Origin of the sequence: Microbacterium faecale (genome assembly GCF_014640975.1) — a bacterium.
In the GTDB taxonomy this organism is placed as follows: domain Bacteria; phylum Actinomycetota; class Actinomycetes; order Actinomycetales; family Microbacteriaceae; genus Microbacterium; species Microbacterium faecale.
This window is the reverse complement of the sequence record NZ_BMHO01000001.1, coordinates 424,472-538,222: the sequence shown is the minus strand read 5'-3', so window position 1 is coordinate 538,222 and position 113,751 is coordinate 424,472. Positions and strand designations below refer to the sequence as shown.

The window sequence follows — 113,751 nt, the reverse complement described above, 5'->3', positions numbered from 1 at the left end:
AGACCCGAAGACGCGTGTTGAGGTGCTTCTGGATCATCTTGACGTTGCCAAGCAGCTGACTCAGCCCCTCGAGTGCGTAGTATTCGGCCTGAATCGGCAGGAAGACCTCGTCTGCGGCACTGAACGCGTTGATTGTGAGCAGGCCGAGCGACGGCGGGCAGTCGATGAACACGAAATCGAGCGGCTCGTCGAGCCCTTCGAGGTACTCGTGCAGTGCGGTGTCGAGGCGCTTCTCGCGCGCCACCTGCGAGACGAGCTCGATCTCCGCACCAGCAAGGTGGATCGTGCTCGGCACGCAGAACAGCCGCTCGTTCTCGGGACTTTGCTGCACTGCGTCGGCTATCGACGTGTCGTTGATCAGCACGTCATAGATGCTCGTGATGTCAGCACTGTGGGGCACACCGAGTGCCGTGGACGCGTTTCCCTGCGGATCAAGATCGATGACGAGCACACGCCCACCGAGAGCCGCGATCGCTGCAGCTGTGTTGACGGTCGTCGTCGTCTTGCCGACGCCACCCTTCTGGTTCGAGACGGTGAGCACGCGGGTCTGGCCGGTGAACTCGATATCGACGTCCTCGAGTTGTTGGCGGCGCGTGCTCAGGTCCTGCAACTGCCGCATAATCGGGCTGTCGTCAAAGGCAGCGGCGATGTTGCTGGAGTGCTGACTCACGCGCGTCCTCTCGCTCGGGGTGACCTCATAACTCTAACCCGCACAACCGACACCCGACGACAGGATCCGGGCGCGCCACGAGCGAGTACCGATGGGCTGCGCTGTGCACGTGCCGTCGGCATGGCTCTCCCGCGCGAGAAGGGGATTCGCGTGATGTTTCACGTGAAACATCATCGAGTCTCGTCGTGGCGACGCGTTAAACATATGGGGCCCATTCCCAGGCAGCCGCCGCACGAAGCACAGGCATGCTTTCTGCGGGGGCCTGGGCACGAACAGCAGTCTGCGTACTCGGCGAGCGTGAATGTTTCACGTGAAACGGCGTGCGTGCGCCCGATGGTCAGGCGCGATGTCGGCGCTCCCCTCGATGGGATGCCCCGTCATCCCGCGTTCACCCCACGGGGCCCATTCACGCCGTACAGTGCCGCGCCTCCCCGATCCCCGTGTGAGGCTCCTCAGACCACGTCACGCCTCCCTGCACTCGCAGACACAAGAACCATCCACACGCACACATGGTCACACGCACACGCGTTCACACCGTTCGTACGTATGTCGGCAAGTGCGGCCTCCCACATCCGCCCGCCCCCATTCGCATGCCGCACGCACGCTCGCGCCCGCGCACCCGCATAGGCACACCCGCACCCACCCCCCACGTCCCCGCACCCGCACCTGCGCACGCCGCCCGCACCCGCGCACCCACACCCACGCACCCGCGCACCCGCGCACCCACACCCACGCACCCACACCCACGCACCCGCGCACCCACACCCGCACCCACGTACACACACACGCACGCACACGCTCCCACGCGCCTCTACGCACGCACACACCAGCGCACACGCACACATACCCACGCATTGTCGTGGCGCGTGCGTCTCCGTGGGGGCATCCTCCTCTCCGATGGAGCGGCGAACGCCCGGGACGCGGAAGGAGCGCTTCTCTCCCGTGTGCAAGGCACACTGTGGCGCTGTACTCCGCCCGTCCGCTGCGACGCACAACAGCTCACCGCAACGGCAGAAGCGACGCTCGCAACGACGCGTAACCAAGGCCTCGCCACTGATTGCCTCTCCGCACTCAGTGACTCAGTGAGTGCGCGGGGGAGGCGTCCCGTCACGCGCAGGAGAGCGATGTTTCACGTGAAACATCGCCTTCTTGGTGGCGAGATCACGATAGATGGCTCCCTGATCACAGAACCGTGACACGCGCCGAAGTACGACAGCGACAACATCACCTCCGTCCCGTGCGCCGAAACCGGCGCGAGAGGTTATGAGCGCGGAATATCCGACACTCTTGGGCCGCGCTCTCGCCCTTTATCACCGACAATCGGGTCCGCCTCCACCCGAACGATGACGGAGACACGCGTTTCACGTGAAACGTCGCACACGCCCGACGCTCTCGATCAAACATCCGCCAATCGCCGATGCCAGTGCGGCTCCGAATCCCGCGACGGATCCAGCACGGCGGAACCCAGGGAGTAGGATCGTCCATCTCCTAACAGATGCTCACCGGGCGTCGCGAGCGGGACACACGCCATCGAACGCTTGACTGTTCACCTCACAGCGACTGTCGACACCGTCCCTATGCAGCCTCCTGAGACGCCCGCGTCGCCAATGACGATGCCCGAGGCGTTTCACGTGAAACATATCGAACGAGGCGAGATCTCGCGCATCACGCGCGATGGTTGTCCTCCGCGCCTTTTCGCCCGATGTTCCACCGGCCGCCACGCCCCGCAACCGGCATGATCACATGACCATCTGCGGCATTCGCGATGCAGAAGCGCGAGAGGAGTGTTCGGCACATTGTGCCGTCCGACCCTCACCCGAAACACTGGGCCGACCCTCACAACCTGAGGCCACACGTTCACGCAACCCGAACCTTCACCCGCACCCGCACCCGCACCCGCGTCGATGTTTCACGTGAAACATCGACGCGGCAGAAGCGGCCGACTGCCTGACACGCTGACTCTTCGGCAGGATCTTTCCGCACCACGCTCGTACATGATGAGCCACGACAGGCGAGCGGAGCGAGTCTCCATTGCGCCGCTCCTCGTGCCCCCGTTGCGGCCCTTGCTGATCCGGCCACCGCCGTCGAGATCATTCGCGCCCGGGTGGTGTCCGGGCGGTCCTGCGGACGTGCGGGCTCGGCTACTCGAGGGACCGGCCACGACTCACTCCACAACGCAGGCCGCGCCCGAACGTCGGGTCTCGGCGTACTCCGGCGTCACACGCTCCTCCGGTTCTGGAAGTGCTGGGGTGCGTCCGCCAGCGTGCCACCGAGATCGCGCGACAGCTTAAACGGATACGATCGGCATCCGGAGCGAGACACCAACGACTGCCGGGTGATACGTGACATGTTGACGCGTCACGGGTCGCACCCCACGAGCCGGACACCGATTGGCCACCAGAACCCCGGCACTGACCACCGCTGGGCGATCACGACAGCCTTGACCACTGGCGTTTCACGCAGCTTCCGGCGCAGAAGTTGCCTGCCTCGGACCGAGAGTTTCACGTGAAACATCGACGACCCTGACGCGTGATGCCCAGCGCGGAACGGTCCGACAAAGGAACCAACTCGCCGGTACCGAGAACGTGGCAGTCAACGCTGTATCCCACGTACAGCCGCAGCCGCGAGCGACGTTTCACGTGAAACATCGCTGCCGACTGTCGTGAGGCGCGCAGCGAATCGTTCGGCAGATGAGGTGCCCTTCCTCACGGCACATCCAGGTCGTCGGGCGCCCCGAACAGTCGTGTCGCGTTGTGATCCCTTCCGTGAAGCGTCCCATGGACTTTGCTACCCACCCGACTCACGGCTACCGACCCGCACGTCATCGCCGATCGCCGCGAGACACGACCGTCAATCACCACCGAGGTACACCGACGAAGCTGGGGCGCGCACCGGCGGGGGAGGACGGTGCCAGCCCACCGTGCTCAACCACCACGCGTCTGCGCATCGGCTCAAGTTGTCGAGAGCTCCCAGAGCCACTCCGCTGGCACGACCACAGAGCCGGCCGATGCCCGGCCGCGAGCAGCGCCGCGTCGCGCCACATCGCGCCACACAGCAGCAGCTCCGGGCGCATGTTTCACGTGAAACATCATCTTTGGACGTGAGTGACGCGACGGAAGAGGTCGGCGTGCGAAGCTAGATGTTCCCGTACATCAATCTGGAGAAGCACATGGCGAAGGCAGTGACCCTCATCCGCTCACACACGCTGTCCGGCGTCGCCGAGTACGCCTATGCGGCAACCGCTCCGGCTGAGTCCCGCCTCGTCTTTCTCGCGGGTTCCTGCCCGCTCAACAGTGATGGCACGACCTTCGGAATCGGCGACTACGCCGCCCAGGCTGCGAAGTGCATCGAAAACATGACCGTCGCACTGGGCGACGCCGGGGCAACACTCGACGACATCATCGTCACGCGTGTGCTCGTCGCGTCGGCGGAGCAGCGCGACCTCGTCGCCGCATGGGACGTCGTGCGAGAGGCGTTCGGTGACCACGATGTCCCGAGCACGCTCGTCGGTGTTGCCGCCCTCGGATACGACCACCAATTGGTCGAAATCGAGGCGACGGCAGCCGTGCTCGACTGACCCCCCGCGGGCGCCCCGTCGAGGCGTGTGGCCACGACCCTCACATCAGTTCAAACAACCCTGGCGCCCCGCCGGGGCTCTCGCGCGCAAGCAATGCCCGCTTCACCTCCACACCCCACGCGAACCCGCCCAGGGTGCCGTCCGAACGCAGCACGCGGTGACACGGCACGAAGAGCGCCGGTGCGTTCCGCGCACAGATTCCCGCAGCAGCCCGTACCGCGGAGGGGGAGCCGAGATCCGCAGCGAACTCCGTGTAGGTCAGGGGAGTGCCGGCAGGGATCTGTCGAAGCGCCGCCCACCCACGCCGCTGCAGCTCCGTGCCGAAGTGGCGCACACGCACCTCGTCGATCGCAGCGAGATCCCCGTCGTAGTAGGCGCGTACCGCCGGAGCCACGCCGCTGACGCCCGCGCGAGCACGATCAGGGCGATCGGCCGGCCGCACCCGCGCGATCACCACCTCCGGATCCGACGACCACCCCGCCGACAGCACGGTGCCCTCATCATCGGCCAGGACCGTGAACGGTCCGTCGGGCGTCTCCATCGTCTCCCACAGCATGTCGTCGGTCATCTCTCTCCCTCCGGCGGCTGGGCCGCCCGCCACAAATGCATTGACAGATACGAACGCCACGGCGCCGCCCGGCCCGCCCAGGTTGCGAGTTCCCGCGGTTCAGCGGGGAGGCCGATCGCGGCGGCGCCGCGTCGTAACGCGAGGTCGCCCGGCAGCAGGACGTCCGGATCCCGCGACACCCGCATGCGCACGTAGTCAGCAGTCCACGGCCCGATTCCGGGCATCGCAAGAAGGCGCGCTCGCTGTTCGGAAACGTCGTCGGCGACCGTGAGCCGCAGTGTGCCCGTCGCGATGGCGTGCGCCGCGCCGACGATCGCCTCGATCCGCCGCGCGGGGCCGGCGAGCACGTCAGTCCCGCGCTCGACGATCGCCTCCGGCGTGGGAAACAGTCGTGCTGCGGCGCCGGCGACGTCGGTCGCGGCGCCAAGGCGATCCACGAGCCGGCCGAGATGGGTGCGCGCCGCCGCAACCGAAATCTGTTGGCCGATCATGGCGCGAACGAGAAGCTCGAACGGATCCGACGCACCGGGAACGCGAATACCCGGCGTCTGCGCCACGAGCGGCGCGACCGCCGCGTGCTCCGACAGCGCGCGATCAATCGCCAGGGGATCGGCGTCGAGATCGAAGAGTCCGCGAACGCGCGACACGAGCGATCCGAGATCCGCGAGGTTCTCCAGTCGCGCCGACAGACGCAAGCTCGACGCATCGGAGCGCACCTCGAACCACGCCGCACCACCCTCCATCCGTATCGTGCGCGAGAAGGATGTCGCCGTGGCCTCCTCGACACCGGGAATGGCGCGCTCCGCCAGCCACGCAAAGACCCCGTGTGCGTCGAACGGAGGCCGCACGGGAAGGGCGAGAGAGATCCCAGATGGAGCAACGCCGTCGGTGGCTCGTCTCGCACGCAGTTGCGTCGGCGTGAGACCGAAGATCTCGCGCACCGTGTCGTTGAACTGCCGTATGCTCGCGAAACTCGCCGAGAACGCGACGTCCGCCATGGTCAGGTTGGTGCCGATCAGCAGGGATCGCGCAGTCTGCGCGCGATGTGCCCGCGCGATCGCGAGAGGGCCGGCGCCGAGCTCCGCCGTCAGCAGCCGGGACAGATGCCGGCTCGAGTAGCCAAGGGCGGCGCCGAGCCCAGCCACACCCTCACGCTCGAGCACCCCATCCGCAATAAGTCGCATCGCACGGGCCACGACATCACCGCGGACGTCCCACGCGGGGGAGCCCGGGGTCGCCTCGGGGAGGCAGCGCTTACATGCCCGGTACCCGGCTTCGTGAGCCGCTGCGCTCGTCGCAAAGAATGAGACGTGCTGCGGATTGGGCGTCCGTGCGGGACAACTCGGCCGACAATAGATTCCCGTTGACCGCACAGCCGTGACGAACTGCCCGTCGAATCGGGGATCCCGCGCGGCGATCGCGCGATACCGCTCGTCGAACGTCATGCTCATCGTCACTCCTCCACTCTGTCACGCCGGGGACACCTCCGTCAGCGGAAATCGGACATCACGATTCACCGCGCCACGCAACCCAGGTTGACAACGACAATCAAGCAACGTAGGTTGACACCATGGAATCGACGCAGGTGGCGCAAGCGGCCTCAGACACCACCGACCCGTACGCGGGGCTCCGCGCGGTGGCCTCGCTGCGAACCCTCGCCGACGCGCTCGAACTGCGGCAAGTCGAGGCAGCGTTGCGCGCAGGGATGACGTGGCAACAGGTCGCCGACGGCCTCGGCGTCAGCCGGCAAGCGGTGCACAAGAAATACGCGAAGCGAATCGACCCGACAATCGACGTGCCCCGGAGGGCGACATGAGCAAGCTCACAGACATCATCGCTTCGAGCCGTACGCTCGCGATCGCAGCCGTCGAGGAGGCGTCCCGGTTCGGCGTTCGCGACGTCGATCTCGAGCACATCTTCCTGGCCCTCGCGATCAGCGAGCGTCCCGCGGGTCACCTGCTGCGGGAGATGGGAATCACGCTTGACGACGCGCGCGACGCCGTCGCCGAATACCACCGCGAGCAGCTCGCGACACTCGGGATCGATACGTCGCTTCCGGGCGATGGCACGATCCGTTTCCACGAGGAGGGCGCTTACGACTACACCGAACGCGCCATGCGCGTGATGTCACAGTCGGGCGGGTGGCAGCGTGCCGCCGACTCACTCGAGGTACTACGCTCGCTCGTCACCGAACCCACTGGCAGCATCGGCGCGGTCCTCACCCACCTCGGCACCAGCGCTGACGAGATCATCGCGCGCATCGACCGCACGGAGCGCGACGACGAGTCCGACGTCCGTCAGCGCGATTCCCGCGCGGCGTCACCCCAGCCACCGCTCTCGCGCACGCACACGGCATTCGTTCCCGCACCCATCGAGGCCGTACGCGGTCTCGTCTCCGATGCCGAGCGGCTTCCCGAATGGGAGATGAATCTCGGCTCCGTGACGCCGCAGGATGAGGCGTGGATGGGGGAGACCCGCACCGTCGCGCCGAACGGAAAACGGCTCAAGGTCGCCGACCGTCATCGCCGACAGCACGTCCAGCTCGTCGAGAGCGGCGATTCGCGTGTGGTGTGGCGCATGCGAATGATCGACGACCCGCGGGCGAACGCTCGCGTCATCGAGGTCGACTTCGAGCCCGCAACGAACGGGACACGCGTCACCGTTCGGTTCTCGTGGCAGCGCACGTCGCCGGTCCGGGCGTGGATCCGGCCGTTCGTCGCCGTGGCCCGCCTGCTACTGCGTCCCGTGCGCCGCGTCGTGCTGTGGGTGCAGGTCACGGCACTGACTGACGGGATCAGCCGCACCCTGCGCTGAGAATGCGGCGTCAGCGGACCGTCGCGCGGAATACGCGCGTCGGTTCCGCGATCTCGCCCTCACCGACGATCTCGGCGCGAACATCCGTCAACCGATGCTTGCGGATCACCTTCTGTGCCTTCTCGATCTCGGCGTCGACGCTCTGTCCCTTGAAGAGGATCAACTCGCCTCCGTCCCGCGCGAGCGGCGCAGTCCACGGGATCAGCGTCCGCAACGCCGAGACCGCTCGCGCCGTCACCGCGTCCAGCATCCCCTCGTAGCGGCCGGCCTCCTCGGCGCGTGCACGTTCTACGACGACGTTCTCCAGCCCCAGCGTCGAAACCTGTTCGCTCAACCAGACACAGCGACGCTCCATCGGCTCGATGAGCACCCACTCGATGTCCGGGCGCGCGATCGCGAGGACGATGCCAGGCAGTCCGCCACCCGATCCCACGTCGCCGACCCGTCCGGCAGGAAACAGCGGTGCCGCGATGACGGAGTTCAGGATGTGGCGGGTCCAGAGCCGCGGCAGCTCCTGGGGTCCGATCAGACCCCGTTCCTCGCCGTGGTCGGCCAGAGCGCCGGCGAACTGGCGCGCGCGATCGATCCCTTCGCCGAACAGTGCGGCCGCGGCGGAGGGTTCTGGCTCAATGCTCACGCCTTGCGCACCACCGTGTGACGGTCGTCACGCTCGCCGTACGACTCCGAGACGTAGCCTCGTTCGGCGACGATGTCGTGGATGATCTTCCGCTCGTACGAGGTCATTGCGGGAAGCGACGCCTGCGTCGCGCCATCCTCGAGACGAGAGATCGCCTGCTCGACGAGCACGGACAGCTGATCCTTCCGGGCGTCGCGCGAGCCGGCGACGTCGAGGATGAGCCGCGAGAACTCACCGGTCTCGCGCTGCACGGCGAGTCGCGTGATCTCCTGCAACGCCTGGACCGTGTCGGGGTGCGCGAGCTTCTTGAGCGAGTCGTCATCGCTCTCGACCGAGACGTAAGCGCGACCGTGTCGCACGTCCAGCTCGAGGTCGCCGTCAACGTCGGCAATGTCGAGGAAGCCTTCGAGGAAGTCCGCCGCGACGTCCCCCTCGCGCTCAAGCTGCTCGACTGTCGGCTCGTCACTGTTCATCGTCACGTCGTCTTCTCCCCGGCGTCATCGGATCCGCTCTGCTTGTCGGGCTCGCTGCCGCTCTGCGGCTGCTTGTTCTGCTGCGCGGCACGCTGTGCGTCGCGCTTCGCCCGCTTGGCACTCTTCGGCTGCACGCGCTTGGCCTTGGCCTGTCGCTCCAGCTCGACCTTGCGGAGCAGTTCCTCCTGCTCGCGCTCATACTCGGCGAGAGAGACGACCTTGCCCTCCAGGTTGACCGCCTTGCCCTTCTTCCGCAGGCGCTCCTCACGCATGAGCGCGGCTTCGGATCCGGGGGTCGGGTTCTCGTGAATGATGTAGAACTGCTGCGCCATCGTCCACAGGTTGTTAAAGAACCAGTAGGTCACGACGCCGAGCGGGAAGAAGACACCAGAGAAGATCATCGCGAACGGGATGATGTACAGCATGATGCGCTGCATCTGGTACGCCTGACCCTGCTTCGCCGCGGGCGAGAGGTTCTTCGACACGATCTGCAGCTGCGTGATGAACTGCGTGGTGATCATCAGACCGACGAGGATGACCATCAGCACGATCGCCGCGGTCGACGTCCCCATCGGCGACTGGAAGTGGTCGATCAGCGTATTGCTGAGCGGCGCGATGTCGAACAGCGACGCGTCGTTGAAGTCGTGCACGCGCTCGGCGGTGAACAGCCACTGGTTCAGGCCCGGCTCGTCCCGTCCCGCCCACGAGTTGATGTCACGCAGCGTCCAGAACAGCGACAGGAAAATCGGCATCTGCACGAGCAGCGGCAGACACCCGGACACCGGAGACGTGCCGTGCTTCTTGTACAGGCCCTGCGTCTCGCGGGCCATCGCCTCGCGCGAGAGCTGATCGCGCTTGCCTCGGTACTTCTCCTGGATCTTCTTCATCTCAGGACCGAGTTCCATCATCTTCCGCTGGCTCTTGATCTGCTTGACGAAGAGCGGGAAGATCGCCAGTCGTACGACCACGACCACGCCGAGGATGGAAAGCACCCAGGTCAGGCCGCTGCTGGAGGGCAGGCCGATCGCGGTCAGGAGCCAGTGCCAGCCGACGAGGATGGCCTCGATCACCCACCGAATGGGGAAGAGGATCGTTCCGAAGAAGTCTTCCACTGGGGAGTCAGTCCTTTCGACGCGGCACAACGAAGCCGCGGGGAGTCAAGTCGAACGAGAGATCGGGGTTCGGACGCACATCGTCCTCGCCGCCGACGGCCCAGGGGTGGCACCTCGCGATGCGAGAGACCGCCATCCCCGATCCTCTCACGAGACCGTGCTGCTGCACGGCCGTCAGGCCATACGCCGAACACGACGGGTAGTAGCGGCAGACATCACCGTAGAGGCGCGAAATCGTCGCGCGGTACGCGATGAGCACCAGGATCCCGGCATTGCGCGGGAGGAACCGGAATCCGCCCGCCATGCGGAAGGGCGCGGATCCGATCGCGGACGCCGGAAGCACGCTCACGATGCGGCCCGCCGGGCGATGCTGCGGAGGATGTCGCTGCGCAATTCGGCAAACGGCGTCGTCGCCGCGATCGGCAGCGCGCGGATGACGATGTCGGCGCCCTGACGCACCTGCGGCGTCGCCTCGAGGCAGATGGCCTTGAGGCGACGCCGTACGGTGTTGCGCGTGACCGCGTTACCGACCGCTTTACTCACGATGAAGCCGAATCGGGGCGGCCGCGCCTCGTTGGTGCGGACGACGTGCATCACGTGGGTTGTCCCCGCACAGCGCGCTCCCCGCCGGACGACGTGTCGATAGTCGATCCCGCGGGTGATGCGCTGCTGCTGGGAGAGCACGCCCGACGCGACGTCTGCGCGTTACGCCGAGAGCTCGGTGCGGCCCTTGCCGCGGCGCGCGTTCAGGATCGCGCGGCCGGCGCGGGTGCGCATACGGGCGCGGAAGCCGTGCTTCTTGGCACGACGACGGTTATTGGGCTGGAAAGTGCGCTTGCTCATAGCCTTCTCACTCCGGGAGGATGTGTCGCCGGAACTCGTAGGGCCGGAGACGTCTTACATGAATGCCCAAAATGGGCACAAGTCAACCGAAATAGACTACGTCGACCACAGCCTTCGGCGCAAACCGCAGCGCCAACCTGTCAGTATCCACACAGGGGCACACCCGCAGCGGCAGGGACACGCGGATCCGACCACCGACCGTTTGCGCCCGGGCCGGTACCTAGCTAGCGTGTTCGAAGTTATCCACAGGCTGTGAAGAATGAGGGAGTGACGGATGACAGATGCCCCGGACGTACCGATCTGGCGCCTCGTTCTCGCTGAACTCGAGCAGGACGAGCGCATCACGCCGCAACTCAAAGGCTTCCTCAGTCTCGCCGTGGCTCAGGGCGTCATGGGCGGTGCTCTCTATCTGGACGTCCCGAACGATCTCACCGCCGGCCAGATCAATAAGCGCATGCGCGAGCCGATCATGGACGCGCTCGCGAAGATCGATGGCGAGGCCAACTCGTTCCGCGTGGTGACGAACCCGGAGCTCGCCGAGAAGCCGTACGTACCCGAGCCGAATCCGATCGGGCAGGAGGCGCAGACCCGTGAGAGCGCGGTGGAACGCACCGGTCCACGCCCCATCGAGCAGCCTCAGGCGCAACCGCGCAGCGAGACGCGTCTGAACCCCAAGTACACCTTCGACAATTTCGTCATCGGGCAGTCCAACCGCTTCGCGCATGCGGCCGCGGTCGCCGTCGCCGAAGCACCGGCCAAGGCTTACAACCCGCTGTTTATCTACGGCGACTCCGGGCTCGGAAAGACCCACCTGCTCCACGCGATCGGCGACTACGCGCAGAACCTCTTCCCGGGCGTCCGAGTCCGATACGTCTCGAGTGAAGAGTTCACGAACGACTTCATCAACTCGATCGCGAACAACCGCGGCGCGGCATTCAACGCGCGCTACCGGGACCTCGACATCCTGCTGATCGACGACATCCAGTTCCTCCAGGGCAAGTCGGAGACGCAGGAGACGTTCTTCCACACGTTCAACACGCTGCACGACCACGACAAGCAGGTCGTCATTACGAGCGATGTCGCCCCACGCCTCCTGACCGGCTTCGAGGACCGCATGCGGTCGCGCTTCGAGTGGGGTCTCATCACCGACGTGCAGGTTCCCGACCTCGAGACGCGCATCGCGATCCTCCGCAAGAAGGCCGCGAGCGAGCGCATCTACATCCCGGAAGACGTCATCGAGTACATCGCGTCGATGGTCTCCACGAACATCCGGGAGCTCGAGGGGGCGCTCATCCGCGTCTCCGCGTTCGCCAGCCTCAACAGGTCCGACGTCACCCGCGAGCTCGCGGAAGGCGTGCTGCGCGACATCGTCGACCAGCCGGAGGACACCGTCGTCTCTCCGAACGACATCATCCAAGCGACGGCCGGCTACTTCAAGCTCACCGTCGAGGATCTGTACGGGCCCGGCCGCGCGCAGGCGGTCGCGCAGGCGCGTCAGATCGCCATGTACCTCTGCCGTGAGCGCACCAGCCTCTCGCTTCCGAAAATTGGGCAGCTCTTCGGCGGCCGTGACCACACGACGGTCATGTACGCCACGAAGAAGATCACCGAGCTCATGAAGGAGAAGCGTCAGGTCTACAACCAGGTGCAGGAGATCACGGCGCTGCTCGGACGCCGCTGAGTTATCCACAGATTCGGGACGTTATCCCCAACAGCTCTTGACAGATTTCCCACCGATCAGGTAGCGCGTTTGCCCGTGTGGAGAACCTGTGGATAACTGTGGAAACACGCCGTTCCCGTTGTGCACGACACGCGCCATGACTGTGAACTCAGCTGTGAACGCGATCTCGAGCGGCGATCACGCCTCCACGATCTCTCCGCACCTGATCCACAACTCACAGCCATGTAGTTCCCTAGTGCGCGCTACGTTCAACAGAGTTATCCACATTCTCCACAGCTGTTAACGCCGTTAAGAGATCTCTCTTTCATTACGGGGCGATCCGATCACCTTCACGCGACGACCGTTCGTGGGAACACCCTCGAACGCACTAGCATTGGTTCTCCGCGACATGTGCGCACCGAAGTGCGCGTGTCGTATCCGCTTTACCGTCACGTGAGGGAGAGCTACGTGAAGTTCCACGTCAACCGGGATGTCTTCAGCGAGGCAGTCTCGTTCGTCGTCAAGCTGCTGCCGCAGCGCAACCCGCAGCCCATCCTCGCCGGCGTCCTCATCGAGGCGACCGAAGACGGATCCCTCTCTCTGTCAGCTTTCGACTACGAGGCTTCGGCACGTACGACGATCGAGGCGACTATCGATGAGCCGGGCACGATTCTGGTGCACGGCCGCCTGCTCAGCGACATCGCCAGCCGCCTCCCGAACGCTCCCATCGAGATCTCCACCGAGGATGACGGCAACATCGCCGTCGTCTGCGGACCGGCTCGCTTCGCGCTCGCCTCGATGCCCGTCGAGGAGTACCCGGCCATTCCCGAGGTCACCGGAGAGTCCGGCCTCGTCCCGGGCGAGGACTTCGCGACCGCCATCTCGCAGGTCGCCTTCGCTGCCTCACGCGACGACGTCACGCCGGTGCTGACGGGCGTCCAGCTCGCGGTGAGCGAGAACACGCTCACGCTCGTCGCCACCGACCGCTACCGCGTCGCGCTCCGCGCTATCGACTGGGACGGCAGCCAGCATGAGGCACAGGCGCTCGTCCCGGCCCGCACCCTCATCGAGGTGGGTAAGACCTTCTCGCACGGCGGAAACATCTCCATCGCGTTCAGCGGATCCGGCGACCGCGAGATCATTTCCTTCACGGCCGGCAACAAGACGGTGACGTCGCTGCTGATCAAGGGAAACTTCCCGCCCGTGCAGCGTCTGTTCCCCGATCAGACGGGCCACTACTCGGTCGTCTCGACGAGCGATCTCAACGAGGCTGTCCGCCGCGTCGCCCTCGTGCTCGACCGCTCCGCTCCGCTGCGCTTCACGTTCGGCCCGACCGACGTGACGATGGACGCAGCCGGCGGCGACCAGGCCCGCGCGTCAGAGTCGGTCGACGCGACCCTCACTGGCGGTGACGAGACGACGCTGGGGCTCAACCCGCAGTACCTCCTCGAGGCGCTCGGCGCCGTGAAGAGCGAGTTCGCGCGGATCACGTTCACCTCCAGCGACAACGCCAACAAGCTCAGCCCGATCCTCGTGACCGCGCAGACGTCGGTCGACGACGCCTCGAGCGACAACTTCAAGTACCTCCTGCAGCCGAACCTTCTGTTGCGATAGGCGTGATCGTCGAGCACCTGAGCCTCGTCGACTTCCGTAACTATGCCGAGGCGGAACTGCCGTTGCGGCCGGGCACGAACCTGCTCGTCGGTCGCAACGGTCAGGGCAAGACGAACCTCGCGGAAGCGGTCGCGTACCTCGCGACGCTCGGGTCTCATCGGGTGTCGTCCGACGCTCCGCTCGTGCGGGAAGGCCGCGATGCCGCGTTCATTCGGGCGCGTCTCGCGCACGGATCCCGCAGCGTCGCGCTCGAATTGCAGGTGAATCGGCAGGGAGCCAACCGCGCGCGTATCTCCGGCAATCCGGTGCGTCCCAGCGAGCTGCCGCGTTACATGCACGCGGTGCTCTTCGCTCCCGAAGACCTCATGATCGTCCGCGGGGATCCGTCGTCGCGTCGCCGGTTCGCCGATCAGCTGCTGGTGCAGCGCACGCCGCGACTCGCGAGCGTCATGTCGGACTACGACCGCACGCTCAAACAGCGCACGACGCTGCTCAAATCCGCGCGCGCGAGGGGAATGCGTGCGGAACAGCTCACGACGCTCGAGGTGTGGGACGACAAGCTCATCCAGCTCGGATCGCAGATCATTGACGCGCGGCAGCGGCTTGCCACCGACATGACCGAGCCGCTGGCGCGCGCGTACGCGGCAATCGCGGGCGAGGATCACTCGCCACGCATCGGCTGGGCGCTCTCGATTGGCGGATCCGACCCCGAAGATGACCCCGAGTCGGTCGAGATCGGTGCCGCGGGCGCAACGAGCGAGCGATTCCGTGAGGCTCTGCTTGCTCGGCGCACGCAGGAACTCGACCGTGGCCTCACTCTCGTGGGGCCACACCGCGACGACCTCGTGCTGCATCTTCGGGGTCTGCCGGTGAAGGGATACGCGTCCCACGGCGAGAGCTGGTCGGTGGCCCTGTCATTGCGATTGGCTTCCGCCGAGTTGCTGCGCGCGGAATCGCCGGGCGGAGACCCGATCCTGATCCTCGACGACGTCTTCGCCGAGCTCGACGCCGCGCGTCGCGGCCGCCTGGCCGGCGTCGTGGCGAGTTATGAGCAGGTTCTCGTGACGGCCGCCGTGGCGACCGACATCCCCGCGGCGCTCCGCGCCGACGCGATCCGCATCGACGACGGCCGGATCCTGGGCGCACTCGCCGATCACCCTCTCGAGGAGGAGGCGTGAGCGAACAGCGCCCGCCGGGCATCCCCGAGACGGTCGCCACGTATCTGCGCTTGCGCGGCCTGCCGCTCAGTAAGGCGGCCCGCCGCAGAAAGCGCCGGCGCGGGGATCCGGACGGGAGCCAGCCGTTCGCGAAGGGGCGGGATCCCGGGACGCTCGGCGATGCGATCTCCGCGCTGACGACCGCGAGCGGATGGGCGCCGCAGCTTGAGCGCGAGGACCTCGCGCTGAACTGGGAAGAGATCGCCGGCAGTGACAACGCGGAGCACTCGCACATCGAGACGTTCGCGCGCGGCCTCGTCGTCGTGCGGTGCGACTCGACGGCGCGCAGCAAGCAGATGCACCTCATGCGCGCGAACTTTCTCACGCGCATCATCGAGCTGTACCCGGACGCGGGTGTGGAAGAGATCCGCTTCTTCGGCCCGGAGGTCCCCACCTGGAAACACGGATTCAGGCGCGTTCAGGGGCGCGGACCGCGCGATACCTACGGCTGAGACGGGTCCGATCCTATCTGAGGTCTTTTTATCGCGTTAGAGGGCCTGTTACGTCGTTTCTGGAGGCCCGACCGGGTAAGCTGGTGGTCGCGACGAAGACCACAAGGAGCATCACCTTTATGACGAGCGAGACCCCTCATCACAAGGTCACGAACGATTACGGCGCAGATGACATCCAGGTGCTCGAGGGGCTCGAGGCGGTGCGCAAGCGTCCGGGCATGTACATCGGCTCAACGGGCCCGCGCGGCCTGCACCACCTCGTCTACGAGATCGTGGACAACTCGGTCGACGAATCGCTCGCCGGTTACTGCGACACGATCACCGTCACCCTGCTTGAGGACGGCGGCGTGCGCTGCGAGGACAACGGGCGAGGAATCCCCGTTGCCGAGAACAAGAAGGAAGGCAAGTCGACCCTCGAGGTCGTCCTGACCGTGCTGCACGCGGGCGGCAAGTTCGGTGGCGGCGGGTATGCCGTTTCCGGCGGACTGCACGGCGTCGGATCCTCCGTGGTGAACGCCCTCTCGACCCGCCTTGACGCGGTCATCAAGCGCGATGGACACGTGTGGCGGCAGACGTACACCGAGGGTGGCCACCCGACGGCGCCCATCGAAAAGGGCGAGGCGACCGAGGAGACCGGAACCGTCATCACCTTCTGGCCAGACCCCGACATCTTCACGGAGACCGTCGACTTCGAGTACGAAGTGTTGCGCACGCGCTTCCAGCAGATGGCGTTCCTCAACAAGGGCCTGAAGATCGAGCTCTACGACGCGCGCCCCACCTCGACCGAAGAGGTCGCGACGGAGGAGGGCGCTCCGGAGTCGCAGCAGCGTCAGGATGTCTTCCTGTACGAGCGTGGCCTCATGGACTACGTTGACTACCTCAACAACGCGCGCCGCGCCGATCGCGTGCATGAGGAGATCATCAGCTTCGAGTCCGAGGTCTCCGACCGCAAGATCGCCCTCGAGGTCGCGATGCAGTGGACCACCTCCTACAGCGAGAACGTGTTCACGTACGCAAACACGATCAACACGCACGAGGGTGGAACGCACGAAGAGGGCTTCCGTTCCGCGCTCACCGCGCTCATGAACCGCTACGCGCGGGCGAACGGTCTGCTCAAGGAGAAGGACGACAACCTCACGGGCGACGACGTGCGCGAGGGGCTCACCGCGGTGATCTCGGTGAAGCTCTCCGAACCGCAGTTCGAGGGCCAGACCAAGACCAAGCTCGGCAACACCGAGGCGCGCGGTTATGTCCACCGCATCGTGAACGAGGAGCTCGGCGACTGGTTCGAGCGCAACCCGCAGCACGCGAAGAATGTGATCCGCAAGGCGATCGACGCCGCAAGCGCCCGGTTGGCGGCGCGCAAGGCGCGTGAGACGGCACGCCGCAAGAGCGTGTTCGAATCGGCCGCGATGCCCGACAAGCTCAAGGACTGCACGAGCAAGGATCCGTCGATCTCGGAGATCTTCCTCGTCGAGGGTGACTCGGCCGGTGGATCCGCTGTGGACGGCCGCAACCCGACGACGCAGGCGATCCTTTCGTTGCGCGGCAAGATCCTGAACGTCGAGCGAGCGCGCCTCGACAAGGCGCTCGCCAACAAGGAAGTGCAGGCGATGATCCAGGCGTTCGGCACGGGGATCGGGCCGGACTTCACCATCGAGAAGGCGCGCTATCACAAGATCGTGCTGATGACGGATGCGGACGTCGACGGTCAGCACATTACGACGCTGCTGTTGACGCTGCTGTTCCGCTACATGCGCGGGCTCATCGAGGCCGGCTACGTCTTCCTCGCGATGCCGCCGCTGTATCGCCTGAAGTGGACCAACGCCGAGCACGAGTACGTCTACTCGGACCGGGAGCGCGACACGTTCGTCGAGGCGGGTCAGGCGCGCGGCTGGCGCCTGCCGAAGAGCAACGAGGGCGGCATCCAGCGCTACAAGGGTCTCGGTGAGATGAACGCCCACGAGTTGTGGGAGACGACCATGGATCCCGAGACGCGCACCCTGCGGCAGGTGACGATCGATGATGCCGCGGCGGCCGACGAGATCTTCTCGGTGCTGATGGGAGAGGACGTGGAGTCGCGACGCAGCTTCATCCAGCGCAACGCGAAGGACGTCCGCTTCCTCGACATCTGATCGACGACGCAACTTGTTTGAGAGATAGAGAACATGACTGACGAAGAACGTCCCGACATCAACGCCGGCCACAACCACGGCCGGATCGACCAGGTCGACCTGCAGTCGGAGATGCAGCGTAGCTATCTCGACTATGCGATGAGCGTCATCATCGGGCGCGCGCTGCCCGACGTGCGCGATGGCCTCAAGCCCGTGCACCGCCGCGTGATCTACGGCATGTACGACGGGGGCTATCGCCCCGACAAGTCGTTCTCGAAGTGCGCCCGCGTCGTCGGCGATGTCATGGGAAAGCTGCACCCCCACGGCGACAGCGCGATCTACGACACGCTCGTGCGTCTCGTGCAGTCGTGGTCGCTGCGCTACCCGATGGCGCTCGGCCAGGGCAACTTCGGTACGCCCGGCAACCAGGGTGCTGCAGCCCCGCGGTACACGGAGACGAAGATGGCTCCGATCGCGCTCGAGATGGTGCGCGACATCGAAGAAGACACCGTCGACTTCGATGACAACTACGACGGACGCGAGCAGGAGCCGGTCGTGCTGCCCGCGCGGATCCCGAACCTGCTCGTCAACGGATCCGTCGGCATCGCCGTGGGCATGGCGACCAACATCCCGCCGCACAACATGCGCGAGGTGGCGGACGGTGCGCTGTGGGTCCTCGACAATCCCGAGCTCCCGCGCGAGGAATTGCTCGCCGGGCTGATGCAGCGGATCCCTGGACCGGACTTCCCGACCAAGGCGCAGATTCTCGGCACGAAGGGGATCCACGAGGCGTACCGCACGGGTCGTGGTTCGATCCCGATGCGCGCGGTCGTGGGCGTCGAGGAGATCCAGGGGCGCACGTGCCTCGTCGTGACGGAGCTTCCGTACCAGGTCAACCCCGACAACCTCGCGGTCAAGATCGGTGAGCTCGCGCGTGAAGGACGCGTGCAGGGCATCGCCGACATCCGCGACGAAACGTCCGGGCGCACCGGCCAGCGACTCGTGATCGTGCTCAAGCGTGATGCCGTCGCGAAGGTCGTGCTGAACAACCTCTACAAGCACACCGAGCTGCAGTCGAACTTCAGTGCGAACATGCTCGCGATCGTCGATGGGGTGCCGCGCACGCTGCCGCTCGATCGGTTCATCACGCTCTGGATCGATCACCAGCTCGAGGTCATCGTGCGGCGTACCCGATTCCGCCTGCGCAAGGCGGAAGAGCGGATGCACATCTTGCGCGGCTACCTCAAGGCGCTCGACGCGCTCGATGAGGTCATCGCGCTGATCCGCCGTTCGTCGACGGTCGACGACGCGCGCGCGGGACTGAAGGATCTGCTGGACATCGACGACGTGCAGGCAGACGCGATCCTCGCGATGCAGCTGCGTCGCCTCGCTGCTCTTGAGCGTCAGAAGATCATCGACGAGGCCGAAGAGCTCGAGGCCAAGATCGCCGACTTCAAGGAGATCATCGCCTCCGACGAGCGCCAGCGCGACATCGTGAAGACCGAGCTGACCGGCATCGTCGACAAGTTCGGCGATGACCGCCGGACCGAGATCTTGCACGGCTTCGACGGCGACGTCTCGATGGAAGACCTGATCGCGGAGGAGGAGGTCGTCGTCACCGTCACGCGCGAGGGGTACGTCAAGCGCACGCGGAGCGACCTCTACCGTAGCCAGCACCGTGGTGGCAAGGGCGTGCGTGGCGCACAGCTGCGCGCCGACGACGTCGTCGAGCACTTCTTCGTGACGACGACGCACCACTGGATCCTGTTCTTCACGACCGCCGGACGCGTCTACCGCGTCAAGGCGTACGAGCTCCCCGAGGCGGGGCGCGACGCCAAGGGGCTGCATGTCGCGAATCTGCTCGCGATGCGGCCCGATGAGCAGATCGCCGAGGTGATCGAGCTCAAGAGCTACGAGGACCACGAGTATCTCGTGCTCGCGACCCGCAACGGTCTCGTAAAGAAGACGCGCCTGACCGAGTACGACTCGAACCGCCAGGGCGGCATCATCGCGATCAACCTGCGCGATGAGGACGAGCTCGTCGACGCGATGCTCGTGGATGCCGACGACCACCTGCTCCTCATCAGCCGCAAGGGCATGTCGCTGCAGTTCCCGGCGGCGGACGACTCGCTGCGCCCGATGGGACGCTCGACCTCCGGCGTGAAGGGTATGGCGTTCCGAGGCGGTGACGAATTGCTCAGCGCATCGGTCGCGAGCCCCGACACCTTCGTGTTCACCGTCACGGACGGCGGCTGGGCGAAGCGCACGGCGATTTCCGAGTACCGCCAGCAGGGTCGTGGCGGCCTCGGCATCAAGGTTGCCAAACTGCACGACGATCGCGGCGAGCTCGCCGGCGGACTGATCGTGGAGGAAGATGACGAGGTGTTGGTCGTTCTCGCCAAGGGCAAGGTGGTACGCTCGGCCGTTGCCGAGGTGCCTGCGAAGGGCCGCGACACGATGGGAGTCGTGTTCGCCCGTCCCGACAAGGGTGACCACATCTTGACCATCGCTCGAAATCGCGAGCGCGGTCTGGGTGAGGACGAACCAGAACCCGAAAACTCCGAAGGTGACGAATGAGCACGGTTGCGGACAAGCTCGCGAAGAAGTCGGCGCAGAAGACGTCGTCGAAGCAGGTGCGGCTGCGCCTCGTCTACGTTGACTTCTGGTCGGCGGTCAAGCTGTCATTCCTGGTCGCTATCGCGATCGCGATCGTAACGCTTGTCTCGTTCATCCTGTTGTTCTTGGTGATCCAGTCGACCGGCCTCATCAGCCAGGTCGATGAGTTCCTCGCCGGATTCAGTGACGGCCTCTCAATCGAGGCGGCCGTGGGCTTGCCGCAGGTCTTTGCGTTCGGCTCGGTCGTCGCGATCCTCAATCTCATCGTCGTGACCGTGATGGGTGCGGTCGGCGCGGGCATCTACAACATGTGCGTGAAAATCACGGGCGGGTTGCTCGTCGGCTTCACCTCGAACTGAGCTTCTCCGCGAGAGCCCCGGGCTTCGGCCCGGGGCTCTCGCGTGTGTGTCGGGGGTGCTGCGCGGTTCCTGCATTCGCCTCTCACCAATCGAGGAGATCTCACGAGCCGAGGAGGGATCCGTGCGAAACCTCCTCGCCTCGTGAGATCTCCTTGTTTCGTGACGGCGGACAGAGCAAGAGCGCGCATCGGATGTCGCGTGCGGCACCGCGGGCGCGCCGCGTGGCCGGGTCGGCGCGTCCACAGTGCGTGGAGCTGCCGACTTGTTGCAGGATCGTCGAATCGCCTGCGCGGACGGGATCACCCCGCGTCACGGTATCGGTATGGATCTCGCGCTCTATCTCTCGAAGTACAACGGCATCGCCCGGATGTCTACGCTCATCGACGCCGGAATCTCACGGCATCGGATCCGGCAGTCGCTCGATCGCGGGGAGGTCGCGCGGGTCGGACGCAGTTGGGTTGCGCATCCACAGAGCGATCCGCATCTCAGCGCGGCTGCGAGGCTGGGAGTCGCGCTGACATGCGTCACACAGGCCGAGAGGTTCGGGCTGTGGTCGTTCGGTGTGGACACCCCGCACGTCGCGGCGAAGCCGCACGCGAGCCTTCGTGAGCGAACTTCCGCTCACGTGCACTGGTCGAAGCCGATCGTTCCCCGCCGCGGTGAGGCGCTGGAGGACGGTATCGAAAACACGCTCGCGCAGGTCGCCGCGTGTCAGCCGTTCGAGAAGGCCCTCGTGATCTGGGAGTCCGCGGCCCGGAAGGAACTCGTCGATCGCAGTGTTCTGAAGCGACTCCCTCTCGGTCCGCAGGCCCGGCGAATCCTCGACGAGATGTGCTGGTTCTCCGACTCCGGGATCGAGACGGTCGTGATGCCGCGGCTGCGCTGGCTCCGCGTGCCGTTGCGGCCCCAGATCTCGATCGCGGGACATCGCGTCGACCTGCTCATCGGTGACCGACTCGTGCTGCAAGTCGACGGCGGACACCACGTCGGCCCGCAGCGGACTGAGGACAATCGTCACGACGCGCAACTCATGCTGATGGGCTATCACGTGATCCGGGTCGGGTACCACCAGATCGTCGACCGCTGGCACGAGGTCGAGTACGTCATCTCGACCGCGGTCGCGCAGGGTCTGCATCTCGCTCGGTAAGCCGCCACGCCCGGGACGCAGACACGAATTGGAGAGGCCGGATTTCGTGGGGTATGCTCTTGAAGGTTGACGACCGGCGGTCCGAGACGTACGGGGCTATAGCTCAGGCGGTTAGAGCGCTTCACTGATAATGAAGAGGTCCCAGGTTCAAGTCCTGGTAGCCCCACCACCCGATCCCGGGGCCTTAGCTCAGTTGGTAGAGCGCCTGCTTTGCAAGCAGGATGTCAGGAGTTCGAATCTCCTAGGCTCCACAATGTGATGAGTCGCGACATGGGTCTCACCTGAGTCGCGACATGTGTCACAGATGAGAGCTCGGCCATTGGCCGGGCTCTCGTTGTTGGTTGCGCCAGTATCCGCGGGTCGGGGGATTACCGGCCAAAAGGAGTGAATGGGTTCGGCGTGTCAGTGTCTGCCTGCCCATCCTGATCGCGGCCAGAGGTCTTCTGTGGCGTCGAGTCTGGTGTCGTAGGCGAGGTAACTGACCTGGTCGGTGGGCTGGGGAAGGGTCGTTTCCTGTTCGCGCCGGACCGCGACCAGACCCGGAAGAAGCGTCGCGACATTCTCGTCGAAGCGGTTCATCGGCGTCCTTCCGTCGGTGGCTGCTGAGCGTCAGCCTACGGTCGCGGTTGGGCGCGTCGCGATGGTCGATTCATCCGCGATGTGTGCGCCGATATGTGGTGCGGAGCCGCGCCGCGAGCTCGACTACCGCACGCCCGCCGAGTACAACGACCCTCACAGTGTGTTCGGCTCGCGCTGACCTCATTCGGTCGGGCGGGCGAGCGCGTGAAGGAAAGCCGTGACCGCCGCCTCGTACTCCGCAGGTGCGGTCTTAATGCCTTCCAGATGGGCGGCGGGGAACTCGGCCACCGTGGCATGCGGATACCTGCTCGCGAGCGCGCGGACCTGCGCCGGCTGCACCAGGGTGTCGTCGGCACCGATCAGGTACAGCATCGGGGTGGTTCCGGAGGCAGAAGACTCCCGCTTGGGTGGCCAGTCGGTGCCGAGCATGGTCACTGCACTGCGCGCGAACGCCGACACGACGTCGGGGCGGCGCAGCACCGCACGGATCGGGGCAGGGACGGGCACGCCGCCGGTGGTCAGGAAGTCGCGCAACATCGCGTCCAGGTCAAGACCGGGGCCGCTGTCACAGAGGATCGCATCGACCGGCGACGTCGGGTGGCGTAGTTGGTGGAGGGTGGGGAAGGTGGAGAAGGAGAACCCCCACACCACGAGCGGTCGAGCGCCGGGCCAGGTGGTGCGAGCGACGTCGATACCGGTGGTGATGTCAGCGCTGTACCGCTCGGCCAGGTGCTCTCGGGCCGGATCCGGGGCGGAGAGGCCGTGGTTCCGGTGGTCGAAAACCAGCACGTTCCAGCCCAGCCCGTGCAACAGCCGCGCTTGCCGCAGGCTGGCCGATTTTGTCAGTCCGATCCCGTGTCCCACGATCGCCGTGCCCGCCCCCGTGCCCGCTGCCCGGCCGGGGATGAGCCACAGGTGCAGGTTGATCCCATCCGGTGTCCGAACGATCTCCTCCGTGAAAGGCAGGCCGAGGTCGCCGGGATGCCGGTGATGCTTTTTACGCGGGGGATGGAACAGAGTGTGCGCCAGCCGGTACCCCATGCGCTCTGCCAGCGTCACGATTCTGTTCCCGTCGCTCCGAGCGCCGCGAGCGATGCCGCAACCACAGCCTCTTCCAGTCCTGGCGCGCGGTCGCCGGAATCGATGATGCGGCGGGCTGCGGCATAGGGGATGTCGATCAACGCGAACTGCGCCCTCCCCAGGGTGGAATTGTCCACGCTGCCGAAGTGCGCAGCGGCAAAAGCAATGACCGCGCCCTTCACCCCGTCGTTGAGGGTCGCAAGATCCTCGCCGAGTTCTTCCGGCCACAACGCGATGAGGTCCTCGCGGCGATACAGCGTCAGCAACTTCGCCTCGGCCGCGTGTGCCGCGCTCCAGGTCAGCACGTGCGCCACCGCGGCCCGTGCCGCCGCCAGCGGAGCGGGGTTGTCGAGCGCGGCGAGGAATCCCTCCTGAAACCGCCGCACAGTCCTGGTCCACAGGGTCGCCAGGATCAGGTCGCGTGAGGCGAAGCGGTGATACACGGATCCCGACGGCGCACCGAGGTGTTTCGCGATCGCGACCACCGACGCACCCCCCGGACCCCCTGCCGCAACCACGGCAAGCGCGGCATCGAGGATGTGCTGGTCGGAGTACTTTGCCGTCCTACCCACCACGCACCCCCATGCCTGCGCCGTGCGACCTTGTCACGGTGTCGCGTTCAGCGAGCCCAGCCAGCACCCGCAGTTGCTTCCGCATCATCAACAGGTCGCCCCAGGCCAGCAGATACCGGTGTGCCCCGCCGAGCCATCGCCCGTTCCGCGGCATCCACAGCACCGCGCTCAGTCGCAACGCATCGTCGGGCAGCGGATCGACCTGGTATCGCACGGTGATCGCGCCGAACGCCCGCGTCGGCCACCCCGGTCTCATCCGCAAGGTCAGCGACCGGTCGGAGTCGTAGTCGGTGAGGGTGAAGATCGTCATGAACCGCTGACCGATCGCCAGCTCCCGCAACGCCGGATTCGCCGTGCGGGGGCTGCGCCTCCCGAAGTTGTCGATCCAGTCATAGCTGTATGGCGCACGCCTCAGCTGACACAACCACAGGAACAACATCTCCGGTTCGGCGCTCGTGACCACCGCGCGCGTTGCCGTCCGCACGCCCCCGCTCTCGCGCAATACGACAGGCGGATCGAGCGCCACGGATTCGCTCCACACCCACGGCAACCGCCCGAACGACGCAGACGACACGGAGCCACCTCCACTCGAACATTTTAGAGACATCTCTCTATTATATCGCGCGTCGTCGCTGGTGGGAAGTGAACGCTGCAGATCGTCGCGCGTTACGGACGCCGATCCCTCGACAGACGGCTCGTCGCCGGCTATGGCCGCGGCCACTGCGGATCCGACCAGGGGGCGCCCGGACGGTAAAGCGTGTGCGCCCGCGCCATGTTCTCGTGATCGCCGAGCAGGTCGCCGAAGGCGAGCCAATCGTCCGCGTCGTGTCGAAGCGACTCCGCGAGGCCGTGGGTCTCGTCGCGCGCCGAGGACTCCGTGAGGTGACCGGTCGCGACGCCCGCCCGGATCCACCAGGCGAGCTCGACCGCGGCGAATGCACGATCTTGCGCGGACGTCGCGCCCTCGAGATTGGCTGCGAGGCGGACCCGTGACAGGTCCCACGACGTGGTGCGCGTGAGCTCGTCTGCGAGGCGCTCCCACGCCTCTTCTCCCGCGGACGTTGACGCTGCCGCGCCTCCTCCGAGATCCCATCGCTTCGCATCGAGCCCTTCGAACACGACCCGCGGCGCCGCGAATCCGAGCAGCCACCGTTCGTCATCGCTGAGAGGGTTCGGATCCGGCGCTGGCGCCGTCGGTACGAATGTGGCGGTCGCGACGTATCCGGGGCCGCCGCGGTCGGGATCGTTGCGCTTTTTCCGGCGGTACCACCAGAGCACGAGCAGGCAGACGGCGAGGATCCCGAGCACGATGACGAACGTCGTCACGTCGAAGTCGCCGCGCGGGCGAGGGATCCAGGCCATCGGGATCAGCGGTCGTCGTCGGCCAGTTCGCGCTGCCGCAGCGCGTCGTGGATGCGCTTCGACCAGACGGGCTCGCCCGGTTCGAGGTACTCGCCCGGATCCGGCGCGTACACGCCGTCGTCGCGCAGTGCGTCGACGAACAGCATCCGGGATGCCGGCAGCGGCATGTCCCAGGCGACTCGCGCCCACGGGCTCGCTAACGAGGTGAGGACCTCCTGGCGGCTCAGGTCATGGGCGTCCATCTGCGCTTCGTTCTCGCCGCCCTGCGAGTTCCAGTACCAACGGCCGAGTCGGAACGACTCGCCCAGCTCCTCCCAGGATCCGTAGTGCTCGCGGAGGTCTTCGGAGATCATGACAAGGACGTCGGCGGCTTCGGACTCGGAGAGGTATCCCGCCGTCGCGCCAGCCCGCACGATCATGGCGAGACGCACGAAATCCCACGCCAGGAAGTCGACGGATCGAATACCGCGATCGTCGGCGCGCACCCGACGTGCGCGCCACAGCGCCTCAGTGGCGTCGACGGAGTGCTTGGCGGCGTTGCGCAGGTCCACCTCGAGCGCGTTCCATTCGTCGTCGCTCAGCGCGCTCCAGCGTGCGATCTCCCCGGCGAAGTCGTCACGGTGGCCCGACAGCAGCAGGTCGAAGATCGCCTGCAGCATGCTGGAGCGATCGGTCACTCCCCACGCCTCGGCGAGGATCTGGCGCTCCTCCTGCGGGTCGCCGAACGTCAGCCGATCCTGGTCGGCTCCGCGGCAGAGCGCGAACGGCGCACCGACGGCGACACCCCAATCGACGTACCGGGAGCCGAATGCGTCAGCGTCCGGCGACCAGCGGGGTCGGTGATGCTCAGCGAGCGCCGCTGCCTCGGATGCCGCGTGCTGTTCCCTGGTCGCACGGATCCTCTTGCCCTCACGCCATGCGCGGAAGACCACGCCGGCGATGACAATCGCGATGACGGCGACGAAGACGAGCCACATGACTCCTTCGGACGAGTCGGTGCTGGCAGCGTAAACGATCATCTGAAGAGCTCCCGGTCGTGGTGCGCATATTGTTGCACGCCGGCGTCACCCGCAGATACCCGACAATCACGAGGGCGACGATGTGCCGACATCAGCGCCGCTCGGGCACCGGGAATACACTCGCCTGGTGCCGGATATCGACCTGATCACCCTCGTGCTGCTGATCGGCGCGGGCCTCATCGCGGGGTGGGTCGACGCGGTCGTCGGTGGCGGCGGACTCATCCAGCTGCCGGCGCTGATGCTCGTGCCGGGAATCGCGCCGCTGCAGGCGCTCGCGACGAACAAGATCGCGAGCATCATGGGCACGTCGGTCGCCGCCGTTACGTACGCGCGGCGGGTGAGACCGGATCCGATGACCGCGCTGCCGCTCGCGGGCACGGCGCTCGCGGGGGCGATCGTCGGCGCGATCATCGCCGCGTCGATCCCTGCGCAGGCCTTCACGCCGATCATCCTCGTCGTGCTCATCGGCGTGGGAACGTTCACGGTCCTCAAGCCGAAGCTCGGCGTGCACGCCCGTCGTCGCTGGCATGGGTGGCGGCACGCGACGGCCGCGGGCGCGATCGGCGCGGTTGTCGGCGTCTACGACGGCGCGCTCGGCCCGGGCACCGGATCCTTCTTCGTGATTCTCATCGTGAGCGTGCTCGGGTACGCCTTCATGCCCGCGTCGGCGCTCGGAAAGATCGCGAATCTCTGCACCAATCTCGGGGCGTTGATCTTCTTCATCCCTGCCGGACATGTGCTCTGGCCGCTTGGCATTGCGGTGGGCGTAGCGAACCTCGTCGGTGGATACCTCGGCGCGCGTATGGCCCTCTCGCGCGGGAACCGTTTCGTGCGCGTCGTGTTCGTCGCGGTCGTGGCGGCGCTCGCCCTCAAACTCGCCTACGACCTGCTGATCACCACCTGAAGGCGGCCCGCTCGGCAACTACGCTCGAGGTATGAGCGATCGTCGGGCGTGGGTGAACGATGCGATCGGCCTGATCGAGGCCGACGCGAACCGCAGCGCCGACACCCACCTGCACGTCTTCCCGCTCCCCGCGGAGTGGGGCATCGACCTGTACCTGAAGGACGAGTCGGTGCATCCGACGGGATCCCTCAAGCATCGCCTGGCACGTTCGCTCATGCTCTTCGGGCTCGTGAACGGCCACATCGGTCCCGACACCGTCCTCGTCGAGGCGTCGAGTGGATCCACGGCGGTCAGCGAGGCGTACTTCGCGCGCATGCTGGGCCTCGAGTTCGTCACGGTCGTGCCGCGGTCGACGAGCCCCGAGAAGATCGAGCTCATCGAGTTCTGGGGCGGTCGCTGCCACTTCGTCGATGCGCCGCCGGAGATGTACTCGGAGGCCGAGCGTCTGGCGGCGGAGTGCGGCGGTCACTACCTCGACCAGTTCACGTTCGCCGAACGCGCGACAGACTGGCGGGGCAATAACAACATCGCCGAAAGCGTTTTCGCCCAGCTCGAGCGGGAGCGGTCACCGCTTCCCTCCTGGATCGTCGTGGGTGCCGGAACCGGGGGCACCTCGGCCACCTTCGGCCGGTACGTGCGCTATCGCCGTTACCCGACGCGCGTCGCGGTCGTCGACCCCGAGAACTCGGCCTTCTTCGGCGGCTGGGAGACCGGGGCTCCCGACTACGCCACCGGCATGCCGAGCCGCATCGAGGGCATCGGCCGCCCCCGCATCGAGCCGTCGTTCGTGCCGAGCGTGATCGACCACATGATCCGCGTTCCCGACGCCGCGTCCATCGCGGCGATCCGGCTGCTGCGCGAACGCACGCGGCACTGGGCGGGCGGCTCGACCGGCACGAACCTCTACGGCGCGTTCGGCCTGATCGCCGAGATGCGCGCGCGTGGCGAGCGCGGATCCGTCGTCACACTGATCTGCGACGGCGGCGAGCGGTACGCGAATACGTACTACGACGACGAGTGGATCCGCCAGCAAGGATTCGACCTCGCGCCGCACCACGCGCGTATGGAGACGTTCCTCGACACGGGAGAGTGGGGCGATGAGTGACCGGCGACACCGCCGCGTACTCGGCGGGCTGAAGCGCGTTCTCTGGAACGACCCCGCGCGCCGGAACATGACCGAGCAGCTGCCGATCATCGACGACCGGCTCGCGCAGAGGATCATCGACCTCGCGATGCGCGTCGCCGAGGTGATGCTGTCGATCGGCGCGAGCGCGAAAGAGGTCACGCTCGCGGCCCTGCGCATCACGAACGCGTACGGGCTCAAGAGCGTGCACGTCAACGTCACGTTCAACTCGGTGATTCTCTCGGACCACCGCGCCGGGTCCGGCGATCCGATCACGCTGATGCGCGTGGTGCGGTCGGCGGCGCCCGATCATGCGAAGCTGCAGCGACTACAGGGCCTCGTCAACGACGTCGAGTCCGGCATGCCGCTCGACGAGGCGATCAGCGACTTCCAGCGGATCCGCCGCACCCCCTTCATGTACAGCAACGTCGTGATGGTGGGGGTGCAGGCGATGCTCGGCATCGCGATCGCGCTCATGTACGGCGCCGGATGGCTGACGCTCGTGATCGTCTTCGTCGCTTCCCTCCTTGTCGCCCTCACGCAGCTCGGGCTTGTGCGGCTGCGGGTCCCGATCTTCTTCACCCAGGCCGCAGGCGGTCTCGTCCTCGTCGCGTTCGCCGTGTGTGTGCTCGCCCTCGCATCCAACGGCGTCGACGCCCTCGCGGCGGTGCGGCCCTCCGTCCTCGTCTCTTCAGGCATCGTGATGATGCTCGCCGGGCTCGCTGTCGTCGGAGCCGCGCAGGACGCGATCGACGGCTTCTCGCTGACGGCGGGCGGCCGGATCCTGGACATCGCCGTGATGACGATGGGCCTCGTGGTCGGGATCATCGTGGGGCTCGAGGCGGCCCGTCAGCTGGGGATCGGACTCGAGATGCCGCGCGAGGTGCTCGCGTTCGGGCCGCCCCTTGGGCACGTGGCGGGCGCGATGCTGATCGCGGCCGCAGTCGCGGTACTGAACGGATCCGGTATCAGCATCATCCTCGTCAGCGCGGCCCTCGGCGCCCTGGCGTGGGCGGGTTGGTACGTGCTGAGTTCGATCTCGGGGGTGCCGTATGCGGGTGCCGTGTTCGGCGGCGCGCTCGTGGCGAGCTTCGTCGGATCCGTCGTCGCCGACCGGCTCTCGGTCCCGTCGATCGCGGTGACGACGGCCGCGATGATTCCGATGGTGCCGGGCACGTCGGTGTTCCTCGGGCTGCTCGGCTTCGTGAGCGCCGACGCCGATCAGGCGCAGTTCATCGGAGCCTTCGATTCGCTCTTCACCGCCGGCATGATCGGGATCGCGCTCGCCGCGGGGGCGACGTTCGGCATCATGATCGGGAGCCCGCTGCGCTTGCGGCTCGGAAACCGCACCGTCACGATGCGCTCCAAGGCGCGTCCGGTGTCGGCGGCGGGCGGCACGGCGGCGTTCGAGGTGGTGCGCACCGAGCCGGTCGACGCGCCGCAGTACGATGTCGAGCACGAGGATGCGGTCGCGGAGTCGGACGACCCGCACCCGCTCACGAAGCCGTACGACACGTAGTGCGTTCGGCGGGGCTACGCCTCGGACAGCGCGGTCGCGAGCGCGTCGTCGATGAGCATCACGTCGATCACGCCCGCCGCCGCGGCTGCGCGTACGGCCGGCGCACGCGCTTTGCCGTGCGCGACGCCGACGGTCGTGCCGGCGTCGCGCAGCTGATCCAGCGTGACGGCGATGACGCGATCGTTGATCGTCTCGACCGGCGACCCGTCGGCGGCGACGAGCCGGCCGGAGATCTCGGCCACCGCGCCAGCGTCGGCGGCCTCGCGTCGCTGCTCGGGCGTGCACTTGAGGCGGACAGACGAGAGCTCCCCCTCCCACGCACCGATCGACACGATCGCGAGGTCGAGGGCGTCGGCCGCGGCGAGGGCCCCGCTGATCTCGGGCAGTGCGCGCAGGTCGTCGGCCGTCTCGGCCGCGGTGACCAGTAGCGGCGCGTACAGGCGCGTGACGTGCACGGCCGGATCCTGGCCCAGCCGCGTGAACGTCTCCTGTCGCGGTGGCTCGTCGCCGAGCTGCAGTGCGCCCGCGAGCTGCACGACGGTGCTGCGTGGCAGCGTGGGGACGAAGTCTGCGGCGGCATCGAGGGTGCGTGACCACGAGATCCCGATCCGCTGGCCGGGCTTGGCCTGCGCGTCGACGAACCGGAGCGCGGCGCGGCCCATCGTGGTGGCGACGTCGCGCGAGGTCTCGTCGACGATGATGACCGAGCGGACGCCGAGGCGGGTCGCGAGTTCGGTGGCCCGGTCGTCACCCGTCGCCTCGCCCGACTCGATCGTGATCGTGATGACGCCAGCGTCGTGCGCTTCGTCGAGCATGCGCGCGACCTGGAAACGGCTCAGCCCGAACTCGTTCGCGATCTGCACCTTCGAGAGACGCTCGACGTAGTACGCGCGCGCGAGCTGCACGAGCAGACGACGGTGTCGTGCGGACGTACTCGCGGTCATGAACCTGCCTTCGTGCCGGATCGTTCCCACCGGCGAGCGGCAGGCTGCTCAGATGATACCCCTTGCGCACATGAGCAGTCCATGCCACGATATCTCACATGAGCACCCCCGCTCATATGTGCACCAATCACTCGAATCCCTTGATGACGGCAGCGAAGCCGGGCTTCGCATAGACCCTCACAGACGAGGAGCTCAGGACATGAATCGCAGCAGGACAACTCGCACCGCGTTCGTCGCGGCAGTTGCCACGGGTGCGCTCGCGCTGACGGCGTGCGCCGGCGCCGGCGGAGGCGGAGGCGGCGGAGGAGGAGGTGACGAGGTCAACGTGCTGATGGTGAACAACCCGCAGATGGAGGACTTGCAGCGCCTCACGGCCGACCACTTCACTGCCGAAACGGGCATCACGGTGAACTACACGATCCTGCCGGAGAACGAGGTGCGCGCGCGGATCGGGCAGGAGTTCTCATCGCAGGCCGGACAGTACGACGTCGCGTCGCTGTCGAACTACGAGATCCCGACCTACGCGCGCAACGGCTGGCTCAGCCCGATGACCCCCGACGCCGACTTTGACCAAGACGACATCCTCGCGCCGATGGCAGAGTCGCTCACCGTCGATGGCGACATCTACGGGCAGCCGTTCTACGGCGAGGGCTCGTTCCTCATGTACCGCACCGACGTCTTCGACGAGGCCGGCCTGACGATGCCGGAGAACCCGACCTGGGACGAGGTCGCGCAGCTCGCGGCCGACGTCGACGGGGCGGAGTCCGGCATGAGCGGCATCTGCCTTCGCGGCCTGCCCGGCTGGGGCCAGATCTTCGCCCCGCTGACAACGGTCGTGAACACCTTCGGCGGCACGTGGTTCGACGAGGATTGGAACGCCCAGGTCGACGCGCCGGAATTCACGGAGGCCGTCCAGTTCTACGTCGACCTCGTCCGCGAGCACGGACCCTCGGGATCGGCGCAGGCTGGCTACACCGAGTGCCTCACGAACCTCCAGCAGGGCAACGTCGCCATGTGGTACGACTCCACGGCCGCGACGGGCACGCTCGAGGCTGAGGACTCGCCCGTGAGCGGCAACATCGGCTACGTCGCCGCGCCGGTCGCCGAGACCGAGTCGAGCTCGTGGCTGTACACGTGGGCGTGGGGGATCCAGGCCGCCGGCAACAACCAGGACGCCGCGCAGCAGTTCGTCGCGTGGGCGTCGTCGCAGGAGTACGAGGAGCTCGTGGCCGAAGAGTATGGGTGGGCACGTGTCCCTGCGGGCAAGCGAGCCTCCACGTATGAGAACCCCGAGTACCAGGAGGCCGCGGCGCCGTTCTACCAGCAGACCGTCGACGCGATCGAGTCGGCGGATCCGGTGAACCCAGGCGTGCAGGCGCGACCGGCGCTCGGTGTGCAGTTCGTTGCGATCCCGGAGTTCGCGGATCTGGCGACCGGCATCTCCGAGGACATCAGTTCTGCGATCGCGGGACAGATGAGCGTCGAAGATGCGCTGGCGCGCGGACAGTCCGACGCCGAGTCGGTCGGCGAGTCGTACCAGGAATGACCGGACCCTCTCACAATCGGAGACTGTGATGTCCGCGACATCGACCGCGTTCGCACCGGACACGCGTGCCGTGGTTCAGGCGCCTGACGGGTCCGGCGGTGCACACCGCTGGGCCCGCAGGGCGCCCCTGCTCCCGGCCCTGCTGTTCGTGATCCTCGTCACCCAGGTCCCGTTCGCGATCACGATCGTGATCTCGTTCATGAACTGGAACGCGGCGTACCCGAACGACATCTCGTTCGGAACGCTCGACAACTATCGCACCGTGTTCACGGATCCCGGGATCCTGCGCGCCGTCGGCGTCACGGTCGGGCTGACCGTCGGTGTCGTGGTCGTCTCGGCGGTCCTCGGACTGCTGATCGCGCTGCTGCTCGACCGGAAGTTCGTCGGCCGCGGCATCGTCCGTACGCTGATGATCACGCCGTTCCTCATCGTGCCTGTGGCCGCCGCACTCGTCTTCAAGCACGCGATCTTCAACCCCAACTACGGTCTGTTGAACGGCATGCTCACGACGATCTTCGGCGAGAGCGCGCCGCAGCTCGACGTGATGACCGATGCTCCGCTGCTGGCGATCGGAGCGGTGCTCGTGTGGCAGTGGACGCCGTTCATGATGCTGATCATGCTCGCGGGCCTGCAGTCACGCCCCCTCGACGTGTACGAGGCCGTGATGATGGATGGGGCCACGCCGTGGCAGGCATTCCGTTTCGTGACGCTGCCGCACCTGCGCCGCTACATCGAGCTGGCCGCGCTGCTGGGAACGATCTACATCGTGCAGAACTTCGACACTGTGTTCACGATGACCTCGGGCGGACTCGGCACCGCGAATCTCCCGTACGTGATCTATCAGGAGTTCTTCGTCGCTCAGGATTACGGCGTCTCATCCGCCGTCGGCGTCGTGGTCGTCGTCGGATCGCTCATCGTGGCCACGGTCGCGCTGCGCACGGCGTCGAGCCTGCTCAAGGAGGAGAACTGATGACCACCCTCACCGCGCCCGCCGCGGCCCCGGCACCCGCCACGCCGAACGCGCCGCCACGACGGCGGAAGCGCAGCAGCCCGACGAACGTCGTGCTCGGCATTGTCGCCTGGCTCGTCGGGCTGATCTTCGTCACGCCGATCCTCTGGATGATCCTCACGGGTCTGCACTCCGAGGTCGACGCGGCGACCAACCCGCCCAGTTTCCTCGCCCCGCTCACGTTCGAGTCGTTCACCGACTTCTTCGGCGCGAGCGGCGGGCTGGATCCGTGGCCGTTCCTCATCAACTCCGCGGTCGCCGCACTCGTGTCGACGCTCATCGTGCTCATCCTGTCGACATCGGCGGCGTACGCGCTCGCCGTGCGGAAGATCGACCGCTGGAGCGACGTGATGTTCTTCCTGCTGTCGACGAAGATGCTCCCGATGGTCGCGGGTCTGCTGCCCGTCTATATCGTGGCGCGCATGTTCGGGATCCTCGACACCTGGCTGCTGCTGATCATCATCTACTCGGCGATGAACATGCCGATCGCGGTGTGGATGATGCGATCGTTCCTGGCCGAGGTGCCGGTCGCGATCCTCGAGGCCGCGGAGATCGACGGCGCACGGCTGCCGCGCATCTTCGTGCAGATTCTGCTGCCGCTCACGGCCCCCGGCCTCGCGGCGACCGCTCTCATCTGCGTCATCTTCAGCTGGAACGAGCTGCTGTTCGCTTCGGTGCTCACCTCGACGTCGGCGGCGACGTCGCCGGTCTTCCTCACCAGCTTCGTCACCTCGCAGGGACTGTTCCTGTCGCAGGTGTGCGCCGCGTCGCTCGTGATCTCGGTTCCCGTGCTGGTGGCCGGAATCGCGGCGCAGGACAAGCTCGTGCAGGGCCTCTCGATGGGTGCCGTGAAATGATCGATCCGTCCCGAGGAGAAGAAAGCATGTCGTCCGAGCGACCGCACCCGCTTCTACGGCCGTCCGCGGCCGCCCTGCCCGTCCTCGCGGAGCGAGGGGTCGCCGTCCCGCAGTACGATCGCGAGGCCGTCACCCCGGGAATCGTGCACTTCGGCGTCGGCGGCTTCCATCGCGCGCATATGGCGATGGCGCTCGACGACCTGCACTCGGATGGGCTCGCGATGGACTGGGGGATCGTCGGCGCCGGGCTGCTGCCGGGCGACGTGCGGATGCGCGATGCACTCGCCGCGCAGGACCACCTGTACTCCCTCGTGATCAAGCATCCGGACGGCACTCGCGAGAGTCGTGTCATCGGATCGATCATCGACTATCGCTACGGGCCGGATGATCCCGAGGCGCTTCTCGCGCTCATGGCTGATCCGACGATCCGCATCGTCTCGCTGACCGTCACCGAAGGCGGGTACAACGTCAACCCCGTCACGGGCGAGTTCGTCACGGAGGAGGAGGCGATCGTCCGCGACGTCGCCGCGCTCCGCGAGGGCCGCCCGCCGGCATCCGTCTTCGGTTACGTCGTCGAGGCACTCCGGAGGCGGCGCGCGGCCGGGACGACGCCGTTCACATTGCAGTCGTGCGACAACATCGCGGGCAACGGCCACGTTGCGAAGAAGATGTTCTGCGCGTTCGCCGAGCTCGTCGACGCCGACCTGGCCGCATGGATCGCGTCGGAGGTGGCGTTCCCGAACGCCATGGTCGACCGGATCACGCCCGTCACGACCGATGTCGACCGCGCCGAGCTGCGCGATCGCGTCGGCATCGACGACGCCTGGCCGGTGGTCGCCGAGCCGTTCTTCCAATGGGTTGTCGAGGATGACTTCGTCGACGGGCGCCCGCCGTATGAGCGGGCCGGCGTGCAGGTCGTCGACGATGTCGTCCCTTACGAGCATATGAAGCTCCGCCTCCTCAACGTCTCGCATCAGGGCCTGGCGTACTTCGGCATCCTCGCCGGCTACACCTACGCGCACGAAGCGATGGCGGATCCGGACATCGCGACGTATCTGCGTCGCTACATGGACGAGGAGGGCACGCCCAGCCTCGCCCCCGTACCGGGAATCGACCTCGACGTTTACAAGGACACGCTCATCGAAAGGTTCGCGAATCCGGAGATCCGCGACACTCTCGCGCGGCTCGGCGCGGAATCGTCGGACCGGATCCCGAAATGGCTCGTGCCGGTGATCCAGGACAACCTCGCCTCGGGGGCACCCGTCGAGGTCTCCGCGGCGATCTGCGCATCCTGGGCACGCTACGACGAGGGCGTTGATGAAGCGGGCGCGCCGATCACAGTCGTGGATCGCTACGCCGACGACCTCATGGCCGCCGCGGCGCGCCAGCGCGAGGATCCGCTCGCCTTCGTGCGGAACGAGCAGTTCTTCGGCGACCTCGCCGCTCGCGAGGAGTTCACCCGTCCCTACCTCGCCGCACTCGCCTCGCTCCATGAGCGCGGTGCGAAGGAGACGGTCCGCCGTCTGGCCACGCGCGAGGCATTGTAGCGCGCGGTGGCGAGCGGCGGTTCGTCAGCTATCTCGAAATTCGCCGAGCATCGCGAAATTTCTGCGGTCTCGCGGCATTCTCGGCGGATTTCGAGATGGTCAGCAAGGTGTGCGCGCGTGGTCGTTGAGCGGGCCTCGCTACGCGAGCACCCCCGCGAGCCGTTCGAGGGCGGCGAGGCCGACGAGCTCGTCGATGAGGGGGATCCGCGTGATCGGAGCGCCGAGGTCGAGGTTCGCCAGCAAGGCCTCCTCGCGTTCGCGCCGCACCGGCATGAGCTCGGCAGGGGAGAGCCGGTTGGCCACGACGCCCATGAGCGTTACGCCCAGTGACTCGAGTTGAGACGCGACCTCGCGGCTCTCGGCGACCGGCATTGGCTCGGCGACCGTGACGATCACGAAGCCCGTGCGCCGCGGATCCGCGAGCGTGTCACGCATGAGCGAGAAGCGTGCGCGGCGGCGCAGCAGCATGCGTCGCAGCTCCGCGTCGCGGTCCGAGGTGTCCTTTGTGCCGCCCAGCGCGCCGTACGCGACGGAGAACCGCTCCGAGCGGTCGCGGTTCGCGAGCAACTTCTCGGTCCAGTCGGTCATCGCCTCCGGCATCGACAGCAGGTGCAGGGTGTGGCCTGAGGGCGCGGTGTCGAAGACCACGAGGTCGTAGCGGTCGAGGCCGGTCTCGAGGGTCTCCGCGACACGCTCGAGCACGGCCGCCTCGTAGGTGCCCGGGGCCTTGCGCGCCGATTCCAGATGGTCTCGCGCCGCGCGGTGCAGTCGCTCGGGAAGCATTCGGGTCATGGTGGTGGAGACCGCCGCCAGATGCGCATCGACGGTGCGCGCCGGGTCGATCTCGATGCCGTCAACGCAACCAGGCGTGCCTGCGCCCTCCTGTCCATCGGCCCTCCAGAGCGTCACGATGTCGTCGCCGATCGGTCGCTCCCAGAGGTGACCGAGGTTGTGAGCCGGATCCGTCGACACGACGAGCACGCGTGCGCCCTGCTGCGCGCGGGCGAGGGCGAGCGAAGAGGCGATCGACGTCTTTCCGACGCCGCCCTTGCCTCCCACGAAGATCGCGTGCCGCGTCGCGGCGTCCGTCAGCAGCACGAGATGTGATCCAGGGGACTGCGGGGGATGCCGGAACGCTGGTGCCAGTCATGGAAGTCCTCGTACACGGCGGGCAGCAGCTCGGCCGTGTAGTACGCAGCGGGATCCGGCACCCCGAGCGATTCGGCGAGGACGACGAGCATGAAGTGATCGTCCTCGTCGCGCCGGGCCACGCCGAACGTCTTGCGGTACGGGCCCGCATAGAAATCGTTCAGCCCCTTCGAGAAGGCGGCCCAGCGCGACGAAAACGACACGGTCACTTCACCATCGGGATCCGGCCGGTGACGTGGTCGGTGAGGTCGGCGTCCTCCTCCTCGGGAGGCTCGTTCGCCGCGCGCCGCATGGCCGCGATGCCCTCAATGCCGACCCAGATCGTGGCCACGATGATGATCACGTCGAGGATCAGCAGCAGCCAGTTGGTGTCCTGACCGCCGTTCCAGAACGTGCCCACCTGCACGATCGCCGCCCAGAAGGCCGCGATGAACACGAGCACGAGCGGGATCATCGCGACGAGCGCATTGCGGCGCTTGCGGATCAGCATGATCGAGACGATGATCAGCGTCAGCGACGCGAGCAGCTGGTTCGTCGTGCCGAACAGCGGCCAGATCGTGAGTCCACCGGATCCGTCGACGCCCTGGCTGAAGACGAGAGCGACGCACACGACGAGCACGACGAGCGTGCCGATGATGTTGTTCAGCTTGAAGCCGATCACCTCGGCGGCCTCCTGGAACACGAAACGCAGCAGGCGCACGCCGGTGTCCATCGTGGTGGCCGCAAACAGCACCGCCATGGTCGCGAGCACGGTCGCGGAGAGAGATTGCGGCAGTCCGAGGCCCATTTCGATGATGTTGCCGCCACCCTCGACGAAAGCGTTCACGCCGCCCTGATTGAACGCGCTGTACACCTCTTCCCAACGCGCGACCGACTGGATCCCCGCGGTCGTCGCGAGGATCGCACCGAGCGCGAGCAGGCCCTCACCCACAGCACCGAAATAGCCGACGAAGCGCGCGTCGGTCTCCTTGTCGAGCTGCTTTGAGGTCGTGCCGGAAGCCACGGCGCCGTGGAAACCGCTGATGGCCCCGCACGCGATCGTGACGAACAGCAGCGGCCAGATCGCCGGTGTGCCATCGGGAACCGCCGTGTTGATCGCCGGCGCGACGAAACTGTTGCCGAAGAACAGGCCGGCGACCAGGGTGCCGACGAAGAGGACCGTGAGACCGATGAACAGCTGCACGCCGTTGATGTAGTCGCGCGGCTGGAGCAGCAGCCACACCGGCAGCAGCGACGCGATGCCCGCGTAGACGAACAACGCGACGATCCAGAAGGTCCCCGGGCTCATGCCGAGGATCGGATCCGGCAGCACTACCGGAACCGCATCACCGACCACGATCAAGGCGTAGAGCGCGACGACGCCGACGACCGTGACTGCGGTGAGGTTCCACCGCAGCTTGTAGACGGCGAGTCCGATCAATACCGCGACCGGGATTGCGCCCCATGCCGGGATCACGGCGGTCGGGCTGGCGATGAGCAGATCCTTGATGACGACGGCGAACGCCGCGATCACCATGAGCAGAAGCAAGCCGATCACGATGAGGAACACGTAGGAACCGCGCTTGCCGATGTATCGCGCCGCAAGGGCGCCGATCGACCGGCCCTTGTTGCGCTCCGACGCCCAGAGCGCGCCGAGGTCGTGCATGCCCGCGAAGAAGACGGTGCCTATGGTGACCCAGAGGAAGGCTGGCAGCCAGCCCCAGATCACGGCGACGGCAGGCCCGACGATCGGGGCGGCACCCGCGACGGACGTGAAGTGGTGGCCCCACAACACGAACTTGTTCGTCGGCACGTGGTCGATGCCGTCGTTCTTCTCGTGCGCGGGAGTGCGGAACGCGGGGTCGAGTTTCAGAACTCGTTTCCCCAGGTACTTCGAATAGACGAGATATCCGGCCGCGAAGATCGCGAGCCCGATGAGCATCAGGATCACGGAATCCATGGAGGTGCCCTTCTGTCGACGGTGACAGGTCACGGTGTGCGTGCACGCCGCGGATTCACGGCGCATCCATAAACTACTCGCCGCGAGCGCGGGAGAGGGAGAGGCGCGTACAACGATTTCGCCACGCCGGTACGCTGGCGGCATGGACAAGCGGATCCTCGTGCTCAACGGCCCGAACCTCAACCTGCTCGGGACGCGCAACCCGGCGGTGTACGGAACCGACACGCTCGCCGATGTCGAGCGCGTCGCGTCGACCGCGGCGGAGGCGCACGGTCTGGCCACGCGTTTCGTCCAGTCGAACTCTGAGGGCGCGCTGATCGACGCGATTCACGCCGCGCGCGAGGACTGCGTCGGCATCGTGATCAACCCCGGCGCCTACACTCACACGTCGATCGCGATCCGCGACGCGCTTGAGGCCGTCGCGATGCCGTTCGTCGAGATCCACGTGTCGAACGTCTACGCGCGCGAGGAGTTCCGCCACCGCTCGTACCTCAGCGGCCTCGCCTCCTGCGTCATCGCGGGCGCCGGGATCCAGGGCTATGGGTTCGCGGTCGAGCGCCTCGCCGCGATCGTCTGATCACTCTTTCGGCAGGTTGCCGCGGATCCCGTCGATCGGGTCCGTGATGTCGGCGATCGTCGCGCCGTAGGCGGCCAGTAATGCGTCGGCGTCGACCGAAAGGGAGTAGTCGTGCACCCCGGCGCCCATCGAGATGCGTTTGCCGACCATGCGCTCGTCCGCAAAGACGGGCCAGTCGGTCGTGGATCCGAGGGGCACGATCGTGCCACGCTCGTAGCCTGTCGCCTCGAGCGCGAGGTGGGGTTCCGGCATGCGGAGCTTGTTCACGCCGACGACGCCGCGCAGCTTGCCCCACGAGATCGCGCGATCGCCGGGGACGAGAGCGAAGTAGTACTGATCGCCCTTGCCCTTCACAACGAGCGTCTTGACGATGTCTGCTGGCGTGATGCCGCGTGCCGCGGCCGCCTCTTCGAGGGATCCGGCACGAGGTGACTCGCGGATCTCGATGTCGAGACCGCGTGCTACGGCCGCTTCGCGCACGCGCAGGGCCGGGTCGGAGAGGGTCGTGTCGTTATCGGAGGATCCGTCGTGCATCGTTGTCAGGGCCGCCTTCTTATCGCGTGAGGGGCGTGGGATCCTCGGATCCCACGCCCCTCACGACCGTCTCTCTTACGCGTCGGGGGCTGCAACGGCCTCGTCGGCCACCCACAGCTCATCCTCGGCGCTGAGCGTCTTCCACGCGACGACGAAGATGCCGACGGCGGCCGCGATGCCGAGAACCGCGGCGATCACGGCGCCCGCACTCGACTTCTTCTTCGGCGGCTCGACGATCAGCTGGCGCTTGCCGAGCTTCGCCGCCGTCGCGTCGTACGCACCGAGCGCGCGTCCGACGGCGCCCCCGGCTGCGGGGATGACGCGGTTGTCGAAGAACTTCTTGCTCTTGCCGTAACCGTCGCGCACGTACGGCGCGGCACGGTCGACGTAAGGCTCGACGTACTCGTGGTACTTCTTTCGGGCCTCAGGAGCAAGAACCTCCTGGTTGATGGCGCCGAGCTGCCTGCCCGCTGCACGCGCCACATCGGCGGCCTGAGACGCCACAGCGCGCTGGGCCTCCAACACCTGGTTGGCGGTGCCCTGCAGCTTGCGGAGCTCCTTCTTGCGCTTTCGGCTGAGGTTGACGCTCACGTGTGTGCCCTCCCGCGTAGTGACGTACGTTTTTTCCATCCTGCCACGTCGAGTGCGATCGCGGCGATGTGATCGGCGTTCTCTGAGAGAATGGAGAAATGACTCAGCACACCGCCGTCGCCACGCTTCACACCAACCACGGCGACATCGTGATCAACCTGTTCGGCGACCACGCCCCCGTCACGGTCGATAACTTCATCGGCCTCGCGACTGGTGAGAAGGAGTGGACCGACCCCGCGACCGGTGAGAAGGGGGAGGGTGCGCTCTACGAGAACGTCATCTTCCACCGCATCATCCCCGGCTTCATGATCCAGGGCGGCGACCCGCTCGGCCAGGGTACCGGTGGGCCGGGCTACAACTTCGACGACGAGATCCACCCCGAGCTGAACTTCAACGAGCCGTACATCCTCGCCATGGCGAACGCGGGCAAGCGCCCGAACTCGTTCGGCGGCATGAGCGGCACGAACGGTTCGCAGTTCTTCGTGACGACGGATCCGACGCCGTGGCTGCAGGGCAAGCACACGATCTTCGGCGCCGTCGCCGACGACGACTCCAAGAAGGTCGTCGCCGCGATCGCCGCCGTTCCGACGGGCGCGAACGACCGTCCGACGGAGGACGTCGTGATCTCTTCGATCGACATCGAGAAGCTCTGACGAGTTCCTCTTTCCGCACGAGGCTCTGCCAGCAAAGGATCCGCACGCAGTGACGTCGAACTCTTATACCGAGAACCGCGACAACTACTGCTACCGGCACCCGAAGCGGCAGAGCTTCGTGCTGTGTCAGCGGTGCACACGCACCGTCTGCCCGGAATGTCAGACCCCGGCCTCGGTCGGAGTCATCTGCCCCGAGTGCATGAAAGAGATGCGCAAGAAGCGCACGCCCGCGCAGAAGCGGGCCGCGCGCACCTGGGGCCGCGGTACCGGGGGAACGACCGTCTCGTTCGGATCCTCGACTACGCGCGGGATGACGACCATCTTCGTCGTCACCGCCGTGATGTACCTCGTCCAGATGCTGAGCAACGTCGTTCCGGGCCTAGACGTCGAGCGGTGGCTCATGTTCTACGCCCCGATCACGTACATCGAGCCCTGGCGCGTGCTCACTGCCGCCCTCGTGCACTCCGGATTCTGGCACGTCGCGATGAACATGCTCGCGCTGTGGATGATCGGCAGATCGCTTGAACCCCTGCTCGGGACGTGGCGCTTCGTGGTCACGTACGTGCTCACCGCGGCGGGCGGGTCCGCTGCCGTCGCAGTGCTGTCCTTCGCGACACCGGTCGTCGGCGCATCCGGGGCCATCTTCGGCCTCTTCGGCGCACTGCTCGTGATCGGTCGCCACCTCGGCGCCAATATGACCGGAATCTATGTCGTGCTCGGCATCAACCTCGTCCTCGGCTTCGTGCCCGGGTTCAACATCTCCTGGCAGGCGCACGTCGGCGGTCTCGTGTTCGGGGCGCTCATCGGCTTCATCTTCACGCGCACGCGCCGACCGAAACAGCAGCGTCTGCAGATCGCCCTGCTCTGCGGCGTCGGCGTCCTCATCGTGGGCATCCTGCTGCTCCCGCTCGCCGGGATCGCTCTCACGCTCCCCTGAGCGCCACAGCGGCCCGCGCGTCGGCGCGGTGAGATCGAGTTATCCCCGAAGTTATCCACAGGTCTGTCCCCAGGTGGGGAGAAATCACACCGTTGTTATTCACACCTGGGGAGACCGCTGTGGAGAATCACACCGGTGTAATTCACTCCGCGGCAGACGCGCAACGCCCCGGTCGGAGGGATCCGGCCGGGGCGTTGGGTGTGAGTGAAGGGGGCGCTAGCGCCAGCGTGTTGCCATCAGCAGGCCCACGAAGGCCAGGCCGCCGCCGATTGCGAGGTTCCATGCGCCGATGTCGGGGATGGGGAATTGACTGCCGGAGACGTAGAACACGAGCACCCAGGCGAGCCCGAGGAGAAAGAAGGCCACCATCGTGGGCTTGAACCACACCGGGTTGGGCAGCGGCTCACCCGGGATGTGGGTGATGTCGTCGTCTTCCTCGCGGTTCTTTCGTGCCATGACGTCAGTCTATGGGAGAACGAGCGCAGTGCTTTCCTGCAACGGCCGGTATCCGGGTTCGTCGCCATCGGGATCGACGAAGTCGTCGTCCCCCGAGCAGTGTGTGAGCGTCACGGTCTCGTCGATCTGCACGTCGCCGACGCCCGGATCCTGCTTCGTCACCAGATCCGACTCCTCACAGGTGTTGTCCTTCTCGACCTCCACGTCGAGCTGCAGCTCCTCCTCGAGGATCCGCTTGGCGGCGTCAATCGTGAACCCCGTGAGGTCCGCGACCGTCACGCGGCCGGTCGCGACCGTGAGATCCACCGACGACCCCTGCAACACTTCGTCGCCCGGCTCGACATCGGATCCACCGACTTGGGCGTTCAGCACGGTGCCGCGTTCGACGCCGGGCTCGTTCTGTGGGAAGACGCGCCCGAGCATGAGACCCTCGACGCCGTCGATCGCCGCGCGCGCGGCATCCTCGTTGTCCCCCTCGAGTTCGGGAATCTCAGCCATCAAGGGGCCGGCAGACACGACGATCTCGACGGTCGCGCCGATGCCGAGAGAGACGCCGGCCGCCGGATCCGTGCCGATGACGATGTCGGCGGCGACGGTGTCGCTCGGTTCGGAGGACAGGGTCACCTCGAGTCCGCGACCCTCGAGCTCGGCTGTCGCGGCCTCAAGTGACCAGCCCGACACATTGGCGACGTCGACCGTGTCGGCGGCGCGTAAGTCGAGCGGATCCGTGCGGACGACCCAGTAGCCGACGGCGATGATCAGGGCGATGACGAGGGCGATCGCCGCCCAGACCCATGCCACGGGCGGCCCGGACTGCGTGCGCGTTGTGCCCGTCTCACTGGAGAGCTGGGTGAGCGTGTGCGCGACCTCGTTGCGGGCGCGCTGGCCCGCGCCGTATAGCTCCTCCGTCAGATGGGTGAGTTGGCGCTGCGAGGGCGCGCGGCCGTCGAGGGCGGCGTCCAGCGCCTCGCGGAAGGTGGCCGCATCGGGAAAGCGCTGCGCCGGATCCTTCGCGAGCGCGCGGAGCACGACGGGATCCAGCTGCGCGGGCACGTCGTCGCCGACCTGGGTCGGGGGGGTCGGCGCGTCGCGCACGTGCTGCGACGCGACCGCGACGGGCGAGTTACCCACGAAGGGCGGACGGCCGGCAAGGAGCTCGTATAAGACGACGCCGGTCGAATAGAGATCGGCTCGTGCGTCGACCGGGGCACCCTGTGCCTGCTCCGGGGAGAAGTACGCCGCGGTGCCGAGGATCGTCGTCGTCTCGGCCACGGTCGCGGACGTATCGCTCACGGCGCGCGCGATGCCGAAGTCCATCACCTTGATCTGACCGTCGTCATCGATCATGACGTTCGCGGGCTTGATGTCGCGGTGCACGACGCCCGCGCGGTGCGAATACTCGAGGGCCTCGAGGATCCCGTCGATGTAGCCCGCCGCATCGTCCGCCGACACCGGCCCCGCGGCGATGACGTCCTTGAGGAGGCGCCCCCGGACGAGCTCCATGATGATGTACGGCGTGTGCGTCGTGCCGCCGGAGCCGTCGTCGTCGAGATCCTCGCCGGCGTCGTAGACGCGCACGATCGACGGATGCGCCATCCGACTCGCGGCCTGCGCCTCGAGACGGAACCGCGTGCGGAACGTGTTGTCCTGCGCCAGGTCGCTGCGGAGGATCTTGATCGCGATCGTGCGCCCGAGCGTGAGGTCATAACCGCGGTAGACACTCGCCATTCCGCCGCGTCCGATGAGCGCATCGACGCGGTACCGACCCGAGAGGATGCGCTCGGCCTGCGTGGGCGTGCCGATCGCCTCAGTGGGGTCGTCTGTCACGTGGCGTCACCGTCGGAAGGCGGTCCGCTCGGATTGGGGTTGGGCGACTGGCCGGGCCCCCCGGGTCCGTCTGAGTCGTCGGGGGCGACGGTCTCGATCGGGTCCATCGACGCGGCATCGGAGGTGCGCTGCGTGTCACCGGACGCACAGATGGCTCGGTAGGAGGCGCCGACGTACTGCGCGTCTTCCTTGATCGCGACCTGCGTCACGTACCCGCCGGCACCGAAGGTGCGCTGTTCGGATCCGTCGTCGAAGATGCCGCCCTCGACGGTGACCTCGTAGCCCTGCAGGTCGCCCGTGCCGCTGGGACAGGTGAAGGGCTCCCAGTTCAGCTGCACGACGGCGCCGCGCTGGATCTCGGTCTCGCTGAACGACGGCGGATTCTCCGGCGCGGGAATCTCGGGAAGCTCGGCGTAATAGGTCGCCGTGATCGTGTCGCCCTCGTTGACGAAGCCGCCGGGCGAGACCTCGTAGATCGTCCCGACCTCGTCCTCGGTGCTCGCGGCGTTTCCGACGTCGCAACTGAACGTGATCTGCGCGTCCTGCTCGCTGATCACACGCTGCGCGTCGTCGCACGTGCGGCCTTCGAGACCGAGCGCGAGCACGTCGACGCGCTCCGGTTCGGGAGTCTCGGTCTCCGTCGGCTGCGGTGTGGGCTCGATGGTCGGCGTCGGCGTCGCGGCCGCCCCACCATCGTCACCGTCGAAGAACCCGGTCGTCAGGCCCCAGACGGCGCCGGCGATGACGACGACGAGCAGCACGATGAGGGCGATCAGCGGGCCCGTCCACGGGCTGCGCTTCTTCTTGGGCTTCTGGGCCGGCTGATTCGCGTCCATCGGCAGCGGCGAGGTCGCGGGCATCATCTGCGTGGCGGCTCCCGTGCCGGCGAGCAGCTGCGTCATCTCGTCGGATCCGCCCGCACCGGCCGCGAGCATCGGCGCGGCGGCGATGGCGGCGCTCATGTCGCCCCGCCGCAGTGCGTTGCACGCGCGTGAGACGGCGGCCGCCGAGGCCGGGCGATCGGCGGGCTTCTTCGCGATCATCGCCATCACGAGGCGGCGCACGGGCGCGGGGATCGACTCCGGCAGCGGAGGAGGCGTGTCGTTGATCTGCGCCATCGCGATCGCGACCTGCGACTCCCCCGTGAAGGGACGCTTCCCGGCCAGGCATTCGTACGCGACGATGCCGAGCGAGTAGATGTCCGTGGCGGGACTCGCGGGGTGGCCGGACGCCTGCTCCGGCGACAGGTACTGCACCGTGCCCATGACCTGGCCCGTGGCGGTGAGGGGCACCTGGTCGGCGATGCGCGCGATGCCGAAGTCGGTGATCTTCACGCGGCCGTCGGGCGTGATCAGCAGGTTTCCGGGCTTGATGTCACGGTGCACGAGGCCCGCGGCGTGGGCGGCCTGCAGCGCGGAGGCTGTCTGCGAGACGTAGTCCAGCACCTTGTCGGAGGCGAGCGACGTGTCGCGCTCCAGCATCGTCGACAGCGCTTCCCCGGGGACGAGCTCCATGACGAGGTACGCGGATCCGTTCTCCTCGCCGTAGTCGAAGACACTCGCGATGCCCTCGTGGTTGACGAGCGCCGCGTGGCGGGCCTCGGCGCGGAAGCGCTCCAGAAAGCCGGGATCCCCCATGTACTCGTCTTTGAGGATCTTGATCGCGACCGTGCGTCCGATGACGTGGTCGGTCGCCTCCCAGACTTCGCCCATGCCGCCGATGGCGATGCGGGAACTCAGCTCATAACGCCCGCCGAACGTCACACCTTGCGTTGGCCTCATTGTGCGAGCACCGCCTCCATGACCTTCTTCGCGATGGGAGCCGCGATCGTGTTTCCAAAACCTGACTGTCCCTGGCCGCCGCCGTCTTCCACCACGACCGCGACCGCTACTTCGGGATCCTCCGCCGGAGCGAAGCCGGTGAACCACAGCGTATGCGGTGCATCGTCGTTCTCCGCCGTGCCCGTCTTCCCGGCCACGTCAACGCCCTCTATTCTTGCATTGGAAGCGGCCCCGGTTGTCACGCTTGACACCATCATCTCGGTAACGGATTCTGCGACGTCTTCGTCCAGCGCCCGTCCGATCTCGGATGCCGTGTACTGCTGCTGCACCGAGAGGTCTTCGCCGACGACCTGGTCGACCATCCACGGCGACATCAGCGTGCCGCCGTTCGCGATCGCCGCGGTCCACATCGCGGCCTGGAGCGGAGTGGACAGGACCCGGTTCTGGCCGTAGCCGGACTGCGCCGTCTGGGCAGCGCCGGACGGGTCGTAGACCGATGGCACCGACGTGAGCGGCACCGCGAACTCGCTGCCGAAGCCGAAGCGCTCGGCCTGCTCCCGGATCGCCTCGGCGCCGAGCTCGTCCGCCAGCTGTGCCATCGGGATGTTGCAGCTGTACTCGATCGTCTCGGCGAGCGTGACCTCGTCGGAGCCGAGGCCGCCGCAGGTCCCGCGGGTCGCGTTGTAGATCGTGGTGCCGGATCCCGGGAGCGTGTACTCGGCGGGGTTGTCGAACGTGCTGTCCGGTGTGAAGTCGCCCGATTCCAGCGCAGCTGCGGCAACGACGATCTTGAAGATGGATCCGGGCTGGTACGTCTGGCGCAGGGCCTTGTTCACCAGCGGGTGAAGCTCGTCCCCCTCGAGCTGGTCGTACGCTGCCTGCGCCTGCTCCGAGTCGTGTACGGCGAGGGCGTTCGCGTCGAAGCCCGGCGTGGACACGAGCGCGAGGAGGCGCCCGGTGTCCGGTTCGACGGCGACGACGGCTCCCGAGAAGCCCATCCCGATCATGGCGTCGTACGCGGCGCGCTGGACGGCGGGGTCGAGCGTCAGCTCGACGGAGGAGCCGCGCGGCTCCTGCCCCGTGACGACCTGGTTCAGGCGCGAGAGGAAGCCCGAGTCGGCGAAACCGCTCAGTTCCTGATTCATGGCGAGCTCGAGCCCCGTTGCCGAGCCGAGCGCGGGATTGAAGTACCCCGTGACGCCCGCCCACATCAGCGGATCCGTGTACACGCGCTGATAGGCGTAACGGTCGTTCGTCGACTGGGAGCGCGCGATCTGCTCGCCACCGGCGATGATCGTGCCGCGCCTCACCTCGTACGAGTCGTACAGCGTGCGACGGTTGTTCTCGTTACCCGCCAGCTCGCTGGCGGAGAACACCTGGATCACGCTCGTCGACGCGAACAGCGCCACGAACATGAAGGCGACGATGATGCTCAGCCGCCGGATCTCCTTGGTCATCCGATCACCGCCCGGGGCTGTCGGCGCACCGCGTCACTGACACGTAACAGGATCGCCACGATGAGCCAGTTCGCGAGCAGCGAGCTGCCGCCCGCCGCGAGGAACGGCGTCGTCAGACCGGTCAACGGAATGACGCGGGTGACGCCACCCACCATGATGAAGACCTGAAGCGCGATCGTGAACGCCAGGCCCACCGACAGCAGCTTTCCGAAATCATCCTGGCCGGCGACGCCCACGTGCGCGCCACGGCTGACGAAGACGAGATACAGCGCGAGGATCGCGAACAGACCGATGAGGCCGAGCTCCTCGCCGAGGCTCGGGATGATGTAGTCGCTGTTGGCGACCGGCGTGAGGTGCGGCCGGCCCTGGCCCAGCCCGGTGCCGGACATGCCGCCGTGCGCGAGCCCGAAGATGCCGTTCACGAGCTGGAAGCTCGAGTTGACGTCGGCGTTGTAGAGATCCTGGTCGAACGCGTTGAGCCACTGGTCGAAGCGTCCGTGCACGTAGGGCATCACGGCGCTCGCGACGGCGGCGCCTGCTCCGGCGAGGAGCACACCGATAAGCACCCAGCCCGTCTTGCCCGTGGCGACGTACAGCATCGCGACGAACATGCCGAAGATCAGGATCCCCGTGCCGAGGTCGCGCTGCGCGACGATGATGCCCATCGAGATGAGCCAGATGACGAGCAGCGGACCGAACTCCCGCGCGCGCGGGAAGGTGAAGCCGAGCACGCGCCGACCCGTCGATGCGAGCGACTCGCGCGTGCGCACCAGGTAGCCGGCGAAGAAGATCGCGAGGCAGATCTTCGCGATCTCGCCCGGTTGGAAGTTGTATCCGGCGATGCGGATCCACACCACGGCGTTACCGCCGCCGTTGAGGAACGGCACGAACGGCAGGATGAGCAGCACGACGCCCGTCAAGCCGAAGATGTAGGTGTATCGGAACAGCACGCGATAGTTCGTGAGCAGCCAGACGAGCACGCCGCAGAGTCCGAGCGAGAGCATCGCGTAGAGGAGCTGGTGCGCGCCGGCGTTCGACTGCTCGGCGATGCCGTTCGCCTCATAGGCCAGATCGATGCGGTAGATCATGGCCGTGCCGAGCCCCGTCAGCAACAGCGCGACGGGAAGGAGGAACGGATCGGCCTGGGACGCCCGGATGCGCAGCACGATGTGCAGCGCCACCGCGAGGGCACACAGGGTTACCGCGATCGCCAGGATCCCGAGGTCAAGGGTCCCGAGGGCCCCGAGCTGCACGAGCGTGAAGGCGCCTACCGTGAGAGCGACCGCGAAGGTGAGAAGGATCAGCTCGCGGTTGCGCAGGCGCTGCGCGCGGCGGATCCGTCGCAGATCGCGCTTGACCCGGCGGTCGGCCGTGTCGGTTGCGGTCTCGGTCATTCGTCACCTCCCGTGTCGATCGCGCGCGAACGCAGGTTCTCGACGATCTGCTGGGCGTGCTCGAGCGATTCCGCCGGGATCGTCTCCTCGGCGCGGAACTGCCACGCCGAGGGCAGGTCGATGAGCATGATGTCGGTGTCCGCGTAGGGCGTCGACAGGGAGATCGGACCGATCTGCTGCTGGATGCCCTGATAGATGACGACGCTGTCCTGATCGACGCCGACGAAGTACCGCGTCTGGGTCCAGGTGTAGAACGACACGGCGGCGAAGACGAGCGCGCCGATGAGGAGGACGAACGCGGTCGCTCCGACGATGCGGCGCCGTCGCGACCGGCGCCGGTCCTCGGCGATGAGCTCTTCGAGGTAGTCGGTGTCGGGCTCGAAGTGGCTGGGTTCGTTCGCGGCGGCGCGCTGCGGGTGCAGCCAGCCGGTCGGCAGCAGCGAGCGCGACGCGGGCACGTCGACGCCGTCCGGGTTCGACGCGGATCCGACGATCGTGGGTGTTCCCGTGTGGAGCGGGTGGTGACCGCCCACGTCGACGATGACGACGGTGACATTGTCGGGCGCGCCGCCGTCGAGCGCCTGCCGCAACAGGGTGTCTGCGGTGCGTCCGGGGGGCATCTCCTGCCTGAGCGCCTTCGCGATATGCGAATCGTCCACGACCCCGGACAGCCCGTCGGAGCAGAGCAGCCAGCGGTCGCCGGGGCGCGTCGGCATGATGAACGTGTCGACTTCGGGGTTGACGTCCATATCGCCGAGCACGCGCATCAGCACGGAGCGCCGCGGGTGATAGCGGGCCTCTTCCGGCGTGATCCGGCCGGTCTCGACGAGGCGCTGCACGAAGGTGTGGTCGGCCGTGATCTGCGTCAGCGCGTCATCGCGGAACAGGTAGATCCGCGAGTCGCCGATGTGTCCGATGACCGCGTACTCGTCGACCATCGCGACCGCGCTGACGGTGGTGCCGAGCCCGGCGAGCTGGGGTCGGCGGCCCGCGATCTCGACGAGGTCGCTCGCCGTCGCGGCGATCGTCGTGCGCAGGAGCTCCTCGGCCTCCGGGGGGTTCTCGAACGGCCGATCGAGCGGTTGCAGTCGGTCGATCGCGACCGCGGAGGCGACATCGCCGCCCGCGTGGCCGCCCATGCCGTCGGCGACGACGAACAGGTTCGAGCCGCAGTAGCCCGAATCCTGGTTGTTCGACCGCACGCGCCCCGTGTGGCTGATCGCGGCGCTGGAGCCTTCGAAGACCATCGGTCAGTGGCTACTTCCGCAGCTCGAAGGTCGTGGCGCCGACCTTGATCGGGGCGCCAGGGCGGATCGCGACCGGGGAGCCGGACGTGACGCGTTCGCCGTCGTGGAAAGTACCGTTCGTGGAATCGAGGTCCTGGAGCATCCAGCGGCCGTCGTAGCGGATGAGGCGCGCGTGGTGGCTGGACGTGTAGTCGTCGCGGATCACGAGTCCGGATTCGCTCGAGCGCCCGATCGTGAGGGGATCCGTGCCGAGGGGGATCTCGAGTCCCGCGCGCGGCCCCGAGGTGATGACGACGCGGCCGATGTCGGATCCCGATGACGCGGATCCGCGCGGCATGTCGTGCGCCACCGTCTCGGCGTGGTTGTCGACCGGCGCGGCGGGTGCGGCCGCGGGCGGGCTGGGTGCGGAGGACTCCGGCAGTCGGCGCACGCGCCCGCCGAAGACGTCGGCGCGTAGCGCGAAGATGAGCACGAACACGAAGATCCACAGCAGCAGGAGGAATCCGTACTGCAGCACGAACAGCGTCAGCTCACTCATTCGCGCCCCGGGTGAAGGCGTCGATAATCTGCGTCGCGTCCTGGTGATCCGGGAGGCGTTGTGCCTTCGGCTGCGCCGTCGGGATCACCCGGAACACGATGTTCGTGCGCCCGATCGTGATCGTCTGGCCATCGGCCAGCGCCGCCTGCTTGACCTTCTGTCCGTCGAGACGCGAGCCGTTCGTGGATCCGAGGTCACGCACCATGCCGCGCTTGCCGTCCCACAGGATCTCGACGTGGCGACGGCTCGTGCCGGAGTCGGAGACGGTGATATCGGCATCGGATCCGCGGCCCACGACCGTCCGCGCACGGGTCACGCGGTGACGTACGCCGTCGACATCGAGCACGGCCTGCCACGTGACGTCGCCCTCCACCGACGAGCTCGTCACGTCGATCGTGCCCGTGGCGACGTCGTCTGAGGCGCCGATCGAGATGGTCAGCGGGCCCGAGAAGCTGTATCCCTGCGCCGTAGCGTGCTTCGCCGCGATCTCGTGGAGCTCGTCGTGCAGCGACTGCCCCAGTGACGCGAGGCGCTCGGAGTCGACACGGCTGAGCAACACCTCGTAGCTGTTGGGCGCCAGGATCCGCTCGCGGCTGACGACGGCTGCCGTCGTGTCCATCTCGCGCCGGAGGGCAGATGCGATCTCGACGGGCTGGACGCCGCTGCGGAAGGTCTTCGCGAACGCGCCGTTGACGGCACGCTCGAGCCCCTTCTCGAAGCTGTCAAGCAATCCCACGGTGCTCCTCGGTATCGGATCGATGAATAGCGTCATGCTACTGGCCGCTGCTGGTAAGCCGAATCTAACCGTGGTGGACTTTCAGGTACCTCTGAAGGATGACGCGATTTACTCGGCACCCGAGCACCGTGTTATTCTCGGGAGGTTGAGTTCGCGTCGAAGCGAACACGCGCAAGTGGCGGAATCGGTAGACGCGCTGGCTTCAGGTGCCAGTGTCCTTACGGACGTGGGGGTTCAAGTCCCCCCTTGCGCACCACCGTCAAACGTCGGGGCCTCGTTCATTCGTTGCCCCGACGTTTTTACGTTCGGAGGTCGCCGGCCCAGGCGCGTTCGAGGAGTTCCCCGAGCATCGCCATGGTGACGGGGGCCGGGGAGATGGTGACCAGGCGTTCGGAAGCGAGCGCGAGCTCAGCGATACGGGGGAGTTGATCCCGCGTGATGCCGATGTCGGCGAGTGACGTCGGCACTCCGATCTGGCGGTTGATGCGGGCGACGGCGGCGATGGCGTCGTTGGCGCGGCTCGCGATATCGTCCGCAGGCGACCCGAGAGCCGATCCGACGACGGCCAGCCGCTCCGTCACCGCCGGATCCGCGCGGACGGCGTCGAGGACGTACGGGAGCATCAGACCCGTGCCGAGCCCGTGCGGCGTCCCCGTCTCGGCCCCGATCGGATACTGCAGCGCATGCGAGAGGTGGGTGCCGGTGGAGCCGAAGGCGATGCCGGCGAGGAGGCTCCCGAGCGCGACCTCCTCGCGCGCTCGGCGGTCCGATGGATCCGCGACGGCAGTCGGCAGCCAGGTGCCGAGCTTCTCGATCGCCGCGAGGGAGAGTGGATCGGTGAGCACATTGCGGCCGATGAAGACGGGGAGAGTGTCTGTCCAGTTGGCCTCGCGGGCCGCGGCCGTGTACGACTCCACGGCGTGGACGAGAGCATCGATCCCGGAGAACGCGGTGACATTCGCGGGCGCGTCGAGTGTGAACGTCGGGTCGACGACCGCGGCAACCGGAACGAGATGCGGACTGGAGACGCCGACCTTGAGCGCACGGTCAGGGTCCGTGACGACCGCGATCGGCGTCACTTCGGATCCGGTGCCTGCTGTTGTCGGTGCCGCGACCACGGGCGTGATCGCGCCCGGGACCGCGTTCTCGCCGTAGAAGCGCGAGAGCGGTCCGCCGTGGGCGAGCAGCAGCGCGACAAGCTTGGCGGCATCGAGAGCGCTGCCACCGCCGATGGCGAGGATGGCGTCGGGGGCGAAGGCACGTGCCCGCGCGGCGACCTCGTCGAGAGAGGCCACCGGCAGCTCGGGTTGCACGTCGGCGCACACCTCGACGGTCAGGTCTGCCGACTGCGCCGCCGTGAGCACCTCGTCCAGCAGCTCCGTTCCGATGAGGAACGGGTCGACGAGGGCGAACACGCGTGTGCCGTGAGCGCTCAGGAGCGCGGGTATCTGTGCGCGGGCGCCGTACCCGAAGTGCACGCGTGCGGGAAGGCGGAGGATTCCAGACATCGTCGTCTCTCTCGTTGGGGGAGCGGTTGGTCAGGCGCGCTCAGTTCAGTAAAACAGCCACCTGTGCGAATTGCAATCATCTAGTTCAATATGTGAACCTCCCGCGACGCCTTGACGGGCGCGGGTGGGTGCTGACCCGGAATGGCGAGTGGAAAGATTCAGGATGCGAACATGGCACACACAATGCGAACCCGCGCTGGGCAATTCAGGTGGAGATCAGCGAGCTGAGCTCGCTTGCGGCGTCGCTGAGCAACGCCACCCTGTTGCGCGCACCCTCGTCGTCCGTCGAGAGCATCGTCGTCGTTCCGAGGAGACCCATGGCCGCCTGCACGTCGTGGTCACTGAAGATGGGTGCCGCCACCGACGCGAGGCCCATGCGATTGAGGTCGGCCCAGGCGACGCGTTCGCGACGCGCGCGAGCCAGCGCCGCCTGTTCGGCGGGGAGCTCGGCCGGAGGGAGGGCGGCCAGCGCCCGGCTGACGGTATCCGGATCTGACTGGAACGCGAGCAGGATGCGCGACTGTGCCGCCTTCAATTCGAGCACGGTGCCCACCGGGACCGTCAGGAGGATCGTGCCGACGGTCGCTTCTTCGACGAGTGTCACGATGGCGCCCGATCGTCCGAGGAAGCTCAGCACGACGGTGAGGCCGGTCTCATCGGACAGGTGTCGCATGATCGTCGGGGCGAGCGTGACAATCTGCTGCCGTGTCGAGACAAGCGCGGACAGTTGGTCCAACAGTGGGCCCGGAGAGAGGGCGGGCGAGAGGAAGCCGGCGCTCTGCAGCGCTTGGAGGTAGCGGTGTGCCGTCGTCCGGTTGAGGCCGAGTCGCTCGGACACGAGTGGCGGCGTGAGCGTTCGGGTGTTCTCGTCGAACAGCGCCAGAATGTTCGCCGCGCGGTCGATCGACTGGATCGGACCGCGGTCGTTGCCCGGGAGTGGCGCGGCCGCGGACTGCTCTGGTCCGACGGGGACGTCGGGTCGCTTGTTCATCACTTTTACCGTCCTTCGCTCGCGGGGGCGCTTCAGCTCCGCGTGACAACACGTTGTTCATACCGTAGTTGCCCGAGCCACAATCCGAACAATGGCGCCGTGTCGCGCGTCGGGGGCGACACGGTTGGGCGCGCGGGCGCGCCGCCCGTGGCGCCATGCAGTCAGGCGATACAAGATATGAACCAATCCTCTGCTGGGCACCAGCTTCTCCCGCCAGCGTCGTCGCCTGATATGCGTGGGGAGCGGCGGGCTTCCGGCATGTTTCGCGTTGCGCGGTCGACGTGGCCGGTGGTGTCCGCGTCCTAGACAGGACGAAGTCGCATGCCATATGGTGAACGTATAGTCCGAAATATGAACAAGCGAGAAGGTTCTAGGATGCTCATCGCAGAAGACTCCACCGTTTCCCCCGCGCTCCTGAAGGTTCTTGACGGGGCGGTGGATTTGCACGTGCACTCCGGTCCGAGCCCGTTTCCGCGGAAGCTTAACCATGTCGAGGCGTCATACGACGCTGCGCGTATCAACCTGCGAGCGATCCTGATCAAGTCGCACCACCACAACACGGTGATGGACCTCCTTGCGATGGCCGACCAGCTCAAGGATGCGCCGACGCCTGCTTTCGGCGGTGTGGCGCTCAATTCCGAGGTCGGCGGCATCAACCCGTCCGCGGTCGCAGTCGCGATACAGATGGGCGGCCGCGCAGTCTGGGGACCCACCGTGTCGGCCGGCCAGCACATCGAGGCGCACCGTGACGGAGACGGCTTTCCGGCGGCCGGCGGCAATCTCGAAGAAGACGAGGTGACCATCTTCGACGACTCGGGCAACGTCTCCGAGCAGACGACGCGTGTGACCCAGCTCGTCGCCGAAGCAGACATCATGCTGACCGGCGGTCACCTCGATGCGCCGCAGATGGCCGAACTGTTCGCCACCGCGAAACGGAACGGCGTGCGTCGCATGCTCGTCCACCACCCCGACTACATCATCGACGCTGCAGAGGGCGACCTCGAGGCGATGCTGAGTCACGGCGCGTTCGTCGAACATGAGATGTCGATGTATCACCCGGACGTCCCGGCTCCCGGCTTTCCTATCTCGCGACTCGTCGACTGGATCGAGAAGGTGGGCCCGGAACGGACTGTGATCAACTCTGATCTCGGCCAGAAGGTGAATCCGTTCCCCGTCGATGGGTACATCAACGTCATCCAGAGGCTTCTCGACGAGGGGGTTCCGGAGCGGGACATTCGCCAGATGATCTGTCACAACACCGCGTTCCTCCTGGGGCTGGAAGAGACCCCTTGACCTGAACGACACGACCGGAGGGCGGTGGTCGAATGACGACTGACGAGTTCCACAAGAAGGTCCAGCAGATGCTGGACCGCGAAGCGATACGCGATTGCTTGAATCGCTACGCTCGCGGGCTCGACCGCAAGGACCTGGAGATGATCCGCTCCGTCTTCCATCGCGACGCGACGGATCATCACGGCGGCCCGATCGCGTATCACCCGGCGGGCGAGGCGCTCATCGAGGACTGGAGCGTCAGAGATGCGAAGCGCACCTTCAGCCACCACCTGCTTCTCAATTGCTCGATCGATCTCGACGGCGACGTCGCCCATACGGAGACGTACTTCCAGCTCGTCACCGGTCTGTCCGCGGAGGCGGCCGACGATCAGCCACGGCTGCACCTCACCGGGGGCCGGTACGTCGATCGTTTCGAGCGCCGCGCCGGAGACTGGCGCATCGCCACTCGCGTGCTCATCGCGGAGTTCTCCGCGGCGATGGACGCGATCGATTACCCGCATCACCGTCTGTGGGCTCGCCGGACCCCGGCGGACCCGTCGTATTCCCGCCCGCTGCTCGGACCGCCGTCCGAATCGGGCGAGAGCTGAAAGAAGGGACTTCCTGATGCGCCGAGCAGACAAGGTGATCATCAGCACGGCGATCACCGGCAGCGTCAACGTGCCGTCGCAGAGCGACCACCTGCCTCTCGCCCCGGACGAGATCGTCCGGCACGCGCTCGATGCCGTCGACGCGGGCTCCGCCGTGATCCACCTGCACGCGCGACACCCGGACGGGCGGCCCGCCTTCGAGCCGGCCGTGTTCGAGCAGATCGTCCCGCCGATCCTGTCGGAGACGGACGCCGTCATCAATATCACGACCGGCGGTGCCTCATCGATGACCATTGACGAACGCCTTGCCGCGGCGAAGCACCTCAGGCCCGAGCTGGCTTCGCTCAACATGGGGTCGATGAACTTCGTCTACTCGGGGATCGCGGACCGCATCACAGAGTGGAAGCACGAGTGGGAGAAACCGTACGTGCTCAACACCTACTCGCACCCGTTCATCAATTCGTTCGCGCAGATCGAGTACGCGTTGCGCGAGCTCGGTGAGAAGCGTGGCACCCGCTTCGAATTCGAGTGCTACGACATCGGCCACCTCTATACGCTCGCGTACTTCGTCGACAAGGGGCTCGTGAAGCCGCCGTTCCTCATCCAGGGGGTGTTCGGCGTTCTCGGGGGCATTGGCGCGGATCATGCGAACCTGACACACATGGTCGCCGTGGCGGACAAGCTGTTCGGCGAGGATTACTATCTCTCCGCGTTCGCGGCGGGCCGCGAGCAGATGCCGTTCGCGACGCACAGCGCGTGGCTCGGCGGGCATGTGCGCGTCGGATTAGAGGACAACCTGTGGATCGGCAAGGGGCGCCTCGCCACGAGCAACGCGCAGCAGGTGAAGAAGATCCGTGCGGCCGTCGAAGACCTCGGCCGTGAGATCGCGACACCCGCGGACGCTCGCCGGATGCTCGAGCTCAAGGGCGTCGACGAGGCGCCGCTCCAGAAAGGAAGCACGTCATGACGATGTATGCCAAAGACGATATCCGCTCCACGCTGGCGGCGCCGGCTCCGGCGGCCACCGTCGATCCCGCGACTCCCATCAAGAGGTCGCAGTGGATCGAGTTCCTCACGCTGGAACCGAGCGAGGTCGCGCCGAACGGCAGTCGCACCTGGTTCGCGCGAGCCGCAAACCTCGTGGTCGCCTATACGGATGCGAAAGCGGGCGACGTCTTCTCGCGCACCGCGCAGCCCGATGAGTACGCGGTCTTGATGTACTCCGCGAGCGCGCCCGTGCGTGTCGAAGCGGGAGGCGAAACAGCCGAGGTCGACGAGGAAGCGTTCGTCGTCGTCCCGCCCGGCGACAGCACGCTCGAAGTGCGTCGTGACGGAACGCTGATCCGCCTCTTCTCCGCCGTCGCGGACGATCTCCGAGTCGGCTCGCTGAACGCCGCGGCCTACGACGAGCCCGACCAGCGCGCCGCGCCCCTCGAGCCGTGGCCCGAGCCGGTCGGCGGCTTTCGGCTCCGCGTCTACCGGCTCGCCGACACTCCGATCGTGGAGGGCCGGTTCGGACGCATCTTCCGCACGACGAACCTCATGGTGAACTTCCTGGCCGAAGAACCCGGGCCGCGCAACGAGCGAAAGCTTTCGCCACATCATCACGATGACTTCGAGCAGATCTCCCTCGCGGTGAAGGGAAGCTTCGTGCATCACATCCGCTACCCGTGGGGGCCCGATTCGACGCAGTGGCGCGAGGATGAGCACCGCGAGATCGCGACGCCGTCGATATGCGTGATTCCGCCGCCCACGACGCATACGACGCAGGGCGTCGGCGCGCACCAGCAGCTGCTCGACATCTTTTCCCCGCCGCGAGAAGACTTCTCGCTCTCCGGCTGGGTGCTCAATGCCGACGATTACCCCGCACGGCACGCGACGGATGTCGACGGCGCAGCGCACGGCGAGGCGACGACGTGATGGCCCCGGAGGATCACGCGAAACTAACAGGCCTGCTTGCGGGGAAGTCCATCCTCGTGGTCGGGGCGAGCACCGGCATTGGCGCCGACTCAGCTCGGCTGTTCGCGCGGGAGGGAGCGTCGGTCATGTTGGCCGCGCGCTCGGAAGACACGCTGCGCGCGCTGGCCGACGAGCTGACCGGCGCGGGGCATGAAGCCGCGTACGTCGTCGGCGACGTGGCGGTGGCGGCGGATGTCGCCCGCTTCGTAAACGAGACCGTCGCGCGGTTCGGTTGCCTGGACGGCGCGTTCAACAACGCGGCGATCACCCAGGGCGGGCGTCTCGACGAAGTCACGGAAGCCGATTTCGACCGCATCATGGACGTCAACGTCAAGGGCGTTTGGCTGTGCCTGCGCGAGCAGGCGCGCGTCATGCGAGCCGCGGGTGCCGGAGCGATCGTCAATGTCAGCAGCGTCGGCGGGCTTCGCGGCAGCCCCGGCTTCGGGGCATATCAGGCGACGAAGCATGCGGTCATCGGGCTCACTCGCACGGCGGCCCATGACAACGGGCCCGTGGGCGTACGGGTCAACGCGGTGGCGCCGGGGCCCGTGCTCACCTCGATGCTGGTCAAGACCGACGGTGTGATCCCGGACGGCGTGAAGGCCCGCATCGCGTCGACTCCGTTGCGCAAGGCCGCAGAGACCTCCGAGGTCGCAGAAAGCGCCGCCTGGCTGCTCAGTGATCGCGCGAGCCACATCAGCGGCGTTGTGTTGCCCGTGGACGGCGGCTTCACCGCGTAGCTCCCTCGTCGGAGAACGAGGCGGACTTGTCCGCGGTCACCGAGCGTCGACGCGATCGCCCCGCGCCAGATCCCGGAGCATTTCGCGCCGACGTGCCTGCTCGTCAGGGTCGGCCACGGGGGACGACACGAACAGCCGCTTCACGTACGGGTGGCGCGGGTTCTCCGTGATCTCGCGTGCGCGGCCGGATTCCACGATCCTGCCGTCGAGGAGCACCACCACGTCGTGGCTGATGTGTCTGATCACGCTGAGGTCATGCGAGACGAAGAGGTACGCGACACCGGTGCGCTGCTGCAGCTCGATGAGCAGGTCCAGCACATGCGCTTGCGTCTTGAGGTCCAGCCCCGACACGGGCTCATCGCAGACGATGAGGCGGGGATCCGTCGCGAGGCTGCGCGCGATGGCGACGCGTTGGCGCTGGCCCCCGGAGAACTCGCTCGGGAGACGGCGGGCGGCGTCTGAGGGCAGGTGCACCGCATCCAGCAGCTTCCGGACGCGGGTCCGCGCGTCCCGCGCGGACCCGCCCTGAGCGATGAGCGGCTCGGCAAGGATCTCCTGAATCTCCATCGCTGGGTTCAGCGACGAGTAGGGATCCTGGAAGATGACCTGGATCTCGCTCGTGAGCGGTCGGCGCTGACGACGGGAGAGGTGCGTAATGTCCTGTCCGTCGAAGGTGATGGAGCCCTCCAGGGGCGTTGCCAGCCCCAAGATGGCCCGGCCGATCGTCGATTTCCCGGAACCGGATTCTCCGACCAGGCCGAGCGTGGTGCCGCTCGGCACCGTGAAGCTCACGTCACTCACGACGGCCTGCGACGACCGGCGCCGCCTGCTGCCGTAGCCGACAGCGAGGTCTCGGACGCTCAACAGAGAGGCGGTGTCACGGACGCGTTCCTCGATCATTGGCTGCCCTCTCCGTGCAGAGCGTTCATACGTTCATCGATGTCGTCTCGTGTGGTGGCGTCGTTGAGCATCGACTCCAGCAGCGAAGCGGTGTAGTCGTGTTGGGGTGCACGCAGGATGGCGCGCACGTCTCCGGTCTCGACGATCTCGCCTTGGGACATGACCGCGACGCGGTCGCAGATGTCAGCGACCACACCGAGATTGTGGGTGACCATGAGGACCGCCATGCCGCTGTCCTGCTGGAGTGCTCGCAGGATGTCGAGCACGTCAGCTTGCACGGTCACGTCCAACGCCGTCGTCGGCTCATCGGCGATCAGGATCCGTGGCCGGCAGGACACCGCGCCGGCGATGAGGACGCGCTGGGCCATGCCGCCGGACAGCTGGAAGGGGTAGGACGAGAACACCTTCTCGGGGTCGCGGATCCCTACGGTTCCGAGCAGCTCCAGCGCGCGATCGCGCGCCTCGCCTCGTGTGAGCCCGAGCTTCTTCTGCATCGGGACGACGAGCTGGCTGCCGATCGTGAAGGTGGGGTCGAGGTTCGACATCGGTTCCTGGGGGACGTACGCGATGTCCCCGCCGCGGATCCGCTCGTACGCGCGCTCACTGGCGCGGGTCAGCTCCGTCTCGCCGAGCCGGATGGATCCGTCCGTGATGCGTCCGCCGTGCGGCAGGAGCCCGAGCATCGCGAGAGCCGTTTGCGATTTTCCGGAGCCGGACTCGCCCACGAGACCGAGAACTTCGCCCCGGCGGAGGTCCAGCGAGACGCCATGGACGACCTCGACGTCTCCGCTGCGGTACCCGTAAGCGACTCGCAGCCCGCTGACGCTCAGCAGCGTGTCCTCATCCTGCGCCGGCGAACCGAGTGCCGCCGACTGCCGTCCTGCGCGTTCGGGCCGCTGGCCACGCCTCCGGCTCTGCGATTGGCTGCGCTCCTCCAGGGTGTCCCGGAGCGCGTTGGCGAAGAGCACGAGCGCCATGCTGACGACCCCGATGGCGAGGCTCGGCCACAGGATGAGCCGGGGAGAGTCGTGCATGCGCCGGAATCCCTCGTTCAGCATTCCGCCCCACGACGGCACGCTGATGTCTCCGACACCGAGGAACTCGAGGCCCGCCTGGATGGCGATCGCGATGACCGCCAGGCGTGCGCCCTGGATGAGGATGGGCGCGCGCACGACAGCGACGATGTGTCGGAAGAGGATCCGCGTGTCGGAGAGCCCCGAGACGATGGCGGCATCCACGAAGAGTTCGCCGCGTACGGCGAGCACCGAGGCGCGCACGATGCGGAAGTAGGCCGGCGCGAGCATCGCCCCGAAGATCGCCATCGCCAACCAGATCGACGGCCCCATGACGGCGCTGACGGCCAGCAGCACGATAATGCCCGGGAGGGCCATGACGAGATCGCTCACCCAGCTCGTGACAGTGTCGACGGATCCGCGGTGGTAGCCCGCCAGGATTCCCGCGGGCACCCCCAGGACCAGCGCCACGACGACCGTGAGCACCGCGCCGAGAAGGTTGATGCGCGCTCCCCAGATCAAGCGGCTCAGGATGTCGCGCCCCGTGGTGTCCGTCCCGAGCCAGTGCTCTCCTGACGGCCCTTGCATCGCGCTGGAGAGATTGCCTGCCTCTGGCGGGGCGAGGGGGAGGAGCGGCGCCGACGCGGCGATCAGCACGACGAGCACGAGTGTGACAGCTGATCCGGTGCCGAGCGGATTCCCGAAGAAGCGACGGGCGATGCCGGACCGCGGAACCGGAACAGTGGCTACGGCGTTCACGCGTTCATCCTCACCTTCGGATTGATCCATGCGATCAGCAGGTCGACGAGCAGGTTGACGATGACGACGATCACGACGTAGGTCATCAGAATGCCGAGGATGACGGGGATGTCGGACCGCAGTGCCGCTTGAACGGCGAGCGAACCGAGGCCCGGCAGGGCGAACACGACTTCGATCACGACGGAGGCGCCGAGGAGCCCGACGACCTGGACGGCCAGCGCCGCCATTCCCGGCGTCGCGGAGTTCCGCAGCACCGTTGTCATCAGCAGATACCGGCTCGGAAGCCCCCGGCTGCGCCGGGTGCGAAAGTAGTCGCTCTTCACCACCGTGATCGCCGACGAGCGCACGTGCTGAGCGACGCCGACGACGCCGGAGATGGTCATCGCGATGACCGGCAGCGTGAGCGACGCGAGCCATCCGACCGGCGATTCATGGAGGGGCACGTAGCCGGTCGCCGGCAGCCACCGCAACTGCACGGCGAACACGGTGGCCATGAAGATCGCGATGACGAAGGCGGGAAGCGCATCGGCGACCGTCACCAGCACCTGCAGGATCCGGTCGACGCTGCCGCGGTTGATGGCCGCCACGATGCCGAGGGCGAACGCGATCAGCGCGGTCAGTGCGGTCACGGCGATCACCAGCGACAGCGTCGCCGGAAGGCGCGAGGCGATCGCCTCCGTGACCGGTTGGGGCGTGAAATAGGACCTGCCGAGATCTCCTTGCGTCGCACGCAGCAGCCAGTCGCCGTATCGCACGATGAGCGGACGGTCTAAGCCAAGCTCCACGGCCTTCTGATCGACCTGTTCGTCGCTCGCAAGCTCACCGAGGACGTTGCGGGCGATGTTGTCGATCCCCGGAAGAACGAGCAGCTGAGCGATGAACGAGATCGCCAGAATGAGGGTGAAACCCGAGAGCGCGCGTTTGAGGAGCAGCGTACTCACGAGGCTGGCGCGAACGCCCAGATCGGCGGCTGAACATAGCCGGGCTGAACCGTGAGGCTGATCTCGGGGGCAGTCAGGTAGAACATCGCGGGCCGATACAGCGGCGCGAACCAATGGTTTTCCACGAGGTACTCATTCACTGCCTGGCCAGCTGCGGCGCGTTCGTCGTCGGCGGCGAACTGCAGCTCCTCGATCAGCTCATTCAGCTCGGAGGTCTCGGATCCGAACGGATTGTATTGGGTGTCGGGAGCAACCGAGAGTTGGATGACTGACCAGGTGTCCAGAAGCTGGAGGTTCGAGAAGTACACCACGCCGAAGTCGCCGGCCATGATCGACGCCACCGCTTCTCCGGGGCCCCACTGCACGTCATCCGTCGTGACGCCGATCTCGTTCCAGTACTGGGAGATCGCGGTGTAGATCTCCGGGAGGATCGTGCCGGTGCGCGGCCACGGCAGCGTGAATCCGTCGGGATATCCGGCGTCCCCAAGAAGCTGCTTCGCGCGTTCCGGGTCGTAATCGTGGCTGCCTTCCAGCGCGTCGTCGAAGGCATCCATCGTGGGCGAGAAGATCTGGTCGGTTGCCTCGCCGTAGCCGCCGCGGATCGTCTCGATCATGGCGTCTGCGTCGATGGCGAGCGCGAGCGCTTCTCGCACGCGGGGATCCTCGAGCTCGGGCTGCAGCTCGCCGTCACGGTCGAAGAAGAACAGCCCCTCCCATGTCACCGCGGTGTCTTGCATGGTCGCGTCGGCGACGGCATCCCTGGCGTCGATCGCAGCCGCGGCCGTTGTGGTGTGGGCATACTGAATCTGGCCCGAGGCGAAGGCGTTGAGTCGCGCGACCTCATCCGGGAAGACCGAATAGGTGACGGTGGAGTATGGGTAGTCCTGTCCCCAGTACTCATCCTTCCGGTCGAAGACGTACTGCGACCCCTGCACCGACCCCTGAGCGTCGAGCGTGTATGGACCAGTTCCGTCCGGTTCCCTCGCGATCTCGTCCGTGCCGAGCGTGTTCGGGTTCCCCATCAGCCCCGCGGCCTGCGTGAGAGAGAACAGCAGCCCGGGATCCGGCTGGGAGAGAGTGAGCTGCACCGTCTCGTCGTCGACGACCGTGGCGTCGGCGACGTGCTGAAGCAGGGGGCCCGCCGGCGTCGCGAAGGCCTGGAAGTGCTCGATGTTGGCCTTGACCGCGGCGGCATCGAAGGGAGTGCCGTCGTCGAAGGCGATTCCCTCCTCGAGCGCCAGTGTGAGTTCCGTCCGGTCATCGTTGTATTCGTACCCCGAGGCGAGCTTGGGGGTCACCTGACCATCGGCGCCGATGACGAAGAGCGTGTCGTAGACCGCCAGTGCGTAAGGGAGGTACGGGCTCTCACCGAAGCCGGCCGGGTCCCAGCTCGTCGGTTCGGTGAACGAATAAAGCGTTAGTGTCCCCGCGTCGCCATCCTGTGAGCCGTCGGCCTGCGGAGAGGACGAGTCCGCGCAGGACGCGAGGAGGCCGAGGCTGGCCGCAGCCGCGGCCGCAATTGCGATCAAGCGCCGAGTTCGAAACATGAGACTTCCTTGTCGTCGTTCCCGAGTACCACGGGTGAACGGGCATCTTCGGGCATTCGTCGATTGTTACGCTAGTGCGCGTGTTCACACTACGCAATGCTTGTCCACATTACGATCAGGTATCGAGGCGCGCTGTCAGTGTTCGTCGAGAGCGATGCCGTCGGCGGACGGGCCCGCAGGGGGGAGCTCGTAGCCGTGAGCGGTCATGCGCGTCGCCGGGCGCTTGCCGCTCGGCACGCAGTCTGGCCAGAAATGCTCCGGCGTGCGGCCCGAGACGGGGTTGCGATAGTGAAACCACATCGTCAGGAGCTCCGGCCAGACGCGCGTTCGGCCGGGTCCGCCGCGGAACCCCTCCATGCGCTCTCCGAGCTCAGTGAGCAGAATGTCGGGCGGGTAGATGTCGACCAGCCTGCTGGGCGGCGGGTTCGGGGCGTCGCGCGGGCGCTTCTGCGCCGACGCCCAGCCGCCGTGCCACGTCGGTGAATCGAAGTAGTGCTCGTCGATCGTGAGGCTCCACAGTCGCCATGTCCCGTCCTCGAGCACTGCCTGGTCGTTCGGGTACATTCCGCCGAAGAATCCAGTGAAATCGGGCGTCACGTCCATCGCCGTGCGAGGTTGCAGGAGACGCGTGCGGATCGTCGCGGATCGAGCGTCGTGCGACACCAAGATGACGGGCTGGATGCGCCAGTGGAACGAGATTCGTTCGCGCAGCGCGTCGAAGGTGCGTGCCCCGCCGTAGAAGGCGTCGACCGCGCCGTGAATACGATCGCGCCCGATGAAGTAGCCCGCGAACGGGTTCTGCTTGTTTCCCTCGACGGCGAAGATTCCGGCCATCTCTCGCCATTGGAAGTCGTCGATGTAGAAGCCATAGGCGCTCGAGACGTTCTCGGCTCCCTCGTAGGCGGCCGAGCGTCGGAGACGTCGACTGAGGTCGGCGAGGTCGGGCGGTGAACCGTGGTGAGCGGGATCGGGCGTCGCGCGTGCGGCGCGCCCGCGGATGTCGATGAAGGCGGGCGGAGCGGTGCGCTCTGCCGCCGCATGACCGCTGTGGGCGAAGCCGCGCTGGTAGTCGGCCTCGAGCAGCGGTGCGACGTGAACCTCCGTCAGCTTCCAGAGGGCGCCGTCCTTCACGAAGCGGTTTCGGAAGGCCGCGAAAGACCAGGCGCCGGTGCCCGTGTTCGCGTCCCCCAGCATGCCGATCTCCAGGCCGCGTGCGACGGCCTCGCGGCCGTCGGGGGCGACCTCGACGATGAGGTCGAAGAGGGGGCGGTCGTTCAGCTGGCCGTCCTCAAGGCCCTCCGGCCCCATGCGCTCGAGAGCGCGCCGTACGCCAGCGAGCCCGACCTCCGCCGGCTCGCCGTCCACGAGGAACACGGCGTCGGCGGTGAAGAGATCGACGACGTCACTCCACATTCTGCGATCGACGTAATAGCCGAAACTGTGCTGCAGGTTCCGGACCGCGTCCTCATCGTTCAGGCGCTGGATGCGCGCGGCCAGCTGCGGCGCAGTGGCGGCGGTGGGCGGCGCTGTGCCGGCGGGCGCCGGAAGGGGGGTGCCGGCCTCGTCGAGGGTGAAATGGGGTGGCACGATCGGCACGGGGGCACCGTCGACGTTCGTCCACCCCGTGGCGTAGTCGCCCTCGTAGATCGCATGGAAGCGCATCGCGCAGATCCGCCACTGTCCCTCGTCGAGGCGGTAGTCGTTCTCGTAGACGCCGCCTTCGATCCGGGCGCTTCGCACGCCGTCGCTCATGAACCGGATCGCGTTCCAGCGCGTTTGGGCACGTCGGCCGTCGGTGGAAAGGTTGCTGAGTGGCTGCTCGATCACCTCCGTGTAGAGCGCGCCAGGCAGAGACGCCCCCTCGACAGTGTTCTGCAACCAAGCCGCGATCTCGTCGCGTCCGGATATCGTGCGGCCGCGCGACTCGACGGTGGCGTCCGCCGTGAAAAGCGCGGCCATCTCGGCCCAGAGTCCGTACTGTGCGAGGTGGGTATACGCGCGCTGCACATCCTTCGCCTCGCGGAGCGATTCGACGCGTTCGACATCGCGGGCGAGTTCGTTGATCATCGCTTGTCCGTCTCGAGCAGTCGGGGACGGACTCCGGCAGCGGACGTGCTCGGGCAATCGTGGCGTTTCATGTGGCGACTCCGTTCGGGGCGCAGCGGTGGGCCCGCCCTCAGTCAACCAGCATTGAGTGCACCATGCAATCAAAAAGTTCGGATAGTGAACGCGCGTGCGATGCGTGCGGAGAGCGGTTGCGCGCGCGGCGCGACCACGTGTCGAGCGGGGGTCAGAACTCGCCGCGCCAGTCGCGGATGATGGCGACCGCCTCGTCGAAGTGCGACTCGAGCAGGAAGTGTCCGGCATCGAGCAGTTCGATGCGTGCGTGCGGCGCGTGCCGTCGGAACGCCCGCGCGCCGTCCGGCCCGAAGATCTCGTCATTCGCGCCCCACAGCGCGAGCACGGGGAGCTGTGATCGCGCCATCCAGTCCTGCAGCTTCGGGTACAGCGCGCGATTGGTGACGTAGTCCGCGAAGAGCGCCAGTTGGGCATGATCGACTCCGGGCCGCGACATCTGCGCGATGTCGTGTTCCCACGCCTCGGGGGCGATCGTCGTCACGTCGGGTACGCCGTGGGTGTACTGCCACTCGATCGCCTCCCGGGAGAGCGCGAAGCGCAGCGCGCTCTCCGTCTCGGCCGTCGGGGTCTCGGCGTGCGCCCAGAGAGGAGCCCAGAACTCGGGGACGAACCCCTCCTCGTAGGCGTTGCCGTTCTGCGAGATGATGCCCTCGACTGCGGCGGGCTCCCACAGTGCGAGACGCCACGCGATCGGCGCGCCGTAGTCCTGGACGTACACGGTGTAGCGTTCCACGCCAACCGTGGCGAGGAACGCGTGCGTGACCGTCGCGAGACTGTCAAATGTGTAAGAGAACTCCTCGACTGACGGTGCAGACGAGCGGCCGAAGCCGATGTGGTCCGGCGCGATGACGCGATATCGATCTGCGAGTGCGGGGATCAGGTGTCGGAACATGTGCGAGCTGGTCGGGTATCCGTGCAGCAGCAGGAGTACGGGGGCGTCCTGCGGGCCTGCTTCGCGGTAGAAGACATCGAGTCCGTTGATCGAGACGGTGCGGTGGTGAACGCGTGCCATGATTAACCCCTTAAACTAAGGTAACTGGTTAGAACGTAATGTAGCAGGAGGGCATCGGGCAGGCAACGGTCGGTGCTCCAGGGCGAACGCGGAGGTGCTCGTGGTGGAAGACGAGGAGTTGCTACTGGCCGTTCTCAACAGCAGTCCTGTCGAGGGTGGCCACCTTCAGGAGCAGTTGGCGGGCAGCGCCGGCGGCAGCCTCGCCCGACGCTTCGGTGGTGATGGATCCGAGGGGGAGCTCGTCCACCTTCGCGGCGTGCGTGATGCGCTCCAGCGCATAATTCGCGGTGACGATCGCGCGGTCGGGGAACTGACGCCTCTCGCCGCTCGCATCGTTCTCGAGCCGGAGGTTGCGCCGACGGGTCTTCAGTGGCGCTTGGTCGCCCCCGCCGGTGAACGTCTCGCGGCGCGCGCGCTCGTCGCCTGGTCCGAGACGCAGCGGCAGTTGCCGAATCGCCTGCGACCGTGTGCCAACACGGAATGCAACCTCTTTCTCATCGATCACAGTCGGCCGGGGACGGCCAAGTGGTGCTCGATGGCGACGTGCGGCAATCGGATGAAGGCGCGCGCGCATGCGGAGCGCGCTCGTCGCTCCTGATGCCCCCGAGGCATCCGGGCCGTCGGCCGCCCTCGGCGCGGCGCGCTCAGGCCGCGTAACGCGCGGTCGGTGCGAGGTCGAGCGCTGATTTGACCGCCCGGGTGACGTCGTCGGCGATCACCTCGTCGGCGCCGGCCTCGATGCCGTCGAGGGCCGCCGCGACGGCGTCGTGACGCGAGATCTTCGGAACGTCCATGCTGGCAGTCATCTCGGTGTCGACCATCGCCATGTGCAGGCCGACGACCTGTGTGCCCTGTGCGGCGAGTTCGTGTCGCGTCGCATCGGTCAGGCTCCACGCGGCCGCCTTGCTCATGGCGTACGCGCCGGCGCCGACCGCGGTGTACCAGGACGCGGCGGACAGCACGTTGAGGATCGCACCGCCGCCGTTGCGTCTGAGGACCGGCGCGAAGGCGCGCGAGAGGGCGAGAGTGCCGAACAGGTTGGTCTCCATATCGCGCCGGATCGCGCTCATCGCGCCCGTCAAGAGGTCGGCGCCCGAGGCCACGCCGGCGTTGTTGATGAGGAGGGTCACGTCGCTCGCGGCGGCGGCCGCCTGGGCGATCGCCTCTTCGTCGGTGATGTCCAGTTCGATCACCTCGACTCCAGTGGCCGTGATCGACTGGGCGCTTCGGGCGGTCGCATAGACCTTGCGGGCGCCGCGTTCGGCGAGCTGACGAACGAACTCCGCGCCGATTCCGCGGTTGGCTCCGGTGACGAGGGCGATGCTGTCGGTGATCTGCATGGCGGGCTTTCTGTAGTGATCGATAAAGATTTACGGCGCCACGCTAGCACATCTGTAGCGAACGATATAGAATGGGGGGATGACCCCCGGGAGACCGCGGTCCTTCGACCGTGAGGCGGCGATCCTCGTCGCGATGGAGCAGTTCTGGAGGGACGGCTACGAGTCGACGACCGTCGCTCGGCTCACCGGCGCGATCGGGATCGCGGCGCCGAGCCTCTACGCGGCGTTCGGGGACAAAGATCGTCTCTTTCAGGCGGCGGCAGATCGCTACGTCGAGATGATCGATCGCCAGTTCGACGTGGTGCTCGCGCTCCCGACCTTTCGCGAGAGCGTCGCCGAAATGCTCCGCCTCAGCGCCGAATCCCACACCAGTGACGGCAGTCCGCCAGGGTGCTTCCTCGCCCTCGAACCGCGGCTCGCCGATCGGCGAGCGGTCCTCCGAGGGCGCCTCGCTGACCGTGCGGCACAGGGGGTCGTCGACGGCGACGTTCCGGCGGAACGCGATCCCGAGCAGCTCGCCGGTTTCATCATGGCCGTCCACAGCGGGATGGCGGCGCGCGCGCGTGACGGCGGGTCGACCGCCGAGGTCTCGGCGATTGCGGAGGCGGCACTGACCGCGCTGCCGTAACCGACGTGGCAGGGCACATCGCTCTTTCGAGATCCCGGATCGGCCGACGAATTCGGCGAGCGTCGCTCGCGCGCCGTCGGACCGGTGACGGATGGTAACTTAGCGATTCGGGCAGCGTCTCAGGGGGTCAAGATGGCGGAGGGGTCCGGCGCCACGCGGCGCCGACTGTCGAAGGCGGAGCGCCGCGCGCAGCTGCTCGACTCCGCGCGCGACCTGATCCGCGACGCCGGCACGGGCGAGTTCACCCTCGCGCGGCTCGCTGACCGCGCCGGCGTCACCAAGCCGCTCGTCTACGGCCACTTCGGCGACAGGTCGGGCGTCTTCGCGGAGCTCTATCGTGAGTTCGAGGAGCGGCAGCGCGAAACGCTCGCCGTCGCGCTCGAGCAGGCCGATCAGAGCCTCGAGAAGGTCGCGCACCTCATCGCCGACGCCTACATTGTCTGCTCTCTCGCCGAGGGGCGCGAGCTCGCCGACGTCGTCGCGGCGCTCACGGAGTCGGACGAACTTTCGGGGGTGCGCCTCGAAGCCGAGCGCGCGTACCTCGCGATGTGTCGCGTGGCGCTCGAGTCGCACGTCGGATCCGTGGACACCGCCGCACTCCAGGCCATCGTCGGCGCCGGCGAGGCCCTCGCTCGGGCGGCGCTGACCGATCGGATCCCCGAGGCCGCCGCGCGGGTGACGCTCGAACGCGTCATCATCGCGGTCGCGGCGGCTCCGGCTGATTCGACCGCCGCAGGGTAGGTCACCTCGAAGCGACCGCCGCGGGCTCGCGTCCGAGCAACGAGAGTCGGTCGGCGTCCGGCGACCCCGGCTCGGCGTGAAGGATGACGAGCGTCAGCCCCTCGCTGCCCGTGATCGCGAGTCGCTCACGGTGCAGCGTCATGAGGCCGGCCATCGGGTGGTCGACGCGCACGGGCGCCCCGTGCTGACCGCGCACGTCATGGCGTGCCCAGAGCTCGCGGAACCGCGCGCTGTGCTGCAGAAGTTCGGCGACCAGCGCACCGAGGCGCTGATCCTCGAGGGCGTGCGGTGCCGCCCGGCGTAGACCCGTCACGAGACAGACGGTGACGTCGTGCCAATCGGGGAAAAGCGCGTGCTCCTCGGGATCCAGGAAGACGTCGCGCAGCTGGTTGCCGCCGGGGGCGAGACGGGGCGAGAGGGCACGGGCCGCCGCGTTGGACGCCACGATGTCGGAGGCGCCGTCCTCAAGGAAGGCCGGTTGCGACATCGTGTCGACGAGGGTGATAAGTCCGGCGGCGGGTGATGGCGTCTCGTGGACGCGGTCGGACCCGCGTGGCGAGCCCTGAGCGAGTGAGGCCACGTGCGCGCGGTGCTCGTCATCGAGCTGGAGGACGCGCGCGAGCGCCTCGAGCACCTGCGGCGACGGGTTGCGGTCCCTGCCGCGCTCGAGGCGCAGGTAGTAGTCGACGCTGATGCCCGCGAGCAGCGCCACCTCCTCGCGCCGCAGGCCGGGCACGCGGCGATGCCCCGTGGGAGGGATTCCCGCGGACTGGGGCGTGATCTGCGCGCGCCGCGCCTGCAGGTAGGAGCCGAGCGCGTTGCGGCGCTCGCGGGCCACGGTCGACGCCGTGACGGCGCGACGGTCGCGCGAAGGGGGCCCTGCGGATCCCCCGGCTGATCGGGGTTCTGTCTGCCACGTCGTGTCGCCCATACCGTCAACAACACCCCCTCCCGACCATTCATTTCGAAAGGACGATTATGACCATCACGCTCATCACCGGGGCGAACAAGGGCATCGGCTACGAGACAGCGAAGCGCCTCGTCGACGCGGGCCATCGCGTGTTCCTGGGTGCCCGCGACGTCGAGCGCGGCACGGCCGCGGCGGAATCGATCGGAGCCCGCTTCGTGCAGCTCGACGTCACCGACGACGCGTCCGTCGCGGCGGCGGCGACAGTGGTAGCCGAGGCCGAGGGGCGGCTGGATCTCGTGATCCACAACGCCGGCGTTCTCGAACTCGAACTGACGGGGAGCGCGGCGCTGAGAGCGTTCGACACGAACGCCGCTGGTCTCGTGCGCGTGACCGAGGCGACGCTTCCGCTGCTGCGTGCGTCAGCGGATCCGGCGGTGGTCACAATTTCCAGCAGTGCGGGATCGTTCTGGGCCGTGACTCACCCTGATCGGCCCGAGTACGCCCTGGCGGCGCCGCTCTACTCGGCGTCGAAGGCGGCGGCGACGATGCTCACGCTGCAGTACGCGAAGGCGCATCCCGAGATCCGTTTCGTCGCCGTCGAGCCGGGGACCACCGCAACCGATCTGACGGCGGGCCTCGGGATCGGACGCCCGCCCGCCGAAACCGCGAACGCGATCACGCGCATCATCGACCTCGGCGGCGCAGTCCGGTCTGGCACGCTGCGCGACGAGTTCGGTCCCATCGCCTGGTGAGCGGCCGCACCCCGCCTCGTAGTTACGTATAGTAAGTTACTGAGCGTCACTTATCGGGGATCGATGCGAAGCGGGGAGCGGAATGATGGGCGAAACCAGCGACGACCGGCGGAGAACCGCCCTGTGGGTGCACGCGCACCCGAGGCGTGGATCCCTGAACGGGCGGCTCTTCGACGTCGGCACAACCGCGCTCGCGCCGCACTATGACGTCACGAGCAGCGACCTCTACGAGCAGCGCTTCGACCCCGTGCTGCGGGAGGACGACCTCGGATCGCTCGCCGGTGACCCGGGAAATATGGGCGACCTGTTGGCGGGCGCCTACGAAGCCGGCGAGCTGCCGAGTGACATCCGAGCGGAGCAGGACAAGCTCGCCGCAGCCGACCTCCTCGTGCTCCAGTTCCCGCTGTGGTGGTACGGGCCTCCCGCGATCCTGAAGGGGTGGTTCGACCGGGTCATCACCGGTGGCTTCGCCTTCGGCGACGTCGATCCGGAGTCGGGCATCCCGGTCCGCTACGGCGACGGGAGGTTCGCGGGGCGTCGCGCGCTCGTCGTCGTGACGGCGGGCGAGGACGCGCGCACGTTGGGGCCGCGCGGCATCAGCGGCGACCTCGACTCGTTGCTGTTCCCGTTGACCCACGGGGTGCTCTGGTACATCGGGATCGAGGCGGTCGACCTGCACGTCATCTTTGACGCAGACGATATCGACGGCGCGGGGGTGGACCGGGAAGCCGAGCGGCTGCGAGAGCGCCTGCGACACGTGGACGCCGAGCCCACGCGCCCTTTCCGTCGACTGCGGGATGGCGAGTATCGCGGAACCCGTGCGCTGCGGCATGACCTCGCACCGGGGCGCACGGATCTGGGGATCCATCGCGCGGACGTGGCGTGAGGTCGACGTCGGCACCTTTCACCCCAGAAAGTCTCATTTCACCCACGGTCTCGCTGAGAGCGAAGCCACCCGCTAGCCATGGGCTGTACCCTCTTTAGAGACGTCCTCTCTCGGTCGTCCGGCCCTCACTGTTTCCCCCCAACGGTGAGGGCTGTTTCTCGTTAAGGTGACAATTTTGGCCTAACCCTGTTGCGCAGACATGTTGGTGGGCTAAGTTGTGACCGTCGGCGTGAAATTGCGCCGACGTTCGCCCCGATAGAACGGCAATACATGAGCACCCAGGGCACCGTCAAGTGGTTCAACTCGGAGAAGGGCTTCGGCTTCATCTCCCCTGACGAGGGCGGCCAGGACGTCTTCGCGCACTTCAGTGCGATCCAGTCGAATGGCTACCGCACGCTGGAAGAGAACCAGCGCGTGGAGTTCGAAGTCACCCAGGGCCCGAAGGGCCTGCAGGCTGACAACATCGTTCCGCTCTGATCTGAGCCGAACCGCGCCCCGCATCTCATCACGAGATGCGGGGCGTTTCCGCGTCTGAGGTCATCTCCATGGCTTTCGTGTGACGCCCGGGACCCTTCCCGCGGTCACGAAGGGCCCGGGGTGTCACACGAACGACGGGGCCGCGATCAGTGGCGCCGCTTGCGGAAACGCGCGAGGACTGCGGCCTCCTCCGCGTCACGACGGGCGCGCCGTGACGCATCGAGTGCCTCGATCGGATCGTGCGACTGGCGCGCGAACGCGAGTTCGCGCCGCGCGCTGTCGAGACGCACCCGCGCATCGACCTCCGCGTCGAGAACGACCGCTTCCGCGCGAGCGAGTGCGCTGCGCGCCGCGTTGAGGGATCCGGGGAGCGCGCTGCGGGCGCCGCGCAGTCGCTGCTGCTGCGTGCGCATCTCCGCGAGGGCCTCGTCTAGCCGGTCGCGCAGGCGGGCGATGCGTTCGTTCGCCGTCACCGGCCGCCGTTCGGCGATCCGCGTGGCCTGCTCGAGCGCGACGCCCGCGACGCGGATCGCCTCGGCCAGCCGCGGTGCCCGTTCGGCGTCGAGCGTCTTCTGCGTTCCGATCGCCGCGCGGATCGCCGACTCGGCCGCCATCCGCTCGTCATCGACCGCGGCATGCGCGTGACGCACGAGACGGTGGGTCTCCTCGAGCAGGCGCGATGCCTGCTCGGCGCGGGTTAGGGCGTGGGCGCACGCGCGAAGTGACGCGCGCGGCTTCGCCGCCGGATCGGACGCCTGTTGCTCCGCCTCGGCAAGGAGCGCGCGGGCTTCGTCGATCGCCGTCCGGACCTCGTCATCGGCGTGCGCCGCGTCCTCCCATTCGCTCTCGTCGGCGATGCGTGCGAGCTCCGTGCGCAGCGCGGTCGGATCCCCCACCTGCGTGACGACGTCGTCGAACCGGCGTCGCATGGCGGCGACCTGCTCGGAGGCCGGGGCATGCTCGGCGATCCAGGTCTCGTTGTCGTCGCGGGCGCGTCGGATGATCGCGATGGCCTCGTCGATTCCGGTGATGAGGCGACGCGACTCCCGGCGACGGATGCGCGGGTGAACGTCGTCGGCCGCGATCTCGCTGTACGCGGCGAACGCATCATCGCGCGTGTGCTGCGCGGTGAGCCGTGCGCGCCGCAACGACGCCGGCGGGCGCCCGTCGTAGAGCGCGTGCGACATGTCGACCTCGTGCTGGAGGTCCTCGGTCGCATCGTCGAGCTCGACGAGGTGCGCACCGAGCGCGGCGATCGCTTCGGCGGCCTTGGCCTGTGCGCGCCGCCCGCGCATCGACTGCCGCACAATGAGCACGACGGCGATGATGACGACCGCCGCGATGCCGACGCCGATGAGCGCGGGGGCCGCCCAGTCGAGAAGGGCGGCCGTGTCGATCTCGGAGAGCTCGAACATGTCAGTCGGTGAGGATCAGGGCGCGCAGGTCGGCGGGCGTGTCGGCAGCAGCGATCGCCCCCTCTTCCTCCTCGCGCGAGCCGAAGCCCCAGCGCGCGAAGATGACCGGCACGCCGTGCTCGGCGGCACCCTCGACATCGTGGTGCCGATCGCCGATGAGCACGGGGCTGCTGACGTCGATGCCGCGCGCGCGCATGTCGGCGAGGGCCCGGCCGAGCACGTTCGCCTTGGTGTCGAGCGTCTCCGGGTCCGGAATCGCGCCGTGAACCGCCTCGAACAGGTCGGTGACGCCGAAGTGGGAGAAGATCGTCTCGACCTGATTCTCCGGCTTCGTGCTCGCCGTGGTCTGCGGGACCCCCGCGGCGTGCACATCGCGGATCACGTCGACGACGCCGTCGTACAGCCGCACCGACGCCGCATACCCCTGCTGGCCCGCGAGCTCGCGATAGCGGCGGACGGAACGCTTCGCGTCATCGAGCGAGAGACCGGCCAGATCCTGGAACGAATCGAGCATCGGCGGACCGATCCAGCGCTCGACCTGATCCGACGGTATCGGCGGGTGGCCGCCCTCGTCGAGCACCTGCGCAATACGGGGCAGAATGCCGCGAGACGCGTCTGCGATGGTTCCGTCGACATCCCACAGCACACAAGACCAGCGCGAACTCCCCATGCCCCCAGCCTACTGGGACGCCGCGGGGCTCCCCGTCTCGTCAGAACAGGGTGGGGATCCCCGAATTGATGCCCTTCATCGCCTCGTAGTCGAGGGTGACGCACTCGATGCCACGGTCCGTCGCGAGGGTGCGCGCCTGCGGCTTGATCTCCTGGGCCGCGAACACGCCGCGGATGCCCGTGAGCAGCGGATCCCGTCCCAGGAGATCCAGGTAGCGCGTCAGCTGCTCGACGCCGTCGATCTCGCCGCGGCGCTTCACCTCGACGGCGATCGCCTGACCATCGGCGTCGCGGATGAGGAGGTCGACCGGGCCGATAGCGGTCGGATGTTCGCGGCGAACGAGCGTGGCGCCCTCGCTGATGAGGTCCACCTGTTCGGCGAGCAGGCGTTGCAGGTCGCTCTCGACACCGTCCTTGATGAGGCCGGGATCCACGCCGAGGTCGTGCGTCGTGTCGTGGATGATCTCGTGGAGCCGCACCGTGAGCGCGTCGCCCGACTTCTGGTGCGTGACCTTCCACGCCTCGACGACGCCCGCCGATTCGAGTTCCTCGTCGATCGGGAGCTGATCGAGGCGGCACGGCGGGCTCATCCAGTTCAGCGGCTTGTAGCTGCCGCCATCCGAGTGGATCAGCAGGCTGCCGTCACCCTTGTGCATGAGCACGCGAGTGGCGAGCGGGAGATGGGCGTTGAGGCGTCCCGTGTAATCGACGGAACAGCGGGCGATGACGAGGCGCACCGTACGAGCCTAACCGTGTGGAGCACGGCCGCGTGCGGGAAATCTGCGACCGAATGTCATCCCGTGTGCGCCGCGGCGTTTCCGCCCGCCCTTAGAATTGACATAACCCCCACACCCGCCGTCGGTGCCCCTGTGTCCGACACGACGACGAGGAGACCGATGCTCGCGCTGCTCCTCGTGTTCGCCATCGCGTCGATTCTCTGCGTGCCGCTCGGGCGACTCATCGGTGGGCGCGTCTTCTACGTCGCGACGCTCGTGCCGCTGGCGGCCTTCGTCCACGCCGCGCTGCTCGGCCCTCGCGTCGTCGACGGCGACATTCCGTTCGAGACATACGAATGGATCCGCCCACTCGGCATCGAGATCTCGATGCGGATGGACACGCTCAGCTGGCTGATGACGCTCATCGTCACGGGCGTCGGCGCGCTCGTGGTGTTCTACTGCCGGAATTACTTCCGCGGGGCGAGCGACAGCACGGGGCGCTTCGCCGCCGTGATGACGGCGTTCGCCGGGGCGATGTACGGCCTCGTCCTCACGGACGACCTGATCATGCTCGTGATGTTCTGGGAGATCACGAGCATCCTGTCCTACCTGCTGATCGGCCACTCATTCGCCCGCGCCGCCGCCCGCCGCGCCGCACTCCAGGCGCTCCTGACGACGACTCTCGGCGGCCTTGTCATGTTCGTCGGCGCCGTCATCCTCGTCAGTGTCTCAGACACGACGAGTATCGCCGCGATCCTCGCGTCCCCGCCCACGGGCGCGCTCGTGGAAGCCGCCGTCATCTGCTTGCTGATCGGCGCGATCAGCAAGTCCGCCCTCTTCCCGTTCCACTTCTGGCTGCCGGGCGCCATGGCGGCGCCGACCCCCGTCAGCGCGTACCTCCACGCCGCGGCCATGGTGAAGGCGGGCATCTACCTGCTTGCCCGCTTCGCGCCGGCGTTCGCGGAAACGGCGCCGTGGCGGCCCATCGTCGTGGGGCTCGGCATCCTCACGATGCTCATCGGCGGACTGCAGGCCCTGCGCGAGAACGACCTCAAGCGACTGCTCGCCTTCGGCACGGTCAGCCAGCTCGGCTTTATCGCCTCGGTTGTCGGCTTCGGCACGCGCGATGCGGCGCTCGCCGGGGTGTCGCTGGTGCTCGCTCACGCGCTGTTTAAAGCCGCACTGTTCCTCGTCGTCGGAATCATCGACCGTCAGCTGTCGACGCGCGACATCGATCAGCTCAGCGGACTCGGCCGCCAGGCACCCGTGCTCGCAACCGTCGCGGTGATCTCGGCCGCCTCGATGGCCGGGATCCCGCCGCTCGCCGGATTCGTCGCGAAGGAAGCCGCGCTCACCTCGCTTCTCGAGGCGTGGCTCGACGGATCCGTCTGGGGTCTCGTCGCGTTGATCGGCATCGTCGTCGGATCCATGCTGACCGCGGCATACGCCGCGCGTTTCGTGTGGGGAGCGTTCGCGCGCAAGAAGGATGACGACGGGCGCGCCGTCGCCGACGTCGCGTGGCCCGGAGCGCCGATGGGCTTCGTCGCGAGCCCCCTCGCGCTCGCGGCGGCGACGGCGGCCGCCGGGGTCACCGCCAGCTGGTGGGGCGGGATTCTCGAAGGCTACGCCGACACGGTCGGCGACGGCAGCTACCACCTCGCGCTGTGGCACGGATGGGAACCGGCGCTCGGACTTTCAGCGGTCGCGCTCGCCGTCGGCGCTGCGATCTTCTGGCTCCTCCAGCGCACGAAGTGGCACCGCCGTCCGCGTCTGCTGCCCTTCCAGGCGAACGACGTCTACTACATCGTGACGCGCGCCGTCGATCGACTTGCCGTGCTCGTCACGCGCACGACTCAGAGCGGATCCCTGCCGATCTACGTCGGCACGATCTTCATCGTGCTCATCGCCGCCGAGGCGGCGACGCTGCTCACGGGCGAGGGATGGACCGTGCTCGTCGACACCTGGCAGCATCCGGTGCAGCCCGTCGCCGCCGTGCTGATGATCGTCGCGGGCATCGCGGGTGTGCGCGCGCAGAAGCGCTTCACGGGCGTCGTGCTGGTCTCGGTGACGGGGCTCGGCATGGTCGTGCTATTCGGCACGAGCGGCGCCCCCGACCTCGCGGTCACACAGGTGCTCATTGAGACGGTGATGCTCATCGCCTTCTCGCTCGTGCTGCGGCGGATCCCGTCGCGTCTCGGCAGTCACAACGGGTCGGGATCGCGCGTGCTCCGGGCCGTGATCGGTGCCGGCGTCGGCGTCACGATGGCGATCCTCGCGATCGTCGCGGCGGGCGCGCGGATCCATCCGCCCATCTCGGCCGACTGGAACGAGATGGCATACGAGATCGGCCACGGACAGAACGTCGTCAACGTCGCGCTCGTCGACCTGCGTGGGTGGGACACGATGGGCGAGCTGAGCGTCCTCGTCCTCGCGGCGACCGGCGTCGCGTCTCTCGTGTTCATCACCGCGCGCGGAGACCGGATCTCTGCGGTACGCGACACGATCCGCGAGCGACTCCCGTCCGGCGTCCGGCGCGCCGCACGCCGACGCCCGCTCGTCGAGACGACCGAGGGTCTGCGGTTCCAGACGAGCGAGACGCGGTACGGACAGCGGGCCTGGCTCGTTGGCGGGACGTCGATGGCCTCGGAGTCGCGCTCGATGATCCTCGAGGTCATCGTGCGGATCCTGTTCCACACGATCATCGTCATCTCCATCTTCCTGCTCTTCGCCGGCCACAACCTGCCGGGGGGCGGGTTCGCGGGCGGCCTCGTTGCCGGACTCGCCCTCGTCATGCGTTACGTCGCGGGAGGGCGCTACGAGCTCGGCATCGCGGCGCCCACCGACGCGGGCTACATGCTGGGCGCCGGCATGCTCATCGCCGTCGGCACGGCGGTCGCCCCGATGTTCTTCGGCGCAGAACCCCTCACGCGCGCCGTCTGGGAGGCCGACATCCCCGTGTTCGGACACATCGAGTTCGTGTCGTCGACGTTCTTCGACATCGGCGTCTACCTCGTCGTCGTCGGCCTCGTGCTCGACGTGCTGCGCTCGCTCGGCGCCGAGGTCGACCGCCAGATCACGGAAGGCATGGCCAAGGAGGGAGCGCGACTGTGAGCATCTCGGGCACCCTGGTCGTCGTGATGGCCGTGCTGTATGCGTGCGGCGTCTATTCGATGCTCGAGCGCAGCCTGACGCGCGTGCTGATCGGGTTCCTGCTCCTCGGCAACGCGACGAACCTGCTGCTGCTCATCTCGCTCGGCTTCCCCGGCGTTGCGCCGTTCGCCGGGTCTGAGAATACGAGCGATCCGTTGCCGCAGGCGCTCATGCTGACGGCGATCGTGATCACCTTCGCCGTCAGCGCGTTCCTCCTCGCGCTCATCTACCGTTCGTGGCAGCTCGGTGAGGCAGACACCGTGGTCGACGACGAGGAAGACATCGCACTGCGCGAGCGCGCCGTCGAGACGGAGGACGTGCTCGACGTCGAAGAAGAGGACGCCGAAGAAGAAGACGAGGAGACGACCGAGTTCGCTCCCGGGACCGCGAAGCCCGTCACGTCGTCGCACGACATCATTCGCGGGGACGAGGGCCGATCGTGAGCTTGCTCGTTCCGCTCTTCGTCATCCTGCCGCTCTTCGGCGCGGCCCTCACGCTGCTCCTGGGTCGTCGTAGCCGGGCGCAGGTGGCCGTGTCGGTCATCACGCTGTCGGCGACGTTCGTGCTCGCGCTGGTGATGCTGGTGGCGGTCGATCTCGGCACGCCCCTCGCCGTGTCGGTCGGTGGCTGGCCGCTGCCCTTCGGAATCGTCCTGTACGTCGACCGCCTCGCGGCACTGCTCGTGGCGGTGTCGAGCATCGTGCTCCTCGCGGTTCTGCTCTTCTCGGTCGGACAGGGCGCCGCTGACGGCGACGAGGACACGCCGGTGTCGATCTTCCACCCGTCCTACCTCATCCTCGCCGCGGGCATCTTCGACACCTTCATCGCGGGCGACCTGTTCAACCTCTACGTCGGCTTCGAGATGCTGCTCGTCGCGTCGTACGTGCTCATCACGCTCGGCTCCACCGAGTCGCGGATCCGCACCGGCACTGTCTACATCGTCGTCTCGCTCGTGTCGAGCATCATCTTCCTCTCGGCGATCGCCATGATCTACAGCGCCCTCGGCACGGTCAACATGGCCCAGATCGCCGAGCGCATGCAGGAGATCCCACCGGACGTGCAGATGGTGCTGCACATCATGCTGCTGCTCGGGTTCGCGATCAAGGCCGCCGTGTTCCCGCTGTCCTTCTGGCTGCCGGACTCGTACCCGACCGCGCCCGCGCCCGTCACGGCGGTGTTCGCAGGCCTGCTCACGAAGGTCGGCGTCTACGCGATCATCCGCACCGAGACGCAGCTGTTCGGGGTGAGCGACCTCAATCTGCCCCTCGCGATCGCCGCGGTCGCGACGATGATCGTGGGCATCCTCGGCGCGATCGCGCAGGCGGAGCTGAAACGGATCCTCTCGTTCACGCTCGTCAGTCACGTCGGCTACATGATCTTCGGCATCGCGATCGCGACGGAGGCCGCGGTCGGCGCGACGGTGTATTACATCATCCACCACATCGTGGTGCAGACGACGCTGTTCCTCGCGGTGGGGCTGATCGAGCGCTACGCGGGATCCACGTCGATCGTGCGCATCAAGGGTCTGCTCACGGCGTCGCCGCTCATCGCCGGGCTCTACTTCATCCCGGCGCTCAACCTCGGCGGCCTGCCGCCGTTCTCCGGCTTCATCGGCAAGGTGGCGCTGTTCGATGCAGCCGCCGACGTCGGCACCCCCATCATGTGGGTATCGATCGGGGCGGGCGTGGTGACCTCGCTCCTCACGCTCTACGCACTCATGCGCGCGTGGAACCTCGCGTTCTGGCGCGTGAAGGAGGAGACCGCGGAGACCGTCGACCGCTTCGGCCACCTCACCGATGCGCCGGCGGCCGACCACCAGACCCGGCGCCGTGAGATTCCTCGCGTCATGTCGGGCGCCACGATCGGCATGGTCGTCGCGAGCCTCGCCCTGACCGTGTTCGCGGGGCCGATCTACGATGTGTGTCAGCGCGTCGGCGACGCGCTGCTCGAACCCATCTCGCTTGTTCAGCTCGTCGACGTGGAGCAGGACTCATGAGCCCGCGCGAATCGTTCCACCACCTGTGGACGCAGCTGCCGTTCTTCGTATGGCTCGTCGTGCTCTGGATGCTCCTGTGGGGCCAATTCACGGTGCTCGCCCTCGTCACAGGGATCGCCGTCGCGGTCTTCGTCACGAACGCCTTCCGGCTGCCTGCGGCCGAGCTGTCGGGCCGCGTGAACCTGTGGTGGCTGGTCGTCGCGCTCCTCCAGTTCGTTCTCGAGCTGATCTCGGGGGCACTGCAGGTCGCGTGGCAGGCGATCACACCCGGTGTGCCGACCTCCGCGATCGTGCGCGTACCCCTGCGCATCGATGACGACCTCATCATGACGCACGTGGGCGTCGCGCTCTCGCTCGTTCCCGGTAGTACGGTCATCGAATCCGATCGCCGCAACCGCGTGCTGTTCCTCCACGTGATCGGGGTGACCTCAGCGCGCGGGCTCGTTGGGATCCGCGAGGGCGCGCTGCGCTGGGAAGCGCGGATCGTGCGTGCCGTCGGATCGCGCTCTGCCCTCGAGACCGTCCGAGCGGGAGGCGAGACGTTCGTCGAGCGCCGGATACGGGTCGGGGCCGAGCGCCCGCGCGGAGGTGGCGCGTCATGACCGAGACGATCCTCATCACCGCGATCGGCACGGTGTTCGCCGTCGCCGCGATCCTCGCGATCATCCGAATGATCAAGGGCCCGTCGATCCTCGACCGCGCCGTGGCGAGCGATGTGCTGCTCACGGAGGTGCTCTGCATCATGGGCGCGGAGGCCGTCATCAATCAGCACACCTATACGCTGCCGGCAATGCTCGTCATCGCCGGCACCGGCGTGCTCGGCACGATCGCCGTCGCGCGCTTCGTCGCGCGCCGCGACCGCGCCCAGGAGAGGGGGGAGCGATGATCCTCGACATCGTCGCGCTCGTGCTCGTGCTCCTCGGCGCGATCCTCTGTCTCACGGCGTCGATCGGCCTGCTGCGGTTCCCGGATGTCGTCACGCGCCTCCACGCCGCCACGAAGCCCCAGGTGCTGGGGATGCTCATCATCGCGATCGCGGTGGCCGTGGGCCTGCGCTCGTGGGCGGCGCTCGCCTTCATCGTCCCGATCATCGTCATCCAGATGGCGTCGGCCCCGCTCGCCGCACATATGGTTGGACGACAGGCATACCGCAACCGCAGCGTCGACGACGACTCGATGATCATCGACGAGCTCGCCGACGACATCGACGTGATGCGCGACTCCGGATGACATGATGCGGCGGTCACGCGCATAGGGTGAATTCATGCGTCGAATCGCAAGAATCCTCTCTGGAGTCGGCCTCTCGGCACTCATCGCGCTCGTGGCGGCAGCGCCCGCGGCCGCGGACGTCGACGATTTCACCTTCTCGAGCCTGGACGTCGTCTACGAGCTGTCGCAGAACGAGGACGGTGCCGCGGTCGCGACCGTGACCGAGACGTTCGTCGCGCAGTTCCCGGAGCACGATCAGAACCGGGGCATGCGACGGGCGATCCTGACGTCGTCGTTCGGTCAGCCGCTCAAGCCCGACCTCGTGTCCGTCACCGATGAGACGGGAACGCCGCGACCGGCCTCGACCGAGACGGAGGACGGGTACTACTCGATCACCTCCGACGCGGGAGAGTACGTGCACGGCCCGCAGACGTACGTCTTCACGTACACGCTCGAGAACGTCGCGAGCACGATGGACAACGGGCTCGACGAGTTCTACTGGGACGTCAACGGCGAAGAGTGGGCGCAGGCCTTCGACCGCATCACCGCCGAGGTTCGCGTCGACCCGACGCTCGAGGGAGCCCTGACCGACGACGCGGCGTGCTACGCCGGCGCAGCCGGTGCGACCGACCAGTGCAGCATCCTCCGCTCGCAGGATCCGGAGGGACGCACCGTCTACACCGCGGAGGCAACCGGGATCGGTCCCTACGGCGTGATGACGGTCGGCATCGGGTTCGAACGCGACACCTTCACGGAGTTCGACGCCTCGCCGTTCGCGTCGGGATGGGCGATCGCGCAGATGGGCTTCGCGGTACTCGGCGTCGGCGTGCTCGTGTGGGCGAGCATCATGCGCTCCCGCCACCTGCGGGACTCGCCGGGACGACCGACGATCATCCCCGAGTTCGGCCCGCCTCGTGGCTGGGACGCCATCCGGTCGGCCGTGCTGCTGGGCAAGAAGGCGCAGGCGATCCCCGCGGAGATCCTCGAGCAGGCGGTCGCCGGATCAGTGCGCATCGTCGAGGGAGAGAAGCGCAGCTTCCTGATGGGCGGCACTCAGTTCTATGCCCAGCTGCTGGATCCGGGCCGGGCCGACCAGAACGGCCGAGCGGTGCTCACGGGTCTGTTCCCGCAGCTGCAGCCCGGCGCCACCTTCACATTCGGACGGACCAATAACCGCTTTGCGAAGGTCGCTCAGGCGGTGATCTCCACCGCCGCGCGCAACATCAAGCCCTGGTACCGCAAGCCGCCGTCGGGCGCGGTCGCCTGGCCGATCCTCGCGGGCGCTGTTGTCGGAGCCGGCGCGGTCATCTTCGGCATCATCGCGCTCGTGACGCACGTGCACCCCGCCCTGCCGACCATCCTCCTCTTCTTCGGGATTCTGACGTTCATCGTCACGACCATCCTCCTCGTGCGCACCCCGCTCAGCCCGGAGGGTGCCGAGGTACGCGACCACCTGCGCGGGCTGCAGATGTTCATGAACTGGGCGGAGGCTGACCGGATCCGCATGCTGCAGTCGCCCGAGGGCGCCGAGCGCCGGCCGATCGACCCGTCCGACAACCGCCAGGTGCTGCACCTCTATGAAGACCTGCTGCCATTCGCCGTGATCTTCGGCATCGAGGAACGCTGGGCGAAGGACCTCGCCGTGCGCTATGGAGACACGTCGCCCGACTGGTACCACGGGGTCGGGGCCTTCAGCGCCGCGTCGTTCTCGAGCAGTATGTCGTCGCTTTCGACGAGCACCTCCAGTTCATCGAGCTCGTCCGGCGGATCCTCGGGAGGCGGCTCTGCGGGAGGCGGCGGCGGTGGTGGCGGCGGTGGCGGCGTCTGACCCGGCCGCGTCTCTGCCCCCGCGCGTCGGCGTTCTCCTCGCTCCGATACAGTGATCCGATGCTGACGGGATGGGGACGATGACGGCGCGGCCCGAGATCAGCGTGCTCTCGCGGATCCGGTCCGCATCGGGCTCCCTCGGCCCCAGCGAGCGACGCGTGTCGGCGATCGTTCTCGAGCGTCCGGAGCACGTGACGGGCTGGTCGACCGCCGAGCTCGCCGAGGCGGCCGGCACGTCGACGGCGACCGTCATTCGCGCCTGCCAGAGCCTCGGCTTCCGTGGCTTTCAGCACCTTCGTCTGGAGCTCGCGCGGTCCGCTCCGATGGCCGAACGTGACGCGGACGACGCGGCGGGAACGTTCGATGACGCAGTCGACGCGATCCGCCTGGCGCAGGAGAGCGTCGACCTCGCGCGCGTCGACGCGCTCTGCGACCGGATCCGTGCGGCCGGCCGCATCGTGCTTGTCGGCAACGGCTTCTCGGGGCCTCCCATGCAGGACTTCGCGATGCGGCTGAGTACCCTGGGCCGATCGGTCGAGGCGCCCGTGGATCCGCTCGCGCAGCAGTTCGCAGCACACACGCTCGGCGCGAATGACCTGTGCCTCGCCCTCAGCTACTCGGGCGCGAACGTGCAGTCCCTCCGTGCGTGCACGGCGGCCGCCGATCGCGGGGCGCAGGTGTCGCTCATTACGAGCTATGCGCGCTCGCCGCTCGGCCGCATCGCCGACGTCGTGGTGACAACGGGCCCGGTCGGGGAACGCCACGACATCGATCCGTTCTTCGCGCGCCTCGGCCACACGATCGTGCTGCACACGCTCGTCTCCGCGCTCGCCGCGAACGTCGATGCGCCCGAAGTGGCCGAGATGCGCCACGTCATCGCCGACGCCCTCGCCGACGACTGATCGCGGGCCGGTCACCGACCGGGCCAGCGCTGTTCATCGCCACGTCGACCGCCAGACACCCGCGCGTCACCTCGCCCCGTCACACTCGGGACGTAATCACGTTTCATGTCTCATGAAACACGCGTAACGCGAGGGGATCCGAATCGGATGAATGCGATCGACGTCGGCGGCCTCTTCAACGTGCGCGCGAGCGGCATCGACGCGCCGTGGTTGCTGCGGTCCGGCGCCGTGGACGACCTCACGCCCACCGGCGTCGAGCGCCTGCGCAAGCTCGGCGTCTCCGTCATCGTCGACCTTCGCGAACCGCAGGAGGCGATCCGTGCCGCGCACGGCATCCGTGTCGCATCCGTGCCGATCTACGACGCCGAACCGCCCCGCATCGGCCGCCTCGAGGACATCTACGCGGCGCTGATTCGGGATCGCGGGCATGCTCTCGCGCGCGCCGTCGCCGAGATCGCCGACGCCGAGCGCGCGGCGCTCGTGCACTGCACCGCGGGAAAGGACCGCACCGGCCTCGTCGTGGCGCTCGCGCTGCTTGCGGCCGGCGCCGACCCGGCTGATGTCGTGGCGGACTACGCGCTTTCGGGCCGCGACGTGCGCCCCGTGCGTGAGCACGTCGCACGTGAGATCGCCGCGGCAGCACCGGCCGAACTGCGCCAAGAGACCCTGCGGCTGCATCTCGACAGCCCTCCGGACGCCATGCGACAGCTGCTCCACCACGTTGCTGAGCTGGGCGGCGCGGCCGCGTACCTGCGCGCCCACGGGCTCACCGACGATCAGCTCGATGCGCTCCGGACCAAGCATGGATCCGCGGGATGAGCCGCGAGACCGGGCGACTGACGATCCTGCACGTCAGCGACGTGCACGTGACGCGATCCGGTCGCCTGTACGGCAGCGTCGACGGAGCCGCACGGCTCTGCGCGGCGGCCGACTGGGTGCGCCAGACAGGCGTGACCCCGGAAGCGGTCGTCGTGACGGGCGACCTCGTCGAGCGCGGCAATGGCGACGCCTACGCGATCGTGCAGGACGCGCTCGACGAGCTGGAGCGCGCCGCGGGTGTCCCCGTCCTCACCGTCCTCGGCAACCACGATGACCCCGAGGCCGCACGCATGCTCCGCGGACACGGCAGCGGCCACGCGCGCGTCGTCCTCGTCGATGACCTGAGGTTCCTCCTACTCGACTCCTCGCGGGGAGACCTCGGCGAGGAACAGATCGCGTGGGTGCGCCGCGCGCTGCGCGAGCCGCATGGATCCGGGACGGTCGTCGCCCTGCACCACCCTCCCGTCGCGTCCCCGATGCCGACGCTCGCTCGCGCAGGCCTGCGCGACGCCGACGCGCTGCTCGACGCGCTTGACGGATCCGACGTGCGCGCCGTGCTTGCTGGGCACTTCCATCACCCGATGTCCGCGACTTTGCGCGGGATCCCGGTCTCCGTGGGGCCGTCGCTGGCCTACCACCAGGTGATGGATGCCGGCCCGGACCGCGTGAGCGGCCACGACTCGGCGATGTTCTCGCTCGTTCATCTGCTCGCCGGCGGCGTCGCCGCGACGAGCGTGAGTCTGAGATCGCCCGACCCCCTGTTCACCTCGCAGATCGCCTGACCCCGACCCGATGGAACGGAACTGACACATGCACACCTCCCGCACCACCCTCGCGCTCGCCGCCCTCGGCGCCGCTGCCGTCACACTCGCTGGATGCGCCGGCACGAGCGGAGACACCGAATCCGCCTCGTCCGACGCGGCGAGCGAGACGACGACCCTCACCGTCTACACGTCCGAGCCGCAGGAGAAGATCGACGAGATCGTTGCGGCGTTCGGCGAGGACCACCCGAACGTCGACGTGGAGGTCTTCCGCGCCGGCACCGGCGACCTCACCACACGCGTCGCCACCGAGCGCACCGCCGGCGAGATCCAGGCCGACGTCTTCCTCGCCGCCGACGCCGCGACGTTCGAGGACTACGCCGCTGAGGGGCTCCTTGTCGAGTACACGCCCGCAGACGCGGACGCGCTCCTGACCGATGTCGTCGACCCCGAGGGCTACTACGTCGGCACCCGCATCATTCCCACCGTCATCGCCTACAACACGAGCGTCATCGACGCGCCCCCGGAGTCGTGGCAGGAGCTCGCGGATCCGGCGTACGCCGACCAGCTCGTCATGCCGAACCCGGACGTGTCGGGTGCGGCCGCGTACAACGCCGCCGTCTGGAGCACCACGCCGGAGCTCGGCGACGAGTGGCTCGCCGCGCTCGCTGAGAACAACCCCGTGATCGCCGACAGCAACGGCCCCACGTCGCAGGCGATCGCGACCGGTGCTCAGCCGGTGGGTGTGGTCGTGGACTACCTCGTGCGCGAGCTCGCGGCGCAGGGGTCGCCGATCGACGTGTCGTACCCGAGCGAGGGCGTGCCGTACGTCTCGCAGCCGGCGGGGATCTTCGCCGACACCGATAACGAAGAGGCGGCCAAGGCCTTCGTGGACTTCCTCGTCAGTGAGCGCGGTCAGCAGCTCGCCGTCGAGCAGTCGTACCTGCCGGTGCGCTCTGACGTGGGCACCCCCGAGGGCGCGCCGACGATGGATGAGATCGCGATCCTGTCGCCCGACCTCGAGACGGTGCAGAACGCGCAGGACGCCGCGGTCGAGACGTTCCGCGACCTGTTCCTCTGAATCGCATGACGACCCTCGCGCCGCGCACCGCGGATCCGGCCTCGAACCGGGTCCGCGGTGCGCGGCGGCGCGTCGACGGCGTCGGCGCCCTCACCGGGGTGCTGTGGGCGGCATGCGCCGTCTTCGTCGCGCTTCCCATCGCCGCCCTCATCGTCCTCGCGGGCGACGGCCGGCGGATCCACACCCTCCTGCAGGGCGACGTTCTCGAGGCGGCGCTCAACAGCGTCGTCTCCGCCACGGCATCCGCGTTCTTCGCCGTCGTGCTCGGCACGACGTTCGCGCTGCTCCTCGACCGCACTGACCTGCCCGGCCGCGGCGGGCTCCGGCTGCTCGCACTCACTCCGCTGCTGATGCCGCCATTCGTCGGCGCGATCGCGTGGCTCGGGATCGCGGGGCCGACGAGCCCGGTCAACCTCTGGTGGCGCGAAGCGTTCGGCGCGCCGCTGTGGTCGATCTATGGTGCCGACGGCGTGATCCTGCTGCTCACCGTCCACAGCTACCCGATCGTCATGCTTGTCGTCTCGGCGGCGCTCCGGCGCATTCCTTCGGATCTCGAGCACGCGGCGCGCATCAGCGGGGCCGGTCCACTGCGCACCGTCGTCGCGGTGACACTGCCGCTGCTGCGCCCGGCGCTGCTGTCGTCGTTCATCCTCGTGGCGGTCGGCAACCTCGCCGACTTCGGCATCCCGTCGATCATCGGGCTTCCCGAGCGGTACGTGACGCTCGCCACGCTCGTCTACCGATATCTGCAATCCGGCACGGTCGAGGATCCGCTCGGGATCGTCGCGACGATCGGCGTCGTCGTGCTGTTGGTTGCGCTCGCCGGACTCGTCGTCGACGCGGTCGTCGGCCGCGGCGGGCATGAACTCGACACGTCGGCCGTGGTGGTCGAACGGATCTCGTTGGGTCGCGCGCGAACCTCCCTGGGCGCCGCGATGTGGATCCTCGTCTTGCTGATCACCGTACTGCCGCTCGTCGCGCTGCTGACACAGACGCTGCTGCGCGCACCGGGCGTCCCGCTCGCGTGGGAGAACCTCACGCTCGACCACCTCATCACGGCGCTGGGATCGCAGACGGCGCTCACCGGCGCCGCGAACTCGCTCATGCTCGCCGGCCTCGCGGCTGTCGTGTGCGGCGTGCTCGGGCTTGGGATCGGCGTCGTCACCGCGCGGACGACGGGGCGCGCGCGGCGCGGCCTCGCGGCGACGGCGACGCTGCCGCAGGCGATTCCCGGCATCGTCATCGCGGTCGCGTGGCTGATCCTCGCGCCGCGACTCGGGCTGTTCAATACCCCCTGGCTGATTCTCGCCGCCTACATCACCTCGTTCCTCGCGCTCGTCGTGCAGTCGGTCGCCGCCCCGCTTTCGGCGACCCCGTCGAGCGCCGAGGAGGCCGCGCGGGTCGCGGGGGCGAGCCGGCTCCGCGCGCTCATCGACATCTCGTGCCGCATGGCGCTTCCCGCGGCGCTGTCGGGTGCGGTGCTCGTGGCCGTGACCGCGGTGCGCGAACTGACGCTCTCGGTTCTGCTGCTGTCGCCGGGCAGCCAGACGCTCGGCGTCGCCATCTTCAACTTCCAGCAGGCGGGGGCGTTCAGCACCGCGTCCGCCTGGTCGCTCATCGTCGCGGTCGTCGGCATCGGCTTCATCGGGCTCGCGACCCGCCGACAGGCCTGAAAGGGATCCGTTTCATGTCATCCGTCACCCTCGAGAACGTCTTCGTCCGGTTCCGCGGCGGCGCCGTCGGCCTCGACGCCGTGGACCTCGCCGTTGCGGACGGTGAGTTCCTTGCGCTCGTCGGTCCCTCCGGATCCGGAAAGACGACCCTGCTGCGCAGCATCGCGGGGTTCATGGCGCCGACCAGCGGCCGCGTGCTCATCGGCGATCGCGTCGTCGCCGAGGGGGCGCGCGTCGACCCACCTGAGGCGCGGGGTTTGGGCATGGTCTTCCAGCAGCACGCCGTGTGGCCGCACTGGAACGCGGGCCGCAACGTCGAGTATCCGCTGCGTCGCGCCGGCGTCCCGCGCGCGGAGCGGCGCCGTCGTGTCGCCGAGACGCTCGAACTCGTCGGGCTGGCGGGCTACGAAGATCGCAACCCCGCGACGCTGTCGGGCGGCCAGCGACAGCGGATCGCCCTCGCGCGCGCCCTCGTGTCGCGTCCGCGTGTGCTGCTGCTCGACGAAGCGCTGTCGGCGCTCGACGAGCCGTTGCGCGACCGGCTCCGCCTCGAGCTGCGTACGCTCACTCGCCAGCTGGGGCTCACCGTGATCCATGTCACCCACGACCGCGCGGAGGCGCTCGCGCTCGCCGACCGCGTCGCCGTGCTCGAGGCGGGGCGCGTGCGCCAGATCGACACCCCGGCGCGGCTGCTCGAGGATCCCGTCGACGCGTTCGTCGCCCGGTTCCTCTCGGACGCGACGCTCCTCGACGGGGCCGTCACGGCGGGACGCTTCCGGGCGACGGACCATGCGCTCGAAGCCGCGTGCGACGGCGCGCCCGATGGTCCGGCTCAGGCGGCCATCGTTCCCGACGCGGTACGCGTGAGGCACGACATCGCCGGAGACGCGCGCGTGCGCTCGGCGCTTTTCGCGCCCACCGGCAGCGACCTGATCGTCGAGTGGCGGGGCGTGCCGATGCGGGCGCGATCCGCGGAGCGCTTCCAGGTGGGCGACACCGTGGCGGTGTCCATCGACGCCGCGCGCGTGTTCCCGGTGGGCCGTCGCGCGGCGGTGGTCGCGTGACTCTCGCGCTCGTGCGTCACGGCCGCACCGCATGGAATCATCAGCGACGGATGCAGGGTCGCAGCGACATCCCTCTCGACGATCACGGTCGCGCACAGGCGGACGCCGCCGGACGTGCCCTTGCGGTGGCCGTGTGGGACGGGGTCGTCAGCTCACCGTTCGCGCGCGCACGGCAGACCGCGGCGATCGTCGCCGCTCATCTTCCGAATCTGAGCCACGACGTCGACGCGCGACTTGGCGAGCGCGATTACGGAGAGGCGGAGGGGCTCGCTGTCGCGGAGGCGTACGAGCGCTGGCCGAGCCACGATTTCCCGGGCTCCGAACCGATCGAGGAGGTCGCGCGGCGCGGCGCGGAGGCGATTCGCGACCTCGCGGACGAGGGGCGCAACGCGGTTGTCGTCGCGCACGGCACGCTGCTGCGCCTCGCGATCGGCGAGTTGACGGGCACCGAGTGCCCCCGGATTCTCAACGGCGAGACGCTGCTGCTCGATCGCATCGGCGACGGCTTCCGCGCCCGCCGTCTCGCCTGACGCCGCGTCACGCCCACGGGATCTCGGGGGACCGGCCGAAGCCGGGTGCGTCACGCTCCCAGGCGGATCCGCGGCCCGCGACCCGCTCGCGGAACGACTCCCACGTGCGTGCCGGCATGGATCCGTACGGGGGCGACCACGCGGCCTCCGCCGCGCTGGCGAGCCGGGGCAGCAGGAGCCGCTCGACGTCGGCGCGGGTGCGGAGGGTCTCGGTCCACAGCGCCGCCTCGACGCCGAGGATGTCGGCCTCATCGATGCCGGTGATGACGCCGGCCGGGTCCCACCGGTAGGAGCGCTCGACATTCGTCGGGCCGTTCGCCCAGGTCAGTCCGAGCGGGGCGTCGGGGGCGTCCTTCATGTCGAGGTAGATGGCGTCCGCGGGGGAGAGGATGATCCGGCCGCCGTTCGCGACGAATGCGCGCGCCCTGTCGTCGTGCCCGTCGGTCGGCGTGAGGAACCCCCAGTACTGGCCGATCGTCCCTCGCGGCAGCGGCGCCGCACCTGCCTCGTGCCACGCGATCGGCGTCTTGCCGGTCGCGGCGACGGCCCGGGCGGCGCGGTCGACGAGAGAGCGATAGTCGTCGGCGGAGGTGCCGAGCGCCTCGTCGCCGCCGAGGTGCAGGTAGGGCCCGGGCGTGAGCGCGGCCAGCTCGTGGAAGACGTCGGCGAGGAAGGCATCGACGCCCGGCGCATCGGCGCGCAGCGAGGAGAAGCCCACGCCGATCGCCGTGTACGGCTCGCCGGCGACGGGCAGCGCTCCGCCGGACTCCGCCGTCACCTCGCGTACCTCGTCGCCGATCACCGGGTCCGCGACGAGCTCCGGATACGCGAGGCCGACGGCGTGGGTGTGACCCGGCACGTCGATCTCCGGTACGACGGCCATGTGCCGATGGGCGGCGTACGCGATGATCCGTGCGTAGTCGTCGGCCGTGTAGAAACCGCCTGGATCCCCGTCAACCGACGTGCCGGAGGCGAGCTGCGCGAGTTCGGGGCGCGTGCTGAGAGCGAGGCGCCACCCCTGATCGTCGGTGAGGTGGAGATGCAGCGTATTGAGCTTCAGGTCGCTGGCGCGGTCGATGACGGCGAACACGGTCTCGACGGGATGGAAGTGCCGAGCGACGTCCAGCATGATCCCGCGGTACGCGAAGCGCGGCTCGTCGCGGATCTCGACCGCGGTCGGCGCGGCCGCCTCGGCGAGCTGGATCAGCGTGCGGCCGGCGTAGAAGACCCCGGCTGCGGTGGCTGCCTCGATCACGACGCCGTCTTCCGCGACGCGCAGCGCGTATCCCTCCTCGGGGTGGTCGCCGCGCCGGATCGTGACCGGCGCGGATCCGCGGCCGAGCGCGACGACGAGGCGTTCGCCTTCCGCGGCGAACGCCGGGTCGGCCTCGATACGGATCCCTGCGGACAGGTCGGGCGCGGGGGCGTCTCGCACGACGGCCGAGGCGGGCGCGGGTACGAGGGGAGGGCTCATAGCGAGGCACGCTAACAGCGAGGTCACGGTTTTGTAAAGAGCCCTGCCTTTTCGAGGGAAAGGGTTGCGCGCGTCGAGTTTGTAAGGTCTACTTCCAAACATGCCATCGACGCAGATGACCCGATCGCCGCGCAGCGGAGCGAAGGTGATGCCGGCCCACGCACGGCTCCACAACCGCGCTCTCGTCCTCCGGACGCTCTTCCGCGACGGCGCCCTCAGCCGCGCCGATCTCGCGCGCCGCACCGAGCTGACGCGGGTGACGATCTCCGATCTCATCGGTGAGCTCATCGACCGTGGCATCGTCGTCGAGCACGGCGCGCAGCGGGCCGCGGGTCCGGGCAAACCGGGGATCCTCGTCGATATCGACCGCCCCGGCCACCAGGTCGTCGGCCTCGACCTCTCGGGCGCGGACCGGTTCGTGGGCATCGTGCTCAATCTCGACGGCGACGAGGTCGCACGAGACAGCGTGCCCCGCCCCGCCGATGGCGAGGGCGAGGCCGCGGTGGAGGCGACGATCGAGCTCGCCCGCCGCCTGACGCAGGCAGCGACGACGACGGTGCTCGGCATCGGCATCGGCGCGCCGGGTGTCATCGACGACGACGGCCGCGTCCTCACCTCGCCGAATCTCGGCTGGACCGGCGTGGACCTGCAGCACCGCGTGCACGAGGCCACGGGTCAGGCGACGCTCGTCGCGAACGACGCGAACGCCGCCGCGCTCGCCGAGCGGGTCCTCGGCGACGGCGGACCGGACCTCCTGCTCGTGCGCACGGGCCGCGGCTTCGGCGCGGCGCTTCTGTCCGACGGCGAGCCGGTCGCGGGATCCCGATTCGCCGCGGGCGAGATCGGTCACGTCACTGTCGGCACCGACGGCGGACCGGCATGCGCGTGCGGCAAGGACGGCTGCCTCGAGGCGTGGGTCTCTACGCAGGCCGTGACCGATCGCATCGCCGCGGGCGAAGATCGGGGCGTCGTCGTCCGCGAGGCCGCCGAACGCCTCGGGATTGCGCTCGCGCCCGTCATCGGCATGCTCGACATCACTGAGATCGTTGTCGCCGCGCCCCGGGACCCGTTCGGAGACGACTTCCTCACCCGCACTTTCGAGACCATCCGCGATCGCACCCTCTGGCCGTTCAGCGATGGCATCCGGGTCGTGCGCTCGTCGCACGGCGACGACATCGTCGCCCACGGCGCTGTCGCGATGGTCATCTCGGGGCGCCTCGGCGTCTCGTGACCCGACACATGCAGAATCGCCCGCGATGGCCGCGGGCGCGACACCAAGGAGCAATCATGAAGCGAACGATCATCGGCAGCGCTGCCCTGCTCGGCGCCTCGGCCCTCGTCCTGAGTGGCTGTGGCTCCGCCTCCGATGCCGACGCCGGCGGCGGGGGCGGCTCGGATACGGCGGACGGCGGCGAGCTGCGCGTCTGGCTCGTCGGCGCTGACACTCCCGACGACGCACGGCAGCACCTCATCGACACCTTTGAGGCCGACAACGATGGCTGGACCCTCACCATTGAGGAGCAGCAGTGGACCGGTCTCGTCGACCTGTTGACGACGAGTCTGTCCGGATCCGACAGCCCGGACGTCGTTGAGGTGGGCAACACGCAGGCGGCAGCCTTCACCTCGGCGGGCGCGTTCCTCGACATCAGCGACATGTACGACGGGCTGGGCGGCGGCGACCTGCTCCCCGGATTCGTCGAGGCGGGTACGTACGACGACACGTTCTACGCGGCGCCGTACTACTCCGGATCGCGGGTCGTGTTCTACAACACCGCGATGTTCGACGAGGCCGGGCTCGAGGAGCCGACCACTCTCGACGAGTACGTCGACGGCGCCGAACAGCTCGCCGAGGCGACGGGCGTCTCCGGCGTCTGGTACCCCGGCAAGGACTGGTACAACGCGCTGCCCTTCATCTGGGAGAACGGCGGCGAGGTCGCCGTTCTCGACGGCGACACGTGGGACGCGCAGCTGTCGAGTCCGGAGTCGATTGCGGGTCTCGAGCAGGTGGCGCGACTGATGAACACGTCGACGGCGCCGAAGGATGGCGACGAGACCGACGCGTGGGTGCCGTTCCGCGAGGGCGAGGCGGCGATGCTGTCGGCGCCGAGCTGGGCGTACTGGTCGATCGTCGCGGATGACGACGGCAACGACACCGACCTGACCGAGTCGCTCGGGTCCTTCGCCCTGCCGGGCGCGGACGGCGGCGCGGCACAGGTGTTCGCGGGTGGATCCAACATCGCGATCTCCGCGAACTCGGCCCACCCCGAGCAGGCGAAGAGCGCGCTCGAGATCATGCTGAGCGAGGAGTACCAGGCCATCCTCGCGGAGAACGGCCTCGTCCCGGCGCTCGCCTCGATGGGCGACCAGACGGCGGGCGCAACGCCCGAGCTCGCCGCCGACGTCGCGGCGGCCGCCGCCGAGGCGAAGCTCACGCCCGCCTCGCCCATGTGGGCGGACGTCGAGGCCGCGCAGCTGCTGCAGGACTTCTTCGTGCAGATCGCCAATGGCGGCGACATACCGGCGCTCGCCGAGGCGCTCGACGCCGACATCGAACAGGTCCTGAACGGCTGACCGCATGACCCTGACCGCTTCCCCACCCCGGCGCGGCGCGACGACCGCGCCGGGGCCGCGTCCACCGAGGCGCCCCGCCGGCCGCGGGTCCTTGTTGCGCGGACCGGCTCCGCTGCTCATCCCGGCCGGCCTCATCGTCGCCGCGCTGACCGGATGGCCGCTCCTGCAGCTGGTCATCATGTCGTTCCAGGAGTTCGGCCGCGCGCAGATCTTCGGCGCCGAGCCAGAGTTCGTCGCCCTCGACAACTACGCGCGCGTGCTCGCGGATCCCGTGTTCTGGGGCGTCCTGACGCGATCGATTGCGTTCGCCGGCGTCAATGTCGCGCTGACCATGGTGCTCGGCGTCGGCATCGCGGTGATGATGACGAAGCTCGGACGCGTGATGACCGTGGCGGTGTCGCTCAGCCTCCTGCTGGCGTGGGCCATGCCACCGATCTCGGCGACGACGATCTGGGGCTGGATCTTCGAGGCCCGGTCCGGGCTCGCGAACTACGTGCTGTCGCTGATTCCGGGCGTCGACATGATCGGGCACTCCTGGCTGTACGAGCCGCTGAGCTTCTTCTTCGTCGCGACGATCATCGTGACGTGGATGGGTGTGCCGTTCGCGGCGTTCACGACCTACGCGGCGCTCAGTCAGGTCCCCGAGGAGGTGCTGGAAGCGGCCGCGCTTGACGGCGCCAGCCCGTGGCAGCGCTTCCGGCTCGTGACTTTCCCGTTCATCCGGGGCGTCGTGCTCGTCGTTCTCGTGCTGCAGATCATCTGGGACATGCGCGTCTTCACGCAGATCTACACGCTGCAGACCATCGGCGGACTGCGCAGCGAGACGAACGTCGTCGGCACCTACATCTACGAGGTCGCGACCGCCGGCGGAGACCAGGGCGCGGCCGGTGCGATCTCCGTGATCCTCGTCGCCATCATGCTCGTCATCTCGGGCTATTACGTGCTCGCCACCGTGAAGGAAGAGGAACTGTGAGCCAGACCCGGACGCTCGTCACGGGCGACGCACGGATCCGGGCCCCTCGTGGCCGACGGGCGCGCCCCTCACGTGCGTTGCTGAATGCCGCGGCGGCTATCGTCATCCTCGCGAGCGCGTTCCCCGTCTACTGGATGATCAACTCCGCGCTGCTGCCGAACTCGGCGGTGCGCGAGCAGACGCCGCACTTCTGGCCCGATGAGTTCACACTGTCGAACTTCGCCGAGGTGATCACGCAGCCGAGCGGCAGCATCATCTTCCTGCCCGCGCTCGCGATGAGCATTGTCGTGACCGTCACGGCGGTCCTCGTCGCGCTGCTGTTCGCGTTCTTCGCTGCGCTCGCCCTGAGCCGCTTCCGCTTCCGCAGTCGGAAGTCGATCATCGTCGGAATCCTCGTGATCCAGATGATCCCCGTCGAGGCGTTGATCATCTCGACACACCGCGTGCTCGACGGATGGCAGCTGCTCAACAGCGCCGTCGGACTCACCGCGGTGTACGTCGCCATGGTGCTTCCCTTCACGATCTGGACACTGCGCGGCTTCGTCCGCGGCGTGCCGATCGAGCTCGAGGAAGCGGCGATGATCGACGGGTGCACGCGCATGGGCGCCTTCTGGCGCGTGACGTTCCCCCTGCTCGGACCGGGGTTCGCGGCGACGGGAGTGTTCTGCTTCATCCAGGCGTGGAACGAGTTCATCTACGCGCTCGTGATCATGACCCGCCCCGAGACCCGCACGCTGCCGGTCTGGCTGCGGGCGTTCGTGCAGGCGACGAAGGAGACCGACTGGGCCGTCATCATGGCCGGGTCGACGCTGTGTGCAATCCCCGTCGTGATCTTCTTCCTCATCGTGCAGGGGCGGATGGCCCAGGGCATGGTCGCCGGCGCGGTGAAGGGATGAACCGGGTCCGTATCGGCGTCGACGTCGGCGGAACGAACGCCGAAGCGGTCGCGCTCGCCGCGGGCGGTCGCGTCGTCGCGTCGGCACGGCGGGCGACGCGCATCGGACCGGACGGCGTCGTCGACACCGTGCGCGGGCTGGTCGCGGAGCTCGCCGACGGGCGCCGTGAGCTGGTCTCGGTGGGCGTCGGTATCCCCGGGATCGTCGCCGACGGCATCGTGCGGCACGCCGTGAACCTCGATCTGCGGGAGACGGATCTCGCGGCCGCGCTGCGCGGGCGGCTGGCCGTGCCGGTCGCGATCGACAACGACGTGCGGGCCGCGGCACTCGGCGCGCACGCGACGCGGGGCGGATCGCTCGCCTACCTGAATCTCGGCACGGGCATCGCGGCCGGGATCGTGACCGACGGGACGGTCCGACGCGGCGCCTCCGGTGCCGCGGGCGAGATCGGCCACATCCCGGTCGACCCCGCCGGCCCGGTCTGCGCCTGCGGCCAGCGCGGCTGCATCGAGGCCTTCGCGGGCGGGGCGGCCATCGCGCGGCGCTGGCATGCGACAGAACCGGCGCTCGCCGAGGTCGTCGGCGCGCACGCGGCCGCGCGGACACCGACCGACGTCTCGCCAGTGCTGCCAGCCACCGACCGCCCTCCCGCGATCCCGCCCGCGCCGCTGGTCGTCTTCGACGCGGCCGACGCGGGCGACGAACGCGCGATCCGGATCCGCGATGACGCCGTGCACGCGATCGCGGCGGCCGCACGGATCCTCGTGCTCGCGACCGACGTCGAGCGCGTCGTGCTCGGCGGCGGCGTCTCCCGCCTCGGTGAGCGGCTGCGAGGCGCGGTCGCCCGTGAACTCGACCGCGCGGCGGCGGCCTCCCCGTTCCTCACCGAACTGCGGCTCGCCGACCGGATCGAACGGGAACCGGCCTTCTCGCACGTGCCCGCGATCGGGGCCGCACTGCTGCCGGGGTGAGCGATACGGAGCGGGCGTCAGCTGTTGATGAGCGCTCTGCGCACGGTGCTGAGGAACCAGGCGTGCGCTGAGGACCCCTCGGCGTCGCGGTGCGAGATGAGGTGCACGCCGGTGCGCGGTGAGGCGAAGGGCAGCTCGAGCAGCTTGGTTCCCTCGAGACCTGTGATGAGACGGGAGAACGCGTCGACCGGAACGATCGCGAAGAACCCGCACTGCGCGACGATGCGCGCCAGTGAGGTGAAGCGGTTCACCTCGACGTGGGGCACGTCCGACAGGATGCCGGCGCCGAGGGTCGTGACGGCCTCCGTGATTGTCCGGTGACCGGCCGAGGGACCGACCCGCACCTCGGGAAGGCGGCGGAGATCCTCGACGCTCACCGTGTTGTCCTGCGCCTCAAGGTCCTCCGGCACGAGACAGCCGTATCGGTCGTGGAACAGCACCTCCTGGGCGACGGGCCCCGGCACGGGCGAGCTTCCGATCGCGGCATCCACGTCGCGGGAGAGGACGTCATTCGCCACCGTCGCAATGTCGAGGGGAACGGTCTCGATCTCGATACCCGACCCCGCGCTCCCGGTCGCCTGGAGGATGCGCGGGAGGAGCCCCGCCTCGCCGAGATCCGTGAGCGCGATGCGGAAGCGCCGGGTGGAGCTCGCGGGATCGAAGCGGGTGCGGTCCGCTGTGCTGGCGACGAGCTGCGAGAGCGGCCCGTTGACCTCGGCGTAGACGCTCGTCGCCAATCGGGTCGGCGCGACGCCCGCGCGCGTGCGGATGAACAGCGGGTCATCGAAGTGATCGCGCAGTCGCTTCAGCGCGTGGCTGACGGCGGGCTGCGACAGATGAAGCGTCTCGGCGGCGCGGGTGATGTTGCGCGCGCGATAGACGACCACGAAGGTGCGCAGCAGGTTGAGATCAACGGTGAGCTCCACCCCTTGATATTAGTCACCTGCATAAGAGCGATGCTGAATATCTATTGGACGCACGTCAATCAGGTCCCTAGCGTGTTCAGCAACCGGTCGACGAGGACCGGCTGAGAGGCATCGGGTGGTATGGCAAAGACGATGAGGGTCGCCGACGCAGTAGGACGCGTGCTGAGTGAGCTGGGGCTTGCGCAGATCTTCGGCGTGGTCGGCAGCGGCAACTTCCGGGTGACGAACGCGCTACTGCGCGGGGGAGTCGCGTTCACGGCCGCTCGCCACGAGATGGGCGCCGCGACCATGGCAGATGCCTACGCGCGGGTGACCGGCGACGTCGCTGCGGTCTCGCTGCATCAGGGCTGCGGTCTCACGAACGGGCTCACTGGCATCGCGGAGGCCGCGAAGTGTCACACGCCGGTCCTGGTGCTGGCGGCGGATACGGCGCAGGGTGACGTCACCTCGAACTTCTACATCGACCAGGACGCGGCGGTGGCGGCGGTCGGTGCGACGCCCATGCGGATCCACTCCGCCGCCTCGGCCGTCGCCGACGCGGCCCGCGCGTATCGCGTCGCGCAGGTGGAGCGGAAGACGGTCGTACTGTCGATGCCGATCGACCTCCAAGAGGAGCAGACCGCGTACCCGGCGGCGCGCCCCGCGACCGAACTGAGCCAACCGGCCGTCGCCGTCGCGCCCGCCGACGTCGAGGCCCTCGCCGGCCTGCTCGGCTCCTCCGAACGCCCCGTCATCATCGGCGGTCGCGGCTCGCGGCTGGCGAAGCGCGACATCCGCGAGCTCGCGGCGACATCCGGTGCGCTGTTGATCGCCTCGGGCGGCGGTCGCGGAGTTTTCGAGGGCGACGACTGGGCCCTCGACATCATTGGCGGATTCGCCACCGACGGCGCAGCCGAACTGGTGAGTGAGAGCGACCTGATCGTCGTCTTCGGCGCAGCGCTCAACACGTGGACGACCCGCAACGGGTCGTTGACCGATGGCATCCGTCTCGTGCAGATCGACGACCGCGCCGAGGCGATCGGCATGCATCGCCTCGTCGATCTCGGAATCGTCGGCGACGCGGGGGCGGTCGCGCGGGCGACCCAGGAGGCACTGCTGTCGGCGGGCCCCCCTCGCACGGGTTACCGCACACCGGAGATCGCCGAGCGGGTGCAGTCCGTGCGCTACTGGAAGGATCAGCCGGTCGAGAAGGTCGACGAGCCCGGTTTCGTCGACCCCGCCGAGCTCACCAACGCGATCGACGCGCTTGCGCCGATGGAGCGCACCGTCGTCGTCGATGGCGGCAACGTCAACTGCTACCCCGGCGCGCATCTGAGGGTGCCGGATGACGCGGGCTTCGTGCTGCCGCTGTCGTTCCAAGCGATCGGAATGGGACTGGCCAGCGCCGTCGGCGCGGCGATCGCACGCCCCGACCGGCTGACCGTGCTGGGCGTGGGCGACGGTTCGCTGCTGATGGCGGCCGCCGAGCTCGAGACGGCCGCCCGGCTGGGGCTGGGCATGCTCATCGTCGTGTACAACGACAGCGCATACGGCGCCGAGGTCCACCTGTTTCCTGACTCGACGGAAGAGGAACAGGAGATCGTGCGCTTCCCCGACACCGACATCGCCGCCATCGCCCGCGGGTATGGCTGCGACGGCGTGACCGTCCGGTCGATGGACGACCTCGCCCCCGTGCGCGCCTGGCTCGACTCACCGCGCGAACGTCCGCTCATCGTGGACGCGAAGATCACCGGCCGGGCGTCATGGCTGATGGCCGCCGGCGACGGTCCTGACCACACCTGAACGAGGCATCACCGCCTCCACACCCCCAGAAGTACGCACCGCAGGAACAAGGGAGTTTCGGCATGATCAGCAGCAGCAAGAAGACACAACGGCGCCTCGCGTTCGCCGCGATCGGCGCGGCCACGGCACTCGTCCTCGCCGGATGCGCGGAGGGAGACGGGCTCGGCAACGCCGCGGGAGGCGGCGAGGACGAGGGCGGCGAGAACGGCGGAGGTGACACGATCCAGATCGCGTATCTCGCGACCGGGTCGTCGCTTCCGCTGTTCCTCATGGCCGAGAAGTACGCGGATGAGGTCGGGATCGACGTCGAGATGGTGGAGGTCTCGAGCGGCAACGACTCGATCACGGGCGTCGCGACCGGGCAATACGAGACGGGCTTCGCCGGGATCGGGTCGGCGGCGTACAACGCGTTCGCCGAGGACCTGCCGGTGCGCTATGTCGCCCCCATGCACATGGGCTACGTCGAGGACTATTTCATCCTGTCCTCGCAGGTCGCCGGCTCCGCAGAAGAGGGCGCAGAGATCGCCGAAGACATGTCCGACTATGCCGGCGAGACGTTCGCCGTCAACGGACCGGGCGTGGTCACCGAGGCTGTGCTCGGGCTCGCGCTCGAGCAAGTCGGTCTGTCGATGTCCGACATCAACCTCGAGTACATCCCGTTCCCCGATCAGGTGCCCGCGCTGGCCAACGGCGGCATCGTCGGAGGGATCCTCTCCGAGCCGTTCCCGACGCAGGCCGAGAACAACGACGCCGGATACCGCCCCTGGTCGACGCCCGATGAGCCGCCGATCCCGTTCACGGGCATCCTGTTCAACACCGACTGGGCCGAGGCGAACCCCGACGCGGCGACCGACTTCATGCGGGCATACGCGATGGCGGCCGAGGAGCTCGACACCGGCGGCTGGGACACCCCGGAGATGCTCGACCTTATCGAGCAGTACACGGGTGCCGACCCGGAGATCGTCGCCCAGTCGCGCCAGCATCACATCCACGGCGACCTGACCGTCGACCTCGCTCAGGTGCTCGAACTTCAGGAGTTCTACATGGAACAGGGCTCGCTGAACTACGACGAGCTCATCCCGGAAGAGCAGATCTGGGACTTCTCGTGGCGTGACGCCGCGCTCGGGAACTGACAGGAAGGGTGAGCGCGGATGAGCGACCGGACGGTGGACGCCAAGGTGCGACTGACGGGCGTCACGAAGCGATTCCCCGGAGCGGAGGAGGTGACGGCGCTCGAGGACGTCTCTCTGGAGATCCACGAGTCGGAGTTCGTCTCGATCGTGGGGCCGTCCGGATGCGGCAAGTCGACGCTGCTGAGACTTGTCGCGGGTCTGCAGCCGCCGACCGCCGGAACGGTCGACATCCGTCAGTCGAAGCCCGGACGGCCGAAGACGGCGATGGTGTTCCAGGAGCACGCGCTATTCCCGTGGCTGTCGGTGCGCGACAACGTCGCGTTCGGGCCGCGCAACCGCGACGTGTCGAAGCGGGAGGCGGCCGAGATCGCTGATGCGCAGCTCGCTCGGCTCGGCCTCGACCGCTTCGGCGACTTCTATCCGCACCAGCTCTCGGGCGGGATGAAGCAGCGCGTCGGCATCGCGCGCGCCCTCGCGCAGGACGCCGAGATCCTGCTCATGGACGAGCCTCTCGGCGCCCTCGACGCACAGACGCGCACGCTTCTCCAGGAGCAGATCCTCGAACTTCGGCAGGAGTCGCGGCCGACGGTGCTTTACATCACCCACGCGATCGACGAGGCGGTGTTCCTCTCCGACCGCGTCATGCTGATGTCGGCGCGACCCGGCCGCATCCGCGACATCATCGAGCTGGACTTCCCGCTCGATCGCGGCCCCGAGCTGCGCGGAACGGAGGAGTTCGCGAAGCTCTCGCAGAACATCTGGAACCACCTGCGCGACGAGGTGCAGGCGGCGATGACCGGCGGGGAACAGTGACGTCGATCGCGCGGTTCCTGCGCGAGCGGTGGGCGCTCGTCGTCGGTCCGCTGGCACTGCTCGCAGTGTGGGAGCTGCTGTCGCGCACGGGGGTGATCCCGGAGACGTTCTTCCCAGAACCGACGCGGATCATCGCGGGGATCACGATCATCGCCGACGCGGAGACCGGCCTCGGCATCGACCTCATGATGACGGTCTTCCGGCTCATCGTGACGGTCGTGCTCGCCGTGCTGATCGGCGTCGGGATCGGGATCGCGATCACGGCGTCGCAGTGGACGGAGCGCGGCATCAGCACCGTGCTGGCATTCGTCTACCCGATCCCCGGGGTGCTGTTCTTCCCGTTCCTCACCTTCATCCTCGGACGCACGGAGACCGCGGTGCTCCTGACGGCGCTCGTGACGCCGCTGATCGTGATGATCCTGTACACCGTCGCGGGCGTGAACAGCATCAGTAAGACGCTGATCGAGGTGGCGGACAATTACGACTGCCGCGGCGCGCGGCGGTTCTTCCGGATCCTGGTTCCCGGCGCGCTGCCCTCGATCGTCACGGGGATCCGGATCTCGCTGGGCTTCGGGCTGATCGCCGTGATCGCGATCGAGATGGTTGGCGCGCCCTCCGGTCTCGGCAACTTCCTCTGGGAGAACTGGCAGATCCTGCGGGTGACGGACATGTATGTCGCCCTGCTGTGCATCGCGGTGCTGGGCCTGCTCACGACGGTCGGGTTCGACGGCGTCGCCGGCCGCATCCTGCCGTGGCAGGCCGACGCGGGGAGCACCTCGTGAGGCCGGCCGCGTTGCGAACGCTGCAGACGTGGACGATCCCTGTCGCAGTGATCGCCGTGTGGGAGATCATCACGCGGGTGGGCCTGCTGGACCCGCGCTTCTTCGTGCCGCTGAGCGAGGTCGTCGTGACGATCGTCGAGCAGCTGTCCGAGGGGCGCCTGGGCGGTGATATCGCGATCACGATCCAGCGGCTTGTGATCTCATTCGGGATCGCGGCGGCGCTGGGCGTCGGGATCGGCATCGCCTCTGGCGTGTGGCGCACCTTCGAACTGCTCATCCGCCCGGTCACCGACACCCTGTATCCGCTGCCGAAGATCGCGGTGCTGCCGCTGTTCATCATCATCGTTGGGCGCGGCGAGATCGCCTACATCCTGACCGCCTTCGCGACGGCGTTCTTCCAGATCATCATCAGCACGCGCAGCAGCGTGAGAGACATCGACCGAGAGATCATCGAGGCGGGGCGCAACTTCGGCGCGACTGGACGGAAGTACGTCACGAAACTGCTGTTCCCCGCGATCTCGGGCCCGCTGTTCAACGGCCTGCGGCTCGGCATGGCAACGTGCCTGATCACGCTGATCGCCGCGGAGTTCGTCGGGGCGGAGACCGGTATTGGGGCGATGATCCGGAGGGCCGGTCAGCAGTTCGCGGTCGATCAGATGTACGCCGGCCTCGTGCTGACGGGCGTGCTCGGGTTGCTGATCAATCTCGTCTTCCGCGTGCTCGAGCCGGTTCTGCTGCCATGGCAGCGCGGAGCGTCCCGCGACGGGAGGCCCGTCGCCACCGGCGCCTGAGTCACGCGTCGGGAGCTCTGCCGTCCGATCAACGCCCCTTGGGTCTGGCGCGTTCGGACGGAGACGGCGCGTCGCGCGTCAGTCGGTGCCGGTGTCGAAGGCGGCGGACTCGCCGAGGCTGTCGAGTTCGTCGTAGTCGGTCGTCGTCGCGTTCTTTGCGATCTGCTTCGCCTCGCCCTTCTCCAGGGATCCGATCAGGTCGCCAGTCGTGCCGCCGATGAGCCCGCGAGCGACGTAGTTCTCGAGGCGCGCACGGCTGTCGGCGATGTCGAGGTTGCGCATCGTGAGCTGGCCGATGCGGTCGACCGGGCCGAAGGCCGCGTCCTCGACGCGCTCCATCGACAGCTTCTCGCCGGCGTACGACAGCGACGGGCCGCTCGTGTCGAGGATCGTGTAGTCCTCGCCGCGGCGCAGACGGAGCGCGACGGTGCCGGAAACCTCGGAGCCGACCCACTTCTGGATCGACTCGCGCAGCATGAGCGACTGCGGTTCGAGCCAGCGGCCCTCGTACATGAGGCGACCGAGCTTGCGGCCGAGCTCGTGGTACGTCTCGAGGGTGTCCTCGTTGACGATCGCGTTGAGGAGGCGCTCGTAGGCGATGTGCAGCAGCGCCATGCCCGGAGCCTCGTAGATGCCGCGGCTCTTCGCTTCGATGATGCGGTTCTCGATCTGGTCGCTCATGCCGAGGCCGTGGCGTCCGCCGATGTCGTTCGCCTTCATCACGAGCTGCACGGCGTCGCCGAACTCCTCGCCGTTGATGGCGACCGGACGGCCCGCGTCGAAGGTGATCGTGACGTCTTCCGTCGTGATCTCGACCGACGGATCCCAGAACTTCACGCCCATGATCGGCTCGACCGTCTCGAGCGAGACGTCGAGATCCTCGAGCGTCTTCGCCTCGTGCGTCGCGCCCCAGATGTTCGCGTCGGTCGAGTACGCCTTCTCCGCGGAGTCGCGGTAGGGGTAGCCGTGTTCAACGAGCCACTCGCTCATCCCCTGTCGTCCGCCGAGCTGGCTGACGAACGCCGCGTCGAGCCACGGCTTGTAGATGCGCAGGCGCGGGTTGGCGAGGAGGCCGTAGCGGTAGAACCGCTCGATGTCGTTGCCCTTGTAGGTGGATCCGTCGCCCCAGATGTCGACGCCGTCCTCGCGCATCGCGCGCACGAGCAGCGTGCCCGTGACGGCGCGGCCGATCGGCGTCGTGTTGAAGTAGGTGCGCCCGCCGCTGCGGATGTGGAATGCGCCGGTCGCGAGAGCCGAGAGGCCCTCCTCGACCATCAGTGGCTTGCAGTCGATGAGGCGGGACTTCTCCGCGCCGTACTCGAGGGCCCGGGAGGGGATCGACTCGATGTCGTCCTCGTCGTACTGCCCGAGGTCGCCGGTGTAGGTGAACGGCACCGCGCCCGCATCGCGCATCCACGCGACCGCGCAGGAGGTGTCGAGACCCCCGGAGAAGGCGATGCCCACGCGCTCGCCGACGGGCAGGTCCTCAAGAACATTCGACATGGCTTCGATTCTAGGCGCTGGCCGGGATCGCCTCGAATCGCCGGCAGGAACGGATCCGCGCCAGCGCGCCCGGGGCTACGCTCGGCAGATGCCGCATCGCATCGAGAGAGATTTCGCGGAGCACTACGTGTGGGGCGCCGTCTGCGACGGCTGGCGCCTCGTCGACCGCGGCGATCTCTCGGTGATCGAGGAGCGCGTGCCTCCGCACGGCGCGGAGGAGTGGCACGTCCACGAACGCGCGCGGCAGTTCTTCTACGTGCTCGAGGGCCACGCCGTCATGCAGACCTCCCAGGGCGACGTCGCGCTCGAACCGCGCACGGGGGTCGAAATCGAGCCGGGGCTCGCCCACCGATTCACGAACGCCGGTCCCGAGGACGTGCGGTTTCTCGTCATCAGCGCACCCTCGACGCGGAGCGATCGCGTGCCAGCGTGATGAGGCGGTGACCATTTTCGAGGCCCGCTCCTATGCGCTCGCTGGGAAGGCCTCGAGTCGGGTCCGAAATGACGGTAGAATCGCCGCTGGAGCATCCGGGAGGGGGGAACGCATGGCACGCAAGAAGCGCGGAGGATTGATCCTCGGTGCGCTCGGCGGCGTTCTCATCGTCGGCGGCGGAGCGTTGCTCGTGGCCGTCGCGCTCGCTCCCGAGGCGGTCGAGAAGACCTACGGAACGCTCAAGACGCAGGTGACGGGCACCGTCGACAAGGTGCAGCAGGACGTCTTCGAGAATCTGCCGACCGTGAAGATCGGCGTCGAGGGAGGCATGCCGGAACTCGACCAGGCGTGCGCTGACAATTCCTTCGTGATCATGTCTTCGTACGAACGCGAGGGTGTGCCTGAGACGGCGGCCGCGCACAACAACTGCGGCGGCGACGTGCTCCTGCCGTGGGACGAGGGCCAGCAGATCCAGATCGAGGGCCGCGACGAGGTGTACGAGGTCATCGACATTCGCTACACGTCCAAGATCTGGGCCTCGACCGACGACCTCGTCGGCCTCCAGGGCGACCTTGCGCTGCAGACGTGCTTCTACGGCGAAGACCGCATGAAGTTCGTCGGGCTCGAAGTCGTCGACGACGCGTGAGTCTCCCCGCGCGGGGAGTTTGCCGCTAGCGTGAGCGCATGAGCTCGCCACCGCCCAGCGCGGCCCCATCGACCGTCGCGCACGAGGGCGTGGTCGCGCGTGACGTCGCGCGCTCGTTCGGGGCGATCCACGCTGTGCGCGACGTGACGTTCGACGCGCGCCCCGGTCGGATTACCGGACTCGTCGGACCGAACGGCGCGGGCAAGACCACGCTCTTCCTCCTCCTCGCCTCGCTCCTTGCCCCGGACCACGGCGAGATCCGCATCGCTGGCGCCGACCCGGTTGCCGACCCGGCTGCCGCACGCGCGCGGATCGGGTGGATGCCCGACGCGCTGGGCGCGTGGGACTCGCTGACCGCGCTCGAGACGCTCGTGACCGCGGGCCGCCTGTACGGCGCAACGCGACACGAGGCGCGCCAGCGCGCTGAGGAACTGCTCGAGGAAGTCGGTCTCGCCGACCACGGACGTTCGCCCGCGCGTGTGCTGTCGCGAGGCCAGAAGCAGCTGCTCGGGCTCGCGCGCGCCCTGGTGCATCGTCCCTCCGTGTTGCTGCTCGACGAGCCGGCGTCCGGTCTCGACCCCGCCGCGCGGATCGCACTGCGAAACCATCTGCGACGACTGGCCGACGGCGGCGCGGCGATCCTCGTCTCGAGCCATGTGCTCAGTGAGCTGGAGGAGATGGTCGACGATGCGGTCTTCATGGCCGCGGGAGCCACGGTCGCGCGCGACGTGGGCGCGACAGTGGGCCGGCGCGACTGGCGGCTCCGCATCGCGGGGGCGACGCACTCCGGATCCGCGCCCTGGCGCGACGAGATCGCACGGATCCTGCCGCATGCGCAGGTGCGCGTCGAGCGACGCGACCTGCTGCTCGCATTCGCCGACGAGACCGCCGCCGCCACCGGGCTTACGGCGCTCGTCGGCGCCGGTGTGCCTGTGGCAGTTTTCGCGCCGGCAGCGGGCGAGCTCGAGAACGCGTTCCTTGACCTCGAGAAGGGACCGCGATGAACGTGACCCGCATTGGCGTGCTCACCCAGCTCGAGCTGCGTCAACGCCTCCGCCGACCGGGTTTCTACGTGCTGCTCGGCGTCTTCTTCCTCGTCGTCGTCGGCATCACCTGGCTCGGCTCCCTCATCTTCGGCGGCGACGGCTCTGGGTCGTCGGGCATGATCTCGGTCGCGATATACGGTGTCCTGCTCATGGCGACACTCGTGACGCCGACGTTCACCGGCAACGCGATCAACGGCGACCGCGAGAGTGCGACCCTCGCTCCCGTGCAGGTGACGCTCGCGACGACGACGGAGATTCTCCTGGCGAAGCTCCTCGCGGGGTGGGCGGCGGGCATCGTCTACTTGATCGTCGCGTTGCCAGCGCTCCTCTTTGCGCTCCTGCGCGGTCTGGTGGATCCGGTGCCCGCCGGATGGTTCGGATCCGACGAGATGGGGGCGACGAGCCCCGCCATGCTCGCGGTCGCGATCGTCGTCCTGATCGTCGAGGTGGGCATCATCGCCGCGATCGGCGTCGGGCTCAGCGCGATCATCGCCCGCCCGCTGTTCTCCGTCGCCGCGACCTACCTCGTGGTGATGCTGCTGGTGATCGGCACGGTCATCGCGTTCGCGCTCGGCACCTTCGCGACACGCTCCTCGACCGTGACGCTGAGCGAGAGCCCCGACGAGGTGTACGTGGCTGACGGCGTGCTCGGATCCCTGCCCTCGTGTGACGACGCGGGGGAGCCGTGCGTCGAACCGCGCCCGGATGTCTCGGCACAGTGCGTCGCGGTGCACGGCACCGGCGACGTGCCGCGCTACGACCATGTCTGGTGGCTGCTGGCGGCTAACCCGTTCGTCGTGCTCGCCGACGCGACGCCGACGACGTACAACCGCGAGGGGTATCCGATCGACCTCTTCGGGCAGATCAAGTACGGCGTGCGCAGCGCGCAGCACGCGCCCGAGCTCGTGCAACAGGACTGGATTGATCCCTGCGATGGCGAGCCGCCGCGAGAGGGCGAGTATTACGGCAGCGATGCCGACCGCGAGACCTCGCGGGAGCTGATCGAGCGCTCGGTGCCGAGTTGGTTCGTGGGTCTCGGCGTGCAGGTGCTGCTCGCGGTGGGCCTCATGCTGTGGGGCGGCGCGCGCACGACGACGCCCGCGCGACGCACCCCTCCGGGCAGCCGGATCGCATAGCACGACGCACGCTCTGGTGGCGTCCACGGATTCCGGGCGCTCGCCGCGTGGATACCGTCGGGCCATGAGCGTCTCAGAGGCGGCGAACACCCCCGCAGGCCGCGTGATCGTGGGGATCCTCGCGGTGGCGATCGCCGCCGCTCCGGGGTGCGCGACGCAGCCAGAGCCCGCCGGCGTCGGCCCCGAGGCGACCACCGCCGCCCAGGACATCGGCGGGAGCGAAGAGGGCGCCGAGAGCGGCGAGGAGGGCGCCGCAACGGAGCCGACGGAGGCGCCCGACGGCGAGAATGCGTTCTGCGCGGCCGGTGAGGACATCGCCAGCACCCTCGACATCGTCAGCACCGACTCGATCGCAGATCCCGCGGCCTACCGTGAGCGCATGATGTCCTCCGCGGAGCTGTTCACGTCGGTGGAACCGCCCGCGAACGTCGAGCGCGAATGGGGTGCCGTGTCTGAGCTGCTCACGTTGTCTGCGGACGCCCTGGCCGATGCCGAGGTCGCGACGGAGGATGACGTGAGGGACGCGCTTTCCTCCGACAGCGAGGATGCGTTCTTCCTCGTGCTGACCGCACCGGGGTTCATGGAGGCGATCGGCGTCGAACTCCAGCGCGAATGCGGCCTCGACCTCGGGCTCACGGAACCGGCGTTCGATGACGCGTGCATCGCAGTGGATCCCATGCACCTCTCCTCGGTGTTCGCCGGTGAGGTGCCGGAGGGCGAATCGATGCGGTGGGCGGGCGCGACTTCCGACTGCACATGGGATGACGGCGAGAACAGCGTGGGGCTGACGGTGAGCGCAGCGGAGGTGTCCGGGCAGATTCTCGGCGAAGCCGCGCTTCTCGACACCGTCGCGGCGGACGGGGTCGACGTCGAAGTGTACGACGGCGCTGTCGGGCCATTCCGCGCCAGTGGCGGGCGCACCGCGGTCGCTACGGTCGGCGAGACCGTGGTGCACGCGTCCGTGCGCACCGGCGACCGCGACGCCGAGCAGCTGAAAGCGATCGCCCTCGCGGCGCTCGTCGCGCAGGAGCTGGAGTGACCGCGGGCTGACCAGCGGTCAAGTCGGATCACCCAGGACACCCGCGAGCTCGCCGCGTCCGGCGAGCTGCAGCTTGCGGAACACGCGGGACAGATGGAACTCCACGGTGCGCTCGGAGATGAATAGGCGCCGTGCGGCGTCGGCGTTGCTCGCCCCCGCGGCCACCTCGCGCGCTACTTCGAACTCACGTGGGGTGAGCTGGGCGACGAGAGAGCCCGCCGCACCAACCGCGGCCTGACGCCGCCCGCACGCGGCGAGCTCGCCGCGCGTCGTCTCGCGCAGCATCGAACACCCCAGCTGGGCGAACGCGATCTCGGCCTGTGCCAGCTGCGCGACCGCGTCCGCCTTGCGTTTCGCGCGCCGCAGGACCTGACCCCACAGCAGGCGCGTGCGCGCGGCTTCGAAGGCGCTGACGTCGTCGAGGCGTTCAACGGCCTCGGCGAACAGCGTATCCGCGCGTGCCCGCGGCGCGGATCTGTGCGACGCCTCAAGCGCGCGGCACCGCAGCGCGAGCGCCCGCATCTCGTCGTGGTCCACGGCCTCGGCCGCGCGCTCATAGCGGTTGAGGTCCTCGGCGAGCTCGCTCGACGTGCCGAGGTGCCACGCCGCTTCGTATCGATCGGTGAACGCCGTGAGATAGCCCGACGGGACGAGCCCGACCTGTTGCTCGATCGCACTCGACGCGGCGAGATGCGTGGCGGCCGCGGCGAAGTCGCGCTCGATCAGCCGCGCGTGGCCGGCGACGCGGTGACTGAGATGGTCCATCATCTGCGTCCAGACCGGAGTCCGTCGCCGTGCCCGCTCGCGCAGGTCGTCGGATGCGGCGCCCTGGCCGCGCGATGCGAGCAGGTGCGCGTGATGCAGCGCGATGAACGGATACGGACCGATCGAATCGGTCTCGATCACGAATCTCTCCAGCGCCTCGAACTCGTGGTCGGCGCGGTCCCACTCGCCGCGAGCACGCGCCACCAGAGCTGCGACCGTGCCGCTGAGATAGGTGCCCTCCGCGGTCGGCGCAGACCCGGCTGCCGTGTGGCGCCGGACTACGTCCTCCGCGTGATCGAGCTCGCCGAGCCAGACGAGCACGAAGGCAGCGAAGGGGACCGGCGTCATCCCGGTCGCCATCCGTTGCCACGGGTAGCGGTCCGGCCAGTCGCCGCGCAGCACCTGGCCGGCGCTGGCCGCGCCGACCATCACGGCGGCGACGTCGGCGATGAGCGACTCGTCCAGCGACAGCGCCCCCGTCAGGCCAGCGTCGAGCTGGCGGCACATCTCGTGCGCGTCCCGATACCGCGCGGCACCGAACGACGTCGTCGCGAGCGCCGTGACCAGCCGGCGGCCCTCCTCCTGTGCCGGCCCGGGCAGCAGGCCGAGCCCGAGCGACAGCAGCTCTGCCGTGTCCGGCGGCGGCACCGCGCGCGTCCACATCGACACGTACGCACGCGCCGCACCGAGGCGTGCGCGGTCCGTCGCGTCCGGCGTGCGCTCCGCTAACTCGATCAGCAGACGCTCGGCGGCCGGCCCTGCTCCCGCCCGCGTGCAGGCGTCGACCGCGCGCCGCAGCAGCTCCCCGTCCGGCGGATCCGCCAGCCGCGCCGCCTGTTCGAACAGGTCCCCCGCCTCGGCGAGGCCGTCGCGGCTCGCGGCGTGTTCGGCTGCGGCGACCAGTGCGCGCCGGACGACTGCGGGATCCTGATCGTCGACGCGACGCAGGTGGAAGGCGTGCCGCAACGGATCCGGGGCGAAGTGTGCGGCGAGGGCGGCGTGGACCGTCGCGACCTCCGTCCTCCGGGCCGCGCGTCGCACGGCTGCGGGAATCGACGGGTGCGCGAACGCCTGCGTCTCGCCGGTGAGGTCGATGAGGCCGGCGCGCTCGGCCGGATCCGTGTCCGACGGCGACACGTCGAGTCGCGCGAGCAGCCGGCCCCATTCGGACCGTGGTACCGGGTCAAAGCACAGCGCGAGCAGCGCGAGCCGCGCGATATCGGAGAGCGCGCCGATGCGGCGATCGAAGAGGCGTCCGAGCTGTCCGCCGAGCGGCAGCTCTCGGGGCAACGGCGCGGCGCCGGAGAGCTGCGCGGGGGCGAGGTCGACAGGGATCTCGGTCAGCGTCAGCGGGACCCCGGCCGCGTGCGCGACGAGACGCCGCACGACCAGCGCGGCCGCGTCGGGCGCGACGCGGCGCAGCAGCTCTGTCGCGGCGTCGTCGGAGAGGGGCGTGAGGTCGAGCGCCCTTCCCAGGCCCGCGAGCTCGGCTGTCTCCTCGCCGTCGGTACGTTCGCCGAAGATCACGCACACCGCGTCCGCGTCCAGGCGTCGCGTGGCGAAGACGAGCGCCCGTCGTGACGCGGGATCGAGCCACTGCGCGTCGTCGACGATGAGGAGGAGCGGGGCGCTCGCGGCGATCAGCCGCAGCAGCGCCGTCGCGGTCGCGAGCGGATCCGCGGTCGCGGTGAGCGGATCCGGTTCACCGAGGGCGGTGCGCACCTGCGCGACGCCCGCGTACGGGATCTCGGACTCGGCCGGATGGCCCGCGATGCGGACGACGCGGAAACCATTCGCCGAGGCGGCAACGACCCTCAGGTACGCGCTCTTTCCGATGCCCGCCGGACCGCGGACAACGACAGCCTGCGCCTCGCCGCCCATCGCTTCGCCGAGGACGAGAGACGCCAGCTGCAGTTCGCGTTCACGCCCGACGAGCGCGCGGCCGTCCATGCCGCCATCATATTGCGCCGTCGCGTCGCCCGCCCCGCCCGGATAGGATGGGGTGTCCAACACCCGAGTCTCAGGGGGAAGACCCATGCCAGGAATCGTGATCGTCGGCGTCCAGTGGGGCGACGAGGGCAAGGGCAAAGCCACTGACCTGCTCGGTGGGCGAACCGAATGGGTCGTGAAGTTCAACGGCGGCAACAACGCCGGCCACACCGTGGTGATCGGCGACGAGAAGTACGCGCTGCACCTGTTGCCGTCCGGCATCCTCTCGCCCGGCGTTACGCCGGTCATCGGCAACGGTGTCGTCGTTGACCTGGCCGTGCTGTTCGAGGAGATCGAGGCGCTCGAGGCGCGCGGCGTCGACACGTCGAAGTTGAAGATCTCATCGAACGCCCACATCATCACGCAGGCGCACCGCACGCTCGACAAGGTGCAGGAGCGCTTCCTCGGCAAGCGGCAGATCGGCACGACCGGTCGCGGCATCGGCCCGGCCTACGCCGACAAGATCAGCCGCGTGGGCATCCGCGTGCAGGACCTCTTCGACGAGTCGATCCTGCGCCAGAAGGTCGAGGGGGCCCTCGACCAGAAGAACCACCTGCTCGTCAAGGTCTTCAACCGACGTGACATCACGGTCGACGAGATCGTCGACGACCTGCTGAGCTACGCCGAGCGCGTGCGTCCCATGGTGTGCGACACGAGCCTGCTGCTGCACGAGGCGCTCGAGCGCGATGAGGTCGTCGTCTTCGAGGCCGGACAGGCCACGATGCTCGACATCGACCACGGCACCTACCCGTTCGTGACGTCGTCGTCGGCCACCGCGGGCGGCGCGGCGACCGGATCCGGTGTCGGCCCGAACCGCCTCGACCGCATCGTCGGCATCGTGAAGGCCTACACGACCCGCGTCGGCGCGGGCCCCTTCCCGACCGAGCTGTTCGACGAGCAGGGCGAGTGGCTCGCGACGCAGGGCCACGAGTTTGGCACGACGACCGGTCGGGCACGCCGCGTCGGGTGGTATGACGCTCCGATCACCCGCTACGCCACCCGGATCAATGGTGTCACCGACCTCGTCGTCACGAAGCTCGACGTGCTCACCGGGCTCGACGAGATCCCGGTGTGCGTCGCGTACGACGTGGGCGGCGAGCGCATCGACGAGGTGCCCGTCAACCAGAGTGACTTCCACCACGCGACGCCGATCTACGAGAACTTCCCCGGCTGGAGCGAAGACATCACCTCCGCCCGGACCTTCGACGACCTGCCGAAGAACGCGCAGGACTACATCCTCGCCCTCGAGAAGATGAGCGGCACGCGTATTTCGGTGATCGGCGTCGGCCCCGGCCGCGATGAGGTCATCGTGCGCCACGACCTCATCGACTGACGCGGTCTCCGCGCGTTCGCTGACGGTCCGACGCCGACCCGGGCGCCCTTTCCATGCCGGGATC

General features: G+C 68.0%; 109 protein-coding genes and 3 tRNA genes (1 of these 112 running past the window's edge). 65 read left to right on the top strand and 47 right to left on the bottom strand.

Annotated features, from left to right (window positions below):
* Positions 1-619, bottom strand: the 5' portion of a protein-coding gene (locus IEW87_RS02470) for a ParA family protein (protein WP_188712620.1). 251 nt of this gene lie to the left of the window's left edge; only the first 619 of its 870 coding nucleotides appear in the window; the start codon lies at positions 617-619; its stop codon lies beyond the left edge, outside the window.
* Positions 620-3,839: 3,220 nt separating this feature from the next.
* Here IEW87_RS02470 and IEW87_RS02465 point away from each other — a divergent pair.
* The gene (locus IEW87_RS02465; protein WP_188710726.1) at positions 3,840-4,247 is read left to right on the top strand and encodes a RidA family protein; all 408 of its coding nucleotides are present in this window, start codon (positions 3,840-3,842) and stop codon (positions 4,245-4,247) included.
* A gap of 40 nt (positions 4,248-4,287) precedes the next feature.
* Here IEW87_RS02465 and IEW87_RS02460 read toward each other — a convergent pair whose 3' ends face one another.
* Both IEW87_RS02460 and IEW87_RS02455 read right to left on the bottom strand, forming a co-directional pair.
* Entirely contained in the window at positions 4,288-4,815 is a 528-nt protein-coding gene (locus tag IEW87_RS02460; protein WP_188710725.1) for a methylated-DNA--[protein]-cysteine S-methyltransferase, read from the bottom strand.
* Entirely contained in the window at positions 4,812-6,266 is a 1,455-nt protein-coding gene (locus tag IEW87_RS02455) for an AlkA N-terminal domain-containing protein (RefSeq protein WP_188710724.1), read from the bottom strand. Before IEW87_RS02455 ends, IEW87_RS02460 begins: the two co-directional genes overlap by 4 nt.
* 119 nt (positions 6,267-6,385) lie before the next feature.
* Here IEW87_RS02455 and IEW87_RS02450 point away from each other — a divergent pair, with 119 nt between their 5' ends.
* Together IEW87_RS02450 and IEW87_RS02445 are read left to right on the top strand one after the other, a co-directional pair.
* Positions 6,386-6,631 (top strand): hypothetical protein, encoded by a 246-nt coding sequence (locus IEW87_RS02450; RefSeq protein WP_188710723.1) that lies wholly within the window; start codon positions 6,386-6,388, stop codon positions 6,629-6,631.
* Positions 6,628-7,629 (top strand): SRPBCC family protein, encoded by a 1,002-nt coding sequence (locus IEW87_RS02445; protein ID WP_188710722.1) that lies wholly within the window; start codon positions 6,628-6,630, stop codon positions 7,627-7,629. The genes IEW87_RS02450 and IEW87_RS02445 overlap by 4 nt, the downstream gene beginning before the upstream one ends.
* A gap of 10 nt (positions 7,630-7,639) precedes the next feature.
* Here the strand turns inward: IEW87_RS02445 and rsmG are convergent, their stop codons facing one another.
* From rsmG to rpmH, 6 genes are read right to left on the bottom strand one after another with little or no spacing between them, the layout of a single operon-like run.
* Positions 7,640-8,266 (bottom strand): 16S rRNA (guanine(527)-N(7))-methyltransferase RsmG, encoded by a 627-nt coding sequence (rsmG, locus tag IEW87_RS02440; protein ID WP_188710721.1) that lies wholly within the window; start codon positions 8,264-8,266, stop codon positions 7,640-7,642.
* On the bottom strand, positions 8,263-8,739 hold the full coding sequence (locus tag IEW87_RS02435) for a Jag family protein (RefSeq protein ID WP_188712619.1): 477 nt from the start codon (positions 8,737-8,739) through the stop codon (positions 8,263-8,265). The genes rsmG and IEW87_RS02435 overlap by 4 nt, the downstream gene beginning before the upstream one ends.
* A 2-nt stretch (positions 8,740-8,741) precedes the next feature.
* On the bottom strand, positions 8,742-9,851 hold the full coding sequence (yidC, locus tag IEW87_RS02430; protein WP_229730859.1) for a membrane protein insertase YidC: 1,110 nt from the start codon (positions 9,849-9,851) through the stop codon (positions 8,742-8,744).
* A 7-nt stretch (positions 9,852-9,858) separates the two neighbouring features.
* Positions 9,859-10,155 carry a membrane protein insertion efficiency factor YidD gene (gene yidD / locus IEW87_RS02425; RefSeq protein WP_188712618.1) on the bottom strand — a complete coding sequence of 99 codons (297 nt, stop codon included), beginning with the start codon at positions 10,153-10,155 and terminating at the stop codon, positions 9,859-9,861.
* 41 nt (positions 10,156-10,196) lie between these two features.
* Positions 10,197-10,535 carry a ribonuclease P protein component gene (gene rnpA / locus IEW87_RS02420; RefSeq protein WP_188710719.1) on the bottom strand — a complete coding sequence of 113 codons (339 nt, stop codon included), beginning with the start codon at positions 10,533-10,535 and terminating at the stop codon, positions 10,197-10,199.
* 21 nt (positions 10,536-10,556) lie between these two features.
* Positions 10,557-10,694, bottom strand: a complete 138-nt coding sequence (gene rpmH, locus IEW87_RS02415) for a 50S ribosomal protein L34 (RefSeq protein WP_155048808.1) — start codon at positions 10,692-10,694, stop codon at positions 10,557-10,559.
* Between the two features lie 274 nt (positions 10,695-10,968).
* Here rpmH and dnaA point away from each other — a divergent pair, with 274 nt between their 5' ends.
* The 10 genes from dnaA (at position 10,969) to IEW87_RS02365 (ending at position 22,124) form a co-directional block, all read left to right on the top strand.
* On the top strand, positions 10,969-12,375 hold the full coding sequence (dnaA, locus tag IEW87_RS02410) for a chromosomal replication initiator protein DnaA (RefSeq protein WP_188710718.1): 1,407 nt from the start codon (positions 10,969-10,971) through the stop codon (positions 12,373-12,375).
* A gap of 447 nt (positions 12,376-12,822) precedes the next feature.
* Complete coding sequence (gene dnaN, locus IEW87_RS02405; RefSeq protein WP_188710717.1) at positions 12,823-13,968, top strand: DNA polymerase III subunit beta; 1,146 nt, start codon at positions 12,823-12,825, stop codon at positions 13,966-13,968.
* A 2-nt stretch (positions 13,969-13,970) separates the two neighbouring features.
* Entirely contained in the window at positions 13,971-15,146 is a 1,176-nt protein-coding gene (gene recF, locus IEW87_RS02400) for a DNA replication/repair protein RecF (RefSeq protein WP_188710716.1), read from the top strand.
* Entirely contained in the window at positions 15,143-15,637 is a 495-nt protein-coding gene (locus tag IEW87_RS02395) for a DciA family protein (RefSeq protein WP_188710715.1), read from the top strand. The genes recF and IEW87_RS02395 overlap by 4 nt, the downstream gene beginning before the upstream one ends.
* A 119-nt stretch (positions 15,638-15,756) precedes the next feature.
* Positions 15,757-17,772, top strand: a complete 2,016-nt coding sequence (gyrB, locus tag IEW87_RS02390) for a DNA topoisomerase (ATP-hydrolyzing) subunit B (RefSeq protein WP_188710714.1) — start codon at positions 15,757-15,759, stop codon at positions 17,770-17,772.
* A gap of 33 nt (positions 17,773-17,805) precedes the next feature.
* Positions 17,806-20,328 (top strand): DNA gyrase subunit A, encoded by a 2,523-nt coding sequence (gene gyrA / locus IEW87_RS02385; protein WP_188710713.1) that lies wholly within the window; start codon positions 17,806-17,808, stop codon positions 20,326-20,328.
* Positions 20,325-20,726, top strand: a complete 402-nt coding sequence (locus IEW87_RS02380; RefSeq protein ID WP_188710712.1) for a DUF3566 domain-containing protein — start codon at positions 20,325-20,327, stop codon at positions 20,724-20,726. Before gyrA ends, IEW87_RS02380 begins: the two co-directional genes overlap by 4 nt.
* Positions 20,727-21,048: 322 nt before the next feature.
* Positions 21,049-21,873 carry a type IV toxin-antitoxin system AbiEi family antitoxin domain-containing protein gene (locus tag IEW87_RS02375; RefSeq protein WP_188710711.1) on the top strand — a complete coding sequence of 275 codons (825 nt, stop codon included), beginning with the start codon at positions 21,049-21,051 and terminating at the stop codon, positions 21,871-21,873.
* Positions 21,874-21,965: 92 nt separating this feature from the next.
* Positions 21,966-22,042, top strand: a tRNA-Ile gene (locus tag IEW87_RS02370).
* 9 nt (positions 22,043-22,051) lie between these two features.
* A tRNA-Ala gene (locus IEW87_RS02365) sits at positions 22,052-22,124 on the top strand.
* 151 nt (positions 22,125-22,275) lie between these two features.
* Here IEW87_RS02365 and IEW87_RS02360 read toward each other — a convergent pair.
* From IEW87_RS02360 to IEW87_RS02335, 6 genes are all read right to left on the bottom strand, one after another.
* Positions 22,276-22,452: a hypothetical protein gene (locus IEW87_RS02360; RefSeq protein ID WP_188710710.1), complete on the bottom strand. Its 177-nt coding sequence runs from the start codon at positions 22,450-22,452 to the stop codon at positions 22,276-22,278.
* Between the two features lie 180 nt (positions 22,453-22,632).
* On the bottom strand, positions 22,633-23,511 hold the full coding sequence (locus IEW87_RS02355) for an alpha/beta hydrolase (protein WP_188710709.1): 879 nt from the start codon (positions 23,509-23,511) through the stop codon (positions 22,633-22,635).
* Positions 23,508-24,104 (bottom strand): TetR family transcriptional regulator, encoded by a 597-nt coding sequence (locus tag IEW87_RS02350; RefSeq protein WP_188710708.1) that lies wholly within the window; start codon positions 24,102-24,104, stop codon positions 23,508-23,510. Before IEW87_RS02350 ends, IEW87_RS02355 begins: the two co-directional genes overlap by 4 nt.
* A complete protein-coding gene (locus tag IEW87_RS02345) occupies positions 24,097-24,678 on the bottom strand; it encodes a hypothetical protein (protein WP_188710707.1) in 582 nt (193 codons plus the stop codon). Before IEW87_RS02345 ends, IEW87_RS02350 begins: the two co-directional genes overlap by 8 nt.
* Positions 24,679-24,809: 131 nt before the next feature.
* Positions 24,810-25,466 carry a hypothetical protein gene (locus IEW87_RS02340; RefSeq protein ID WP_188710706.1) on the bottom strand — a complete coding sequence of 219 codons (657 nt, stop codon included), beginning with the start codon at positions 25,464-25,466 and terminating at the stop codon, positions 24,810-24,812.
* 5 nt (positions 25,467-25,471) lie between these two features.
* Entirely contained in the window at positions 25,472-26,485 is a 1,014-nt protein-coding gene (locus IEW87_RS02335; RefSeq protein ID WP_188710705.1) for a DUF1266 domain-containing protein, read from the bottom strand.
* A gap of 127 nt (positions 26,486-26,612) precedes the next feature.
* Here IEW87_RS02335 and IEW87_RS02330 point away from each other — a divergent pair, with 127 nt between their 5' ends.
* From IEW87_RS02330 to IEW87_RS02320, 3 genes are read left to right on the top strand one after another with little or no spacing between them, the layout of a single operon-like run.
* Entirely contained in the window at positions 26,613-27,389 is a 777-nt protein-coding gene (locus tag IEW87_RS02330) for a TSUP family transporter (protein WP_188710704.1), read from the top strand.
* A 31-nt stretch (positions 27,390-27,420) separates the two neighbouring features.
* Entirely contained in the window at positions 27,421-28,494 is a 1,074-nt protein-coding gene (gene cds1 / locus IEW87_RS02325) for an L-cysteine desulfhydrase Cds1 (RefSeq protein WP_188710703.1), read from the top strand.
* A complete protein-coding gene (locus tag IEW87_RS02320) occupies positions 28,487-30,031 on the top strand; it encodes a threonine/serine exporter family protein (protein WP_229730857.1) in 1,545 nt (514 codons plus the stop codon). The genes cds1 and IEW87_RS02320 overlap by 8 nt, the downstream gene beginning before the upstream one ends.
* 14 nt (positions 30,032-30,045) lie before the next feature.
* Here the strand turns inward: IEW87_RS02320 and IEW87_RS02315 are convergent, their stop codons facing one another.
* Positions 30,046-30,975, bottom strand: a complete 930-nt coding sequence (locus IEW87_RS02315; protein ID WP_188710702.1) for a sugar-binding transcriptional regulator — start codon at positions 30,973-30,975, stop codon at positions 30,046-30,048.
* Between the two features lie 199 nt (positions 30,976-31,174).
* Between IEW87_RS02315 and IEW87_RS02310 the strand changes: the two genes are divergently transcribed.
* From IEW87_RS02310 to IEW87_RS02295, 4 genes are read left to right on the top strand one after another with little or no spacing between them, the layout of a single operon-like run.
* Entirely contained in the window at positions 31,175-32,521 is a 1,347-nt protein-coding gene (locus IEW87_RS02310; protein ID WP_188710701.1) for an ABC transporter substrate-binding protein, read from the top strand.
* Positions 32,522-32,549: 28 nt separating this feature from the next.
* Entirely contained in the window at positions 32,550-33,491 is a 942-nt protein-coding gene (locus IEW87_RS02305) for a carbohydrate ABC transporter permease (protein WP_188710700.1), read from the top strand.
* Positions 33,491-34,387: a carbohydrate ABC transporter permease gene (locus IEW87_RS02300; protein ID WP_188710699.1), complete on the top strand. Its 897-nt coding sequence runs from the start codon at positions 33,491-33,493 to the stop codon at positions 34,385-34,387. Before IEW87_RS02305 ends, IEW87_RS02300 begins: the two co-directional genes overlap by 1 nt.
* 26 nt (positions 34,388-34,413) lie before the next feature.
* Positions 34,414-35,934, top strand: coding sequence for a mannitol dehydrogenase family protein (locus IEW87_RS02295; RefSeq protein WP_188710698.1), 1,521 nt, complete (start codon positions 34,414-34,416; stop codon positions 35,932-35,934).
* 138 nt (positions 35,935-36,072) lie between these two features.
* Here the strand turns inward: IEW87_RS02295 and IEW87_RS02290 are convergent, their stop codons facing one another.
* The 3 genes from IEW87_RS02290 to IEW87_RS02280 are packed head-to-tail and all read right to left on the bottom strand — an operon-like array spanning position 36,073 to position 39,022.
* Entirely contained in the window at positions 36,073-37,032 is a 960-nt protein-coding gene (locus IEW87_RS02290) for an ArsA family ATPase (protein WP_188710697.1), read from the bottom strand.
* Positions 37,023-37,286: a cory-CC-star protein gene (locus tag IEW87_RS02285; protein ID WP_188710696.1), complete on the bottom strand. Its 264-nt coding sequence runs from the start codon at positions 37,284-37,286 to the stop codon at positions 37,023-37,025. Before IEW87_RS02285 ends, IEW87_RS02290 begins: the two co-directional genes overlap by 10 nt.
* A 2-nt stretch (positions 37,287-37,288) precedes the next feature.
* Complete coding sequence (locus tag IEW87_RS02280) at positions 37,289-39,022, bottom strand: carbon starvation CstA family protein (protein WP_188710695.1); 1,734 nt, start codon at positions 39,020-39,022, stop codon at positions 37,289-37,291.
* A gap of 142 nt (positions 39,023-39,164) precedes the next feature.
* Here IEW87_RS02280 and aroQ point away from each other — a divergent pair, with 142 nt between their 5' ends.
* Positions 39,165-39,599: a type II 3-dehydroquinate dehydratase gene (gene aroQ, locus IEW87_RS02275; RefSeq protein WP_188710694.1), complete on the top strand. Its 435-nt coding sequence runs from the start codon at positions 39,165-39,167 to the stop codon at positions 39,597-39,599.
* Here the strand turns inward: aroQ and IEW87_RS02270 are convergent, their stop codons facing one another.
* Together IEW87_RS02270 and IEW87_RS02265 are read right to left on the bottom strand one after the other, a co-directional pair.
* Complete coding sequence (locus IEW87_RS02270; protein WP_188710693.1) at positions 39,600-40,133, bottom strand: aminoacyl-tRNA deacylase; 534 nt, start codon at positions 40,131-40,133, stop codon at positions 39,600-39,602.
* A 75-nt stretch (positions 40,134-40,208) separates the two neighbouring features.
* Complete coding sequence (locus tag IEW87_RS02265) at positions 40,209-40,724, bottom strand: DNA helicase (RefSeq protein ID WP_229730856.1); 516 nt, start codon at positions 40,722-40,724, stop codon at positions 40,209-40,211.
* A gap of 98 nt (positions 40,725-40,822) precedes the next feature.
* Here IEW87_RS02265 and IEW87_RS02260 point away from each other — a divergent pair, with 98 nt between their 5' ends.
* Complete coding sequence (locus IEW87_RS02260) at positions 40,823-41,377, top strand: peptidylprolyl isomerase (RefSeq protein WP_188710691.1); 555 nt, start codon at positions 40,823-40,825, stop codon at positions 41,375-41,377.
* A gap of 49 nt (positions 41,378-41,426) precedes the next feature.
* The gene (locus tag IEW87_RS02255; protein ID WP_188710690.1) at positions 41,427-42,314 is read left to right on the top strand and encodes a rhomboid family intramembrane serine protease; all 888 of its coding nucleotides are present in this window, start codon (positions 41,427-41,429) and stop codon (positions 42,312-42,314) included.
* Between the two features lie 216 nt (positions 42,315-42,530).
* Here IEW87_RS02255 and IEW87_RS02250 read toward each other — a convergent pair whose 3' ends face one another.
* Genes IEW87_RS02250 through IEW87_RS02215 form a run of 8 tightly spaced genes read right to left on the bottom strand, consistent with a single transcriptional unit; the run spans position 42,531 to position 51,750 of the window.
* The gene (locus IEW87_RS02250; protein ID WP_188710689.1) at positions 42,531-42,770 is read right to left on the bottom strand and encodes a cell division protein CrgA; all 240 of its coding nucleotides are present in this window, start codon (positions 42,768-42,770) and stop codon (positions 42,531-42,533) included.
* Between the two features lie 9 nt (positions 42,771-42,779).
* Complete coding sequence (pknB, locus tag IEW87_RS02245; protein WP_268234586.1) at positions 42,780-44,597, bottom strand: Stk1 family PASTA domain-containing Ser/Thr kinase; 1,818 nt, start codon at positions 44,595-44,597, stop codon at positions 42,780-42,782.
* On the bottom strand, positions 44,594-46,378 hold the full coding sequence (locus IEW87_RS02240) for a serine/threonine-protein kinase (RefSeq protein ID WP_188710688.1): 1,785 nt from the start codon (positions 46,376-46,378) through the stop codon (positions 44,594-44,596). Before IEW87_RS02240 ends, pknB begins: the two co-directional genes overlap by 4 nt.
* Positions 46,375-47,835 carry a peptidoglycan D,D-transpeptidase FtsI family protein gene (locus IEW87_RS02235; protein WP_188710687.1) on the bottom strand — a complete coding sequence of 487 codons (1,461 nt, stop codon included), beginning with the start codon at positions 47,833-47,835 and terminating at the stop codon, positions 46,375-46,377. Before IEW87_RS02235 ends, IEW87_RS02240 begins: the two co-directional genes overlap by 4 nt.
* The gene (locus tag IEW87_RS02230) at positions 47,832-49,229 is read right to left on the bottom strand and encodes an FtsW/RodA/SpoVE family cell cycle protein (RefSeq protein WP_188710686.1); all 1,398 of its coding nucleotides are present in this window, start codon (positions 49,227-49,229) and stop codon (positions 47,832-47,834) included. The genes IEW87_RS02235 and IEW87_RS02230 overlap by 4 nt, the downstream gene beginning before the upstream one ends.
* Complete coding sequence (locus IEW87_RS02225) at positions 49,226-50,476, bottom strand: PP2C family protein-serine/threonine phosphatase (RefSeq protein ID WP_188710685.1); 1,251 nt, start codon at positions 50,474-50,476, stop codon at positions 49,226-49,228. The genes IEW87_RS02230 and IEW87_RS02225 overlap by 4 nt, the downstream gene beginning before the upstream one ends.
* 10 nt (positions 50,477-50,486) lie before the next feature.
* The gene (locus IEW87_RS02220) at positions 50,487-51,014 is read right to left on the bottom strand and encodes an FHA domain-containing protein FhaB/FipA (RefSeq protein ID WP_188710684.1); all 528 of its coding nucleotides are present in this window, start codon (positions 51,012-51,014) and stop codon (positions 50,487-50,489) included.
* Entirely contained in the window at positions 51,007-51,750 is a 744-nt protein-coding gene (locus IEW87_RS02215) for an FHA domain-containing protein (RefSeq protein ID WP_188710683.1), read from the bottom strand. The genes IEW87_RS02220 and IEW87_RS02215 overlap by 8 nt, the downstream gene beginning before the upstream one ends.
* Before the next feature lie 169 nt (positions 51,751-51,919).
* Here IEW87_RS02215 and IEW87_RS02210 point away from each other — a divergent pair.
* Positions 51,920-52,006: transfer RNA gene (locus IEW87_RS02210), tRNA-Leu, on the top strand.
* 43 nt (positions 52,007-52,049) lie between these two features.
* Here IEW87_RS02210 and IEW87_RS02205 read toward each other — a convergent pair.
* Together IEW87_RS02205 and IEW87_RS02200 are read right to left on the bottom strand one after the other, a co-directional pair.
* Positions 52,050-53,258 carry an iron-containing alcohol dehydrogenase gene (locus IEW87_RS02205; RefSeq protein ID WP_188710682.1) on the bottom strand — a complete coding sequence of 403 codons (1,209 nt, stop codon included), beginning with the start codon at positions 53,256-53,258 and terminating at the stop codon, positions 52,050-52,052.
* A 205-nt stretch (positions 53,259-53,463) separates the two neighbouring features.
* Positions 53,464-54,249: an IclR family transcriptional regulator gene (locus tag IEW87_RS02200; RefSeq protein ID WP_188710681.1), complete on the bottom strand. Its 786-nt coding sequence runs from the start codon at positions 54,247-54,249 to the stop codon at positions 53,464-53,466.
* Positions 54,250-54,624: 375 nt separating this feature from the next.
* Here IEW87_RS02200 and IEW87_RS02195 point away from each other — a divergent pair, with 375 nt between their 5' ends.
* Genes IEW87_RS02195 through IEW87_RS02175 form a run of 5 tightly spaced genes read left to right on the top strand, consistent with a single transcriptional unit; the run spans position 54,625 to position 58,828 of the window.
* The gene (locus IEW87_RS02195; protein WP_188710680.1) at positions 54,625-55,542 is read left to right on the top strand and encodes a DUF6282 family protein; all 918 of its coding nucleotides are present in this window, start codon (positions 54,625-54,627) and stop codon (positions 55,540-55,542) included.
* Positions 55,543-55,574: 32 nt separating this feature from the next.
* The gene (locus IEW87_RS02190) at positions 55,575-56,129 is read left to right on the top strand and encodes a nuclear transport factor 2 family protein (protein WP_188710679.1); all 555 of its coding nucleotides are present in this window, start codon (positions 55,575-55,577) and stop codon (positions 56,127-56,129) included.
* A gap of 16 nt (positions 56,130-56,145) precedes the next feature.
* Positions 56,146-57,096, top strand: coding sequence for a 3,5-dioxohexanoate:acetyl-CoA acetone transferase (gene kce / locus IEW87_RS02185; RefSeq protein ID WP_188710678.1), 951 nt, complete (start codon positions 56,146-56,148; stop codon positions 57,094-57,096).
* Positions 57,093-58,049 (top strand): cupin domain-containing protein, encoded by a 957-nt coding sequence (locus tag IEW87_RS02180; protein ID WP_229730855.1) that lies wholly within the window; start codon positions 57,093-57,095, stop codon positions 58,047-58,049. The genes kce and IEW87_RS02180 overlap by 4 nt, the downstream gene beginning before the upstream one ends.
* A complete protein-coding gene (locus IEW87_RS02175) occupies positions 58,049-58,828 on the top strand; it encodes an SDR family NAD(P)-dependent oxidoreductase (RefSeq protein WP_188710677.1) in 780 nt (259 codons plus the stop codon). Before IEW87_RS02180 ends, IEW87_RS02175 begins: the two co-directional genes overlap by 1 nt.
* Before the next feature lie 36 nt (positions 58,829-58,864).
* Here the strand turns inward: IEW87_RS02175 and IEW87_RS02170 are convergent, their stop codons facing one another.
* The 7 genes from IEW87_RS02170 to IEW87_RS14985 form a co-directional block, all read right to left on the bottom strand.
* Positions 58,865-59,728: an ATP-binding cassette domain-containing protein gene (locus IEW87_RS02170; RefSeq protein ID WP_188710676.1), complete on the bottom strand. Its 864-nt coding sequence runs from the start codon at positions 59,726-59,728 to the stop codon at positions 58,865-58,867.
* Positions 59,725-61,500 carry a dipeptide/oligopeptide/nickel ABC transporter permease/ATP-binding protein gene (locus IEW87_RS02165; protein WP_229730854.1) on the bottom strand — a complete coding sequence of 592 codons (1,776 nt, stop codon included), beginning with the start codon at positions 61,498-61,500 and terminating at the stop codon, positions 59,725-59,727. Before IEW87_RS02165 ends, IEW87_RS02170 begins: the two co-directional genes overlap by 4 nt.
* On the bottom strand, positions 61,497-62,441 hold the full coding sequence (locus IEW87_RS02160) for an ABC transporter permease (RefSeq protein WP_188710674.1): 945 nt from the start codon (positions 62,439-62,441) through the stop codon (positions 61,497-61,499). The genes IEW87_RS02165 and IEW87_RS02160 overlap by 4 nt, the downstream gene beginning before the upstream one ends.
* On the bottom strand, positions 62,438-63,988 hold the full coding sequence (locus IEW87_RS02155) for an ABC transporter substrate-binding protein (RefSeq protein ID WP_188710673.1): 1,551 nt from the start codon (positions 63,986-63,988) through the stop codon (positions 62,438-62,440). The genes IEW87_RS02160 and IEW87_RS02155 overlap by 4 nt, the downstream gene beginning before the upstream one ends.
* 135 nt (positions 63,989-64,123) lie before the next feature.
* Positions 64,124-66,055, bottom strand: coding sequence for a nuclear transport factor 2 family protein (locus tag IEW87_RS02150; RefSeq protein WP_188710672.1), 1,932 nt, complete (start codon positions 66,053-66,055; stop codon positions 64,124-64,126).
* A 223-nt stretch (positions 66,056-66,278) separates the two neighbouring features.
* Positions 66,279-67,139 (bottom strand): alpha/beta fold hydrolase, encoded by an 861-nt coding sequence (locus tag IEW87_RS02145; RefSeq protein ID WP_188710671.1) that lies wholly within the window; start codon positions 67,137-67,139, stop codon positions 66,279-66,281.
* A gap of 121 nt (positions 67,140-67,260) precedes the next feature.
* Positions 67,261-67,644 carry a hypothetical protein gene (locus IEW87_RS14985; protein WP_229731206.1) on the bottom strand — a complete coding sequence of 128 codons (384 nt, stop codon included), beginning with the start codon at positions 67,642-67,644 and terminating at the stop codon, positions 67,261-67,263.
* Between IEW87_RS14985 and IEW87_RS14980 the strand changes: the two genes are divergently transcribed.
* Positions 67,585-67,737, top strand: coding sequence for a CGNR zinc finger domain-containing protein (locus tag IEW87_RS14980; RefSeq protein ID WP_229731165.1), 153 nt, complete (start codon positions 67,585-67,587; stop codon positions 67,735-67,737). The genes IEW87_RS14985 and IEW87_RS14980 overlap by 60 nt on opposite strands.
* Before the next feature lie 46 nt (positions 67,738-67,783).
* On the opposite strand, the gene IEW87_RS02135 is transcribed toward IEW87_RS14980, so the two are convergent.
* Positions 67,784-68,479, bottom strand: coding sequence for an SDR family oxidoreductase (locus IEW87_RS02135; protein ID WP_188710669.1), 696 nt, complete (start codon positions 68,477-68,479; stop codon positions 67,784-67,786).
* Between the two features lie 79 nt (positions 68,480-68,558).
* Here IEW87_RS02135 and IEW87_RS02130 point away from each other — a divergent pair, with 79 nt between their 5' ends.
* Positions 68,559-69,107 carry a TetR/AcrR family transcriptional regulator gene (locus tag IEW87_RS02130; protein WP_188710668.1) on the top strand — a complete coding sequence of 183 codons (549 nt, stop codon included), beginning with the start codon at positions 68,559-68,561 and terminating at the stop codon, positions 69,105-69,107.
* A gap of 132 nt (positions 69,108-69,239) precedes the next feature.
* On the top strand, positions 69,240-69,848 hold the full coding sequence (locus tag IEW87_RS02125; RefSeq protein WP_188710667.1) for a TetR/AcrR family transcriptional regulator: 609 nt from the start codon (positions 69,240-69,242) through the stop codon (positions 69,846-69,848).
* Position 69,849: 1 nt separating this feature from the next.
* Here the strand turns inward: IEW87_RS02125 and IEW87_RS02120 are convergent, their stop codons facing one another.
* Entirely contained in the window at positions 69,850-70,779 is a 930-nt protein-coding gene (locus tag IEW87_RS02120) for a helix-turn-helix domain-containing protein (RefSeq protein ID WP_188710666.1), read from the bottom strand.
* 47 nt (positions 70,780-70,826) lie between these two features.
* On the opposite strand from IEW87_RS02120, the gene IEW87_RS02115 reads away from it, so the two are divergent.
* The 3 genes from IEW87_RS02115 (at position 70,827) to cspE (ending at position 72,873) form a co-directional block, all read left to right on the top strand.
* Positions 70,827-71,510, top strand: coding sequence for an SDR family NAD(P)-dependent oxidoreductase (locus IEW87_RS02115; RefSeq protein WP_188710665.1), 684 nt, complete (start codon positions 70,827-70,829; stop codon positions 71,508-71,510).
* 85 nt (positions 71,511-71,595) lie between these two features.
* Positions 71,596-72,396 carry an NAD(P)H-dependent oxidoreductase gene (locus tag IEW87_RS02110; protein WP_188710664.1) on the top strand — a complete coding sequence of 267 codons (801 nt, stop codon included), beginning with the start codon at positions 71,596-71,598 and terminating at the stop codon, positions 72,394-72,396.
* Positions 72,397-72,666: 270 nt separating this feature from the next.
* On the top strand, positions 72,667-72,873 hold the full coding sequence (cspE, locus tag IEW87_RS02105; RefSeq protein WP_188710663.1) for a transcription antiterminator/RNA stability regulator CspE: 207 nt from the start codon (positions 72,667-72,669) through the stop codon (positions 72,871-72,873).
* A 146-nt stretch (positions 72,874-73,019) separates the two neighbouring features.
* On the opposite strand, the gene IEW87_RS02100 is transcribed toward cspE, so the two are convergent.
* From IEW87_RS02100 to nucS, 3 genes are read right to left on the bottom strand one after another with little or no spacing between them, the layout of a single operon-like run.
* Positions 73,020-74,288, bottom strand: coding sequence for a hypothetical protein (locus IEW87_RS02100; RefSeq protein ID WP_188710662.1), 1,269 nt, complete (start codon positions 74,286-74,288; stop codon positions 73,020-73,022).
* Position 74,289: 1 nt separating this feature from the next.
* Entirely contained in the window at positions 74,290-74,958 is a 669-nt protein-coding gene (locus IEW87_RS02095) for an HAD hydrolase-like protein (protein WP_188710661.1), read from the bottom strand.
* Positions 74,959-74,998: 40 nt separating this feature from the next.
* Positions 74,999-75,694: an endonuclease NucS gene (gene nucS, locus IEW87_RS02090; protein WP_188710660.1), complete on the bottom strand. Its 696-nt coding sequence runs from the start codon at positions 75,692-75,694 to the stop codon at positions 74,999-75,001.
* Positions 75,695-75,853: 159 nt separating this feature from the next.
* Between nucS and IEW87_RS02085 the strand changes: the two genes are divergently transcribed.
* The 14 genes from IEW87_RS02085 (at position 75,854) to IEW87_RS02020 (ending at position 90,685) form a co-directional block, all read left to right on the top strand.
* Positions 75,854-78,784, top strand: coding sequence for a Na+/H+ antiporter subunit A (locus tag IEW87_RS02085; RefSeq protein ID WP_188710659.1), 2,931 nt, complete (start codon positions 75,854-75,856; stop codon positions 78,782-78,784).
* Positions 78,781-79,266: a Na(+)/H(+) antiporter subunit C gene (locus IEW87_RS02080; RefSeq protein ID WP_188710658.1), complete on the top strand. Its 486-nt coding sequence runs from the start codon at positions 78,781-78,783 to the stop codon at positions 79,264-79,266. The genes IEW87_RS02085 and IEW87_RS02080 overlap by 4 nt, the downstream gene beginning before the upstream one ends.
* Positions 79,263-80,819 (top strand): Na+/H+ antiporter subunit D, encoded by a 1,557-nt coding sequence (locus tag IEW87_RS02075; protein WP_188710657.1) that lies wholly within the window; start codon positions 79,263-79,265, stop codon positions 80,817-80,819. Before IEW87_RS02080 ends, IEW87_RS02075 begins: the two co-directional genes overlap by 4 nt.
* Positions 80,816-81,421: a Na+/H+ antiporter subunit E gene (locus tag IEW87_RS02070; protein ID WP_188710656.1), complete on the top strand. Its 606-nt coding sequence runs from the start codon at positions 80,816-80,818 to the stop codon at positions 81,419-81,421. The genes IEW87_RS02075 and IEW87_RS02070 overlap by 4 nt, the downstream gene beginning before the upstream one ends.
* Positions 81,418-81,705, top strand: a complete 288-nt coding sequence (locus IEW87_RS02065; protein WP_188710655.1) for an MrpF/PhaF family protein — start codon at positions 81,418-81,420, stop codon at positions 81,703-81,705. The genes IEW87_RS02070 and IEW87_RS02065 overlap by 4 nt, the downstream gene beginning before the upstream one ends.
* Positions 81,702-82,049 (top strand): monovalent cation/H(+) antiporter subunit G, encoded by a 348-nt coding sequence (mnhG, locus tag IEW87_RS02060; RefSeq protein WP_188710654.1) that lies wholly within the window; start codon positions 81,702-81,704, stop codon positions 82,047-82,049. Before IEW87_RS02065 ends, mnhG begins: the two co-directional genes overlap by 4 nt.
* Positions 82,050-82,083: 34 nt before the next feature.
* Positions 82,084-83,856, top strand: coding sequence for a DUF2207 family protein (locus IEW87_RS02055; protein WP_188710653.1), 1,773 nt, complete (start codon positions 82,084-82,086; stop codon positions 83,854-83,856).
* Between the two features lie 70 nt (positions 83,857-83,926).
* Positions 83,927-84,757, top strand: coding sequence for a MurR/RpiR family transcriptional regulator (locus tag IEW87_RS02050; protein WP_229730852.1), 831 nt, complete (start codon positions 83,927-83,929; stop codon positions 84,755-84,757).
* 147 nt (positions 84,758-84,904) lie between these two features.
* Positions 84,905-85,576 carry a tyrosine-protein phosphatase gene (locus IEW87_RS02045; protein ID WP_229730850.1) on the top strand — a complete coding sequence of 224 codons (672 nt, stop codon included), beginning with the start codon at positions 84,905-84,907 and terminating at the stop codon, positions 85,574-85,576.
* On the top strand, positions 85,573-86,358 hold the full coding sequence (locus tag IEW87_RS02040; protein ID WP_188710651.1) for a metallophosphoesterase: 786 nt from the start codon (positions 85,573-85,575) through the stop codon (positions 86,356-86,358). The genes IEW87_RS02045 and IEW87_RS02040 overlap by 4 nt, the downstream gene beginning before the upstream one ends.
* A gap of 28 nt (positions 86,359-86,386) precedes the next feature.
* On the top strand, positions 86,387-87,418 hold the full coding sequence (locus tag IEW87_RS02035) for an ABC transporter substrate-binding protein (RefSeq protein ID WP_188710650.1): 1,032 nt from the start codon (positions 86,387-86,389) through the stop codon (positions 87,416-87,418).
* Positions 87,419-87,423: 5 nt separating this feature from the next.
* Complete coding sequence (locus IEW87_RS02030) at positions 87,424-89,091, top strand: ABC transporter permease (protein ID WP_188710649.1); 1,668 nt, start codon at positions 87,424-87,426, stop codon at positions 89,089-89,091.
* Positions 89,092-89,105: 14 nt separating this feature from the next.
* Complete coding sequence (locus IEW87_RS02025; RefSeq protein ID WP_188710648.1) at positions 89,106-90,155, top strand: ABC transporter ATP-binding protein; 1,050 nt, start codon at positions 89,106-89,108, stop codon at positions 90,153-90,155.
* Complete coding sequence (locus tag IEW87_RS02020; protein WP_188710647.1) at positions 90,152-90,685, top strand: histidine phosphatase family protein; 534 nt, start codon at positions 90,152-90,154, stop codon at positions 90,683-90,685. The genes IEW87_RS02025 and IEW87_RS02020 overlap by 4 nt, the downstream gene beginning before the upstream one ends.
* A 7-nt stretch (positions 90,686-90,692) precedes the next feature.
* Here IEW87_RS02020 and IEW87_RS02015 read toward each other — a convergent pair whose 3' ends face one another.
* A complete protein-coding gene (locus tag IEW87_RS02015) occupies positions 90,693-92,159 on the bottom strand; it encodes a beta-N-acetylhexosaminidase (RefSeq protein WP_188710646.1) in 1,467 nt (488 codons plus the stop codon).
* Between the two features lie 100 nt (positions 92,160-92,259).
* On the opposite strand from IEW87_RS02015, the gene IEW87_RS02010 reads away from it, so the two are divergent.
* Genes IEW87_RS02010 through IEW87_RS01990 form a run of 5 tightly spaced genes read left to right on the top strand, consistent with a single transcriptional unit; the run spans position 92,260 to position 97,570 of the window.
* Positions 92,260-93,390, top strand: a complete 1,131-nt coding sequence (locus IEW87_RS02010) for an ROK family transcriptional regulator (RefSeq protein ID WP_229730849.1) — start codon at positions 92,260-92,262, stop codon at positions 93,388-93,390.
* Between the two features lie 56 nt (positions 93,391-93,446).
* Positions 93,447-94,730, top strand: coding sequence for an extracellular solute-binding protein (locus IEW87_RS02005; RefSeq protein ID WP_188710645.1), 1,284 nt, complete (start codon positions 93,447-93,449; stop codon positions 94,728-94,730).
* 4 nt (positions 94,731-94,734) lie between these two features.
* Positions 94,735-95,703, top strand: coding sequence for a carbohydrate ABC transporter permease (locus IEW87_RS02000; RefSeq protein WP_188710644.1), 969 nt, complete (start codon positions 94,735-94,737; stop codon positions 95,701-95,703).
* On the top strand, positions 95,700-96,599 hold the full coding sequence (locus tag IEW87_RS01995) for a carbohydrate ABC transporter permease (RefSeq protein WP_308420907.1): 900 nt from the start codon (positions 95,700-95,702) through the stop codon (positions 96,597-96,599). The genes IEW87_RS02000 and IEW87_RS01995 overlap by 4 nt, the downstream gene beginning before the upstream one ends.
* Positions 96,596-97,570 (top strand): ROK family protein, encoded by a 975-nt coding sequence (locus IEW87_RS01990; protein WP_188710643.1) that lies wholly within the window; start codon positions 96,596-96,598, stop codon positions 97,568-97,570. The genes IEW87_RS01995 and IEW87_RS01990 overlap by 4 nt, the downstream gene beginning before the upstream one ends.
* 17 nt (positions 97,571-97,587) lie before the next feature.
* Here IEW87_RS01990 and IEW87_RS01985 read toward each other — a convergent pair whose 3' ends face one another.
* A complete protein-coding gene (locus IEW87_RS01985) occupies positions 97,588-98,496 on the bottom strand; it encodes a LysR family transcriptional regulator (RefSeq protein WP_188710642.1) in 909 nt (302 codons plus the stop codon).
* A gap of 120 nt (positions 98,497-98,616) precedes the next feature.
* Between IEW87_RS01985 and IEW87_RS01980 the strand changes: the two genes are divergently transcribed.
* From IEW87_RS01980 to IEW87_RS01960, 5 genes are all read left to right on the top strand, one after another.
* Positions 98,617-100,278 (top strand): thiamine pyrophosphate-binding protein, encoded by a 1,662-nt coding sequence (locus IEW87_RS01980; protein WP_229730847.1) that lies wholly within the window; start codon positions 98,617-98,619, stop codon positions 100,276-100,278.
* 62 nt (positions 100,279-100,340) lie between these two features.
* Positions 100,341-101,411 (top strand): ABC transporter substrate-binding protein, encoded by a 1,071-nt coding sequence (locus tag IEW87_RS01975; RefSeq protein ID WP_188710641.1) that lies wholly within the window; start codon positions 100,341-100,343, stop codon positions 101,409-101,411.
* Between the two features lie 18 nt (positions 101,412-101,429).
* Positions 101,430-102,224 (top strand): ABC transporter ATP-binding protein, encoded by a 795-nt coding sequence (locus IEW87_RS01970; RefSeq protein WP_188710640.1) that lies wholly within the window; start codon positions 101,430-101,432, stop codon positions 102,222-102,224.
* Entirely contained in the window at positions 102,221-103,006 is a 786-nt protein-coding gene (locus tag IEW87_RS01965; RefSeq protein WP_188710639.1) for an ABC transporter permease, read from the top strand. Before IEW87_RS01970 ends, IEW87_RS01965 begins: the two co-directional genes overlap by 4 nt.
* Positions 103,003-103,797: an ABC transporter permease gene (locus IEW87_RS01960; protein ID WP_188710638.1), complete on the top strand. Its 795-nt coding sequence runs from the start codon at positions 103,003-103,005 to the stop codon at positions 103,795-103,797. Before IEW87_RS01965 ends, IEW87_RS01960 begins: the two co-directional genes overlap by 4 nt.
* 78 nt (positions 103,798-103,875) lie before the next feature.
* Here the strand turns inward: IEW87_RS01960 and argG are convergent, their stop codons facing one another.
* Positions 103,876-105,300 carry an argininosuccinate synthase gene (gene argG / locus IEW87_RS01955; RefSeq protein ID WP_188710637.1) on the bottom strand — a complete coding sequence of 475 codons (1,425 nt, stop codon included), beginning with the start codon at positions 105,298-105,300 and terminating at the stop codon, positions 103,876-103,878.
* Between the two features lie 88 nt (positions 105,301-105,388).
* Between argG and IEW87_RS01950 the strand changes: the two genes are divergently transcribed.
* The 5 genes from IEW87_RS01950 (at position 105,389) to IEW87_RS01930 (ending at position 109,600) form a co-directional block, all read left to right on the top strand.
* Entirely contained in the window at positions 105,389-105,733 is a 345-nt protein-coding gene (locus tag IEW87_RS01950) for a cupin domain-containing protein (protein ID WP_188710636.1), read from the top strand.
* Between the two features lie 112 nt (positions 105,734-105,845).
* Positions 105,846-106,379, top strand: a complete 534-nt coding sequence (locus IEW87_RS01945) for a hypothetical protein (protein ID WP_188710635.1) — start codon at positions 105,846-105,848, stop codon at positions 106,377-106,379.
* 38 nt (positions 106,380-106,417) lie between these two features.
* The gene (locus IEW87_RS01940) at positions 106,418-107,383 is read left to right on the top strand and encodes an ABC transporter ATP-binding protein (protein WP_188710634.1); all 966 of its coding nucleotides are present in this window, start codon (positions 106,418-106,420) and stop codon (positions 107,381-107,383) included.
* A complete protein-coding gene (locus IEW87_RS01935) occupies positions 107,380-108,561 on the top strand; it encodes an ABC transporter permease (protein ID WP_188710633.1) in 1,182 nt (393 codons plus the stop codon). Before IEW87_RS01940 ends, IEW87_RS01935 begins: the two co-directional genes overlap by 4 nt.
* Before the next feature lie 64 nt (positions 108,562-108,625).
* Entirely contained in the window at positions 108,626-109,600 is a 975-nt protein-coding gene (locus IEW87_RS01930) for a hypothetical protein (protein WP_188710632.1), read from the top strand.
* Positions 109,601-109,618: 18 nt separating this feature from the next.
* On the opposite strand, the gene IEW87_RS01925 is transcribed toward IEW87_RS01930, so the two are convergent.
* Positions 109,619-112,375 (bottom strand): LuxR family transcriptional regulator, encoded by a 2,757-nt coding sequence (locus IEW87_RS01925; RefSeq protein WP_188710631.1) that lies wholly within the window; start codon positions 112,373-112,375, stop codon positions 109,619-109,621.
* Between the two features lie 25 nt (positions 112,376-112,400).
* Between IEW87_RS01925 and IEW87_RS01920 the strand changes: the two genes are divergently transcribed.
* A complete protein-coding gene (locus IEW87_RS01920; RefSeq protein WP_188710630.1) occupies positions 112,401-113,687 on the top strand; it encodes an adenylosuccinate synthase in 1,287 nt (428 codons plus the stop codon).
* Positions 113,688-113,751: the final 64 nt, after the last annotated feature.

Bases quoted from the DNA above. Each gene is read 5' to 3' on its own strand.
- IEW87_RS02335 (WP_188710705.1), bottom strand. From the start codon at position 26,485: ATGATCGTTTACGCTGCCAGCACCGACTCGTCCGAAGGAGTCATGTGG.
- IEW87_RS02240 (WP_188710688.1), bottom strand. From the start codon at position 46,378: ATGAGGCCAACGCAAGGTGTGACGTTCGGCGGGCGTTATGAGCTGAGT.
- IEW87_RS02310 (WP_188710701.1), top strand. From the start codon at position 31,175: ATGAATCGCAGCAGGACAACTCGCACCGCGTTCGTCGCGGCAGTTGCC.
- IEW87_RS02005 (WP_188710645.1), top strand. From the start codon at position 93,447: ATGAAGCGAACGATCATCGGCAGCGCTGCCCTGCTCGGCGCCTCGGCC.
- IEW87_RS02015 (WP_188710646.1), bottom strand. From the start codon at position 92,159: ATGAGCCCTCCCCTCGTACCCGCGCCCGCCTCGGCCGTCGTGCGAGAC.
- IEW87_RS02380 (WP_188710712.1), top strand. From the start codon at position 20,325: ATGAGCACGGTTGCGGACAAGCTCGCGAAGAAGTCGGCGCAGAAGACG.
- IEW87_RS02035 (WP_188710650.1), top strand. From the start codon at position 86,387: ATGCACACCTCCCGCACCACCCTCGCGCTCGCCGCCCTCGGCGCCGCT.
- IEW87_RS02195 (WP_188710680.1), top strand. From the start codon at position 54,625: ATGCTCATCGCAGAAGACTCCACCGTTTCCCCCGCGCTCCTGAAGGTT.
- IEW87_RS02450 (WP_188710723.1), top strand. From the start codon at position 6,386: ATGGAATCGACGCAGGTGGCGCAAGCGGCCTCAGACACCACCGACCCG.
- IEW87_RS02100 (WP_188710662.1), bottom strand. From the start codon at position 74,288: ATGTTCGAGCTCTCCGAGATCGACACGGCCGCCCTTCTCGACTGGGCG.
- mnhG (WP_188710654.1), top strand. From the start codon at position 81,702: ATGATCCTCGACATCGTCGCGCTCGTGCTCGTGCTCCTCGGCGCGATC.
- IEW87_RS02465 (WP_188710726.1), top strand. From the start codon at position 3,840: ATGGCGAAGGCAGTGACCCTCATCCGCTCACACACGCTGTCCGGCGTC.
- IEW87_RS02145 (WP_188710671.1), bottom strand. From the start codon at position 67,139: ATGGCACGCGTTCACCACCGCACCGTCTCGATCAACGGACTCGATGTC.
- cds1 (WP_188710703.1), top strand. From the start codon at position 27,421: ATGAGCGATCGTCGGGCGTGGGTGAACGATGCGATCGGCCTGATCGAG.
- IEW87_RS02280 (WP_188710695.1), bottom strand. From the start codon at position 39,022: ATGGATTCCGTGATCCTGATGCTCATCGGGCTCGCGATCTTCGCGGCC.
- gyrB (WP_188710714.1), top strand. From the start codon at position 15,757: ATGACGAGCGAGACCCCTCATCACAAGGTCACGAACGATTACGGCGCA.
- IEW87_RS02070 (WP_188710656.1), top strand. From the start codon at position 80,816: ATGAGCCCGCGCGAATCGTTCCACCACCTGTGGACGCAGCTGCCGTTC.
- IEW87_RS01970 (WP_188710640.1), top strand. From the start codon at position 101,430: ATGAGCGACCGGACGGTGGACGCCAAGGTGCGACTGACGGGCGTCACG.
- IEW87_RS01950 (WP_188710636.1), top strand. From the start codon at position 105,389: ATGCCGCATCGCATCGAGAGAGATTTCGCGGAGCACTACGTGTGGGGC.
- IEW87_RS02250 (WP_188710689.1), bottom strand. From the start codon at position 42,770: ATGGCACGAAAGAACCGCGAGGAAGACGACGACATCACCCACATCCCG.
- IEW87_RS02150 (WP_188710672.1), bottom strand. From the start codon at position 66,055: ATGATCAACGAACTCGCCCGCGATGTCGAACGCGTCGAATCGCTCCGC.
- IEW87_RS01920 (WP_188710630.1), top strand. From the start codon at position 112,401: ATGCCAGGAATCGTGATCGTCGGCGTCCAGTGGGGCGACGAGGGCAAG.
- IEW87_RS02270 (WP_188710693.1), bottom strand. From the start codon at position 40,133: ATGCACGACGGATCCTCCGATAACGACACGACCCTCTCCGACCCGGCC.
- IEW87_RS02175 (WP_188710677.1), top strand. From the start codon at position 58,049: ATGGCCCCGGAGGATCACGCGAAACTAACAGGCCTGCTTGCGGGGAAG.
- IEW87_RS02340 (WP_188710706.1), bottom strand. From the start codon at position 25,466: ATGGCCTGGATCCCTCGCCCGCGCGGCGACTTCGACGTGACGACGTTC.
- IEW87_RS02095 (WP_188710661.1), bottom strand. From the start codon at position 74,958: ATGGGGAGTTCGCGCTGGTCTTGTGTGCTGTGGGATGTCGACGGAACC.
- IEW87_RS02445 (WP_188710722.1), top strand. From the start codon at position 6,628: ATGAGCAAGCTCACAGACATCATCGCTTCGAGCCGTACGCTCGCGATC.
- kce (WP_188710678.1), top strand. From the start codon at position 56,146: ATGCGCCGAGCAGACAAGGTGATCATCAGCACGGCGATCACCGGCAGC.
- IEW87_RS02315 (WP_188710702.1), bottom strand. From the start codon at position 30,975: ATGACCGCGAGTACGTCCGCACGACACCGTCGTCTGCTCGTGCAGCTC.
- IEW87_RS02220 (WP_188710684.1), bottom strand. From the start codon at position 51,014: ATGAGTGAGCTGACGCTGTTCGTGCTGCAGTACGGATTCCTCCTGCTG.
- IEW87_RS02125 (WP_188710667.1), top strand. From the start codon at position 69,240: ATGGCGGAGGGGTCCGGCGCCACGCGGCGCCGACTGTCGAAGGCGGAG.
- IEW87_RS02360 (WP_188710710.1), bottom strand. From the start codon at position 22,452: ATGAACCGCTTCGACGAGAATGTCGCGACGCTTCTTCCGGGTCTGGTC.
- aroQ (WP_188710694.1), top strand. From the start codon at position 39,165: ATGGACAAGCGGATCCTCGTGCTCAACGGCCCGAACCTCAACCTGCTC.
- yidD (WP_188712618.1), bottom strand. From the start codon at position 10,155: ATGGCGGGCGGATTCCGGTTCCTCCCGCGCAATGCCGGGATCCTGGTG.
- cspE (WP_188710663.1), top strand. From the start codon at position 72,667: ATGAGCACCCAGGGCACCGTCAAGTGGTTCAACTCGGAGAAGGGCTTC.
- IEW87_RS02025 (WP_188710648.1), top strand. From the start codon at position 89,106: ATGTCATCCGTCACCCTCGAGAACGTCTTCGTCCGGTTCCGCGGCGGC.
- IEW87_RS02135 (WP_188710669.1), bottom strand. From the start codon at position 68,479: ATGCAGATCACCGACAGCATCGCCCTCGTCACCGGAGCCAACCGCGGA.
- IEW87_RS02050 (WP_229730852.1), top strand. From the start codon at position 83,927: ATGGGGACGATGACGGCGCGGCCCGAGATCAGCGTGCTCTCGCGGATC.
- IEW87_RS01930 (WP_188710632.1), top strand. From the start codon at position 108,626: ATGAGCGTCTCAGAGGCGGCGAACACCCCCGCAGGCCGCGTGATCGTG.
- IEW87_RS02000 (WP_188710644.1), top strand. From the start codon at position 94,735: ATGACCCTGACCGCTTCCCCACCCCGGCGCGGCGCGACGACCGCGCCG.
- IEW87_RS02045 (WP_229730850.1), top strand. From the start codon at position 84,905: ATGAATGCGATCGACGTCGGCGGCCTCTTCAACGTGCGCGCGAGCGGC.
- IEW87_RS02235 (WP_188710687.1), bottom strand. From the start codon at position 47,835: ATGACCAAGGAGATCCGGCGGCTGAGCATCATCGTCGCCTTCATGTTC.
- dnaA (WP_188710718.1), top strand. From the start codon at position 10,969: ATGACAGATGCCCCGGACGTACCGATCTGGCGCCTCGTTCTCGCTGAA.
- IEW87_RS02435 (WP_188712619.1), bottom strand. From the start codon at position 8,739: ATGAACAGTGACGAGCCGACAGTCGAGCAGCTTGAGCGCGAGGGGGAC.
- IEW87_RS02200 (WP_188710681.1), bottom strand. From the start codon at position 54,249: ATGAACAAGCGACCCGACGTCCCCGTCGGACCAGAGCAGTCCGCGGCC.
- IEW87_RS02110 (WP_188710664.1), top strand. From the start codon at position 71,596: ATGGGCGAAACCAGCGACGACCGGCGGAGAACCGCCCTGTGGGTGCAC.
- IEW87_RS02455 (WP_188710724.1), bottom strand. From the start codon at position 6,266: ATGAGCATGACGTTCGACGAGCGGTATCGCGCGATCGCCGCGCGGGAT.
- argG (WP_188710637.1), bottom strand. From the start codon at position 105,300: ATGTCGAATGTTCTTGAGGACCTGCCCGTCGGCGAGCGCGTGGGCATC.
- IEW87_RS01990 (WP_188710643.1), top strand. From the start codon at position 96,596: ATGAACCGGGTCCGTATCGGCGTCGACGTCGGCGGAACGAACGCCGAA.
- IEW87_RS02320 (WP_229730857.1), top strand. From the start codon at position 28,487: ATGAGTGACCGGCGACACCGCCGCGTACTCGGCGGGCTGAAGCGCGTT.
- IEW87_RS02030 (WP_188710649.1), top strand. From the start codon at position 87,424: ATGACGACCCTCGCGCCGCGCACCGCGGATCCGGCCTCGAACCGGGTC.
- IEW87_RS01945 (WP_188710635.1), top strand. From the start codon at position 105,846: ATGGCACGCAAGAAGCGCGGAGGATTGATCCTCGGTGCGCTCGGCGGC.
- IEW87_RS02085 (WP_188710659.1), top strand. From the start codon at position 75,854: ATGCTCGCGCTGCTCCTCGTGTTCGCCATCGCGTCGATTCTCTGCGTG.
- gyrA (WP_188710713.1), top strand. From the start codon at position 17,806: ATGACTGACGAAGAACGTCCCGACATCAACGCCGGCCACAACCACGGC.
- IEW87_RS02010 (WP_229730849.1), top strand. From the start codon at position 92,260: ATGCCATCGACGCAGATGACCCGATCGCCGCGCAGCGGAGCGAAGGTG.
- IEW87_RS01935 (WP_188710633.1), top strand. From the start codon at position 107,380: ATGAACGTGACCCGCATTGGCGTGCTCACCCAGCTCGAGCTGCGTCAA.
- IEW87_RS02180 (WP_229730855.1), top strand. From the start codon at position 57,093: ATGACGATGTATGCCAAAGACGATATCCGCTCCACGCTGGCGGCGCCG.
- IEW87_RS01940 (WP_188710634.1), top strand. From the start codon at position 106,418: ATGAGCTCGCCACCGCCCAGCGCGGCCCCATCGACCGTCGCGCACGAG.
- rpmH (WP_155048808.1), bottom strand. From the start codon at position 10,694: ATGAGCAAGCGCACTTTCCAGCCCAATAACCGTCGTCGTGCCAAGAAG.
- IEW87_RS02120 (WP_188710666.1), bottom strand. From the start codon at position 70,779: ATGGGCGACACGACGTGGCAGACAGAACCCCGATCAGCCGGGGGATCC.
- IEW87_RS01975 (WP_188710641.1), top strand. From the start codon at position 100,341: ATGATCAGCAGCAGCAAGAAGACACAACGGCGCCTCGCGTTCGCCGCG.
- IEW87_RS02190 (WP_188710679.1), top strand. From the start codon at position 55,575: ATGACGACTGACGAGTTCCACAAGAAGGTCCAGCAGATGCTGGACCGC.
- IEW87_RS02295 (WP_188710698.1), top strand. From the start codon at position 34,414: ATGTCGTCCGAGCGACCGCACCCGCTTCTACGGCCGTCCGCGGCCGCC.
- IEW87_RS02170 (WP_188710676.1), bottom strand. From the start codon at position 59,728: ATGATCGAGGAACGCGTCCGTGACACCGCCTCTCTGTTGAGCGTCCGA.
- IEW87_RS01980 (WP_229730847.1), top strand. From the start codon at position 98,617: ATGGCAAAGACGATGAGGGTCGCCGACGCAGTAGGACGCGTGCTGAGT.
- IEW87_RS02260 (WP_188710691.1), top strand. From the start codon at position 40,823: ATGACTCAGCACACCGCCGTCGCCACGCTTCACACCAACCACGGCGAC.
- IEW87_RS02040 (WP_188710651.1), top strand. From the start codon at position 85,573: ATGAGCCGCGAGACCGGGCGACTGACGATCCTGCACGTCAGCGACGTG.
- IEW87_RS02375 (WP_188710711.1), top strand. From the start codon at position 21,049: ATGGATCTCGCGCTCTATCTCTCGAAGTACAACGGCATCGCCCGGATG.
- IEW87_RS02115 (WP_188710665.1), top strand. From the start codon at position 70,827: ATGACCATCACGCTCATCACCGGGGCGAACAAGGGCATCGGCTACGAG.
- IEW87_RS02305 (WP_188710700.1), top strand. From the start codon at position 32,550: ATGTCCGCGACATCGACCGCGTTCGCACCGGACACGCGTGCCGTGGTT.
- IEW87_RS02460 (WP_188710725.1), bottom strand. From the start codon at position 4,815: ATGACCGACGACATGCTGTGGGAGACGATGGAGACGCCCGACGGACCG.
- IEW87_RS02055 (WP_188710653.1), top strand. From the start codon at position 82,084: ATGCGTCGAATCGCAAGAATCCTCTCTGGAGTCGGCCTCTCGGCACTC.
- IEW87_RS02225 (WP_188710685.1), bottom strand. From the start codon at position 50,476: ATGGTCTTCGAAGGCTCCAGCGCCGCGATCAGCCACACGGGGCGCGTG.
- IEW87_RS02300 (WP_188710699.1), top strand. From the start codon at position 33,491: ATGACCACCCTCACCGCGCCCGCCGCGGCCCCGGCACCCGCCACGCCG.
- IEW87_RS02205 (WP_188710682.1), bottom strand. From the start codon at position 53,258: ATGTCTGGAATCCTCCGCCTTCCCGCACGCGTGCACTTCGGGTACGGC.
- IEW87_RS02130 (WP_188710668.1), top strand. From the start codon at position 68,559: ATGACCCCCGGGAGACCGCGGTCCTTCGACCGTGAGGCGGCGATCCTC.
- IEW87_RS02230 (WP_188710686.1), bottom strand. From the start codon at position 49,229: ATGACCGAGACCGCAACCGACACGGCCGACCGCCGGGTCAAGCGCGAT.
- IEW87_RS02065 (WP_188710655.1), top strand. From the start codon at position 81,418: ATGACCGAGACGATCCTCATCACCGCGATCGGCACGGTGTTCGCCGTC.
- IEW87_RS02155 (WP_188710673.1), bottom strand. From the start codon at position 63,988: ATGTTTCGAACTCGGCGCTTGATCGCAATTGCGGCCGCGGCTGCGGCC.